At 57.2% G+C, this 115,343-nt stretch carries 104 protein-coding genes, 4 tRNA genes and 7 pseudogenes (1 of these 115 running past the window's edge); 50 read left to right on the top strand and 65 right to left on the bottom strand.

The genetic code is table 11. The annotated features are described in order from the left end of the window. Window positions 1-257 precede the first annotated feature (257 nt). Entirely contained in the window at window positions 258-824 is a 567-nt protein-coding gene (gene grpE / locus H3L94_RS01565) for a nucleotide exchange factor GrpE (protein ID WP_040660195.1), read from the bottom strand. Between the two features lie 160 nt (window positions 825-984). Here grpE and aceK point away from each other — a divergent pair, with 160 nt between their 5' ends. Then, window positions 985-2,757 carry a bifunctional isocitrate dehydrogenase kinase/phosphatase gene (gene aceK, locus H3L94_RS01560; RefSeq protein WP_182122389.1) on the top strand — a complete coding sequence of 591 codons (1,773 nt, stop codon included), beginning with the start codon at window positions 985-987 and terminating at the stop codon, window positions 2,755-2,757. Between the two features lie 85 nt (window positions 2,758-2,842). On the opposite strand, the gene H3L94_RS01555 is transcribed toward aceK, so the two are convergent. Together H3L94_RS01555 and H3L94_RS01550 are read right to left on the bottom strand one after the other, a co-directional pair. Then, on the bottom strand, window positions 2,843-3,001 hold the full coding sequence (locus H3L94_RS01555) for a DUF1328 domain-containing protein (protein WP_009118889.1): 159 nt from the start codon (window positions 2,999-3,001) through the stop codon (window positions 2,843-2,845). A 114-nt stretch (window positions 3,002-3,115) separates the two neighbouring features. Continuing rightward, window positions 3,116-3,835, bottom strand: coding sequence for an LOG family protein (locus H3L94_RS01550; RefSeq protein ID WP_244958794.1), 720 nt, complete (start codon window positions 3,833-3,835; stop codon window positions 3,116-3,118). Window positions 3,836-4,019: 184 nt separating this feature from the next. Between H3L94_RS01550 and polA the strand changes: the two genes are divergently transcribed. From polA to H3L94_RS01535, 3 genes are all read left to right on the top strand, one after another. Continuing rightward, window positions 4,020-6,842 (top strand): DNA polymerase I, encoded by a 2,823-nt coding sequence (gene polA / locus H3L94_RS01545; protein WP_182122387.1) that lies wholly within the window; start codon window positions 4,020-4,022, stop codon window positions 6,840-6,842. Window positions 6,843-6,914: 72 nt separating this feature from the next. Beyond that, window positions 6,915-7,472: a hypothetical protein gene (locus H3L94_RS01540; protein ID WP_182122386.1), complete on the top strand. Its 558-nt coding sequence runs from the start codon at window positions 6,915-6,917 to the stop codon at window positions 7,470-7,472. 717 nt (window positions 7,473-8,189) lie between these two features. Beyond that, a complete protein-coding gene (locus H3L94_RS01535; RefSeq protein ID WP_182122385.1) occupies window positions 8,190-9,461 on the top strand; it encodes a BaiN/RdsA family NAD(P)/FAD-dependent oxidoreductase in 1,272 nt (423 codons plus the stop codon). A gap of 143 nt (window positions 9,462-9,604) precedes the next feature. On the opposite strand, the gene H3L94_RS01530 is transcribed toward H3L94_RS01535, so the two are convergent. Together H3L94_RS01530 and H3L94_RS12245 are read right to left on the bottom strand one after the other, a co-directional pair. Continuing rightward, on the bottom strand, window positions 9,605-10,243 hold the full coding sequence (locus H3L94_RS01530) for a YceI family protein (RefSeq protein ID WP_182122384.1): 639 nt from the start codon (window positions 10,241-10,243) through the stop codon (window positions 9,605-9,607). Between the two features lie 223 nt (window positions 10,244-10,466). Beyond that, window positions 10,467-10,614 (bottom strand): annotated as a pseudogene (locus H3L94_RS12245) (ATP-dependent exonuclease); the annotation flags it as partial. A gap of 38 nt (window positions 10,615-10,652) precedes the next feature. Between H3L94_RS12245 and H3L94_RS01525 the strand changes: the two are divergent. Then, window positions 10,653-11,804 (top strand): enoyl-CoA hydratase/isomerase family protein, encoded by a 1,152-nt coding sequence (locus H3L94_RS01525; RefSeq protein WP_182122383.1) that lies wholly within the window; start codon window positions 10,653-10,655, stop codon window positions 11,802-11,804. A gap of 154 nt (window positions 11,805-11,958) precedes the next feature. Here the strand turns inward: H3L94_RS01525 and pta are convergent, their stop codons facing one another. The 9 genes from pta to pilB form a co-directional block, all read right to left on the bottom strand. Continuing rightward, entirely contained in the window at window positions 11,959-14,037 is a 2,079-nt protein-coding gene (pta, locus tag H3L94_RS01520; protein ID WP_009118882.1) for a phosphate acetyltransferase, read from the bottom strand. A 225-nt stretch (window positions 14,038-14,262) separates the two neighbouring features. Further along, window positions 14,263-15,996, bottom strand: a complete 1,734-nt coding sequence (locus H3L94_RS01515) for a potassium/proton antiporter (protein WP_182122382.1) — start codon at window positions 15,994-15,996, stop codon at window positions 14,263-14,265. A 253-nt stretch (window positions 15,997-16,249) separates the two neighbouring features. Further along, the gene (gene rlmD / locus H3L94_RS01510) at window positions 16,250-17,542 is read right to left on the bottom strand and encodes a 23S rRNA (uracil(1939)-C(5))-methyltransferase RlmD (RefSeq protein ID WP_182122381.1); all 1,293 of its coding nucleotides are present in this window, start codon (window positions 17,540-17,542) and stop codon (window positions 16,250-16,252) included. Between the two features lie 91 nt (window positions 17,543-17,633). Then, window positions 17,634-17,855 carry a DNA gyrase inhibitor YacG gene (gene yacG / locus H3L94_RS01505; protein WP_182122380.1) on the bottom strand — a complete coding sequence of 74 codons (222 nt, stop codon included), beginning with the start codon at window positions 17,853-17,855 and terminating at the stop codon, window positions 17,634-17,636. After that, the gene (gene zapD / locus H3L94_RS01500) at window positions 17,852-18,628 is read right to left on the bottom strand and encodes a cell division protein ZapD (RefSeq protein WP_182122379.1); all 777 of its coding nucleotides are present in this window, start codon (window positions 18,626-18,628) and stop codon (window positions 17,852-17,854) included. The genes yacG and zapD overlap by 4 nt, the downstream gene beginning before the upstream one ends. Window positions 18,629-18,631: 3 nt before the next feature. Then, the gene (coaE, locus tag H3L94_RS01495; protein WP_182122378.1) at window positions 18,632-19,240 is read right to left on the bottom strand and encodes a dephospho-CoA kinase; all 609 of its coding nucleotides are present in this window, start codon (window positions 19,238-19,240) and stop codon (window positions 18,632-18,634) included. Next, window positions 19,241-20,095, bottom strand: coding sequence for a prepilin peptidase (locus H3L94_RS01490; RefSeq protein ID WP_182122377.1), 855 nt, complete (start codon window positions 20,093-20,095; stop codon window positions 19,241-19,243). Window positions 20,096-20,268: 173 nt separating this feature from the next. Then, window positions 20,269-21,513: a type II secretion system F family protein gene (locus tag H3L94_RS01485; RefSeq protein ID WP_182122376.1), complete on the bottom strand. Its 1,245-nt coding sequence runs from the start codon at window positions 21,511-21,513 to the stop codon at window positions 20,269-20,271. A 32-nt stretch (window positions 21,514-21,545) separates the two neighbouring features. After that, window positions 21,546-23,222, bottom strand: a complete 1,677-nt coding sequence (gene pilB / locus H3L94_RS01480; protein WP_182122375.1) for a type IV-A pilus assembly ATPase PilB — start codon at window positions 23,220-23,222, stop codon at window positions 21,546-21,548. Between the two features lie 418 nt (window positions 23,223-23,640). Between pilB and glcE the strand changes: the two genes are divergently transcribed. Both glcE and glcF read left to right on the top strand, forming a co-directional pair. Further along, the gene (glcE, locus tag H3L94_RS01475; protein WP_182122374.1) at window positions 23,641-24,717 is read left to right on the top strand and encodes a glycolate oxidase subunit GlcE; all 1,077 of its coding nucleotides are present in this window, start codon (window positions 23,641-23,643) and stop codon (window positions 24,715-24,717) included. A 73-nt stretch (window positions 24,718-24,790) separates the two neighbouring features. Then, window positions 24,791-26,026 (top strand): glycolate oxidase subunit GlcF, encoded by a 1,236-nt coding sequence (gene glcF, locus H3L94_RS01470; protein ID WP_182122373.1) that lies wholly within the window; start codon window positions 24,791-24,793, stop codon window positions 26,024-26,026. A 9-nt stretch (window positions 26,027-26,035) separates the two neighbouring features. Here glcF and H3L94_RS12240 read toward each other — a convergent pair. Continuing rightward, window positions 26,036-26,238: pseudogene (locus H3L94_RS12240) on the bottom strand (ATP-dependent exonuclease). A 182-nt stretch (window positions 26,239-26,420) separates the two neighbouring features. Between H3L94_RS12240 and H3L94_RS01465 the strand changes: the two are divergent. Further along, the gene (locus H3L94_RS01465; protein WP_182122372.1) at window positions 26,421-28,601 is read left to right on the top strand and encodes a malate synthase G; all 2,181 of its coding nucleotides are present in this window, start codon (window positions 26,421-26,423) and stop codon (window positions 28,599-28,601) included. Between the two features lie 339 nt (window positions 28,602-28,940). Here H3L94_RS01465 and H3L94_RS01460 read toward each other — a convergent pair whose 3' ends face one another. Continuing rightward, entirely contained in the window at window positions 28,941-30,260 is a 1,320-nt protein-coding gene (locus H3L94_RS01460; RefSeq protein WP_182122371.1) for an ATP-binding protein, read from the bottom strand. Between the two features lie 150 nt (window positions 30,261-30,410). Further along, window positions 30,411-31,862 carry a metalloprotease TldD gene (tldD, locus tag H3L94_RS01455; RefSeq protein WP_182122370.1) on the bottom strand — a complete coding sequence of 484 codons (1,452 nt, stop codon included), beginning with the start codon at window positions 31,860-31,862 and terminating at the stop codon, window positions 30,411-30,413. Window positions 31,863-32,350: 488 nt separating this feature from the next. Here tldD and fabI point away from each other — a divergent pair, with 488 nt between their 5' ends. Then, window positions 32,351-33,142, top strand: coding sequence for an enoyl-ACP reductase FabI (fabI, locus tag H3L94_RS01450; RefSeq protein ID WP_009118950.1), 792 nt, complete (start codon window positions 32,351-32,353; stop codon window positions 33,140-33,142). A 139-nt stretch (window positions 33,143-33,281) separates the two neighbouring features. Continuing rightward, a complete protein-coding gene (gyrA, locus tag H3L94_RS01445; protein WP_182122369.1) occupies window positions 33,282-36,062 on the top strand; it encodes a DNA gyrase subunit A in 2,781 nt (926 codons plus the stop codon). Window positions 36,063-36,223: 161 nt separating this feature from the next. On the opposite strand, the gene murG is transcribed toward gyrA, so the two are convergent. The 17 genes from murG to mraZ all read right to left on the bottom strand — a co-directional run bounded on the left by murG (window position 36,224) and on the right by mraZ (window position 52,663). Next, window positions 36,224-37,288, bottom strand: coding sequence for an undecaprenyldiphospho-muramoylpentapeptide beta-N-acetylglucosaminyltransferase (gene murG / locus H3L94_RS01440; RefSeq protein WP_182122368.1), 1,065 nt, complete (start codon window positions 37,286-37,288; stop codon window positions 36,224-36,226). A gap of 84 nt (window positions 37,289-37,372) precedes the next feature. Continuing rightward, window positions 37,373-38,524, bottom strand: a complete 1,152-nt coding sequence (ftsW, locus tag H3L94_RS01435) for a putative lipid II flippase FtsW (protein WP_009118954.1) — start codon at window positions 38,522-38,524, stop codon at window positions 37,373-37,375. 169 nt (window positions 38,525-38,693) lie between these two features. Then, entirely contained in the window at window positions 38,694-39,014 is a 321-nt protein-coding gene (locus H3L94_RS01430; RefSeq protein ID WP_182122367.1) for a hypothetical protein, read from the bottom strand. A gap of 126 nt (window positions 39,015-39,140) precedes the next feature. Next, on the bottom strand, window positions 39,141-39,425 hold the full coding sequence (locus tag H3L94_RS01425) for a hypothetical protein (RefSeq protein ID WP_182122366.1): 285 nt from the start codon (window positions 39,423-39,425) through the stop codon (window positions 39,141-39,143). 67 nt (window positions 39,426-39,492) lie between these two features. Next, window positions 39,493-40,830 (bottom strand): UDP-N-acetylmuramoyl-L-alanine--D-glutamate ligase, encoded by a 1,338-nt coding sequence (gene murD, locus H3L94_RS01420; protein ID WP_182122365.1) that lies wholly within the window; start codon window positions 40,828-40,830, stop codon window positions 39,493-39,495. Window positions 40,831-40,848: 18 nt separating this feature from the next. Next, complete coding sequence (locus H3L94_RS01415; RefSeq protein WP_009118957.1) at window positions 40,849-41,151, bottom strand: hypothetical protein; 303 nt, start codon at window positions 41,149-41,151, stop codon at window positions 40,849-40,851. 34 nt (window positions 41,152-41,185) lie between these two features. Beyond that, window positions 41,186-42,271 carry a phospho-N-acetylmuramoyl-pentapeptide-transferase gene (mraY, locus tag H3L94_RS01410; protein ID WP_009118958.1) on the bottom strand — a complete coding sequence of 362 codons (1,086 nt, stop codon included), beginning with the start codon at window positions 42,269-42,271 and terminating at the stop codon, window positions 41,186-41,188. A 104-nt stretch (window positions 42,272-42,375) separates the two neighbouring features. Continuing rightward, a complete protein-coding gene (locus tag H3L94_RS01405; protein ID WP_182122364.1) occupies window positions 42,376-42,720 on the bottom strand; it encodes a hypothetical protein in 345 nt (114 codons plus the stop codon). After that, on the bottom strand, window positions 42,717-44,075 hold the full coding sequence (locus tag H3L94_RS01400; protein WP_182122363.1) for a UDP-N-acetylmuramoyl-tripeptide--D-alanyl-D-alanine ligase: 1,359 nt from the start codon (window positions 44,073-44,075) through the stop codon (window positions 42,717-42,719). Before H3L94_RS01400 ends, H3L94_RS01405 begins: the two co-directional genes overlap by 4 nt. Window positions 44,076-44,135: 60 nt before the next feature. Beyond that, entirely contained in the window at window positions 44,136-44,948 is an 813-nt protein-coding gene (locus H3L94_RS01395; RefSeq protein WP_244958793.1) for an ABC transporter ATP-binding protein, read from the bottom strand. 118 nt (window positions 44,949-45,066) lie between these two features. Next, complete coding sequence (locus H3L94_RS01390; protein ID WP_182122361.1) at window positions 45,067-45,642, bottom strand: hypothetical protein; 576 nt, start codon at window positions 45,640-45,642, stop codon at window positions 45,067-45,069. Window positions 45,643-45,798: 156 nt separating this feature from the next. Further along, complete coding sequence (locus H3L94_RS01385; RefSeq protein WP_182123074.1) at window positions 45,799-47,292, bottom strand: ABC transporter permease/substrate-binding protein; 1,494 nt, start codon at window positions 47,290-47,292, stop codon at window positions 45,799-45,801. A 333-nt stretch (window positions 47,293-47,625) separates the two neighbouring features. After that, window positions 47,626-49,107 carry a UDP-N-acetylmuramoyl-L-alanyl-D-glutamate--2,6-diaminopimelate ligase gene (locus tag H3L94_RS01380; protein WP_182122360.1) on the bottom strand — a complete coding sequence of 494 codons (1,482 nt, stop codon included), beginning with the start codon at window positions 49,105-49,107 and terminating at the stop codon, window positions 47,626-47,628. A gap of 117 nt (window positions 49,108-49,224) precedes the next feature. Continuing rightward, entirely contained in the window at window positions 49,225-50,967 is a 1,743-nt protein-coding gene (locus tag H3L94_RS01375; protein WP_182122359.1) for a peptidoglycan D,D-transpeptidase FtsI family protein, read from the bottom strand. A gap of 24 nt (window positions 50,968-50,991) precedes the next feature. Then, complete coding sequence (ftsL, locus tag H3L94_RS01370) at window positions 50,992-51,258, bottom strand: cell division protein FtsL (protein WP_009118967.1); 267 nt, start codon at window positions 51,256-51,258, stop codon at window positions 50,992-50,994. Then, complete coding sequence (gene rsmH / locus H3L94_RS01365) at window positions 51,258-52,211, bottom strand: 16S rRNA (cytosine(1402)-N(4))-methyltransferase RsmH (RefSeq protein WP_009118968.1); 954 nt, start codon at window positions 52,209-52,211, stop codon at window positions 51,258-51,260. The genes ftsL and rsmH overlap by 1 nt, the downstream gene beginning before the upstream one ends. Then, window positions 52,208-52,663, bottom strand: a complete 456-nt coding sequence (gene mraZ, locus H3L94_RS01360; protein ID WP_182122358.1) for a division/cell wall cluster transcriptional repressor MraZ — start codon at window positions 52,661-52,663, stop codon at window positions 52,208-52,210. Before mraZ ends, rsmH begins: the two co-directional genes overlap by 4 nt. Window positions 52,664-52,934: 271 nt before the next feature. Between mraZ and H3L94_RS01355 the strand changes: the two genes are divergently transcribed. Further along, window positions 52,935-54,083, top strand: a complete 1,149-nt coding sequence (locus tag H3L94_RS01355) for a class I SAM-dependent methyltransferase (protein WP_182122357.1) — start codon at window positions 52,935-52,937, stop codon at window positions 54,081-54,083. An 8-nt stretch (window positions 54,084-54,091) separates the two neighbouring features. Here the strand turns inward: H3L94_RS01355 and H3L94_RS12235 are convergent. Further along, window positions 54,092-54,279, bottom strand: a pseudogene (locus H3L94_RS12235) (lipoprotein signal peptidase). Between the two features lie 98 nt (window positions 54,280-54,377). On the opposite strand from H3L94_RS12235, the gene H3L94_RS01350 reads away from it, so the two are divergent. From H3L94_RS01350 to H3L94_RS01340, 3 genes are all read left to right on the top strand, one after another. Beyond that, on the top strand, window positions 54,378-55,166 hold the full coding sequence (locus H3L94_RS01350; RefSeq protein WP_182122356.1) for a methyltransferase: 789 nt from the start codon (window positions 54,378-54,380) through the stop codon (window positions 55,164-55,166). A 15-nt stretch (window positions 55,167-55,181) separates the two neighbouring features. Further along, the gene (locus H3L94_RS01345; RefSeq protein ID WP_182122355.1) at window positions 55,182-57,113 is read left to right on the top strand and encodes a M48 family metallopeptidase; all 1,932 of its coding nucleotides are present in this window, start codon (window positions 55,182-55,184) and stop codon (window positions 57,111-57,113) included. Between the two features lie 243 nt (window positions 57,114-57,356). Then, window positions 57,357-58,604 carry a DUF2254 domain-containing protein gene (locus H3L94_RS01340; RefSeq protein ID WP_182122354.1) on the top strand — a complete coding sequence of 416 codons (1,248 nt, stop codon included), beginning with the start codon at window positions 57,357-57,359 and terminating at the stop codon, window positions 58,602-58,604. Between the two features lie 74 nt (window positions 58,605-58,678). Here H3L94_RS01340 and H3L94_RS12230 read toward each other — a convergent pair whose 3' ends face one another. From H3L94_RS12230 to H3L94_RS01310, 7 genes are all read right to left on the bottom strand, one after another. Next, window positions 58,679-58,855, bottom strand: coding sequence for a lipoprotein signal peptidase (locus H3L94_RS12230; protein WP_244958792.1), 177 nt, complete (start codon window positions 58,853-58,855; stop codon window positions 58,679-58,681). Then, window positions 58,845-59,201 (bottom strand): adenosylmethionine decarboxylase, encoded by a 357-nt coding sequence (gene speD / locus H3L94_RS01335; RefSeq protein ID WP_182122353.1) that lies wholly within the window; start codon window positions 59,199-59,201, stop codon window positions 58,845-58,847. The genes H3L94_RS12230 and speD overlap by 11 nt, the downstream gene beginning before the upstream one ends. Continuing rightward, on the bottom strand, window positions 59,198-59,347 hold the full coding sequence (locus tag H3L94_RS01330) for a hypothetical protein (RefSeq protein ID WP_182122352.1): 150 nt from the start codon (window positions 59,345-59,347) through the stop codon (window positions 59,198-59,200). The genes speD and H3L94_RS01330 overlap by 4 nt, the downstream gene beginning before the upstream one ends. Window positions 59,348-59,385: 38 nt before the next feature. Next, complete coding sequence (locus tag H3L94_RS01325; RefSeq protein ID WP_182122351.1) at window positions 59,386-61,050, bottom strand: DUF4178 domain-containing protein; 1,665 nt, start codon at window positions 61,048-61,050, stop codon at window positions 59,386-59,388. 36 nt (window positions 61,051-61,086) lie between these two features. Further along, window positions 61,087-62,145, bottom strand: a complete 1,059-nt coding sequence (locus tag H3L94_RS01320; RefSeq protein ID WP_182123073.1) for an SPFH domain-containing protein — start codon at window positions 62,143-62,145, stop codon at window positions 61,087-61,089. Between the two features lie 65 nt (window positions 62,146-62,210). Next, window positions 62,211-62,612 carry a DUF350 domain-containing protein gene (locus tag H3L94_RS01315; RefSeq protein ID WP_182122350.1) on the bottom strand — a complete coding sequence of 134 codons (402 nt, stop codon included), beginning with the start codon at window positions 62,610-62,612 and terminating at the stop codon, window positions 62,211-62,213. Window positions 62,613-62,777: 165 nt separating this feature from the next. Next, window positions 62,778-65,723 carry an Rne/Rng family ribonuclease gene (locus H3L94_RS01310; protein WP_182122349.1) on the bottom strand — a complete coding sequence of 982 codons (2,946 nt, stop codon included), beginning with the start codon at window positions 65,721-65,723 and terminating at the stop codon, window positions 62,778-62,780. A gap of 572 nt (window positions 65,724-66,295) precedes the next feature. Between H3L94_RS01310 and H3L94_RS01305 the strand changes: the two genes are divergently transcribed. Then, window positions 66,296-67,279, top strand: coding sequence for an RluA family pseudouridine synthase (locus H3L94_RS01305; protein WP_182122348.1), 984 nt, complete (start codon window positions 66,296-66,298; stop codon window positions 67,277-67,279). Between the two features lie 232 nt (window positions 67,280-67,511). Here the strand turns inward: H3L94_RS01305 and H3L94_RS01300 are convergent, their stop codons facing one another. Continuing rightward, the gene (locus H3L94_RS01300) at window positions 67,512-68,192 is read right to left on the bottom strand and encodes an IS1595 family transposase (RefSeq protein ID WP_182122347.1); all 681 of its coding nucleotides are present in this window, start codon (window positions 68,190-68,192) and stop codon (window positions 67,512-67,514) included. Window positions 68,193-68,470: 278 nt separating this feature from the next. Between H3L94_RS01300 and H3L94_RS01295 the strand changes: the two genes are divergently transcribed. The 3 genes from H3L94_RS01295 to H3L94_RS01285 all read left to right on the top strand — a co-directional run bounded on the left by H3L94_RS01295 (window position 68,471) and on the right by H3L94_RS01285 (window position 71,861). Beyond that, window positions 68,471-69,685, top strand: coding sequence for a transferrin-binding protein-like solute binding protein (locus H3L94_RS01295; protein WP_182122346.1), 1,215 nt, complete (start codon window positions 68,471-68,473; stop codon window positions 69,683-69,685). Window positions 69,686-69,872: 187 nt separating this feature from the next. After that, a complete protein-coding gene (locus H3L94_RS01290) occupies window positions 69,873-71,315 on the top strand; it encodes a surface lipoprotein assembly modifier (RefSeq protein WP_182122345.1) in 1,443 nt (480 codons plus the stop codon). A gap of 54 nt (window positions 71,316-71,369) precedes the next feature. Next, window positions 71,370-71,861: an HAD hydrolase-like protein gene (locus tag H3L94_RS01285; RefSeq protein ID WP_244958791.1), complete on the top strand. Its 492-nt coding sequence runs from the start codon at window positions 71,370-71,372 to the stop codon at window positions 71,859-71,861. 8 nt (window positions 71,862-71,869) lie between these two features. On the opposite strand, the pseudogene H3L94_RS01280 reads toward H3L94_RS01285, so the two are convergent. Next, a pseudogene (locus H3L94_RS01280) lies at window positions 71,870-72,642 on the bottom strand (IS5 family transposase). Here H3L94_RS01280 and H3L94_RS12770 point away from each other — a divergent pair. The 5 genes and pseudogenes from H3L94_RS12770 (at window position 72,625) to H3L94_RS11870 (ending at window position 74,774) form a co-directional block, all read left to right on the top strand. Then, window positions 72,625-72,849 (top strand): HAD hydrolase-like protein, encoded by a 225-nt coding sequence (locus H3L94_RS12770; RefSeq protein WP_280525472.1) that lies wholly within the window; start codon window positions 72,625-72,627, stop codon window positions 72,847-72,849. The pseudogene H3L94_RS01280 and the gene H3L94_RS12770 overlap by 18 nt on opposite strands. Window positions 72,850-72,948: 99 nt before the next feature. Further along, on the top strand, window positions 72,949-73,911 hold the full coding sequence (sppA, locus tag H3L94_RS01270) for a signal peptide peptidase SppA (RefSeq protein WP_182122343.1): 963 nt from the start codon (window positions 72,949-72,951) through the stop codon (window positions 73,909-73,911). A 276-nt stretch (window positions 73,912-74,187) separates the two neighbouring features. Next, window positions 74,188-74,263: transfer RNA gene (locus tag H3L94_RS01265), tRNA-Phe, on the top strand. A gap of 198 nt (window positions 74,264-74,461) precedes the next feature. After that, window positions 74,462-74,551, top strand: a pseudogene (locus tag H3L94_RS13125) (integrase); the annotation flags it as partial. A 26-nt stretch (window positions 74,552-74,577) separates the two neighbouring features. Continuing rightward, window positions 74,578-74,774 (top strand): annotated as a pseudogene (locus H3L94_RS11870) (ATP-dependent exonuclease). A 168-nt stretch (window positions 74,775-74,942) separates the two neighbouring features. On the opposite strand, the gene H3L94_RS01260 reads toward H3L94_RS11870, so the two are convergent. The 12 genes from H3L94_RS01260 to H3L94_RS01205 form a co-directional block, all read right to left on the bottom strand. Next, window positions 74,943-75,018: transfer RNA gene (locus H3L94_RS01260), tRNA-Lys, on the bottom strand. 228 nt (window positions 75,019-75,246) lie between these two features. Beyond that, window positions 75,247-75,672 carry a F0F1 ATP synthase subunit epsilon gene (locus H3L94_RS01255; RefSeq protein WP_009119786.1) on the bottom strand — a complete coding sequence of 142 codons (426 nt, stop codon included), beginning with the start codon at window positions 75,670-75,672 and terminating at the stop codon, window positions 75,247-75,249. A gap of 10 nt (window positions 75,673-75,682) precedes the next feature. Further along, entirely contained in the window at window positions 75,683-77,080 is a 1,398-nt protein-coding gene (atpD, locus tag H3L94_RS01250; RefSeq protein WP_009119787.1) for a F0F1 ATP synthase subunit beta, read from the bottom strand. Window positions 77,081-77,116: 36 nt separating this feature from the next. After that, on the bottom strand, window positions 77,117-77,992 hold the full coding sequence (gene atpG / locus H3L94_RS01245) for a F0F1 ATP synthase subunit gamma (RefSeq protein ID WP_182122342.1): 876 nt from the start codon (window positions 77,990-77,992) through the stop codon (window positions 77,117-77,119). Between the two features lie 23 nt (window positions 77,993-78,015). After that, a complete protein-coding gene (gene atpA, locus H3L94_RS01240) occupies window positions 78,016-79,563 on the bottom strand; it encodes a F0F1 ATP synthase subunit alpha (protein WP_009119789.1) in 1,548 nt (515 codons plus the stop codon). Window positions 79,564-79,573: 10 nt separating this feature from the next. Further along, window positions 79,574-80,119 (bottom strand): F0F1 ATP synthase subunit delta, encoded by a 546-nt coding sequence (locus H3L94_RS01235; protein ID WP_182122341.1) that lies wholly within the window; start codon window positions 80,117-80,119, stop codon window positions 79,574-79,576. Window positions 80,120-80,122: 3 nt separating this feature from the next. After that, window positions 80,123-80,593 (bottom strand): F0F1 ATP synthase subunit B, encoded by a 471-nt coding sequence (locus tag H3L94_RS01230; protein WP_009119791.1) that lies wholly within the window; start codon window positions 80,591-80,593, stop codon window positions 80,123-80,125. A 57-nt stretch (window positions 80,594-80,650) separates the two neighbouring features. Then, the gene (gene atpE, locus H3L94_RS01225; RefSeq protein WP_009119792.1) at window positions 80,651-80,887 is read right to left on the bottom strand and encodes a F0F1 ATP synthase subunit C; all 237 of its coding nucleotides are present in this window, start codon (window positions 80,885-80,887) and stop codon (window positions 80,651-80,653) included. Window positions 80,888-80,936: 49 nt separating this feature from the next. Beyond that, window positions 80,937-81,806, bottom strand: coding sequence for a F0F1 ATP synthase subunit A (gene atpB / locus H3L94_RS01220; protein WP_009119793.1), 870 nt, complete (start codon window positions 81,804-81,806; stop codon window positions 80,937-80,939). Further along, on the bottom strand, window positions 81,796-82,149 hold the full coding sequence (locus H3L94_RS01215; RefSeq protein WP_182122340.1) for an ATP synthase subunit I: 354 nt from the start codon (window positions 82,147-82,149) through the stop codon (window positions 81,796-81,798). Before H3L94_RS01215 ends, atpB begins: the two co-directional genes overlap by 11 nt. 167 nt (window positions 82,150-82,316) lie before the next feature. Continuing rightward, window positions 82,317-83,180: a ParB/RepB/Spo0J family partition protein gene (locus H3L94_RS01210; RefSeq protein WP_182122339.1), complete on the bottom strand. Its 864-nt coding sequence runs from the start codon at window positions 83,178-83,180 to the stop codon at window positions 82,317-82,319. 215 nt (window positions 83,181-83,395) lie between these two features. After that, window positions 83,396-84,115 (bottom strand): 16S rRNA (uracil(1498)-N(3))-methyltransferase, encoded by a 720-nt coding sequence (locus H3L94_RS01205; protein WP_182122338.1) that lies wholly within the window; start codon window positions 84,113-84,115, stop codon window positions 83,396-83,398. Between the two features lie 66 nt (window positions 84,116-84,181). On the opposite strand from H3L94_RS01205, the gene H3L94_RS01200 reads away from it, so the two are divergent. From H3L94_RS01200 to H3L94_RS01185, 5 genes and pseudogenes are all read left to right on the top strand, one after another. Next, on the top strand, window positions 84,182-84,970 hold the full coding sequence (locus tag H3L94_RS01200) for an inositol monophosphatase family protein (RefSeq protein WP_040660445.1): 789 nt from the start codon (window positions 84,182-84,184) through the stop codon (window positions 84,968-84,970). Window positions 84,971-85,084: 114 nt separating this feature from the next. Continuing rightward, window positions 85,085-85,543, top strand: coding sequence for a D-aminoacyl-tRNA deacylase (gene dtd, locus H3L94_RS01195; RefSeq protein WP_182122337.1), 459 nt, complete (start codon window positions 85,085-85,087; stop codon window positions 85,541-85,543). A 23-nt stretch (window positions 85,544-85,566) separates the two neighbouring features. Continuing rightward, window positions 85,567-85,762, top strand: a pseudogene (locus H3L94_RS12935) (ATP-dependent exonuclease). A gap of 97 nt (window positions 85,763-85,859) precedes the next feature. Further along, complete coding sequence (mnmA, locus tag H3L94_RS01190; RefSeq protein WP_182122336.1) at window positions 85,860-86,954, top strand: tRNA 2-thiouridine(34) synthase MnmA; 1,095 nt, start codon at window positions 85,860-85,862, stop codon at window positions 86,952-86,954. A 73-nt stretch (window positions 86,955-87,027) separates the two neighbouring features. Next, entirely contained in the window at window positions 87,028-88,692 is a 1,665-nt protein-coding gene (locus tag H3L94_RS01185) for an AMP-binding protein (RefSeq protein WP_182122335.1), read from the top strand. Between the two features lie 534 nt (window positions 88,693-89,226). On the opposite strand, the gene H3L94_RS01180 is transcribed toward H3L94_RS01185, so the two are convergent. From H3L94_RS01180 to H3L94_RS01145, 8 genes are all read right to left on the bottom strand, one after another. Further along, window positions 89,227-90,129: a pirin family protein gene (locus tag H3L94_RS01180; protein ID WP_182122334.1), complete on the bottom strand. Its 903-nt coding sequence runs from the start codon at window positions 90,127-90,129 to the stop codon at window positions 89,227-89,229. A gap of 182 nt (window positions 90,130-90,311) precedes the next feature. Continuing rightward, window positions 90,312-90,387, bottom strand: a tRNA-Lys gene (locus tag H3L94_RS01175). A 4-nt stretch (window positions 90,388-90,391) separates the two neighbouring features. Continuing rightward, window positions 90,392-90,467: transfer RNA gene (locus tag H3L94_RS01170), tRNA-Asn, on the bottom strand. A gap of 113 nt (window positions 90,468-90,580) precedes the next feature. Then, a complete protein-coding gene (accC, locus tag H3L94_RS01165; protein WP_182122333.1) occupies window positions 90,581-91,942 on the bottom strand; it encodes an acetyl-CoA carboxylase biotin carboxylase subunit in 1,362 nt (453 codons plus the stop codon). Window positions 91,943-92,133: 191 nt separating this feature from the next. Next, on the bottom strand, window positions 92,134-92,601 hold the full coding sequence (locus H3L94_RS01160) for a hypothetical protein (protein WP_182122332.1): 468 nt from the start codon (window positions 92,599-92,601) through the stop codon (window positions 92,134-92,136). A gap of 12 nt (window positions 92,602-92,613) precedes the next feature. Further along, window positions 92,614-93,078 carry an acetyl-CoA carboxylase biotin carboxyl carrier protein gene (gene accB, locus H3L94_RS01155; RefSeq protein ID WP_182122331.1) on the bottom strand — a complete coding sequence of 155 codons (465 nt, stop codon included), beginning with the start codon at window positions 93,076-93,078 and terminating at the stop codon, window positions 92,614-92,616. A 42-nt stretch (window positions 93,079-93,120) separates the two neighbouring features. Next, window positions 93,121-93,567, bottom strand: a complete 447-nt coding sequence (gene aroQ / locus H3L94_RS01150; RefSeq protein ID WP_182122330.1) for a type II 3-dehydroquinate dehydratase — start codon at window positions 93,565-93,567, stop codon at window positions 93,121-93,123. A 247-nt stretch (window positions 93,568-93,814) separates the two neighbouring features. Then, window positions 93,815-94,042 (bottom strand): HP1242/YdcH family protein, encoded by a 228-nt coding sequence (locus tag H3L94_RS01145; protein WP_009119818.1) that lies wholly within the window; start codon window positions 94,040-94,042, stop codon window positions 93,815-93,817. 128 nt (window positions 94,043-94,170) lie between these two features. On the opposite strand from H3L94_RS01145, the gene H3L94_RS01140 reads away from it, so the two are divergent. From H3L94_RS01140 to H3L94_RS01130, 3 genes are all read left to right on the top strand, one after another. Beyond that, complete coding sequence (locus tag H3L94_RS01140) at window positions 94,171-94,506, top strand: YnfA family protein (protein WP_182122329.1); 336 nt, start codon at window positions 94,171-94,173, stop codon at window positions 94,504-94,506. An 82-nt stretch (window positions 94,507-94,588) separates the two neighbouring features. Then, on the top strand, window positions 94,589-95,791 hold the full coding sequence (gene trpB / locus H3L94_RS01135) for a tryptophan synthase subunit beta (protein WP_182122328.1): 1,203 nt from the start codon (window positions 94,589-94,591) through the stop codon (window positions 95,789-95,791). A 58-nt stretch (window positions 95,792-95,849) separates the two neighbouring features. Then, window positions 95,850-96,983 (top strand): hypothetical protein, encoded by a 1,134-nt coding sequence (locus H3L94_RS01130; RefSeq protein ID WP_182122327.1) that lies wholly within the window; start codon window positions 95,850-95,852, stop codon window positions 96,981-96,983. A gap of 223 nt (window positions 96,984-97,206) precedes the next feature. On the opposite strand, the gene H3L94_RS01125 is transcribed toward H3L94_RS01130, so the two are convergent. Continuing rightward, window positions 97,207-97,743 carry an OmpA family protein gene (locus H3L94_RS01125; protein WP_182122326.1) on the bottom strand — a complete coding sequence of 179 codons (537 nt, stop codon included), beginning with the start codon at window positions 97,741-97,743 and terminating at the stop codon, window positions 97,207-97,209. A 137-nt stretch (window positions 97,744-97,880) separates the two neighbouring features. On the opposite strand from H3L94_RS01125, the gene glyQ reads away from it, so the two are divergent. From glyQ to leuS, 19 genes are all read left to right on the top strand, one after another. Then, window positions 97,881-98,786 carry a glycine--tRNA ligase subunit alpha gene (glyQ, locus tag H3L94_RS01120; protein WP_182123072.1) on the top strand — a complete coding sequence of 302 codons (906 nt, stop codon included), beginning with the start codon at window positions 97,881-97,883 and terminating at the stop codon, window positions 98,784-98,786. A 16-nt stretch (window positions 98,787-98,802) separates the two neighbouring features. Beyond that, complete coding sequence (locus tag H3L94_RS01115) at window positions 98,803-99,243, top strand: SRA domain-containing endonuclease (protein WP_182122325.1); 441 nt, start codon at window positions 98,803-98,805, stop codon at window positions 99,241-99,243. Window positions 99,244-99,288: 45 nt separating this feature from the next. Beyond that, a complete protein-coding gene (gene glyS / locus H3L94_RS01110; protein ID WP_182122324.1) occupies window positions 99,289-101,349 on the top strand; it encodes a glycine--tRNA ligase subunit beta in 2,061 nt (686 codons plus the stop codon). Window positions 101,350-101,620: 271 nt separating this feature from the next. Continuing rightward, entirely contained in the window at window positions 101,621-102,199 is a 579-nt protein-coding gene (locus tag H3L94_RS01105; RefSeq protein ID WP_182122323.1) for a DUF6630 family protein, read from the top strand. Window positions 102,200-102,210: 11 nt separating this feature from the next. Further along, window positions 102,211-102,645 carry a DUF7832 domain-containing protein gene (locus H3L94_RS01100; protein WP_182122322.1) on the top strand — a complete coding sequence of 145 codons (435 nt, stop codon included), beginning with the start codon at window positions 102,211-102,213 and terminating at the stop codon, window positions 102,643-102,645. A 57-nt stretch (window positions 102,646-102,702) separates the two neighbouring features. Further along, complete coding sequence (locus tag H3L94_RS01095; protein ID WP_182122321.1) at window positions 102,703-103,911, top strand: glycosyltransferase family 4 protein; 1,209 nt, start codon at window positions 102,703-102,705, stop codon at window positions 103,909-103,911. A 14-nt stretch (window positions 103,912-103,925) separates the two neighbouring features. After that, window positions 103,926-104,936: a glycosyltransferase family 2 protein gene (locus H3L94_RS01090; protein ID WP_182122320.1), complete on the top strand. Its 1,011-nt coding sequence runs from the start codon at window positions 103,926-103,928 to the stop codon at window positions 104,934-104,936. Then, window positions 104,937-106,139 (top strand): glycosyltransferase, encoded by a 1,203-nt coding sequence (locus H3L94_RS01085; RefSeq protein ID WP_182122319.1) that lies wholly within the window; start codon window positions 104,937-104,939, stop codon window positions 106,137-106,139. Window positions 106,140-106,227: 88 nt separating this feature from the next. Then, window positions 106,228-107,277, top strand: coding sequence for a dTDP-glucose 4,6-dehydratase (gene rfbB / locus H3L94_RS01080; RefSeq protein ID WP_182122318.1), 1,050 nt, complete (start codon window positions 106,228-106,230; stop codon window positions 107,275-107,277). Window positions 107,278-107,336: 59 nt separating this feature from the next. Beyond that, on the top strand, window positions 107,337-107,699 hold the full coding sequence (locus H3L94_RS01075) for a hypothetical protein (RefSeq protein WP_182122317.1): 363 nt from the start codon (window positions 107,337-107,339) through the stop codon (window positions 107,697-107,699). 45 nt (window positions 107,700-107,744) lie between these two features. Then, on the top strand, window positions 107,745-108,614 hold the full coding sequence (rfbA, locus tag H3L94_RS01070; RefSeq protein WP_182122316.1) for a glucose-1-phosphate thymidylyltransferase RfbA: 870 nt from the start codon (window positions 107,745-107,747) through the stop codon (window positions 108,612-108,614). 38 nt (window positions 108,615-108,652) lie between these two features. Next, the gene (gene rfbC / locus H3L94_RS01065) at window positions 108,653-109,195 is read left to right on the top strand and encodes a dTDP-4-dehydrorhamnose 3,5-epimerase (RefSeq protein ID WP_182122315.1); all 543 of its coding nucleotides are present in this window, start codon (window positions 108,653-108,655) and stop codon (window positions 109,193-109,195) included. Between the two features lie 8 nt (window positions 109,196-109,203). Next, window positions 109,204-109,998, top strand: coding sequence for a glycosyltransferase family 25 protein (locus tag H3L94_RS01060; RefSeq protein WP_182122314.1), 795 nt, complete (start codon window positions 109,204-109,206; stop codon window positions 109,996-109,998). Further along, entirely contained in the window at window positions 109,995-110,564 is a 570-nt protein-coding gene (gmhB, locus tag H3L94_RS01055; RefSeq protein WP_182122313.1) for a D-glycero-beta-D-manno-heptose 1,7-bisphosphate 7-phosphatase, read from the top strand. Before H3L94_RS01060 ends, gmhB begins: the two co-directional genes overlap by 4 nt. Then, complete coding sequence (locus H3L94_RS01050) at window positions 110,552-111,286, top strand: lysophospholipid acyltransferase family protein (RefSeq protein WP_182122312.1); 735 nt, start codon at window positions 110,552-110,554, stop codon at window positions 111,284-111,286. The genes gmhB and H3L94_RS01050 overlap by 13 nt, the downstream gene beginning before the upstream one ends. After that, window positions 111,283-111,459, top strand: a complete 177-nt coding sequence (locus H3L94_RS01045; RefSeq protein WP_182122311.1) for a hypothetical protein — start codon at window positions 111,283-111,285, stop codon at window positions 111,457-111,459. The genes H3L94_RS01050 and H3L94_RS01045 overlap by 4 nt, the downstream gene beginning before the upstream one ends. A 44-nt stretch (window positions 111,460-111,503) precedes the next feature. Then, window positions 111,504-112,175, top strand: coding sequence for a M48 family metallopeptidase (locus H3L94_RS01040; RefSeq protein WP_182122310.1), 672 nt, complete (start codon window positions 111,504-111,506; stop codon window positions 112,173-112,175). 115 nt (window positions 112,176-112,290) lie between these two features. After that, window positions 112,291-112,686 carry a lactoylglutathione lyase gene (gloA, locus tag H3L94_RS01035; RefSeq protein ID WP_182122309.1) on the top strand — a complete coding sequence of 132 codons (396 nt, stop codon included), beginning with the start codon at window positions 112,291-112,293 and terminating at the stop codon, window positions 112,684-112,686. 109 nt (window positions 112,687-112,795) lie between these two features. Then, on the top strand, window positions 112,796-115,343 hold the 5' portion of the coding sequence (gene leuS, locus H3L94_RS01030) for a leucine--tRNA ligase (protein ID WP_182122308.1). 89 nt of this gene lie beyond the right edge of the window; 2,548 of the gene's 2,637 nt are visible here — the first part of the coding sequence; it begins with the start codon at window positions 112,796-112,798; its stop codon lies off the right edge, out of view.

Genomic DNA, 115,343 nt, shown 5'->3' with positions numbered 1-115,343 from the left:
TTAATTATTTGAAATCCTGTGGATCACAGAACGGCATGCCATCAACAGCCGAGAGCTTTGCAAAACCCCAGATGTGGATGCAGATCAAGGCGTAGCAGCGCAGCGAGCATAGACATATCACATAGATAGGCAAGTGAGCGAGCAGCGGCAACGCAGAAATGCGCCGCAGATGGGGGGGGGTGCACAGGTCGCAGGCTACCTGAAAGCGAAGCATGCCGCGCGACCAACCCAAGCGGCAAGCGTAGAAGCAGTATGCTTTACTCCGCCGCTTCTTTGGCTTTGGCCACCGACACCGTGGCCGGCCGCAAAACGCGGTCATGCAGGGTGTAGCCCTTCTGCATCACAGCCACCACCGTATTCGGCTCCTGCTCGCTTTCCACGGTTTGGAACGCCTGATGGCGGTGCGGGTCCAGTTTATCGCCGGGCTGCGGCACAATCTCCTGAATCTGCGCCTGTTCGAAAGCACGTTTCAGCTCGGTGAGGGTCATTTCCACCCCCATCTTCAAAGCCTCGAAATTGCCGCTCTGATCCAACAGCGCCATTTCCAAATAATCCTTCACCTTCAACAGCTCTTCGGCGAATTTTTTCGAAGCGAATTTATGCGCCGCCTGTAACTCTTCCTGATGGCGGCGGTGCAGGTTTTGCAGATCGGCCTGATGGTATTTGCCGATGTCCGCCAGCTGTGCCTCCAAATCTTCGACCTTCAGGGTCAGGCTCTCCACGGTTTCCGGGGTTTCCGCTTCCGCCGTTTCAGCAGCAACATCCTGTACCGCTTCGGCTTCAAGCGCTTCGTTTTCAGGCTGTTTGTGTTCTTCTTGGCTCATGGCTATTCCTTTTCTGAAGATTCTGAAGATGCTCGGTGGCATTGGACAATGCGGCCAAACATGGGGCTGGCCCGCTTTTTTTCAAGCGGATGATTGCGGTGCACAAAAAAAGTGTTTAAGGTAGCCGCCACATAAAAAATACAGACAACGGAGAACCCCCATGCCGCGTTTATACGAAGAACAGGCCCAATCGATTGCCGCCACCATTCTGGCCGGTTTCAACAAACACTACTCCATGTTCCGCAACGCCAGCAGCGGCGCCAAAACCCTGTTTGAAGAGGGCAACTGGTACGGCATCCAGCAGCTGGTGGCCGACCGCATCCGCATGTACGACGACCGCGTGCGCGAAAGCGTGGAAGTGTTGCGCCGCGAACTGGCCGCCAATGCGCTCAACGACGACGTATGGGCGCAAGCAAAAAAAGACTATATCGCGCTTTTGGTCAACCACAAACAGCCGGAATTGGCCGAAACCTTTTTCAACTCCGTCTCCACCAAAATTCTCGATAAAGAGTATTACAACAACCAGTTTATCTTCGTCAAACCGGCCATTTCCACCGAATACATCGACTCCGAGCCGCGCACTTTTCAATCTTTTTACCCCAAAGAAGAAGGGCTGCGCGGCTGCTTGAAGCACATTCTCAACCATTTCCGTTGGCGCACACCCTTCGCCCATCAGGCGCGCGACATCGCCGACATTCTGCGCGCCGCCAAGCGCCACTTCGGCGCCGAATGGCCGCCGCAAGATCTCAACCTGCATTTGCAGGTGCTCAACTCCGCCTTCTACCGCAACAAAAGCGCCTATATTTTCGGCCAAATCATCAGCGGCAACGAGCGTTATCCCTTCGCCCTGGCCATTGTGCACGATGCCAAAGGCAAGCTGATTGTGGATGCCGCGCTGTTTGACGCCGCCCAAATTTCGGTGCTGTTCTCCTTCGCCCGCGCTTATTTTCTGGTGGATATGCCCGTGCCGGCCGGTTATGTGCAGTTTCTGCAATCCATGCTGCCCATGCGCAGCAAAGGCGATCTCTACACTCTGCTGGGTTTGGGCAAACAGGGAAAGAACATTTTCTACCGCGAATTCGCCCAGCATCTGGAATACTCCGACGACAAATTCATCCTCGCCCCCGGCATCAAAGGCTTGGTGATGAGCGTGTTTACCCTGCCCTCCTTCCCTTATGTGTTTAAAGTCATCAAAGACACCTTCGGCCCGAACAAGGACTTCGACCGCGAATACGTACGCCAGAAATACCTGCTGGTCAAAAAACACGACCGCGTCGGCCGCATGGCCGACACGCTGGAATTCGTCAACGTTGCCCTGCCCAAACACCGTTGCGACCAAGAGCTGATCGACGAATTGCGCACCCTCGCCCCTTCGCAAATCGAAGAAACCGACGATTTGTTCATTGTCAAACACCTCTACATCGAATACCGCCTGCAACCGCTCAACCTGTTTATGCAGACCGCTTCGCCGCAGGAAAAAGCCGCCGCCGTCATCGACTACGGCTACGCGCTCAAAGAGCTGGCTTCGGCCAACATCTTCCCCGGCGACATGCTCTACAAAAACTTCGGCATGACCCGTTTCAAGCGCGTCATCTTCTACGATTATGACGAAATCGAATACATGACCGACTGCAACTTCCGCGCCATTCCCCCCGCCCCCAATCCCGAATACGAAATGTCGGGCGAGGTATGGTATCCGGTGAACAAAGGCGACGTCTTCCCCGAAGAGTTCGGCCCCTTCCTGCTCGGCGAACCCGACGTGCGCAAGGTATTCCTCGAACACCACCGCGATTTGCTCACGCCCGAATTCTGGCAGCAGAAAAAAGAACGCCTGCAACAAGGCATCTTGGAAGATTTCTACCCCTATCCGCAATCCGTGCGCTTCCATCCCGACGAACTGCAAAGCGGTGCCGTGGATTTAACCGACGTGTAAGCAGGCTACCTGAAAAAACTAAGCCGTCCGGCAGACACCGGACGGCTTGGTTATAGAAGGGCGTATTGGCATTTACCCTGCCGAATCAGCGTTTTCGGCCAAAGATAAACGACAACACCGATAAAACCAAAAAGGCGATGAACAGAATTTTGGCAATACCCGCAGCACTGCCGGCAATGCCGCCAAAACCCAAAACCGCCGCAATAATGGCAATCACGAAAAAGACAATCGAATAATGCAGCATCGCATTCCTTTCAATTTAATCAATTAAAAATTAAGCTTTGATAGCTGGATGCAATATAACACAGGGTATCACTATTGGCAAATTCAATTGAATGATTATTTTTTATAAATTAATTCAAATTCCGTCACCACAACCCGAGCAGGTCTCTTGGTAGCGCCGGTAATACGCACTAATCGACTGCACCACCTCATCCGGGCAATCGCACACCCGAATCAAATCCATATCCGCCGCCGAAACATAGGCCCGCTCCAACAATTGGGCGCGCAGCCAATCCACCAAGCCGCCCCAGAAACCGGAACCCATCAAAATCAAAGGCCGAAACGGCGTTTTGCCGGTTTGCACCAAAGTCAGCGTTTCAAACAGCTCGTCCAAGGTGCCGAAACCGCCGGGCAACACCACCCAAGCCAGAGAGTGCTTGATAAACATTGCCTTGCGCGAAAGCAAGGAATCAAAGCACACCGATACGTCCTGATAGTCGTTCGGCTTCTGCTCGTGCGGCAACACGATATTCAGGCCCACCGTTTGGCTTCTGCCCCCGAATGCGCCTTTGTTCGCCGCTTCCATAATGCCCGGCCCGCCACCGGAGAGCACCGCAAAGCCGGCATCCGACAAACGGCGCGCCAGCCCCTCGCATAAGGCATACAGCGGATCGTCCGCCGGCGTGCGGGCGCTGCCGTAAATGCTCACCGCCGGCCGGATGCCGCTGAGCACCTCGTCGGCCGCCACAAATTCCGCCGCCAACTCCGCCGCGCTCAAAGTATCCTGACGGCACACCACCGGCCGCGAAGTTTCTTTTGCCGGTTCGCAATCGGCCAACTGATTTTCAAGCCACATCTCGCCTACTCTCGTCGAATCATTGATCACGGGCGGCATCATAAAGAGGCGGCCCAGCCTCGGCAATGCTTTTCTGTTTTCAGGTAGCCTGAAACCTTTTCCCGTACAATATGCGCCTAAGCGATTATTCGGGTAGCTTCATCCTATTTCAGGCTACCTGAAACCCCACTTCAGGATTTCCGATATGTCCCTCACCCCCACCCTCCTCCTTGTCGACGGTTCTTCCTATCTCTACCGCGCGTTTCACGCCATGGCACCGCTTACCGCGCCCGACGGCACGCCCACCGGCGCGCTGTACGGCGTACTCAACATGCTGCGCCGCCTGCGTGCCGATTATGTGCACGACTATTGCGCGGTGGTGTTTGATGCCAAAGGCGAAAACTTCCGCCACAAAATGTATCCCGACTACAAAGCCACGCGCCCGCCGATGCCCGACGAACTGCGCCCGCAAGCCGAAATGCTGCCCGAACTGGTGCGGCTGATGGGCTGGCCGGTGTTGATTGTGCCGGATGTGGAAGCCGACGACGTGATCGGCACGTTGGCCAAACAAGGCGAAGCAGCGGGCTGGAACGTGGTGATTTCCACCGGCGACAAAGACATGGCGCAGCTGGTGTCCGAGCACGTTACCCTCGTCAACACCATGAGCAACGAAAAGCTCGACATCGAAGGCGTGAAAAACAAATTCGGCGTTCGCCCCGACCAAATCATTGATTATCTGACCTTAATCGGCGACAAAGTGGACAACGTGCCGGGCGTGGACAAGTGCGGCCCCAAAACCGCCGTGAAATGGCTGGACCAATACGGCACGCTGCAAAACGTGATGGACAATGCGTCTGAAATCAAAGGTAAAGTCGGCGAAAACCTGCAAGCCGCGCTGCCGCAACTGCCCCTTTCTTACCAACTCGTTACCATCAAAACCGATGTGGACTTACACGGCGATCTTTCAGACGGCCTCGAAAGCCTGCGCCGCACCACGCCGAAATGGTCGCAACTGGCGGTGGAATTCAAACGCCTCAACTTCCGCACTTGGCTGAAAGAAGCCGAAGAGCGCATGCACGAAGGCAACGGCGATTTGTTCGGCGCGGCGCATATCGGCGAACAAGCCGCTTTAGCCGCAGAGAGGCCGTCTGAACATTCCGAAAGGCTACCTGAAAAAGCCCAAACCCCTGAAACGCTGGATTATCAAGCCGTTACCACCGAAAGCCAATTCGCCGCCCTGTTGAGCAAATTGTCGCAAGCCGACACCATCGGCATCGACACCGAAACCACCAGCCTCAACCCGATGGAAGCGCAGCTCGTCGGCATCAGCATTGCTTTCAAAGCAGGCGAAGCCGTGTATATCCCGCTCGGCAACACACCCACCGCCGCGCCCGAACAGCTTGATTTGCAAGACGTATTAGGCCGTCTGAAACCCCATTTGGAGAATGCGGAACTCAAAAAAATCGGCCAAAACCTCAAATACGACCAACACATTTTCGCCAACTACGGCATTGCCCTGAACGGCATTGCCGGCGATGCCATGCTCGCTTCCTACATTATCGAAAGCCACTTGGGGCACGGCCTCGACGAGCTTTCCCAACGCTGGCTCGGCCTGCCCACCATCACCTACGAATCCCTGTGCGGCAAAGGCGCGAAGCAGATTTCGTTTGCCGATGTCAGCCTCGAACAAGCCACCGAATACGCCGCCCAAGATGCCGATTTCGCCCTGCGTATCGAAGGCCATCTGAAAGCACAAATGGATGAAAAACAGCTGGAAATGTATCAAAACATGGAGCTGCCCGTGGCCCAAGTACTGTTTGAAATGGAGCGCAACGGCGTACTCATCGACAAAAACGAACTCGCCCAACAAAGCCACGAACTCGGCACCCAACTGCTGGCGCTGGAGCAGCAGGCTTACCAAGCCGCAGGCCAGCCCTTTAACCTCAACTCGCCCAAACAACTGCAAGAAATCCTGTTCGACAAAATGGGCATTCCCACCAAAGGGCTGAAAAAAACCGCGTCCGGCGGCATTTCCACCAACGAAGCCGTGCTCGAACAGCTCGCGCTCGACTACCCGCTGCCAAAAATCATCTTACAAAACCGCGGCTTGGCCAAACTCAAGTCCACCTACACCGACAAACTGCCCGAGATGATCAACCCGCACACCGGCCGCGTGCACACCACTTACGCCCAAGCCGTCGCCATCACCGGGCGGCTGGCCAGCAACAACCCCAACCTGCAAAACATCCCCATCCGCACCGAAGAAGGCCGCCGCGTCCGCCGCGCCTTTACCGCCCCCGCAGGCAGCGTGATTGTGTCCGCCGACTATTCCCAAATCGAGTTGCGTATCATGGCGCATTTGAGCGGCGACAAAACCCTGATCGAAGCCTTTAAAAACGGCGAAGACATCCACCGCCGCACCGCCGCCGAAGTGTTCGGCGTCGCACAAGAAAACGTCAGCAGCGAACAGCGCCGCTACGCCAAAACCATCAACTTCGGCCTCATCTACGGCATGGGCCAATACGGCCTCGCCAAATCGCTGGGCATCGACAACCTTTCCGCCAAAAACTTCATCGACCGCTACTTCGCCCGCTACCCCGGCGTGGCCGACTACATGCAGCGCACCAAAGAACAGGCCGCCGCCCAAGGCTACGTAGAAACCCTGTTCGGCCGCCGCCTCTACCTACCCGACATCCACAACAAAAACGCCAACGCCCGCGCCGGAGCCGAACGCGCCGCCATCAACGCCCCCATGCAAGGCACCGCCTCCGATTTAATCAAACGCGCCATGATCGCCGTTTCCGATTGGCTGATTTCCCCGCAGGGACTTCCTTCGGTCGCAGACGGCCTGAAAAGCAAACTGATTATGCAGGTACACGACGAATTGGTGTTGGAAGTGATTGAGTCGGAATTGGATTTGGTGAAGCAAAGGCTACCTGAAATCATGGCCGGCGTGGCAGAGGGCCAATTAAATGTGCCGCTGGTAGCCGAAGTGGGCGCGGGGGAGAACTGGGAAGAGGCGCATTGATTGATATTAAAATGCAAATTAATTAACAAATAATTTGCTACTCTTTTTATTAAACTCATAAGGATATGATTTATGGAACAACAAATAATTGAACTAGGAGTTCGTCTTACTGAAGCTTTAGCTAAAAATTCAGCATCCACAATTTCAACAAAAATAAAAGCAATAAAAACAAAAAAAGATGACAAGGAAACAATTAATGAATTAGAAGAAATCATTCAGGATTTGATTTCAGATAAAAATGAGCTAATGCAAATTGCTCAGGCTTACCAACAAGAAATATCAGCACAAAAAATTAGTGAAACCGAATTAAACTATATTACAGAAAGCTTGATTCCCAAGCTGTACGAGTTTATGACAGCTAGCGGTCAATCTAATCAAGAATTAAGTAATATGAGAAATATTTTATCGCCTTTGGTATCTAAGGAAACGTTGACTATACTTCAACTGTTAGGTTTCAATTTTAAAAAGGCAATTGGTGAACCTTTGACATCACTTGTTCAACAAATAATTTTAACTAAACTACCACCAAACCCAGAATTACAAAAATTACAACTAGAAATGCAACTTGAGCTCTTGCGCCGTAATCCAGAGACATTTTCAGACTTAATATCTGAATCAAGGCTGGAATAGCAAACGTTGGGTTAGCCGCAGGCGTAACCCAACAAAAATGTCGGAGTTTCAAGCCAAGGCCGTCTGAAAACGGTGAAGTTTAGAATGCTGAACCACTTTGTTGGGTTACGGCGTACCGCCTAGCCAAGAATCGTAGGTCGGGCATTCATGCCCGACATCACGGATATTTTGTGAATTTGTCGGGCATGAATGCCCGACCTACTTTCATGGCCTGAAAAGACAACGCGCTCAGCGGATGAAAAATGCAGACAGTGGCAAGCCCAGCTTTTTGAAAATAATGAAACACAAGCCGTAACTTGGCTTAACCACAGACGTACCCCAAACCGCTACGCTGCCGCCGCAAACCCGGCAACCACCCAGTTCCCTCCCCCGTGGGGGAGGGTTAGGGAGAGGGCAACAAGCCGCAAGGCTTGTAGGGTTTGGGAAATAGCGGCAAGGTTTTTCAGACTGGCATGGAAAGTCCCCCAAAAGGCTGCCTGAAAAGCATTAAATCCAAAAAGCAAACGTTGGCAGTATTGATTCAAAGTTACCGTCACTCAAGCAAGCCCTCTCCCCGGCCCTCCCCCACGGGGGAGGGAGGCCGTAGGTTGGGTCTTGACCCAACATTATCTGAAATTCAACAGTTTTCGTTGGGTTTACTACTGCTAAGCAACAATCTTTTCAGGTAGCCGCCAAAGGCTACCTGAAACCCTTTTTCCACCCTCCCGAAAGCCCATTATGAACCCCTCCCTTCTTTACTTCCATACCCTCATCATCGGTGCCGGTGCGGCGGGGATGATGTGTGCGGCGCGTATCGGGCAGCGCGGGCGGGCGGTGGCGCTGGTGGATCATGCGCAGAAAATCGGCGAGAAAATCCGTATTTCCGGCGGCGGGCGCTGCAATTTCACCAATACGCAGCTCAACGGCCACGATGCCTCGCTTTATTATGTGTCGCAGCAGCCGCGTTTTGTGCGCCATGCCCTGTCGCGCTATACGGCGCAGGATTTTGCCTCCTTGGTGGCGGCCCACGGCATTGCCTATCACGAAAAGCACAAGGGACAGTTGTTTTGCGACGGCAGCGCACAGGAAATCATTGCCATGCTGCAGGCCGAATGCGCACGCGGCGGGGTGGCGTGGTACACGGGCTGCACGGTGGCATCGGTGCGTGCGCTGGCGGCAGAGGATGCGCCGGCGCGCTTTGAAATAGCCGGCAGCCGCGGCGTGTTCCGCTGCCGGCATTTGGTGGTGGCCACCGGCGGTTTGGCGGTGCCGGCCATCGGTGCCACGCCGTTTGGCTACGAGCTGGCCAAGCAGTTCGGCCACCGCATCGTGCCGCCGGAAGCGGCGCTGGTGCCGCTGCGCTTCGAGCATTGGGCGCAGCAGGGTTTGGATGCGCTCTCGGGCTTGTCGCTGCCGGTGCGCATCAGTACGGGCGAAGGCAGGCAGGCGGCGGTGTTTGAGGAAGATTTGCTGTTCCGCCACAAAGGCTTGAGCGGGCCGGCGATTTTGCAGATTTCCAGCTATTGGCAGGCGGGCCAGCCGATTGTGATCGATTTGGCGCCGGATACCGATGTGGCCGCCGCCCTGTGCGCGGGCAAGCAGGGGCAGAAAATCCAGCTCAATACTGCGCTCAAACAACTCTGCCCCGCGCTGCCGGAGCGGCTGCTGGATTTCTGGCTGGCGCAGGCGGAATGGGCATCTTTGGCGAAGCAGAAATGGGCCGATGTGCCCAACGCCCGCCTGCAGGCCTTGGGGCAAAGCCTGAACCGTTGGACGTTGCTGCCCAGCGGCTCAGACGGCCACAAAAAAGCGGAGGCCACCCGCGGCGGGGTGGACGTGCGCGAGATCGACCCGAAAACCATGCAGAGCAAGCTGTGCGCCGGCTTGTATTTTATCGGTGAGGTGATGGACGTTACCGGCTGGCTGGGCGGCTACAACTTCCAATGGGCGTGGGCCTCGGCGGTGTGTGCGGCGGCGCATATCGGCGCAGAAGGCGGTTCAGACGCATAAATTATGGCCGCGCCTTGCCGTTGGTTTGACACATAAAAGGCTACCTGAAAACCTGTCGCCGCGCCCAAATGCGCGCCGCCGGTTTTCAGGTAGCCTGTTTTGAGATCACAGCTGTATCGGAGCGGCAGCCGCCCCGTGCCGCTTTATTCGCCTTGGCGTTTGAATTCGCCGCTGAAGCTCACCGGAATCTGTTCCACAATCGAAGACAAGCCCATCACTTCCACCAGCTGGCCGACGCCTTTCACCATGTCCATCTGTTTCACGTCCAGCAACACGGGCGACAAGGTGGCCACGCTGATGCTGTCGGCCGCATTGCGCTGCACCAGCAAATCGGCTTCGATGTCCAGTTTCTGGCCGTGAATCTCCAAAGCCAGCGGCTGTTTCAGTTTCAGGCTTTCGCCCAGCGCCAGTTTGTTCACCGCTTGGGCATCCAGCTGGCCGCTGATTTTCGCCTCGGGAAACTGCACCACTTCAAACACCCAGTCTTTCAGGCGTTGGTCGCGGATATCGATATTGGTTTTCACGCTGGCCAAATCCACGGTCATATTGAAGCGGCCGTCTTTTTCCAAACGGGCGGCGGAAGTGGTGAACTCGGATTGCTCGGTGATGCTGCCTTTTTCCTGGTTCACTTTGCTGCTCAAAAAGCGGATTTGGCTGTTGGCGGCCGACCACACGGCGGCTTCCTGCGGCACTTGCTGGGCGGCTTGGGCGTTTTCGTTGCCGCCGGGGGCGCAGGCAGTCAGGGCAAATGCGGTGGTGAGGGCAATCAGGATTTTGTTCATATTGTCAGCCTTTCTTCTGAAGTTTGGAGATAGGGAAAGCGGCGCTCCGCCGCCGTTTCGGTTTACCCTTCAGACGCAGCGCAAACACGATTCTGACAATTTTTATAAAACTTTTTCCCAAATTTCTGTTTTCTAGAAAAATATTCTGCCTATTTTCCGCTTTTACTGCGGTTTCCCACCTAAACAGCCGGCAAAAGTAAAAACCGCTTAAGCTATAATCCGCCTGAGACCTTTGCAAAACCCCCAGATGTGGATGCAGTTCAAGGCGTAGCAGCGCAGCGAGCAGCGCATAACGCAGAAATGCGCCGCAGATGGAGGTTTTGCAAAGGTCTCAGCCTGCGCCGTTGAAGCCAATTTTTCAGGTAGCCCACAACGGCCGCCCCCGCCACCCCACCACTCAGGAGACACCATGACCGCCCCCGTGCTGACCGAACTGCTGCCCACCGCCAACGGCCGCCAAATCGGCCTCATCACGCTCAACAGCGAAAAAACCCTCAACGCACAAAGCACCGAAATGATCCGCATCATTTCGCCCGCCCTCAGCCGCTGGGCCGAAAACGACGACGTGGTCATGGTGCTGGTTCGCGGCGCAGGCGACAAAGCCTTCTGCGCCGGCGGCGACATCCGCAACCTCTACCACGTCATCAGCGCCGAACCCGCCTTTCCCAACCCCGACGTGCTCACCTTCTTCCGCGAAGAATACGGCCTCTGCTACCAGATGCACACCTACCCCAAGCCCATCCTCACCTGGAGCAGCGGCATCGTGATGGGCGGCGGCATGGGGCTGAACGCCGCCGCCAGCCACCGCATCGTGACCGAAACCACGCTGATGGCCATGCCAGAAATCTCCATCGGCCTCTTCCCCGATGCCGGCGGTTCCTGGTTCCTGCAGCGCATGCCGGCCAAATCCGGCCTTTTCTTCGGCCTCACCGGCATGCGCTTCAACGGCCGCGACGCCATGCTCGCCAATCTGGCCGACTACGCCATGCCTGCCGACGGCTGGCCGCAGCTCCTTGATGCCCTGCACCACGCCCCCTGGGCCGGCATCTCCGACAACCACCACATCCTCAACGCCACCCTCAACCGCCTGCATCAGCCGAACAGGCTACCTGAAAGCCAACTGCTGCCCAATTTGGAAGCCGTGCACAACATCCTCAACGCCGGCGACATCCACGCCGTCGATGCCGTGCTGCGCCACACCGAATTCGCCGACCCTTGGCTGACTCAGGCCGCCGACACCTACCGCAACGGCTGCCCGGTCACCGCCGCGCTTACCTGGCGCATTTACGAGCGCGTGCGCAATATGTCGCTGGCCGGCGCCCTGCACATGGAACTGATCGTGGCCATGCATTGCTGCAACAACGGCGATTTTCGCGAAGGCGTGCGCGCCCTCCTGATCGACAAAGACCGCAGCCCGAACTGGAGCCGCACCCTGGCCGAGGTCAGCGCAGCCTACATCGACAGCCATTTCATCAACCCCTTTGCCCCCGGCGAACATCCTTTCGGCCACTGGTTCCAAGCCGGCAACCCGATTTCCTCGCCCAGCAATCAGGGCGCGTAAACCGGGCAAGCGGCTACCTGAAAAACAAAACGGGTTCTCCCCAACCAAACGGTTCAGGTAGCCCCCAAACACCAAACCGCCGTTTTTCAACGGCGGTTTTTGTGTTTCGGCTGCCAGTGCCCGGGCCTGGCAGCATGTTACGGAAAAAGGCGGCTTACTCCGCCATGTGCACCGATTGGATGGCGGTAATCGCAATCGTGTACACAATGTCGTCCACCAAAGCACCGCGCGACAAATCATTAACCGGTTTGCGCAAACCCTGCAGCATGGGGCCCACGCTCAACACATTGGCGCTGCGCTGCACCGCTTTATAGGTGGTGTTGCCGGTGTTCAGGTCGGGGAACACAAACACATTGGCCTGTCCGGCCACCTTGCTGTCGGGCGCTTTTTGGCGGCCGACGCTGGGCACGCTGGCGGCATCGTATTGCAGGGGGCCGTCAATCAACAAATCCGGGCGTTTCTGCTGCGCCAGCACAGTGGCGGCCTTCACTTTTTCCACTTCCGCGCCACTGCCGGACGAGCCGGTGGAATAGGAAATCATCGCCACTTTCGGCTCGATGCCGAAGGCTTTGGCCGAATCGGCGGACTGAATCGCAATATCGGCCAACTCTTCGGCCGTGGGCTCGGGATTCACTGCGCAGTCGCCGTACACCAGCACCTGATCGGGCATCAGCATGAAGAACACGCTGGACACCAGACTGGCGCCGGGCGCGGTTTTGATCAATTGCAGGGCCGGGCGGATGGTGTTGGCGGTGGTGTGAATGGCGCCGGACACCAAGCCGTCCACATCCCCCTGCTGCAACATCATGGTGCCCAATACCACGGTGTCTTCCAAAGCTTGGGCCGCCAAGCCGTGGGTTAAACCCTTGTGTTTGCGCAGGGCCACCAAAGGCTCGATGTATTGATCGCGGATGCTTTCCGGGTCGATGATTTCCAAATCCTCGGGCAGCTCGATGCCTTTGGTTTTCGCCACGTCCAATACCTCCTGCGGCTTGGCCAGCAGCACGCAGCGGGCGATGCCCTTGGTTTGGCAGATGGCGGCCGCTTCCACGGTGCGCGGCTCGCTGCCTTCCGGCAGCACAATGCGCTTGTTGGCCAAACGCGCCTGCTCCATCATGCGGAAACGGAAGGCCGGCGGGGACATCAGCAATTGGCGCGGTTGGCCGATGTTGCGGCAAAGCAATTCGATGTCGAGGTTTTCGGCCACGAAATCGACCACGGTTTCCATGCGTTCCACATCGTCGGCAGGGATGTGGGCGTCTTGGTGCGACAGCGCATAGGCGGTGCTGTAAGTATCGCGCTCGGTAAGCAAAATCGGCAGCTTGTTCATCAGCGCCGGGCGCAGAATGTCTTGCAGCGGCAGGGAAGGCAGCGAATCGCAAGTCAGCAGCATGCCGGCCAGCGGCACGCCGCTCAAGCTTTTCAGCGCCGCCGCCATCATCACGTCTTCACGGTCGCCCGGGGCAATAATCAGGGCACCGGGCTTGAAGCGGTCGTGCATATGGGTGGCGCTTTGGCCGGCCACCACGATTTCTTTCACCCGGCTGTCCAAATACTCTTCGCCCAAGACGGTGCGGGTGTTCAGGTAGCGGGCGATGTCGAGCATGCGGCGGGCGGACTTTTCCGGCGCAAACGGCACCACGCCCATGCAGGGCAGCTGCCCGCGCACCCGCTCACTGACCGACTGTGCAAAGGCTGCTGCGTCGGTGCCGGTAAATTTATTCAGGATGAAGCCCACCACCTCGGTGCGGCTGTCTTGGTATTCGCGGGCCGCCAAGCTGATTTGATCGGCCACTTGCTCGGGCGCGGCGTCCTGAACGGAGGCCACCAAAATGATTTGCGCATTGACGGCGGCGGCGATTTCACCGTTTTTGCGGGCCAGGAAATTGCGCTCGCTGTCGGGCACCACGCCTTCGATCACGGCCACATCATGCTCGACCGCCGCCGCTTTGCTGAAATCGGACACCACCAGCTCGATCAAATCGTCGCTTCGGCCGGCGCCCACCATTTCCTCCACCTTGGCCAGAGGGAACGGGCGCGGCGGCGTGAGGTGAAACAGCTTTTCAGCAAAGGTCATCACCGGCTCGGTTTCGCCCGGCGCCACCGGCGTGTGCGCCACCGGTTTGTAATACACGGCGCGGCGGCCGCTGCGTTGCAGCGCACGCACCACACCTAGCGTGATGCTGGTCAGACCTGCTTTGGTGCCGATCGGCTCCAACAAAAAATTCGGCATAATGGTTTACACTTTCTGTGAACAATAAAATCAGTCAATCAGTTATCCGCATCAATAGCGGAAGGGCGGAAAACCCTACTTTCCGCCGCGGGGCAACACACGGGACGGTGCGACAGGCTACCTGAACGCCCATCATCTAAGGGGCTTATTGTTGCACCGCAATAAAAAAACGGCAAGGCTGCCGTTTCCGGTTTTCAGGTAGCCCGAGTTTGCCAGCCGCCGCACTCACTCCTGCCGGCCCGGGCGCGGGATTTTCAAGCCCAGCCACTTGATGTAGCTGCGCTCGTCCAATTCTTTTACCGTGATCTGAATTCCGCCCACATGAATGCGGTCCCCGGCCACCGGCACGTCGCCGAAACGGCGGCGGAACAGCGTCATCAGCTGCAAATCGGCTTCCTCGGGATCGGCGGCCAAGCCGTAGGCATGCGCCAACTCGCCCACTTTCACATCGGGGCGCACCACAAATTCACCGTAGAAATTCTGCTCGTCGGCATTCATGCCTTCAAACTGGCCGGCAAATTCTTCGCCCTTGTCCTCCGGCAGCACATACCACACCACATCATCAGCCTGCATCCGCGTATTCATGCCCACCGGAACGGTTTGCCCGTTGCGCACCAAGGAGAAAAAACGGCCGTCGGCGAAGCGGCTGTCGCGCGTCATCACATAAGGATGGCTGTTTTCCGCATCCGATCCGCCCTGCACGCGGAACGATTGCATCAACACCGACAACGTTTTGCCCAGCCAGATTTCGCGGGTGGCCAAAGGCTCGGGCGCGGCCGGGATCACCACTTTCAGCCAACGGGCCACCGCCGGAATGGTCGTGCCCTGAATCAGCAGCGACAAGATCACCACCGCAAACGCCACGTCAAACAACAGCAAGGAATTGGGCACCCCCATCATTAAGGGCATGATGGCCAAAGTAATCGGCACCGCACCGCGCAGGCCCACCCAACTGATGTAGGCGATTTCCCGCCGCGAATAATGGAACCATTTCAGCGACGACCACACCACCAGCGGCCGGGCGATAAAAATCAGCACCGCCGCAATCACCAGCGCATGCATTCCCTGCTCCAACAGACGGCTGGGGGCCACCAATAAACCGAGCACCAAAAACAAGGCCGCCTGCGCCAGCCAAGCCAAACCGTCCATCACATTCAGCACGTGTTCGGTGGCATTGTTGCGCGCATTGCCGATCAGCACGCCCGCCAAATAGACCGCCAGAAATCCGCTGCCGCCGGCGATATTGGTGAGCGCGAACAGCATCAGGCCGCCGGAGGCGATCATCAGCGAATACAGCCCCTCGGCCAAACGGATGCGACTCAACAAGACGGCCAATAACTTGCCTGCCGCCCAACCCAACAGCACACCCAAGCCCAGCTGTTTGACCAACAACAGCAGCATATCGGACAAGCCAAACTGTTCCGGCTGTAAAATCAGGCTGATAAAGGCGCTTACCAGCAAAATCGCCATCGGGTCGTTCAAACCGCTTTCCAGCTCCAAGGTGGCCGACACGCGGGAATTGAGGCGCACCCCGCTGTTGCGCAACAGGGAAAACACCGCCGCGGCGTCGGTGGAGCCGACGATCGCCGCCATCAAAAAGCCCAATTTCCAATCGACATCCAGATAAAAAGTGGCAAACAAGCCCAGCAAAATCACGCTGCCGACCACGCCCCAGCTGGCCAATACCGCCGCCGGCTTGGCCGCAATGCGGAACGTTTCCACCCGCGTGCGCAAGCCGCCGTCAAGCAGAATAATCGCCAAAGCCAGCTGGCCGACCATGGCCGAACCGGCATAGCTGTCAAAGCGGATGCCGCCGATGCCGTCTTCGCCCGCCAGCATGCCGACCCCGAGAAACACCAACAACAAAGGCATTCCCATCCGCGCAGACATACGCGTGGCCACCACGCTCACAAACAGCAGGGCGGCCATCACCAAAAACAGGATGTTCATTTGTTGCATACAATTGCTCGGCAGGAATGAAAAGAAACAGGCGGCCTGCCATTTATTAGGAACAGGCCTCAAATGAAAATGCGGCGAGTTTAACACGCCTATCCGCGCAATCAATGCGCCTGCCCGTCCGGGCAAAATGTCGCGCCGCATTTTTGCAGAACTTTGCACGCATCCGGCCCATACCGGACTCAGGCTACCTGAAAGCACCACAAGGCAAACGGGGCAGCCGCTTTGTCTGCCCCGTTGTCATACGGCGATCCGATTATTCGCCCCAATCAAAACAAGCGACCGTTTCCACATGTGCGGTTTGCGCAAACAGATTGATGATGCCGGCGCTGCGGAAGCGGTAGCCCTTCTGCACCAATACCGCCGCATCGCGGGCAAACGTAGCGGGATTGCACGATACATACACAATCCGCTTCGGCAGATAAGGCGTATGTAGCGCCTGCACCACGGCATACGCGCCGCTGCGCGGCGGATCGAGCAGCATTTTGTCGAAACGCCCCCATTCGGCCACTGTCTGCGGAGTGGTGTCGAACAAATCGGTGTGGATGAAACGGGTGCGCCCCGCCAGGCCGTTTAGGCGGGCATTGGCTTCGGCCCGCTCGGTTAACGCTGCCGCGCCCTCCATGCCCACGGTTTCGGCACCGCAGGCGGCAATCGGCAGGCTGAAATTGCCCAATCCGCAAAACAGGTCGGCAATGCGCTCGCCGGCCTGAGGTGCCAACAAAGCCAGCGCCCGGCGCACCATCAGGGCATTGGTGTCGGCATTGATTTGGGTGAAATCACCCGGGCGGTAAGGCAGGGTCAAGCCATATTCGGGCAAGCGGTAAAACAGGCCCGCTTCGGCCGGCAGCAGCGGCTCCGCTTGCCGGCCGGTTTGCAGATAAAGCTGCCAACCTTGGCGGCTCCAAGCGGCCGCCTGTTTCCGCAGCACAGCCAGCACAGGTGGGGGAAAGCGTCGGCCGTGCAGGGTGAGTGCGCAAGCTTCTTCGCCCTGATGCAGTTCGACGGCGCCGATATCGGCCCCGGCCACTTCATTCAGCAAACAGCGCACGCTAGCCAATTGCTCGGCCAACGGCGGCGACAACACGGGGCACTCCTGTATGTCCACAATGCGGTGACTGTGGCGGCTTTGGAAACCGAAAACCGCTTTGCCGCCTGCCGGATGGGCCACACTGAGCCGCGCCCGCTGACGGTAGCCCCAGCTGCGGCCGTAAATGGCGGGCAAATACTGTTGCGGCTGAATGTTCGCCAGCCGTTGCAGCTGTTCTTCCAAAATCCGCTGCTTATAGGCTACCTGAACGTCGCTGCGCACATGCTGCCAAGAGCAGCCGCCGCAAGTGCGGTAATGCCGGCAGCGCGGGGAAATGCGGTGCGGGGAAGGCTGCAGGACGGCCAGCATTTCGGCTTCGTCGAAATGCTTTTTGCTACGTGTGAGCCGGTAAGACACGGTTTCCTGCGGCAGGGCGCCTTCGATAAAAACCGCTTTGCCGTCAACACGCGCAATGCCCCGCCCTTCATGATCAATGCCTTGAATGGTGGCGATATTCATAAAACAAAAACAGGAATGTGGTTTCAGGTAGCCCGAGGGCGGTGGTAGATAGATGGCATCGATGTTTAATGGTCAGGCCAGATACAGCCCGTCAGAACACCTGCCGATCGCTGTCGTCCCAAGCGAGAATATCGGCCGAGCCGTCGGCTGAATCCGGCTCCGTGCTGGGAATCCGCCGACTCTCGTCCGCCCATGCGCCCAAATCGATCAGGCGGCAGCGGCGGCTGCAAAAAGGACGGTAGGGAGATGCCTCTGCCGACCAAACCACCGGCCGGCGGCAGGTGGGGCAAGACACGGTGGGTGGCGTACTCACGGCAAGGCATCCGGCAGCGGGTCGAAACTGCACATTTTGAGACGGAAGGCCACGTTACCAGCCAACTGCTCGCCGCGCGGGCTGTGCTGCGAGGCCTGGATAAAACGGATATGGGTGAAATATTTATTGGCAGACACTTCGGGCAAAGCCCCGTAATCCTGCCCCACCTCAATCGACAACATCTGGATATTCGGCGGCAGGCGTTTGCTTTGAAAACTGCCGCTGACGGCATCACAATCGCTGTTGTGGCTGTTGTGGCGCAGAATACCCAACAATAATTGGATGGCCTCGCCTGTGGGCGTCAGCGAACGGATCCAACCGTTCAGGTCGGCCAGCCGCTTTTCATAGGGCTGCTGCAGCCAATAGTGGTAAGACGGCAGGTCAAACGGCGTGGTGCCGCCGGAAACGGGAATCCGTTGCTTAATCGACATCAGCCATTCGTTCTCGCGCAAATGCTGGCCGAATTTTTGATGCACTTCCTGCAGGTTTTGCGCCGCCTGCAGCAGGACTGCCTGCTCATGCGCCGGCTCCTCACCCTGCTCTTCCTCCGCCAAGTGCTGGCGTTGGCGCTCCAACTCTTGCAAAATGTCCAACTTCAATTCGGCACGGGCGGCACAGTCCATGATTTCAAACAAAGCCGTGAGCGCGGCATGGTGCGCCCACGGCTCCCGGTTGTCCAAAGAAGCATAAAAGCGCAGAAACAAATGTTCGATTCGCAGAAAATTGCGTACACGCTCAGACAAAGGATGCTCAAAAGTAATGACGACTGACATAGCTTATCCACCGAATAATTGCCGGTAACGGGCATGCTGCTCAGCGACTGCGGCCGCCAGCGCCGCCGGCGGCCCGCTGTTTTCGATTACATCGTCTGCCAATGCCAAGCGCTGCGCTCTGGTGGCTTGGGCAGACAGAATTTGCCGAATCATATCATGGCTCAAGCCGCTGCGTTCGGCCACACGCCGGATTTGCAGACTTTCCGGGCAGTCGATGATCAGCACCCTGTCTATCAAATCTCGGAATTGGGGCTGCTCGGCCAGCAAGGGAATTTCGACCACCCCATAGACTTCATCCTGCCAGCGTGCTTGTTGTGCCTCAATTTCCCGCTGAATCAGCGGATGCAGAATGCTTTCCAGCACGCCGCGCGCTGTGGGGTCAGCAAACACCTTATCGCGCAAATGTTGGCGCAACAGGCTACCTGAAACGTCAAACAACTCGTCACCAAAAGCCGCGCGAATCGCCGGCAGGGCAGCGCCCTGATCCGCCGTCAAAGAACGGGCAATCGCATCCGCATCAATCACAGGCACTCCGTGCCGCTCCGAAAACAAACGGGCAGCGGAAGACTTTCCGCTGCCGATGCCGCCGCTCAAACCCACCCAAACAGCCATTCAAATAAATCCCGACTTAGACAGCCACCAATCCATGCCTTGCTTCACCACATCATTGGCCACAAACACAATCCAGCCTGCAATCGCCAATGCCGGACCGAATGCAATCGGCTGGCCTTTGGCCGCTTTCATCACCAAAGCCGCCACCAGGCCGACTAAAGCCGCCATAAACACAATCACCGGCAAACTGCCCACCCCTAGCCACGCGCCCAAGGCCGCCAACAACTTGAAGTCGCCATAGCCCATGCCATCTTTGCCGGTCAGCAGTTTAAACAGGTGGAACAGCAGCCACAGGCTCATGTAGCCGCAAACCGCACCCAGCAAGGCTTGCGGCAGGCTGACAAAACCGAATTGCCAGTTAAACAACAATCCAAGCCAAATCAAAGGCAAGGTCAACTGGTCGGGTAACAGCTGCGTATCGGCATCGATAAACGTCATCGCAATCAACATGGCGGTCAACAATAAACCGCCCAGCGTCACGCCGCTTACCCCGTATCGCCAAGCCACCACACCGAATAACACACCGGTCAGCAGCTCCACCGCCGGATAACGCCAGCCAATCGGTATGCGGCAGTGATGACAACGCCCGCGCAACAGCAGGTAACTGAGCAACGGAATATTCTGCCAAGGCTTAACTCCGGTGCCGCATTCTGGACAGCGCGAGGGCGGAAACATTAGATTAAACGGCTGGAGCTCTTCTTCGGTTAAGGGTAAATCCAAATGCTGCTTGGCCAATACCTGCCACTGTTTTTCCAACATCAGCGGCAGCCGGTAAATCACCACATTTAGGAAGCTGCCGACCAACAGTCCCAAGAGAACGGCCATAACAATAGAAACTTGAGCCTCAAAATTCATGATTGATTCATTTGCTTATTATTTATGATGATACGTTATTTATGATGATACGACTGAGCAATCTCATTCAGAGGTATGAAATCTTCAAATGCTCAGCAGCAAAAAACCGGCTTTGACCAGAAAAAGTTTTTGTCCGGCTGAGAACCGGACAAATCCGAAGGCCAATCGGCTTATTAACCGACCACACTACCCAAATTGAACAAGGGCAGATACATGGCCACCAAAATCACCCCAATAATGCTGCCCAACACCACCATGATAATGGGCTCCATCAGCGATGACAGCGTGGCCACCGCCATATCCACCTCATCTTCGTAGAATTCAGCCGCTTTGTTCAGCATATCGTCTAAAGCACCCGATTCCTCCCCAATAGATGTCATCTGTACCACCATATTGGGAAACAGATCGGTTGCATTCATGGCCGAAGTTAAAGAACTGCCTTGATTGACTTGACTGCGAATGCCTTTGGTCGCTTCTTCATAAATAATATTGCCCGAGGCGCCCGCAACCGAGTCCAAAGCCTCCACCAAAGGCACACCGGCGGTAAATAAAGTTGCCGTTGTCCGCGCCCAGCGGGCAATGGTACCTTTTTCGACAATATTGCCGAAAATCGGCAGTTTCAACAGCAGCGCATCCACCCGCTTTTGCATGGCAGGCGAATGTTTGTGCCATTGAACAAAGCCGGCGACAAGACCAATCAAGCCGATGATCACCAACCAACCGTATTCGACCATGAAATCCGAAATCCCCATCATAAATTGGGTCAGTCCGGGCATTTCCGCATTCATGCCGTCATATACCTTCTTAAATTCCGGCAAAACAAACATCATCATGATGATGATCAAAACAATGGCCACCACTACTACAGCAATCGGATAAGTGAGTGCACTCTTGATTTTCTTTTTAATCGCTTGGGTTTTCTCTTTGTATACAGCCAATTTATCCAGCAGATTTTCCAACACGCCGCCCGCCTCACCGGCCTCTACCAGGTTGCAGTAAAACGAATCGAAGTATTTCGGGTGTTTCCGGAACGCATCGGCCATAGAGGTACCTTGCTCAATATCGCTGCGGATTTCCATCAGCAGTTTGGTCATCGAGGCGTTGGAATGTCCTTTGGCCACAATATCGAATGCCTGCATCAAAGGCAAACCGGCCTTCATCATGGTGGCCAATTGGCGGGTAAACACCGTGATGTCAGCTTGGGTAATTTTCTTCTGGCGGACTTTTTTCTTTTTATGAATGTGGATGACTTTGATGCGGCGGCGGGCCAGCTTGGCGCGCGCCTCTTTCTCATCTTTTGCCACTACTTCGCCGCGTACCATTTGCTCGGTATCCAAACTGCGGCCTTCAAATTCGAAACGGTTGCCGGTTTGTTTGGCTGCAGCTTGATTGACAGACGTTTTCCTGTTTAGAACCATCAGAATACTCCCTTAATTTTTCAATATATTATTTAATCGTTGGTGCTGGCGAGGATTTCCTCCAAAGTGGTCACCCCCTGCATCACCTTCAATAAGCCGGCACGTCGCAAATCAACCAAACCGTCACGGTAAGCCTGTTCGGCAATGTCCACTTCGGTGCCGTTATTCATGATGATTTTTTGCATGGCTTCGCTCACCGGCATGATTTCATACACACCGGCCCGACCCTTGAAACCTTTGCCTTTGCAGCGGTCGCAACCCACTTGGCGGTACATCTGCCAATCACCCTGCAAATCTTCTTCGGTAAATCCGGCTTTCAACAAAGCCGGCGTAGGCGGGCGCTCAATTGGCTGCTTGCAGGTACACAAACGGCGTACCAAGCGCTGCGCCATAATCAGATTGACTGAACTGGCTATATTGAACGGCGCCACGCCCATGTTCAACATCCTGGATAAGGTAGCCGGCGCATTATTGGTATGCAGGGTTGAAAACACCATGTGGCCGGTTTGGGCCGCTTTAATGGCAATATCGGCCGTTTCCAAGTCCCGAATCTCACCCACCATGATGATGTCCGGGTCTTGGCGCAGAAACGCCTTCAAAGCAGCAGCAAAAGTCATGCCTTGTTTGTCGTTTACGTTTACCTGGTTGATGCCGGGCAGATTAATCTCCGCCGGATCTTCCGCCGTGGAGATATTCACGCTCTCGGTATTCAAAATATTCAGGCAGGTATAAAGCGAAACAGTTTTACCCGAACCCGTCGGCCCGGTAACCAACACCATGCCGTAAGGCCGGTGGATGGCTTCAAGCAGCAGCTCTTTTTGGAATGGCTCAAAACCCAGCTGGTTGATGTTCAGCGTCGCCGCATCCGAATTCAGGATACGCATCACAATCTTTTCGCCAAACAGGGTGGGCAAGGTATTGACCCGGAAATCAATCGGCCGCTGATTTTTATTGAACTGAATCTGAATACGGCCGTCTTGCGGGATCCGCTTTTCGGAAATATCGAGCTTGGCCATGACTTTGATACGCGAAGCGATTTGGCCGCGGATATTCAGCGGCGGCTGCACCACCTCGCGCAGCTGGCCGTCGGTACGGAAACGGATACGCGCCATTTCCTCATAAAACTCGAAATGAATGTCCGACGCACCGCCGTTGAGCGCATCGGCCAATACTTTATGGATAAATTTGGCAATCGGGCCGTCTTCTTCCTCGTCCTCCAGCAGCATATTTTTGGCGCCCTCGCCACTGAATTGCTGCTCTGCGGCAATACCTTCCAACAAGGCGGTAGAGGTTTGGCGCACCAGTTCCAGCAAGCTGTCCAATTGCTCGTCATTCAAAATGACCAAGTCCACAATCAGGCCACTGGGGAAAACCAATTTTTGGTAGGTTTGCAACAGTGTCGGATCGGAAACGCCTAAAAACAGCCGCCGCCCGCGTTTAAACAGCGGCACGCAGCGGTATTCCGCCATCTGCTCGTCATCCAAGATATCCGGCACCATCAGCGAACGCGAATAATGCGACAAATCCATCATCGGATAATTGAACAGTTTGGCCAGCAGAGCGGCCAACTCCTGCTGTCGGATGATGCCGGCCTCCGCCAGCATCGGAATAATGTTTTTGTTTTGGTTTACTTTTTCGCGGTATTTTTCAGCCTGTTCCTGAGTAAGCAAGTGATTTTGAAACAAGATGCGCAGCAGTCCGACACTCATGATATAGGCTCGACAAAGAATCCAGAAAACCGCCCGCTCACACGGCTAAAATCTCCGCGCATCCGGGCAGGCCTTTACGTTTATTGAAATGCTTTTGCAAGATTATAAGTAAGTGGACATCAAAATGCATCTGTAAATCCATTGGCCGCTTCACCAAACCCATTCCAAGCAAGTCTCTCAGCGTCCAACGGGCTTGAGCCCTTGAGCAAACCCCGCCTGCGGCAAGGTTTCAAGCTACCTGAAAGCTTCAGCTAGCCATGATTCACGGCGGCCAGGGCAAAGCCGCCAACGGCCGCCCATACCGCCCTGCAAAACCGGGTTTCGCCGCCCTAGCCATTTGTAAGCGTTTGTAGTATGTTACGCGTTTGCCCGACGGACGGCATTTACCGCTTCCACTCCCACACCTCTACAAACCCCTATGCAAACCGTATTAGAACAATGGCGCAGCCAAATCCACTTTGCCGCCCAACAAGAAACCGCCCTCACCATCCGCGGCAGCGGCAGCAAAGACTTTTACGGCGAAACCGTGCCTGAACACAGCCTGCTGGACACCCGCGCCTATCACGGCGTGGTGGCCTACGACCCCGCCGAACTGGTGCTGACCGTCCGTTGCGGCACCCCCTTAAAAGAAGTGGAAGCCGTATTGGCGGAAAAAAACCAAATGCTGCCGTTTGAGCCGCCCCATTTCGGCGAGCACGCCACCATTGGCGGCTGTGTGGCCGCCGGCCTGTCCGGCCCCCGTCGCGCTTTCGCCGGCGCGGTTAAAGATTTCGTGTTGGGCGCCAAGCTGATGAACGGCAAGGGCGAATGGCTCAACTTCGGCGGCCAGGTGATGAAAAACGTGGCCGGCTACGATGTTTCCCGCCTACTGGCCGGTTCCATGGGCACCTTGGGCATCATCGGCGAGATCTCGTTTAAAGTCCTGCCACGCAGCGTGGCCGAGGCCAGCGTTCGTTTCGAGCTGGATGAAGCAGCCGCCCGCCGCCAGATGAATGAATGGATGGGCCAACCGCTGCCGCTCTCCGCCTCTTTCTGGCACAACGGCCTCCTGACCGTGCGCCTCAACGGCGCCCAAGCCGGCGTCGATGCCGCCTTGGCCCGCATCGGCGGCGAACGCCTGACCGACTCTGACGCCGCCGAATTCTGGCTAGCGGTGCGCGAACACACCCTGCCCGGGTTTACGCCGCCCGAAGGGCAGCGCCTGTGGCGCATCAGCTTGCCGGACACCGCCCCGTCTTTGGATTTGGGCAGTATGCCGCTGGTGGAATGGGGCGGCGCCCAGCGCTGGTACCTCACCGATGCCTCCGCCAAAGACATCCGTGTGCAAGTAGCCGCCCTCGGCGGGCACGCCACCCTGTTCAGAGGGCAGGCCGCCGCCGACGAAAGCGTGTTCCACCCCCTGCCGCACGCCGTATTGGCCATCCAGCAGCGCCTCAAACACGCCTTCGATCCGCACCACATTTTCAATCCGCGCCGCCTGTACCGCGAAATCTAACCCTTGCCGGCCAAACCATAACCAACACACACCGGCCATACAGGCTACCTGAAACCAACACAAACCCCACGCCATGCAAACCAATCTGCCCGAACCCCTGTTGCGCACCGAAGCCGGCAAACTGGCCGACACCATTTTGCGCAAATGCGTCCACTGCGGCTTCTGCACCGCCACCTGCCCCACCTACCAAGTCACCGGCAGCGAACTCGACAGCCCGCGCGGCCGCATCTACCAAATCAAACAAGTGCTGGAAGGCGCACCGGCCACCAAAGCAATCCAGCATCACCTCGACCGCTGCCTCACCTGCCGCAACTGCGAAACCACCTGTCCTTCCGGCGTACACTACACCCGCCTGCTGGACATCGGCCGCGAAGTGGTAGAAGAAGCCGTCGGCCGCTCGCCGTGGGAAACCGTGCGGCGCCAAACCCTGCGCCATCTCGTGCTCACCAAGCCCTTATTCCACCACAGCTACCGCCTCGCCCAACGGGTACACGGCCTGCTGCCGCGCACCTTGCGCGGCAAAATCCTGCCGCCGCAACAGCCCCTGCAGAGCGAAGCCGTGCCCGCCAACGCCGTGCACAGCCGCAAAGTCATCATTCCCGCCGGCTGCGTACAGCCGACCATGATGCCGAACATCGACGAAGCCACCTACCGCGTGCTGCACAAGCTCGGCATCCAATGCCTTACTCCCACCAACGGTGGCTGTTGCGGCGCGGTCAATCTGCATCTGAACGAACACGAAAAAAGCCTGGCCGATATGCGCCGCAACATCGACGCCTGGTGGCCGCACATCGAAGCCGGCGCCGAAGCCATTTTGTCGAACACCTCCGGCTGCGGCGTGATGATCAAAGACTACGCCTTCCATTTAAAAGAAGACCCGCAATACGCCGAAAAAGCAAAAAAAGTCAGCGAGCTGACCAAAGACCTAGTTGAAATCATCCTGCCGCAAACCGAACAACTGAGCGCGGCAGCCCGCCCCAGCAACGGAGAAATCTTGGCCTACCATCCGCCTTGCACCCTGCAGCACGGCCAGAAAATCCGCGGCCAGGTAGAGCAGGTGCTGAGCAACCTCGGCTACCAAGTGCTGCTGCCGCAAGACAGCCATTTGTGCTGCGGCTCGGCCGGCACCTACTCCTTCTTCCATCCCGATATTTCCAAACAGCTGCGCGACAACAAACTGCGCCACTTAAGCGATCTGAAACCCGCCGCCATTTTGTCGGCCAATATCGGCTGCCTCACCCATCTGGCCGGCGGCACCGATCTGCCCGTGCGCCATTGGATCGAGTTTGTGGCCGAGCAGCTGCAATAAACCCACTTTTCAGGTAGCCTGCCGGCACCCAGGCTGAGACCTTTGCAAAACCCCCAGATGTGGATGCAGTTCAAGGCGTAGCAGCGCAGCGAGTGTGAACGTCAGGAATCCCTGTGGGACAGACATATCACATAGATAGGCAAGCGAGCGAGCAGTACCCATAGGGCATAAACGCACAACGCAGAAATGCGCCGCAGATGGGGGTTTTGCAAAGGTCTCAGGCTACCTGAAAGCCCTCACGGCGCTTGCAGTGCGCCCGCCAAAAGCTGCAATCCGCTTGCAAACTGACCGCACCGCCACCACCTCGGGCGGCACGGCTTTCCCCCAAACGGCCACAATCCGTTGCCAGTGGGCAGGCAAAACTTCATCCCATTCACCCTGTCAGGAGAACAACATGGCACAACAATACGTTTCCGCGGCCAATCTGCAAATCGAGAAGACTCTGTTCGACTTCATCGAAGGCGAAGTGTTGGCGCGCCATCCGCGCGTGAGCAGCGCCGAATTCTGGCCCGGCTTCGCCGCGCTACTGGAAAAATACACCCCGCGCAACCAAGAGCTGCTGGCCAAACGCGACCGCATCCAGCTCGAACTCGACAACTGGTACAAAGCCAACCCCGGCGCCGTGAAAGACATGGCCGCCTACAAAGGCTACCTGAAAGAACTCGGCTATCTGGTGGACGTACCGGCCGACTTCCAAGTGTCCACCGCCAACGTGGACCGCGAAATCTCCGAGCAAGCGGGCCCGCAACTGGTGGTGCCCATCATGAACGCCCGCTACGCCCTGAACGCCGCCAACGCCCGCTGGGGCAGCCTCTATGATGCCCTATACGGCACCGATGCCATCGCCCAAGACGGCGAACTAGCGCCCGGCAAAGGCTACAACCCCAAACGCGGCGACGCCGTGATCGCCTTCGCCCGCAACTTCCTGGACGAAAGCATCCCGCTGGCCGCCGGCAGCCACAAAGACGCCTTGGCCTACCGCGTGGAAGGCGGCAGCCTTCAGGTAGCCCTGCAAGACGGCAGCAACACCGGCCTGAAACAGCCCGAATGGTTCGTCGGCTACAACGGTAGCGCCGAAACCCCCTCTTCCCTGCTGTTCCTGCAAAACGGGCTGCACTTCGACATCGTCATCGATAAAAACGGCACCATCGGCCAGCAAGACCCCGCCGGCATCCAAGACATCATCATGGAAGCCGCCCTCTCCACCATCATGGACTGCGAAGACTCCGTCGCCGCCGTGGACGGTGAAGACAAAGCCCTGGTGTACCGCAACTGGCTGGGCCTGATGGAAGGCACGCTCACCGAAGAAGTGAGCAAAGGCGGCAAAACCTTCACCCGCCGTCTCAACCCCGACCGCGAATACACCAAACCCGACGGCAGCGCCCAGTTCAAACTGCCCGGCCGCTCCCTGCTGTTCATCCGCAACGTCGGCCACCTGATGACCACCCCCGCCGTGCTCGACCAAAACGGCAACGAAATCCCCGAAGGCATTCTCGACGGCGTGATGACCGCCCTGATCGCCCCCTTCGATCTGGAGCGCAAAGAAAACAAAAACAGCCGCAGCGGCAGCGTTTACATCGTGAAGCCCAAAATGCACGGCCCCGAAGAAGTAGCCTTTGCCAACGAGCTGTTCGCCGCTTTCGAAAAATTGGCCCAACTGCCGCACAACACCCTGAAAATGGGCGTGATGGATGAAGAACGCCGCACCTCCGCCAACCTGAAAGCCTGTATCCACGCCGCCCGCGAGCGCATTGTGTTCATCAACACCGGCTTCCTCGACCGCACCGGCGACGAAATGCACACCTCCATGCAAGCCGGCCCGATGGTGCGCAAAGGCGACATGAAAGCCAGCAAATGGATCAACGCCTACGAGCTGAACAACGTGCAAACCGGCCTCGAATGCGGTCTGCAAGGCAAAGCGCAAATCGGCAAAGGCATGTGGGCCATGCCCGATTTGATGGCCGCCATGCTGGAGCAGAAAATCGGCCACCTGAAAGCCGGCGCCACCACCGCCTGGGTACCCTCCCCCACCGCCGCCACCCTGCACGCCCTGCACTACCACCAGCTCAATGTGTACGACGTACAGAAACAGCTGATCGAAGCCGGCAAAAAAGACCTGCTCGACGACCTGCTCACCATTCCTGTGGCCGACGCCCCCAACTGGAGCGAAGCCGACAAACAGCAAGAGCTCGACAACAACTGCCAAGGCATCTTGGGCTATGTGGTGCGCTGGGTAGAGCAAGGCGTGGGCTGTTCCAAAGTGCCCGACATCCACAACGTCGGCCTGATGGAAGACCGCGCCACCCTGCGCATTTCCAGCCAACACATCGCCAACTGGCTGGCGCACGGCGTGGTGAGCGAAGCGCAAGTCCGCGAAACCCTAGAGCGCATGGCTGCCGTGGTGGACAAGCAAAACGAAGGCGACGCCCTCTACACCCCGATGGTGGGCCGTTTCGATACCTCCCCGGCCTTCCTCGCCGCCTGCGACCTGGTGTTTAAAGGCACCGAGCAACCCAACGGCTACACCGAGCCGCTGCTGCACCACTGGCGCCGCGTGGCCAAAGAACAGGCTTAAGCGCCCGCTCTCGGCTGAAACCAAAGGCTACCTGAAACCGCTTCGGCGGTTTCAGGTAGCCTTTTTCAATTTCAAATAGCCTGAGACCTTTGCAAAACCCCCAGATGTGGATGCAGTTCAAGGCGTAGCAGCGCAGCGAACGTGAACGTCAGGAATCCCTGTGGGACAGACATATCATACAGATAGGCAAGTGAGCGAGCAGTACCCATAGGGCATAAACGCACAACGCAGAAATGTGCCGCAGATGGAGGTTTTGCAAAGGTCTCAGCCCTTATGCTGTGCCCGACAAGCAAAAATTTTGATTTAACATCCGTCAGCACAATGGCCGCGCCCACACTCTCAAGCCTGCAAACAACGCTTGTCCAAATACACCGCCACATGCAGGCCGCTGGCGAAACGGCGGCTGTCGCTCAATACCAGACGGCCGCCGTAACGCCGCGCCACCGCATCGGCAATCGACAAACCCAAACCGGTGCCTTCCTCGCCACTGCCCAAAATGCGGTAAAACGGATCCAACACCCGTTCCCGCTCCGCCGGCGCAATGCCGGGGCCGTTGTCTTCGACATGGAACACAATATGGTCGGCGGTTTCCCCGGCCCACAAATCAATCTGCCCGCCGGCCGGCGTATAGCGCAGCGCATTGTCGGCCAAGGTTTTCAGCAGGGTATAAAGCGCCGTTTCATCGGCATAGCACACCGGATCGGCCGCGTCGGCCACACCGAAATCCTGCTCTTTCGCCTCCGCCAAAGGCAGCAAATCCTCCACCACGCGGCGGAACACAGCCTGCGCATGAACAGCGGCATGGCGCCCGCCGGTCTCGCTGTTTTGCGCCCGCGCGTGAGACAGCAGCTGATCCAACAGCTGGCGGTTGCGGCGGATGCCCTGCTGTAACGCCGCCAGCCTGCCGGCAGCCGGCTCGGGCAGTGGCTGCTGCGCCAAGCGTTCGGCCTGCAGCGACAAAGCCGTCATCGGGCTGCGGAGCTCGTGGGCGGCGTCGGCAATGAAGCGCTGCTGTTGCTGCACCGCCGCCTCAATCCGCTCCAACAAACGGTTCAAAGCCTGCACAAAGCCACGGATTTCCGCCGGCATGCCGGCTTCGGGCAAGGGCGACAAATCTTGGCTGCCGCGCACTTCCACATGTGCCGACAATTCGCTCACCGGCCGCAAGGTGCGCCGGATGATCCACATAGTCAGCAAGCTGATTAAGGGAATCAGCAGCAACAGCGGCAAGACGCTGTTCCACGCCGAGCGGGCGGCCAATTCCTCGCGGTATTCGTTTTCCTGCCACACCGCCACCCGCCCCTGTGGCGTGTGGCGCACGTACACCCGGTAGCTGTCGCCGCCCTCATAAACCGTGTGCAGGCCGTCTGCCAAATGCCCGGGCAGGTCCAGATCGCGTTCATCCTCATCATCTTGCTGTGCTTCGCCGGGATAATCGACATAGATCCGCACATCGTTGTCCACATCGGGCATCTTCGGCGGCGGCGCATTCGGATTGATGTAGGCAGCGGTTTGTCTCAACAAATCGTCTTGGAAGTCGTTGGTTTGCTGATAGGTGTCGTAAAACGCAAAGCCGCCGGCCAAAACGGCCAACAGCAAAAACAGCAAAGAAAAGGCAGCATTCAGGCGCAGCTGCAGGGAGTGACGGAAAGCGGGCATGGGCGGCGAGGCAATCGGGTTTGATACACGGCAATCATACGCGCCGAAATTTAGCACACAATTAGCCGGCCAAAGAGACAAAAACCATTCAGGCTACCTGAAAGCCTTTCAGGTAGCCTGAATGATGATGCAAACGCTTACGGAGACCCATTAACCCGCTTCGCTGCCGCCCACGGTGAGGCCGGCGTCAATGCGTAGCGTGGGCTGCCCCACGCCCACCGGCACGCTTTGGCCGTCTTTGCCGCACACGCCGACACCGGGATCTAGGGCGGTGTCGTTGCCGATCATGCTCACGTGCTTCAACACTTCGGGGCCGTTGCCGATGATGGTGGCGCCTTTCACCGGATATTGCAGCTTGCCGTTTTCCACCCACCAGGCTTCAGACGCGCTGAACACGAATTTGCCGCTGGTGATGTCCACTTGGCCGCCGCCGAAATTCACCGCATACAACCCTTTGTCGATGGAGGCGATGATTTCTTCGGGCTCGTGGCTGCCGTTTTCCATATAGGTATTGGTCATGCGCGGCATGGGCACGGAAGCGTAGCTTTCGCGGCGGCCGTTGCCGGTTACCGCCGTGCCCATCAGGCGGGCGTTGGTTTCGTCTTGCAGGTAGCCGGTGAGAATGCCGTCTTCAATCAACACCGTGCGGCGGGTTTCGTTGCCTTCGTCGTCCAAACTCAACGAGCCGCGCCGCCCTTCGATATTGCCCTGGTCCACCACGGTCACGCCCTTGGCCGCCACCCGCTCGCCGATGCGGCCGGCAAACGCGCTGGTACCCTTGCGGTTGAAATCGCCTTCCAAACCGTGGCCCACCGCTTCATGCAGCAGCACGCCCGGCCAGCCGCTGCCCAGCACCACCGTCATCGCCCCGGCCGGCGCCGGACGCGATTCGAGATTGGTCAGCGCCTGCGCCACCGCCGCCTGCACATAACCGCGCACACACCCGTCATCAAAATACGCCAAGCCGAAACGGCCGCCGCCGCCGGCACTGCCCGCCTCGCGCCGCTCGCCCTGTTTGGCCACCACGGTAACGCTCAGGCGCACCAAAGGCCGGATGTCGGCCGCCACCCGCCCGTCCAAACGGGCGAGATAGACCATCTCGTATTCGCAGGTCAGCCCTGCCATCACCTGCACGATGCGCGGGTCGGCCGCTTTGGCCAACTGCTCCACCTTCTCCAGCAACGCCACTTTGGCCGCCGAATCCAAGCCGGCAATCGGATTGGCCGCATCGTACAGCGGCGGCACCGAGGCTACCTGAAAACGCAAGTCGGCCGAGCGGTTTTGCCCCACCGCGCCGATGGTGCGCACCGCCCGCGCCGCCTGCGCCAAAGCCTCGGCGGTCAGATTATCGGAATAAGCGAAAGCGGTTTTTTCGCCGGATACCGCCCGCACGCCCACGCCTTGGTCGATTTGGAAGCTGCCGGATTTCACCATGCCCTCTTCCAAATGCCAGCTCTCGAAAGCCGTGTGCTGGCAGTAGATGTCGGCATAATCAACCCGGTGGCTGCCGATTTGGGCCAAAGCCGCCGCCAAGTGGTGTTCGTGCAGGCAGTTGGCGTGAAGCAGTTGTTCGGCAACAGTGTGCTGGACGGAATAGCTCATAACAGGTCTTTTAAATATTGGGAAAAGAAAGAGGTAAAAAGTGCGGCATTATAGCAGCCCGACACCAAGATAATCGGCCCGCCCTACGTAATAGATTTTAATTATCATCACATTCAGCCTGATTAAGATATTTTCGCATTTTATTTATTGATAATAATTATCGTTTGTGTATAATCCACTTCAACCACCCACTCACAGGGTTGGCCGATTTCATTATCTCAAAGCCATTCTCTCCAACACCCGCACAGGAGTACGCCTAGCGACACCAGATTTCTTGACATCCCAATACTCAAAACCGAAGGTTGAAGCCCGCTGCCTGAAACAGCGGGCTTCGGCTTTTTCAGTCCGGAGCCCGCGCCCAGCAAGCGTCTGTTCGCCCCCGTTAAAATTCGTTATAATGCGCCGCTTTACACAGCGGCGGCCAGGCCAAAAACAGCATCCCGCCGCCTCACAGTACAACAAACCACGACACAAACGAAGGACAAAACATGGGCTTTTTGCAAGGTAAAAAAATCCTGATTACCGGCATGATTTCCGAGCGCTCGATTGCCTACGGCATTGCCAAAGCCTGCCGCGAACAAGGTGCCGAGCTGGCGTTCACCTATGTGGTGGACAAGCTCGAGGAGCGCGTGCGCAAAATGGCGGCCGAACTCGGTTCCGAACTGGTGTTCCGCTGCGACGTGCAAAACGATGCCGAAATCGAGCAAGTTTTTGCCGATTTGGGCCGCTCTTGGGACGGCCTGGACGGCTTGGTGCACGCCATTGCCTTCGCTCCGAAAGAAGCCTTAGGCGGCGACTTTCTCGACAACATCAGCCGCGAAGCCTTCAACATCGCCCACGATGTCTCCGCCTACAGCCTGCCGGCTTTGGCCAAAGCCGCCCGTCCCATGATGCGCGGCCGCAACAGCGCCATCTTGGCCCTGTCTTACCTCGGCGCCGTCCGCGCCATCCCCAACTACAACGTGATGGGCATGGCCAAAGCCAGCTTGGAAGCCGGCGTGCGCTTTACCGCCGCCTGCGTCGGCCCGGAAGGCATCCGCTGCAACGGCATTTCCGCCGGCCCCATCAAAACCCTGGCCGCTGCGGGCATTGCCGATTTCGGCAAACTGCTCAGCCATGTGGCCGCCCACAATCCGCTGCGCCGCAATGTAACCATTGAAGAAGTGGGCAACACCGCCGCCTTCCTGCTCTCCGACCTCGCTTCCGGCATCACCGGCGAAATCACCTATGTGGACGGCGGTTACAGCATCAACGCATTGAACGAAGCTGCTGAAGGCTGACCGCCGCCGCCATCCGGCCAATCAGGCTACCTGAAACGGGCCGCGCAGATGACCGCGCGGCCCGTTTCAGGTAGCCTGATGTTTCGGGTAGCCTTATGTGGTAAAATCGCGCGTTTTTAAATTCCGGGGCCGCACCGTCATGAGCAGCACAAACGACCACCAGTTTGCCAAAGAGACCATACCCGTCAGTCTTGAAGACGAAATGCGCAAGTCCTATCTGGACTACGCCATGTCGGTGATTGTCGGCCGCGCCCTGCCCGACGTGCGAGACGGCCTCAAACCCGTGCACCGCCGCGTGCTCTACGCCATGCACGAATTGAAAAACAACTGGAACAGCGCCTATAAAAAATCCGCCCGCGTGGTGGGCGACGTGATCGGTAAATACCACCCGCACGGCGACAGCCCGGTGTACGATACCATCGTGCGCATGGCGCAGGACTTTTCCCTGCGCTATATGTTTGTCGACGGCCAGGGCAACTTCGGCTCGGTGGACGGCGACGGCGCCGCCGCCATGCGTTACACCGAAATCCGCATGGCCCGCATCGCCCACGAAATGCTGGCCGACATTGAAGAGGAAACCGTCGATTTCGGCCCCAACTACGACGGCAGCGAACACGAGCCGCTGATTCTCCCCGCCCGCGTGCCCTCGCTGCTGGTCAACGGCTCCTCCGGCATCGCCGTGGGCATGGCCACCAACATCCCGCCACATAACCTCAACGACACCGTAGACGCCTGCCTCAAACTGCTCGAAGACGGCGACACCGACATCGAAGAGCTGATCAACCTCATCAAAGCGCCCGACTTCCCCACCGGCGCCACCATCTACGGCATGGCCGGCGTGCGCGAAGGCTACCGTACCGGCCGCGGCCGCGTGGTGATGCGCGCCAAAACCCACATCGAGCCCATCGGCAAAAACGGCGAACGCGAAGCCATCATCGTTGACGAAATCCCCTATCAGGTCAACAAAGCCAAACTGGTGGAAAAAATCGGCGAACTGGTGCGCGAGAAAACCGTGGAAGGCATCAGCGAGCTGCGCGACGAATCCGACAAATCCGGTATGCGCATCGTCATCGAGCTCAAGCGCAACGAAAACGCCGAAGTGGTGCTCAACCAACTCTACAAACTCACCCAGCTGCAAGACAGCTTCGGCATCAATATGGTGGCCTTGGTGGACGGCCAGCCGCGCCTGTTAAACCTCAAACAGATTCTGCGCGAATTCCTGCGCCACCGCCGCGAAGTGGTGACCCGCCGCACCCTGTTCCGCCTGAAAAAAGCGCGCCAAGAAGGCCACATCGCCGAAGGCAAAGCGGTCGCCCTGTCGAACATCGACGAAATGATTGCGCTGATTAAAGCCTCGGCCGACGTAGAAGCTGCCCGCGAAGCCTTGCTCGCCCGCCCGTGGCGCTCGCAACTGGTAGCCGATATGCTCTCGCGCACCGATTTGGATTTGCGCATGGCCCGCCCCGAAGGGCTACCTGAAAACCGCGGCCTGCACGCCGACGGCTACTGGCTCTCCGACGAGCAAGCCCGCGCCATTCTGCGCATGAGCCTGCGCAACCTCACCGGTCTCGACCAAGACGAAATCGTGCGCGAATACAAGGACATCATGGCCGCCATCATCGACCTGCTCGACATTCTGGCCAAGCCCGAGCGCATCCGCCAAATCATGCAGGACGAACTGATTGCCGTCAAAGCGCAATTCGGCGACGAGCGCCGCAGCGAAATCAACCCCTTCGGCGGCGACATCGCCGACGAAGACCTCATCCCCCCGCGCGACATGGTGGTGACCCTCACCCACAGCGGCTACATCAAAACCCAGCCCACCAGCGACTACCAACCCCAGCGCCGCGGCGGCCGCGGCAAACAGGCCGCCGCCACCAAAGACGAAGACTTCATCGAAACCCTGTTTGTGGCCAACACCCACGACTACCTGATGTGCTTCACCAACCTCGGCCGCTGCCACTGGATCAAGGTGTACCGCCTTCCCGAAGGCGGTCGCAACTCGCGCGGCCGTCCGATCAACAACGTCATCCAGCTGGAAGAAAACGAAAAAGTGTCTGCCATTTTGGCGGTACGCGACTTCCCTGCCGACCAATACGTTTTCTTCGCCACCGCGCAGGGCATGGTGAAAAAAGTGCAGCTCTCCGCCTTCAAAAACGTGAGCAGCAAAGGCATCAAAGCCATCGCCATGAAAGAAGGCGACAGCCTGGTGGGCGTGGCGCGCACTTTCGGCAGCGACGACATTATGCTGTTCTCCAACCTCGGCAAAGCCATCCGCTTCAACGAATACTGGGAGAAAAGCGCCGAGGCCGAGCACGACGGCCCTGACGACGACAGCCCGCTTTCAGGTAGCCCCAACGAAGCGGAAGACGCCGAACACGACAGCGATGCCGACCACGGCGTAGCCGCCGCCAACAAAGGCGTGCGCCCCTCCGGCCGCGGCAGCGGCGGCCTGCGCGGCATGCGCCTGCCGGCCGACGGCCGCATCGTCAGCCTCATCACCTTCGCCCCCGAATGCGAACAGGGCGAACTGCAAGTGCTCACCGCCACCGCCAAAGGCTACGGCAAACGCACGCCGATTGGCGATTACAGCCGCAAAGGCAAGGGCGGCCAAGGCAACATCGCCATCAACACCGGCGAGCGCAACGGCGATTTGGTGGCCGCCACCCTAGTGGCGGAAAGCGACGACTTGATGCTGATCACCAGCGGCGGCGTGCTGATCCGCACCAAAGTGGCGCAAATCCGCGAAACCGGCCGCGCCGCCGCCGGCGTGAAACTGATCAATCTGGACGAAGGCGAAACCCTGGTCAGCCTCGAACGGGTGGACGAAGAGCCTGAGGCAGAAAACGGCTGCGAAAACGGCGCAGGCAACAGCGTGCCGAGCGCCGCGGAAAACGACCTACCCGAGACCGAAGCGTAACCGGCAGCGGCCTCCGCTTTCAGGTAGCCTCGGCAGATGTTCGGCTGAGACTGGGCGCAGAAAAACAGACACCACTTCCTTGATGCGGAAATGGTGTCTGTTTGTTTATCAGGCCGACTTCGTTTCAGGCTACCTGAAAAGCATTGATCACCTAAAACCCATCACACCAAAGCCAAGGCCGCTTCGGCCACTTTGTCGGCGCTGGCGGGATTTGCCAGTGTGCGGGCGTTTTCCGCCCATTGGCGGCAGGTGTCGCGGTTGAGGCCGCCCAAGATAGAAGCCAGCTTCTCGGCCGTCAACTCGCTTTGCGGCAACAGCAAGGCCGCTTCGGCGGCCGCCATAAAGCGGGCGTTGGCGGTTTGGTGGTCGTCCACCGCGTGTGGATAGGGCACCAGCAACGCGCCCACGCCGGCGGCGGTCAGCTCGGCAATCGTCAGCGCGCCGGCGCGGCACACCACCACATCGGCATGACGGTAGGCGGCGGTCATGTCGTCGATAAACTCCACGCATGCGGCCTGCACGCCCAATGCCTGATAGCGCTGCTGCAAATCGCCCAGCTTGCCGCGCCCGCTTTGGTGGTAGAGCTGCGGCCGCTGCTCGGCGGGCAACAGCGCCAGCGCTTCGGGCAGCAGGCGGTTGAGGATGTCGGCCCCCAGGCTGCCGCCGGTGACCAGCACGTTCAACTTGCCGGAACGGCCCGCAAAGCGTTCGGCCGGCGGCGGCAGGGCGGCAATGTCGGCGCGCACCGGATTGCCCACCAAGCCGTCGGCATGGTCGAAGGCTTTGGGGAAGGCATACAGCACGCGGCGGGCATGCTTGGCCAGCAGCTTGTTCGATAAGCCGGCCACGGCGTTTTGCTCGTGGATCACAATCGGAATGCCGCTGAATTTGGCCGCCATGCCGCCGGGGAAGGTGACGAAACCGCCGAAGCCGATCACGCAGTCGATGCGGTGTTTTTTCAAAATCCGCTTGGCCGCCGAAATGGTTTGCCACAAGGTAAAGGGCAGCATCAGCTTGCGTTTGAGGCCATTGCCGCGCACGCCTTTGATCGCCAGCGTTTCCAAGGCGATGCCGTGCTGCGGCACGATGCGGGTTTCCATCGCCCCTTCGCTGCCCAGCCACACCACATGGTGTCCGCGCCGTTTCAGGGCGTCGGCCACGGCCAAGGCGGGGAAAATATGGCCGCCGGTGCCGCCGGCCATCAGAAGAAAAGTTTTTCCGCTCATGCTGTCCTCCCGTTGCAAAAGGGAACTGTCAAAACGGTTTTCAGGTAGCCTTTTATCGGCTTGAGGCTACCTGAAAGCCGCGTATCACACTTTAAAGCCGCGCATCACGCGCCGCGTTTCATAATCCACGCGCAGCAGCAGGGCGAAGGCTACCAGGGTCATGATCAGCGCCGAACCGCCGTAGGACATCAGCGGCAGGGTCAGGCCCTTGGTGGGCAAGAGGCCGATGTTGACACCGATATTGAAAAAGCTCTGAATGCCGATCCAAATGCCCACTCCTTTGGCCACATAGGCGCCGAAAAACTGCTCCGCATCGCGGGCCATTTTGCCGATGGAAAACGCCCGCCATACCAGCCACACATAGCAGGCGGTGAGCACCATCATTCCGATGAAGCCGAATTCTTCGCCGATGACCGCCAGAATAAAATCGGTATGCGCTTCGGGCAAATAAAAGCGTTTCTCCAAACTGGCGCCCAGACCCACGCCCGTCCAGCCGCCGCGACCGATCGCCATCAACGAATGGGTAAGCTGGTAGCCTTTGCCGAGCGGGTCTTGCCATGGGTCGAGAAAGGCGGTTACCCGCGCCATGCGGTAAGGCACCAGCGCCACCATCATCACCATGGCCGACAAGCCGCCGGCCATCACCAAAGCAAACCAGCGCATCGACAAGCCGGCCAGAAAAATCATACCCGTCATGATGACCGCCACCACCACAAACGAGCCGAAATCGGGCTGGAACATAATCAGCGTGAGCCCGATAGCCACCGGAATCGCTGCAAACCACACCTTGCTCAGCTTGGTCAGCACATCGGAGCGGCGCATAAAGAAACCGGAGAGGTACAGAATCACCGCCAGCTTGAAAATCTCGGTGGGCTGGATATTGGCCGGGCCGACATGGATCCAGCGTTTGGCGCCGTTAATCTCCCGCCCCACCACCAATACCACCAGCAGCAAAATCAGGCTGCCCACCAAAATCAGCAGGGAATGCCGCCGCCAAAAACTCAAAGGCCGCCTAAACGCCACCCAAGCCAGCACAGCGCCCACGCCAATATAGCCGGCCTGGCGCTGCAGATAAAACCACTTGCTGCCGTCCTGTCCGGCATAGGCCACCGAAGCGGAATACACCATCACCAGGCTGAAACCCAGCATCAGCACCAACAGCCACAACAGGGTTTGGTCCACGGTGTGCCCGTGGCGCAGCAGCTTGCGGTCGAGCAATTTGGATTCGGTAAACATTTTGACTTCACTTTATGGATCAACAAAACAGGCAACGGGCTACCTGAAAACCGAACGCTGCCTGCCCTTCAATAAACATCGAAATACAACGGTCCATGTGGCCTGATTCGAACAGACTGGCTGGAAACCGCACACACTCAAACCGGCAGCCAGCGGCCTTCGGCCGCGCTCAACACGGCTGATACCAGCCCTTGATTTGAATGTCCACCACCACGCCGTCGGCATCGGTATGGTAATAGCGGTCGGCCCAACGCTGCCGGCACACGTTTTCGTAATAATGAGTCACGCCTCCGTAGCGGTTGGGCCCCGTATGGGTATATTGGCGCGAATATTCCGGCGCCCGGCTCGGCAACCGCCAGTAATAAATCCGCCCCGCCGGCCCATTTTGCACGCCGTGCGGCTGCCCGTACTCGGCAACCACCGTGCTGATGTGCCGGCCCTTAGCCGCCAACAGCGGATTCAAGGCCGCACAACCTGCCAACAACACCATACAGGCTGCTAAGCCGATACGACTACGGTTCCAACGCTTATTCCACATCGCAATGCCCCCTTCCTGTGCTCAAAACGGCAACTCAAACAGCGACAACAAACGATGATGTATCAGTACCGCCGCAGGCTACCTGAAACCGCCGCCCATGCGGCGCAACAAGCGGTACAGACCGCCGGACAACAAACCGGCCGCAGCAGCCGGCAACACAAACAGTGGCATCCACGCATGGTATTCGGCAGCCACAGCAGCACCCCTGTTCCAGGCCGCCGCCTGATAGACGACGAAAGCCGCCAATAAAGCCGCCGCACCGGCCGCCGCCACACTCCATACCGCCTGCCGGCAGCGGCACCGCCAGGCAGCCGCCCAGCCGACCACGGCGCCGAACAGCATAAACAGCATCAGATCACTCATGCTTCCGATTCCTTAAGCCTGCGGCGTTCAGGTAGCCTGAACCGCGCGGAGAGGCTACCTGAACGCCTCACAAACCGCGCACGGTGTCGATAAACACCTGCGCCCGATGGGCATAGCCCTCGAACATATCGTAGCTGGCGCAGGCGGGGCTGAGCAGGACGATGTCGCCCGGTTCAGCCATGTGGTAGGCGCGGCGGGTGGCGGCGGGCAAATCGTCGAAGTATTCGGGCTCTGCGCCGCAGCCGGCCAGATCGCGGCCGACTTGCGCCGCGTCGGCGCCGATCAAGACCACGCCGCGCACCTTGCCTTTCAGCGCCTCGCGCAAGGGCGTGAAGTCCTGGCCCTTGCCCTGACCGCCGGCCACCAGCACGATGGGTGCATCTAGGCCGGCAATGGCGGCGCAGGTGGCGCCGACATTGGTGCCTTTGCTGTCGTCGATAAAGCGCACACCGTTTTTCTCGGCCACCAGTTCCACCCGGTGCGGCAGGCCCTGAAAGCTGCGCACGCCGGCCAACAAAGCGTCTCGCGGCAGGCCGATGCCTTCACACAAGGCCAGCGCCGCCAATACATTGGCAGCATTGTGGCGGCCCTGCAGCGGAATTTCGGCGGCGCGCATCATGGTCTCGCCGTCGGCTTTCAGGTCGCCCGCGTGCAAGGCATAGCCGCCCTGCCCGTGCAGGGAAAACCAGCGCACCTCGCGGCCGGCCCGCTTCATGGCGCGGCAGAACACATCGTCGGCATTGAGCACCTGCACGCCCTGCCCGTTAAATATCGCGTCTTTACTGCGGGCGTAGTCGAGCAAATCGTCGTAACGGTCGAGGTGGTCTTCGGAAATATTCAGGCACACTGCGGCATCGGCATTCAATTCGGGTGTGGTTTCCAATTGGAAGCTGGAAAGTTCGAGCACCCACACATCGGCGGGCTTGCCCGCCCGTTGTAAATAAGCTTCCAGCACCGGCGTGCCGATATTGCCGGCCACCACTGTATCCAGCCCGGCTTGGGCGCACAAATGTCCCACCAATGAGGTCACCGTGGTTTTGCCGTTGCTGCCGGTGATGGCGATGATTTTGCTGCCGCTACCGGCCAGCTCGCGCGCCAGCACCGCCACATCGCCCAGCACCTCGCCGCCCTGGGCCTCAAACGCGCGGACGGCCTGCTGACGGCGGCTGATGCCGGGGCTGAGCGCCAAAATGTCGAAACCGGCCGCCAAGGCAGCGGCCAGGCTACCTGAAAACCAGCGCGCCTGCGGAAAACGCGTCGCCAATTCGGCCTCGCGTGTCTCATCGAGCCGGGCATCGTAGCCCGCCACCCGCGCACCGGCACGGCTGAAGAAATCGAGCATAGACAGGCCGCTACCGCCAAGGCCGGCCACCAGAATATTTTGATTGTGCCAATTTTTCTTCATGATTTGCTTTCAGGTAGCCTATTCAGCACCCATCGCTTTGAGCACCAACAACAACGGCAAAACGGCCCCGCCCACCATCACCAGCAGCCACAACAGCAGTTGGTCGGTTACTTGGCGCAGCAAGGCAAAATAACCCCAAGCGTATAAACCCCACAGCGCAGCGCCAATCAGCGTGCCGACCAAGCTGCCGCCGGCCAGCAAACTCAATACCGCCACCACCGCCGCATAAGCCGCCGCCCATTGCCAGGCGCGCGAGCTTTCTTCGTACACATGCTCCTGCAATTTGGCCATCGCCAGCAAAATCAACATCTGCAACAACATGGTAACCGCCTTTCAGGTAGCCTCACGAAGGGATTTAGCGGATTTTCAAGCTGCTCAAACCGATCAGCACCAACACAATGGTGATGATCCAAAAACGCACCACCACCTGGGTTTCTTTCCAGCCCTTCTGCTCAAAATGATGGTGGATGGGCGCCATCAGGAAAATACGCTTCTTGGTGCGCTTATACCAGCCCACCTGCAACATCACCGACAAAGCCTCCACCACAAACAGGCCGCCCATGATCACCAGCACAAATTCCTGCCGCAGAATCACCGCCACCGTGCCCAGGGCCGCGCCCAAAGCCAACGCGCCCACATCGCCCATAAATACCTGCGCCGGCGCGGCGTTGAACCACAAAAAGCCCAAGCAGGCCCCGCACATGGCGGCACAGAACACCACCACTTCATTGGCCCCCGGCACAAACGGCAGTTGCAGATAATGGGCAAACTGGGCGTGGCCGGTCACATAGGCAAACACCGCCAACGCACCGGCCACCAACACCACCGGAAACGCCGCCAAGCCGTCCAAGCCGTCGGTGAGGTTGACCGCATTTGAGGTACCGACAATGGTGAAATAGGCCAGCGTCACAAAACCGATCACACCCAAAGGCAGCGCCACCTGTTTGAAGAAGGGCACGATCAGAATATTGTTGGCCGCATTGGCCGCCACATAAAACAGCAACAGGCCGGCCAACAGCGCCACCGCCGACTGCCACACCATTTTGAACTTAGCCGACACCCCGTTGGGGTCTTTATAGACCACCTTTTTCCAGTCGTCGTAAAAACCGAGCAGACCGGTACCCAACAACACCAGCAAGAGAATCCAGATATACGGATTCGACCAGCGCCCCCACAGCAGGGTGGACACCGTAATCGCCAGCAAAATCAACACCCCGCCCATGGTGGGCGTGCCCGCCTTCACCAAATGCGTTTGCGGGCCGTCGTGGCGGATCGCCTGACCCGCCTTCAAGGCCGTGAGCTTGCGTATCGTCCACGGCCCCAACAGCAAGGAAAACACCAGCGCCGTCAGCGCCGCCATCACCGCGCGGAAAGTGGTGTACTGAAACAGATTGAAACCGCTGATCCAGTTTTGAAAAATATCGGCAAGCCATAACAACATAACAACATCCTGACAGATTGATTCAGGGCCGCACACCGCAGCAAACGGCCGCCCCGCATGTTTCAAATATACTCAAAGCCGACAAGCGGCAAAAATGCGGCATTTTAATGCCTGAGGCCGGCCTTGTGTGCGGCGCAACATTCGGCTTTGGCAAAATCTTGCTTCTTCAAACACAGCTTTACATTGGCCGGACAAACGGCCACCAACAGCCAACGCGCCCATTTCCGGCTCCGCCAAATGCCCCAAGCACCGAGTAACAGCAACGGCGGCATCAAAAACATCCGGCCCAGCAAGGCATAGGCCTGCGGGCGATTGCTTTCCATGGCCAAATAATCCAACACGCCGATGCCGAAATCTGCGAATACCCGCCACACTCCGTAAGGCCAGACGACGGCCAGCAAGACTGTCAACCAGACGACCAGTTGCAAGACAACAGGCCGCTTGTTCATGCCACCAGCCCCGCCACCACCTTTTCCATCTGCATAAAGCGCGAGCCTTTCACCAGCACTTGCGCGCCTTCGGGCAAATCTTGGCGCAGGGCTTGGATCAGTGCGGCTTGGTCGGCGAACCAGCGGCCTTCACTGCCGAAGGCTTGGGCGGCGGCGGCGCTGTGAGTGCCGGTGAAATAGGCGGCTTCCATGCCTTTTTCGCGAGCATAAGCGCCCACTTCGGCGTGCATGGCCGCAGCTTCCTTGTCGCCCAGTTCGCCCATATCGCCCATCACAAACACACGCGGCGGCGGCAGTTGCGCCAGCACATCCAGCGCGGCTTTCATGCTGTCGGGGTTGGCATTGTAGGTGTCGTCCAGCACCGTGCTGCCGCGCAGGCCGGCTTTGATTTGCAGGCGGCCTTTGATATTGGCAAAGCCGGCCAAGCCCTCGGCAATCTGGGCCAGACTCAGGCCGGCGGTTTGCGCCAGCGCGGCGGCGGCCACGGCATTGTGGACGTTGTGCCGGCCGGGCACCGGCAGGCTGACGGCGGCGCGTTCTTGGCCGCACACCAAATCGAATGTGCAGGAAAGCGGCGCCAAAACCACGTTTTCGGCATGGACATCGCCCTCGTCCACGCCGAAAGTACGGCTGTTCAAACCCTGTACGGCAACTTGGAACACCGCAACATTCGGATCTTGAGCGGGCATCAGTGCCCTGCCGTTTTCAGGTAGCCCCTGATAGATTTCGCTTTTGGCGCGGGCAATATCGGCCACGCCGTCGAAGCCGCAGCCGACATGGGCGCGCAGCGCGTTGTTCACCAGCGCGGCATCGGGGCGGGCCAGGCGGGTGAGCGCCGCCAGTTCGCCGAAATGGTTCATGCCCATCTCGATCACCGCATAACGGTGGGCGGGCTGCAATTGCAGCAAGGTGAGCGGCAGGCCGATGTGGTTGTTGAAATTGCCGGCGGTGGCCAACACCGCATTATCGCCAAACTGCCGGCGCAAGACCGCGGCCAGCATTTCTTTGACCGTGGTTTTGCCGGAAGAGCCGGTGATGCCGAAGACCCAGGGATCCACCGCCTCGCGCCAAGCGGCGGCCAGGGTTTGCAGCGCGGCCAGGGTGTCGGCCACTTTCAGGCTACCTGAAAGCCTGGCGCAATCGGCGCGCGACACCACCGCATAAGCGCCAGCGGCCAATACCTGCGGCACGAAATCATGGGCGTCGTGTTTGTCGCCGGCCAGAGCAAAAAACACATCGCCTGATTGCGCTTGGCGGCTGTCGGTTATGATGCGCACCGGCGCATCGGCACGGGCGCCGGCCGGCAACGGCAGCTTGAGGGTTTGGCAAATAAAATCGAGGGTTAAGGCATTCATGGCACTTCTTTCGGCTGGCGGACATCCGCCAGTTTGTCTATCGGCCGCAGGGCGGGCAGTTTAGTAGGCTTGGGCAGCCGGCCAGCGGGCCAGCAGTTGCCGCTGTTCGTCGGCACTGAGTTTGGCAATATCGGCCAATACGTTTTCCACGCTGGTTTGAGTGTGGCGGAACAAAGAGGCCACATAGGGGGTGGCCGGATGATGCTGCACGGCTTCGGGGGTGTCCGCCTGCAGCAGCCTGCCGGCCTCCATCACGCCGATACGGCAACCGAGACGCAGGGCTTCCTGCATGTCGTGGGTCACAAACACAATGGTGGTGCCCAAGCGGCGGTGGATGTCGGCAATCGCATCCTGCAGGGCGCGGCGCGACAAGGGATCGAGCGCGGAAAACGGCTCGTCCATCAGCAAAATATCGGGTTTGGCCGCCAAGGCGCGCAAAATGCCGATGCGCTGCTGTTCGCCGCCCGAGAGTTCGTGCGGGTAACGCGCGGCGTATTCTGCCGGCAGGCCCGCCAATTCGAGCAGCTCTGCCATGCGCGCTTGGCGGGCGGCTTTGCTCCAGCCCAGAATATCCGGCATCAGGCCGATGTTTTGCGCCACCGTCATGGTGGGGAACAGGGCGATTTGCTGCAAGACATAGCCGATGCGGTGGCGCAGCGGGCGGATGGGGTAGTCTTTGATGCGCTGGCCGCGGAAATACACATTGCCTTCGGTGGGCTCGGTGAGCGCGTTGATCATGCGCAAAGTGGTGGATTTGCCGCTGCCCGAGCCGCCCACCAGCACGAAAAATTCGCCTTCGTAAACACTGAGGTTCAAATCTGCCACTGCGGCTTGGCCGCCGTAATGCTTGCTGACGTTGCGAAACTCAATCATCACCGAATCACCCGTCGCACCCATCTTGTTCTCCCAATCCTTCTTAATCATTAGGCCGTATTCTGACACAAGATAAAAACTTTATTTTTTAGCTGCAGAAATACCCATGTATTGTTATTTAATACTTTATCCAGTATGCAATTTTTTGAGTGGCAAAGATGAGGAAAACAGTGAGCAGCGGATAGAATACATATGTCAGAAAAAATATAAACCTATCAACAAAAATATTGTTTAATGGGTAATGATTTTTTAAAAAATTATTTAATCTATCGAGCGTTTCTTCTTCAACTTCTTCCCATTGTAGAAACGATTTTGCGGTAACAAAAAAGAAATGGTGTTTACTGCCGTCATAAATCCTAATAATCCATCCTATTTTCTTTAGAACAAAGAAATAGGAATGATAGGATTCGATTTTTATTTCCGAAATAAGCCTACCATCATGAATATCTTTGACAACCAAACCGGAAGGCAAAAAGTGAAGCCTTCTACTGTATATTTCAGAAGAAAGCATCACCCATATCAAAACAACACACGCTGCCAAAGCCTTTGCCGGATGAATACCTGTTAATCCCCAATACCAAACAGCAGTAAAAACAAGCGTCATCAGCAATAGAAAAACCAACGATAGGATAACGAATGCTTTATTGCTAAATACGGCTACGGAGAATTCTTCATTTATGCTATCTTGATCCATTTATTCTCATCGATTCCGGCATGGACAATCAAATAGGCCAAGCAAAGTTTAATTGGAAAAACTGAGGCATTATTAATGCTCGATTACGCCGCCCCAGCTGCATTGCGGCGTATGGCCGCTGTGCGGCCTGTCAGGCTACCTGAAAACCCGCCGCCCCTACTCGCGCAGCAAGCCCTGCCGGCGCAGATAATCGCGGGCCACCTGCTCGGGCGGCTCACCCTGCGCTTTCACGCGGTAATTCATTTCGCTCATTTCTTCGGCCGAAATCCGCCCCGCCAAACGGTTCAGCGCAGCGGCCACCTGCGGATGTTCCCGCTCGAAGGCCGCTTTCATCAACGGCGCACCTTGGTAAGAAGGAAACAGGCCCAAGTCGTCGGCCAAAGTCACCAAGCGGTATTGCTTGAGTTCGCTGTCGGTGGAATAGGCTTCAATCAGGTCGATTTTGCCGTTGTGCAAGGCGGTGTAGCGCAGCGCCGGCTCCATGCTGGACAACTGCGCAAAGCGGATGTCGTGCCGCTGCAGGCCGCGGTAGCCGTCGTTGCGGTCGGTAAACTCCAAGGTGAAACCGGCACGGAAATGGCCGGCCACCGTTTTCAAATCGGAAATCCGCTGCAAACCGTATTGCCGCGCATCGTTTTCGCGCACGGCCAAAGCATAAGTGTTCTGATAAGCCATCGGCCTCAACAGGCTGAGCGCATATTGCTCCGCCAGCAGGCGGCGCGCTTCGGCATAAGTCTGTTCCGGCGACAAGCCTTGGCTGCTCATGCCGGGCGGCAGGGTGACCAAACTTTCCAGCACCGTGCCGGTAAACTCCGGATACACATCGATTTCGCCGCTGTTAAGCGCCGCAAACAGAAAACTGGTTTTGCCGAAATTCGGCTTCAGCACCACCTCCAGCTCAGGCTGTTCCTGCTCAATCAGCAGGCGGTACATATTGATCAGGATGTCCGGCTCGCTGCCCAGCTTGCCCGCCACCACAATCTGCCGCCGCTCGCCGCCCGATGACGGCCACAGCGCCGCCGCCCCCAACACCAGCAACACAGCCACCACCAGCGACAACAGCCGGCCCGGCCGCCGCACCCGCTGCAGGGCGCCCACCAAAGCGCTGACGCCCACCGCCAAGGCGGCAGACAAAACCGCGCCGCTTACCGTGAGCATCATATTGTGGCGGTCGATGCCCAGCAAAATCAGCTGGCCCAAGCCGCCCGCCCCGATCAACGCCGCCAGCGTGGCCGTGCCCACAATCAGCACCGCAGCGGTGCGGATGCCGGAAATCATCGCCGGCAAAGCCATCTGCAGCTCGATCCGCAACAAGGATTGCCAACGCGACAAGCCGAAGGCCGTGGCCGCTTCCTTGATGGCCGGATCGATTTGGTTCAAACCCAAATAAGTGTTTTGGAACACCGGCAGCAGGGCATACAGCGTGAGCGCAATCAACACCGGCGGCGAACCGATGCCCACCAAGGGAATCAACAGGCCGAGCAGGGCCAGCGAAGGGATGGTTTGCAGCACGCCGGTAAACTGCAGCACCGCTTCCGCCCAACGCCGCCGCCGCGACAGCAACACGGCCAAAGGCACGGCCAGCAGCACCGCCGCCAGCAGGGAAAGCAGCGACAGCCACAGATGCTCGAGTACCGCGTTCAGAATCATCTGCTTTTCGGTCTGCACCCAACTCAGAAAATCCTGCACATCCTGCCCTTTCTCTTTAAGAAGCTGTTCAAAATCTCCGCCGCGGCGGGGTTCGGCCAAGGCACCGCGCCTGCCGCATTGTCGTTAAAGGGAGAACAGAAATGCCGGCACGATGCGCCATCTTGCACACCTTTGCGCCTGGCATTCGCGGTTTTTGCTTCGAGAAACCGCTGCACAAGAAGACGATGCACCGATTCTCATCACTATCCGCCCGAGTGCCTGGCAAACGCTTTTCAGGTAGCCTGAACCTTCTCCCGGCCTACCCCGCAAGCTTTCAGGTAGCCCGAACGTCAATCAGCGCTGCGCCAGCGCCGCCTCAGCCGCTTCAAAATCGGAGAAATGCTGTTTTTGGCCGCCGATGTCTTGGTAGGTTTCGTGGCCTTTGCCGGCAATCAGAATGATGTCGTCGGCAGCGGCGTGGCGCACGGCGTATTCGATGGCGGCGCGGCGGTCGGCATCCACATAAGCGGGGTTCGGCACGGCGGGCAGAATGTCGTCGATGATGGCCTGCGGCTCTTCCATGCGCGGATTGTCGCTGGTCACCACCACGCAGTCGGCGCCGGCCTGCGCCGCCACGCCCATCAGCGGGCGTTTACCGCGGTCGCGGTTGCCGCCGCAACCGAACACGCACCACAGCTTGGCGCCTTGCGGTTTGATTTCTTGCAGGGTGGCCAAGGCTTTTTCCAGCGCGTCGGACGTGTGGGCATAGTCCACCACCACCAGCGGACGGCCTGCGCCCATGATGCAGTCCATGCGGCCGGTGGCGGGGCGGATGTCGGCCAACACGCGCAACACTTCGCCCAAAGCAAAGCCCTCGGCGCACAGCAGCCCCACGCAGGCGGCCAGATTTTGCGCGTTGAAACGGCCGAGCAGGCGGCTGCGGATTTCCCCTTCGCCCCACGGCGTCGCCAATTTCAGCTGCATACCTTGGGCCGAAGCCTGAAAGGCGGTGATGCGCACGGCGGCTTCTTGATTGAAGCCGTAACTCAGCACCTGCAGCTCGGGCCGCTGTGTGCGCAATTCTGCTGCCAACTCGGCGCCGAAGGCGTCGTCGGTATTGATGACGGCATGGCGCAAACTCTGCCATTGGAACAGCTTGGCCTTGCTGCGGCCGTAACCGGCCATGTCGCCGTGGTAGTCGAGGTGGTCGCGGGTAAGGTTGGTGAAGATGGCGCTGCTGAAGGGCACGCCGACCACGCGGTTTTGGTCGAGGCCGTGGCTGGATACTTCCATCGCCACCGCCTGAGCGCCTTGGGCGCGGAAACGGTGCAACAGGGTTTGCACCTGCACGGGGTCGGGCGTGGTATGGGTGGTGTCTTCCAGCGCGCCCCAAAAACCGTTGCCCACGGTGCCGATGACGGCGCATTTCTGCCCCAGCAAATCGGCCGCCTGTGCCAGCCATTGGCTGATGGAGGTTTTGCCGTTGGTGCCGGTCACGCCCCAGCAGCGCAGCGGGGCGGCGGTATCGGCAAAATTGCCGTATACCTCGGCCGCCAGCAGGCCGGCGCGGGTGTTCAAATCGGCCACGCCTTGGTTGGGCACCGCCCATTCCGGCTGCCAGGCAAAGCCGTCGCCTTCGTCCCAAAACACAAACGCCGCGCCGTTGGCCACGGCATCGGCGATATAGCGCCGCCCGTCGGTGTATTCGCCCTGGCAGGCGATGAAGACGTCGCCGGGGCGGATGTGGCGGCTGTCCATGCGCAAAACACACCCTGCGGGCAGTTCGGGCAGGGTGTGTAACACGGGGCGGGATAAGGTGGCGTTCCGATCAAACATAACAAACTCCGCTGTCGGCGGCGGATGCAAGCAGCCGCTGCGGCCGCTTTGCGATAACGTCGCCGAAATGTTTTCAGGTAGCCTGCGCGTTTAGCCGCAGCAGGCTACCTGAAAGGTTTAGGGTTGGACGGCAGCCGTCTGCCGCAAAGGTTTGGTGGGCGTGATGCCGAGAATGTTCAGCGAACCGGCCATCACATCCTTAAATACCGGGCCGGCCACCGTGCCGCCGTAATAGCCGTTTTGGGTGGGCTCGTCGATGTTCACCGCCACAATCACGCGCGGGTTTTCGGCGGGCGCGAAGCCGATGAAGGTGGCCATGTGTTTGTTTTCGGCGTAGCGGCCGTTCACCAGCTTGCGTGCGGTGCCGGTTTTGGCACCGACGTCAAAGCCGTCCACCGCACCGGCCGTGCCCGTGCCGCCCGGCTCAGTAACCGACACCATCATGCGGCGCACGGCGCGCGCGGTTTCGGGACGGATGATCGCTTCGCCCTGCGGCGCCACGCTTTGCTTGAGGAAAGTGACCGGCAGCAGTTTGCCGTCGTTGGTGAACACGGTGTAGCCGCGAGCCAGCTGCAACAGGCTCATTTGCAGGCCGTAGCCGAACGACATGGTGGCCTGCTCGATGGGACGCCAGTTTTTCCAGTCGCGCACCAAGCCGGGCGACTCGCCGGGGAAACCGGAGTGCATGCGGCGGCCGAAGCCGACGGCTTTGTAAAACTGATGCATCTCTTCCGGCTTGAACATGGCCGACAGCTTGCTGGTGCCGACATTGGAAGACTTCTGCATCATGCCGCGCAGGGTCAGCGAGCCGTAGTTGCGCGTATCGCGCACGGTGGCCGGGCCGATGTTGTAGGGTTGCACATTAAACCAAGTGTTTTCGTTCACCTTGCCCGAATCCAAGGCCTTGGCAATCGGGAAGGGCTTCATGGTGGAGCCGGGCTCGATCATATCGGTGACCGCACGGTTACGGCGCAAGGCGCTGTCGGAGCGGCCAGGGTGGTTCGGATCGTAATCCGGCAGGTTGACCAAGGCCAAGATTTCGCCGGTTTTGGCATCCAACACCACCACCGTACCGGCTTTGGCCTGGTGGTGCGCCATGGCTTCGGCCAACTCGTCGTGCGCCAGCGACTGAATGCGCTGATCCAAGGACAGCACCATATCGCGGCCATCCACCGTGTCGCGGTTGCGCGGCGAATCCAGCGCGTCCACATAATTGCCGCGGTTGTCGCGCAGCACCACGCGCGCCCCGTCCACGCCGCGCAAATCGTCTTCGCGCGACAGCTCCAAGCCTTCCTGGCCCTTACCGTCGATGTTGGTGAAACCGATCACGTGTGAAAACAGATTGCCCATCGGATACTGCCGTTTAGGCTCGGTTTGGAAGGACAAACCGGCAATGCCCAGCTCGCGCACCTGGGCGGCGGTTTCCGCACTCATCTGGCGTTTCAGAAACACAAAATCGCTGTTGGTGCGCGCCAAACGGTCGGCAATGGTTTCCACCGGTACCTCAATTAAAGCAGACAACGCCTCCAATTGGTCTTGGCTGGGCATTTTGTCCATCGAAGAGGGTACGGCATACAGCGAATCGGTCGGTGCGCTCAGGGCCAGCACCGAGCCGTTGCGGTCGGTAATCGTGCCGCGGTTGGCGGTCTGCACCAATGTGCGCACAAAGCGCTTGTTGCCCTCTTCCACCAATTTGTCCTGCTCCAGCGTGTGCAGGCGCACGCTCCACACCACCACCGCACCGAAAGCGACAGCCAGCGTACCCAGCACCATGGCAATGCGGCCGTTGGTGCTGACGGGCTTTTTCTTTTTCGGCTGTTGCTGCCGCATCTGCGGCTTGTAATCGCTTTTAATCAACATAAGTATCGGTTCCCGCTTTATTATTTATTCGTGGTGTGTGCGGATCATGTGGGTATTCTGTACGGTAGGCGGCTGCAGCTGCTGGCGCGCCGCCGCCTCTTTAATGCGGGCATGGTTGGCCAGCTGGGCCTGCTGCCATTGCAGACGGCGGAATTCTTCTTCCAAGTCCAAGGCGCGGCGGTGCTCTTTTTCCAGCGCGATAAACGATTCGCGCGAGCGGTCCTGCACGGTGACCACGGCCAGCGCCGAGAGCACGGTGAGCACAAAGAGGACGATATTGATTTTGTTCATCAGGCTTCAAACCTCCCCGCCGTGCGTTCCGCCACCCGCAACACCGCCGAACGCGCGCGCGGATTGGCCGCCACTTCGGCCTCGCCGGCCTTTTGCGCCTTGCCGATTTCCAGCAAAGGCGGCTGCGGTCGTTCGCTTTCTTTCACCATCGCCCATTTGGGCAGGGGCTGCGGCCGACTGTGGCGGCGGATAAACTGTTTCACCATACGGTCTTCCAAAGAGTGGAAGGCAATCACCGCCAAGCGGCCGCCGGTTTTCAGGTAGCCTGCTGCCTGCGGCAGCACGGCGGCTACTTCTTCAAGCTCACGGTTGATGAAAATCCGAACGGCTTGGAACGTCCGCGTCGCCGGGTCTTGACCGCGCTCGCGAGTACGGACGACTTCCGCCACGAGTTTCGCCAGCTGGCCGGTTGTAAGGATGGGGCTTTCCTGCCGCCTTGCCACAATTGCGCGCGCAATCTGGCGACTAAACCGCTCTTCACCATAATTTTTGATGACCTCGTGAATGTCTTGCTCGGCCGCCTCGGCCAGCCATTCGGCCGCCGACTGGCCGCGGGTGGTGTCCATGCGCATATCCAAAGGCGCATCGAAGCGGAAACTGAAACCTCGGCTGGCGTCGTCGATTTGCGGCGAGGAAATGCCCAAGTCAAACAGCGCACCGTCGATTTCTCGGATGCCCAAACCGTTTAAGGCTACCTGAAAAGCGGCAAAGCCTTCGTGCACCACCGCCACACGCGCATCTTGCGCCGCCAGTTCGCGCGCCACCGCAATCGCCTGCGGGTCTTTGTCGAACACCACCAAACGGCCGTGTTCGCCCAAACGGGACAGAATCAGCCGCGAATGGCCGCCCCTGCCGAAGGTGCCGTCCACATACACGCCGTCGGGGCGCACATTCAGCGCGTCCACCGCCTCGTGCAAAAGCACCGTGGTGTGGGTAAACACTTCGCCGCTCATAAACGGAACCCCGCTTCGGCCAATTCGGCATCCAGCTCGTCGGCATCCATGTCGAGCAAGGCATTCATATCGGCCTCCCAACGCTCACGGCCCCACAGCTCCAAGCGGTCCACCCGTCCGACCAAAGTCACTTCCTTATCGAAATCCACCCGTCGGCGCAGATGCGCGGGCAGCAAAATACGGCCGGCCGAATCCAGCTCCAAGGTTTCCGCATTGTGCAGCACCATGCTCTGGTAACGCTTGGCGTGCGGCTTGCCGTTAACGTCCATGGCCATAATGGCCGCCGCGGTTTTCTGCCACTCTGCTTCCGGATACAGCAGAAAATGCGAACGCGAATCCAGCGTCACCACCAGCGCAGGCGAGTAATGGCGCGACAACAGCTCGCGGAATTTGGCCGGTATCGCCAAACGCCCCTTGCTGTCGATGCTCAATTCGTGCATGCCGCCAAACACTGCGCCTACCTCGTCTTGTCAATTTAGGGAAAACGGCACACTTCACCCCACTTCTCCCCACATTGCGACACTATACGGCAGTTTTTTGATTACAGTCAATGAAGCCCGGCAGAAAAATGATTTATTAACAATTCATTCCGATAAACCGACACACCCATCCGCCCTAACCGCACCCCGCCTGCCCAAGCGCCTGCCGCCGCGCCTTTGGCAAACATCAATTAAATCTTTATAATCGCAGCCCTTTTTCAAACCGTCTGCCAACCCTGCCGCCATGACCCACACCGACTTGCCCACCCCCGCGCCGGAAGCCCTGCACGCCTCGCAAACCCTCACCGGCCTCATCCGGCAGCGCATCGCCGCCAACCAGGGCTTCCTGCCCTTTGCCGACTTCATGCAGATGGCGCTCTACCAGCCCGAATACGGCTACTACACCGGCGGCGCACACAAAATCGGCGCGGCGGGCGACTTCATCACCGCCCCCGCGCTCACCCCCCTGTTCGGCCTCACCCTCGCCGTCCAACTCCGCGCCCTGTTGCCGCAAACCGCCGGCTGCGTTTACGAATTCGGCGCCGGCACCGGCGCGCTGGCCGCCCAGCTGCTGCCTGCCCTTTCAGGTAGCCTGCAGCACTATTACATCATCGAAGTGTCGCCCGATTTGGCCGAACGGCAACGCCGCCACATCGCCGAACACGCCCCCGAACACCTTGCCCAAGTCAGCTGGCTCGCCGAACTGCCCGCCGCCTTCGACGGCATCGCCATCGGCAACGAAGTGCTCGACGCCATGCCCTGCGACATCGTGCGCTACCAAAACGGCCGCCATTGCCTGATGGGCGTGGCCGAACAAGACGGCGGTTTGGCGTGGCAAAGCGCCCCCCTGCCCGCCGAATTACACGCCGAAGCCGCAGCGCTGATTCCGCCGCTCGAAGGCTACACCAGCGAATTGCACCGCCAGCAGCAGGCTTTTATCCGCACCGTGGCCGCCAAACTGCACCGCGGCGCCCTCATCTGGATCGACTACGGCTTCGACGCCGCCCAGTATTATCATCCGCAGCGGCATCAGGGCACCCTCATCGGCCACTACCGCCACCACGCCGTGCACGACCCCTTCCGCTATATCGGCCTCACCGACCTTACCTGCCACGTCAACTTCACCGCCATCGCCGAAGCCGGCTGCGACAGCGGCCTCGACCTCATCGGCTATACCACTCAAGCCGCCTTTTTGCTCAACCTCGACATCACCGACGCGCTCGCCGCCTGCGGCGACAGCGCCGGGCCCGACTACATCCGCGCCGCCGCCGCCTGCCAAACCCTGCTCGCCCCGCACGAAATGGGCGAGCTGTTTAAAGTAATGGCCTTCGGCAAAAACATCGATGTGGATTGGCAGGGCTTTGCCGCCGGCGACATCTGCCACCGTCTCTAAGCCTCCATTCAACTCAAAGTTTCCGCTCCAATACGCCATCCAAACAAAGGCTGAGACCTTTGCAAAGCCTCCAGATGTGGATGCAGTTCAAGGCGTAGCAGCGCAGCGAGTGCAGACATATCACACGATAGGCAAGCGAGCGAGCAGCGCACAACGCAGAAATGCGCCGCAGATGCGGGTTTTGCAAAGGTCTCAGGCTACCTGAAAACCGCCCACCCGCGTTTCAGGTAGCCCACGCCTCAAGCCGCAAGCCTTGGCGTATAATCGCGCCTTTTCCCTTACCCATTCCTTTCCATGCAAAACGACCGTTGGCTGATCCACCGCCGCCTGGCCGAAGACACCGCGCAGCGGCTGGACATCGTGACCGCCACCCCGCAGCATGTTGTGTTGTTCGGCGCCGATGCCGACCACAGCCGCCGCCTGTTGGCCGAACGCTATCCCAAAACCGTATTCAGCGAATACGATGCGCGCGCCGATTTTCTGCAGGCCTCGGCCGAAGCCCGCCGCAGCGGCTGGTGGCAGAAGCTCACCGGCAAAAACAGCGTCGCCCAAAGCTGCCAGCCGCCCGATGCCGCCCTGCCCGAAGCGCAGGCCGACTGGCTGTGGGCCAATCTGGGGCTGGTACCGGCTGCGGCCGTCCCCGTGCCGGTGTTGGAAAACTGGGCGCGCGCCCTGAAAACCGACGGCCTGCTGTTTTTCACCCATTTCGGCATCGACACCCTCGCCGAAATCACAGGCTACCTGAAACAGCAGGGCATCCGCGCCGACAGCCCGTTTACCGATATGCACGACCTAGGCGACATGCTGTTTCACCACGGCTTTTACGACCCGGTGATGGACACCGCCAAGCTGCACCTGAACTACGCCCGCGCCGACACCTTCTGGCAGGACATGGACACGCTGGGCATTTGGCAGGTGCTGTCCTTCGACAACGAAGCCGCCGCCCGCGCTGCGGTGAACCGAGGTTTTGCCGATGGTATTTTGGGCAGCGTGACCCTAGAAACCGTTTACGGCCACGCCCTCAAAAAACTGCAGCTGCCCGCCAACGAACAGCCGGTGCAGTTTTACCCCCGACCGCGCTGAGCGCTTTTGTCCATTATGTCCGACCGTCTGCCGTTTGCCGTCCGCCTCACCGATTTCTGCCAGCGCTTCGCCGAAACCGCGCCGCAGGTTTACCGCTTTGCGGCCCGGTTTTGGCTGTGGCTGGGGCAGGCCTATCTGTTGCTGGCTCTGGCCTTGACGCTGCTGCTGGCTTTGGCGCTGCCGTTTCTGCTGCTGTCGCCGCCTGCCGGGCTACTGGCGTATGTGGCGGAGCGGTGGTTTCCCGCCATCGCACCCTTGCTGTGGATGCCCGGCGCACTCCTGCCTTTGCTGATGTTTGTCTGGACGCTGGAGTGGTTTTTTACTTACTGCTCCATCATCCGCACCGCCTGGCGGATACCCGCCCCGCCAGAAGGCATCCGTCTGCAACGGGAAGAGGCGCCGGACTGGTTTGCTCTGATAGACGAAGAAGCCCGCGCCTGCCGCATCCGCATCCACGAAGTTTGGCTGCACGACGAATACGGCCTCTACAGCGCGCAGCGCCGCCTGTTCGGCCTGCCTTGGCGCAACCGCCTGCACATCGGCCTGCCGCTGTTGCAGAGCTTGGATGCCGACAGCCTGCGCCCGCTCATCGCCTACCAAGCCGCCCACCTGGCCGAGGGCTTCAGCGGCGCCAACGACACACTGTGGCTGCAACGGCGCCGCTGGGTGCAGCTGGCCGAACAATTTGAAGGCCGTTTGCTCGCGCCCCTGTTCCGGCCGCTCGTCCGCCGCTATCTGCCCTTTGCCGACATTTGGTGGCACACCCTGATGCGCCAGCAGGTGTTGCAGTGCGACCAAGCCGCCGCCCGCCGCTATTCAGGTAGCCTGTATGCCCAGGCCATGTGCCGTCTGCACGTGTTCGGTCTCGATTTCGACCGCCATTACTGGACAGCAGTTTGGACGCAGAGCGAACAGCATCTGCGCCCGCCGCAACTGCCCTTCGCCCATTACCCCGCGGCACTGGACGACATCCGCCAACGGCACCACGCCCGCCTGCAGGCGCATCTGCAAGCGCTGCTCCAAAGGCCCGCCTACATTCACGACAACCACCCCACCCTCGCCTGGCGGCTGGAAGCGCTGGACGAATATCCGCGCCTCTCGTTGGCCGAGGGCAACGCCATGCACCTCTTGGGCAAAGCCGCCGACCCGCTGGTGGCGGAAACCGACCGCCGATGGTGGGCCGACGCCCGCGACAACTGGCGCGAACGCTATCAACAAGGCCAAACCGCCGTCCGCCGCCTGCAGGAACTCGACGCCGCCGCCGAAGCCGCGCCGCTGTCTTTGGACGAAACGCTGGAGCGCGCCTGGCTCACCGAGCGCGTCCGCCAAGACCGCGATGCCGCCTTCGCCTTACTGGAAGCGAGCTACCGTCAACATCCCGCACATCCGCCGCTGATGTTCGCCTACGGCCGCCAGCTGCTGCTGCGCGACGATGCCGACGGCACCACCTTGGTGCGCCGCGCCGCCGAACTCGACGAAGGGCTGATTTTCGCCGCCGCCGAAGAAGAGGCCGACTACCACCGGCGCAACGGCCGCCATGATGCCGCCGCCCACTACCAAGACCTCGCCGACCAGCGCCGTTACGAAGAAGAACAGGCCGGCTTCGAGCGCGCCGAATGGTTGCCCGACGACCCGCTGCAGCCGCCCGCCCTCAAGGAAAGCGAACTGGCCGACTGGCTGCGGCACATAGCCGATATGCCCGAAATCGACCAGATTTATATGGCCCAAAAAACTGTACGCCATCTGCCGCAGCGGCCGCTGTATGTGATCGGCTACACCCTGCGCCTGCCCCGCCACACGCCCGACCGCGAAGAGCGGGCCGAGCACCTGCACCAGCGCCTGCTCAAGCTCCCCTTCCCCCACGAATTCTTCCTCATCCGCCTCGACAGCCGCAGCCGCCCCTACCGCCGCGCCTTGCAACGCGTGCCCCGTGCCCGCGTACGCTGATGCCGCTGTTGCTCCCGCTCGGGCGGCCAGTCAGCCTGCCGCCGCCACTTCAAAACTTAGGCAGAAAACAGGCGGAAACACCATTTTGCAAATCAGCGAAGCCCCGGCAGGTTCCGTCTGCATACAGCAGGCTACCTGAAAGCTTTTCAGGTAGCCTGAAGACCTTCTCCTGCACCCCAACACCGCTGCGCGTTATACTGTGCCCCTTTCCGAATTGTTCATTCCCGCAAAAGCGAGCTTGATATGCTATACCGTTGGCTGTTGGCCCTGAAAAAACCGAGTAACCGTTTATGGGTGGAACCCGCCTTGGGCGCCGTGCTGGCCACCCTGTTTGCCTTTGCCGCCCGCCTGCTCAACATCTGGCTGCCGCCCGACACCCTTCCTGAGATCGAACTGGGCACGCTGGAGAGCCTGTTGGAGGTGATCTCCTCCAGCATGCTGGCGGTGAGCACCTTTTCACTGTCGATTATGGTATCGGCCTTCGCCTCCGCCGCCAGCAGCGCCACGCCCCGCGCCACCGAACTGGTGATGGGCGACGACACCACCCGCACCGCGATTGCCAGTTTCATCTCCGCCTTTATCTATGCCATCATCGCCAAAACCGCGCTGGGCATGGAGTTTTACGGCCAAAACGGCCGCTTCGTGCTGTTTGTGAGCACCGCCTTGGTATTGGCCTACCTGATCGTTACCCTGATCCGCTGGGTGCACACGCTCTCCCAATTGGGGCGCATGGGTAATACCTTAGACAAAATCCATACCGCCGCCTCGGCCGCCGTGCGCGCTTACCGCGCCCGGCCAAACATGGGCGCGGCCTGGCAGGGCAAACCGCACGCCGATGCCGCCGTACTGTATGCCCAGAGCAACGGCTACCTCGCCCACATCGACATGGCCGGCCTGCAGAAACGGGCGGAAGAAGGCGAGGGCTACATCCACATTCAGGTGCGCCCCGGCGAATTGATTATGCCCGACACCCCGCTGGCCACCGTCAGCGGCGGCGACATAGACACGGACACACTGCGCGGCTGCTTTATGCTCGACGTGGGCCGAGATTACGCCCAAGATCCGAGCTGGGGCTTCGTGGTGCTGAGCGAAGCCGCACAACGGGCGCTGTCGGCGGCGGTTAACGACCACGGCACCGCCATCAATGTGATGACGCGCATGATGCGTCTGCTGCTGGACCATCCGAAAGCGGAACAGAAAGACGGGCCGGTTTACGACCGCTTGAGCATCGTGCGCCTAGACGAAGGCGAATGGATACGCGACGGCTTCGCCCCCATCGCCCGCGACGGCGCCGGCGTGGCCGAAGTGGGTTTGGTGATGCAGAAAGTGCTGGCCGGCATCCGGCGCGGTGCGCCCGAACCGGCGGTGGCCGCCGCTGCCGAGACCATGGCGCAACAGGCTTTGGCGCGGGCGGAGCAGGTTTTGGACTTCGACGGCGACAAACAAGCCCTGCGGGAAAAACACCGCCGTTTGTTTATCGACACGCTCTGAAACACCTGTGCAAAACAGAATCAAGGCTACCTGAAACCGTTTCAGGTAGCCTTGATTTCGCTGTGTCGCGCACCCTACGCATGAGCCTGAGACCTTTGCAAAACCCCCAGATGTGGATGCAGTTCAAGGCGTAGCAGCGCAGCGAGCGCAGACATATCATATAGATAGGCAAGTGAGCGAGCAGCGCACAACGCAGAAATGCGCCGCAGATGGGGGTGTTGCCAAGGTCTCAGCCTGCTCTCAGCACACATTCAGGCCGCGCCGGTGCACGTTCCATTGTTCTTCCCGCGCTTGCAAAGCCGCATACAGATGCGCCCGCGCCGCTTCCAGCTGCAAGGTGCCGCAGAGAAAAACATCGACAGCGGCAAAACCGTATTCCGGCCATGTGTGGATGCTGAGATGGGATTCCGCCAACAGCAGCACGCCGGTGACGCCGCCCCCTTCGCCGAAGGTATGGAAGTGGCCGCCGAGTATGGTGGCGCCGGCGGCTTGTGCCGCGCCCTGCAGCGCGGTTTTCAGGTAGCCTTCGTCACGCAGCAGATGCGCGGGGCAGCCGTAAACATCCAGCAGGCCGTGCCCGCCCGGACGGTGACTCATTTGTGTCCGCCCGTATAGCCGCCGACAAAGCCGCCGCCGCCGTGGGAACGGCTGCCGCCTTGCCCGTCGCTCACCAGACTGTAATTGGTCACGGTGCCGATGAACATCGCCGCAATCGCGCAGACTAAATACATACCTTTAGACATGGTTCCACCTTCCTGGAAAAGCGGCCGACAAGGGCAGCTTACGCTTCATCATCTTGATTCGGCTCGTTCATCAAACCGGCAAACCGGCCGGCACGGATAATAAACCAAGCCACGGCGGCCGTGATCCCGGCCACCAAGGCAAACCCTGTGAAGCCGTCTCTGTCCAGCGCGGTCAATATGGCCGGCAAATTGATGAGGACAAAGACATACTTCAGCAGCTTGGGCCAGCTGAAGGCTTGCCGGTCGGGCGTCATCTTGGCCTGATAAGCCGGCGCATCGGCCTTCAAACCGAACCACTCGCGGATGTGCGCGTAGCTTACCGGCGTGCTCTTGCTCCACGCCACTTCGGACGGCGAACGCTCGATGCACAACTTGCTCTGGCCTTGGTCGTAATCGGTATAGTAGTTCACGTCGTCGGCGCGGATGTGCCAGTAGAAAGCGCCGACGGCATAACGCACCCGCCCGCCGTAGTCATACAGCTTGCGGCCGTTGCGCGGCACCAGCGACTGCCCCTGCAGAGTCGGCCAGCGGTTTAAGGTTTCCGACACGCTCCATTCGCCTTGGCGGGTTTCCACCAACCACAAAAATCCGCTTTGCGGTTCGAACAGCAGGTATTCCGTCCACTGCCCTTCGGGATAGAGCTCTTGCACATAGCCGCCGTGCAGCATCCGCCAAGCATCGTCGGGATCCAGCTCGTCTTTGCACACCGCGCCGATCACGGTATAGGTTTTGCCGTTGATGCGGCCTTGCGCACCCAAAGGCAGGGTCAACCGCCGCTGTTGTTCCTGCCGCATTCCGTTTTGCCGCACCAGCTCGGCTTTGCCGCCGTCGGTGCTCAAATCGCTGTGGCAGCTGGGGCAGATGACGGTGGGCGTAAGGCCGGCAATCCACTGCACTTCCGAGCCGCAGTTGGGACAGCTTTCCGCGCGGCGCGAGCCTTTCAGCCGGCCCGCGCTGTCGGCGATGGCGTCGCTACTGCGGATGTGGCCGAGTTTGAGCTCTTCCAGCGTCACGCCGCGGCCGACAAAGATTTCCGGCGGTTCGGCGGCGTAGTCGGTGGTCAGAAACAGGTGTTCGCAGCGCCAGTCGGCCACGCGGTTGGTCATTTGCGGCGGCAGGGCAAAGGGCAGCTCGCCTTCGGCCGCCGCCTGCGAAAGGATGATGTGGCGCACATCGGAAGCGACAAACGCTTTGTCGCGGTACACCAAACGGCTCTCGCCGGCCGCCAAGGCATCAAACGGCGGCGGTTCGGCGGCCGGGCGCTCGGCTGCGGGCACGGTGAACACATATTGGTCGCCCGCCTCGGCCAGCCAGCCGCTGCTGCCGTCGTCGAACAGGGCATACCATTCGTTCCACACGCCCACGTCGTAACGCGCCTGCAGGCGGCCGACCAAAGTGAAGTTTTGCGTGCCGAAGGTGCCGGTGGTGCCGATTTGCAGCGGGCTGAAGTCTTCCAGCAAGGCGGAGTCGCGGCCGGTGTCCACCACGCCGTCGTCCTGCCGCAGCAGCAGGCTATTGCAGTAGCCGCACACCAGCGTGACCGCCGTGGCCGAATGGGCGTGCACGGGGGCGCCGCAACTGGGGCAGTCGGTCTTGAAGAAGGGTTCGCTCATGGGGAAAATCCATTTGTCGGCACGCCGTGTCACGGCGGTTCGGGCGGCACAGAGGCTACCTGAAACCACCGGCAGCCAACATTTGCTCATGCCGCGGCAGCGGTTGGTTTTCAGGTAGCCTTTTGTTTAGCCGATCAGCTGTTTCAACACTTCGGCTTTGGCTTTTTCATAATCTTCGGCAGAAATCAAACCGCCGTCCAACAGGCTTTTCAGCTTGCCCAATTTGGCTTGCGGATCGTCCGCTGCCGGGGCGGGCGAAGTCACTTCGGCGACCGCAGCAGCAGCCGGGGCGGCAGGCGCGGCTTGTGCGGCGGGCTGCGGCGCTTGGCCGAAGCCGGCGGCCATCGCACCGGCCATCGCTTGGCCGATGCCCGCGCCTACGCCCACACCGGCGCCGAGACCGGCCAGGCCGCCTTCGTTCTGTGCCGCCATCGGAATGGCGGTGGCGGTTTGGTATTGGGTGAACTTGCCCATGTCGCCGATGATGCCCATCGACATTTTGCTGTCCAGCGCCTTCTGCACGTTTTCGGGCAGGGTCACGCTTTCCACGGTGAAGCTTTCCAGCGTCAAGCCCAGCTTGGCAAATTCGGGCAGCAGCAGCTCGGTCATTTTTTGCGACAACAGCACTTGGTTGGCCGCCATGTCCAAAAACGGAATGCCGGAAGTGCCGAAAGCGGCGGCCAGCTGGGTCATTGCGATATTGCGCAGCTGCTGCTCCAACTGTTCGCCGCTGTAAGACGACACCACGCCGCTTACCTCTTTAAAGAAGGCGGCCGGATCGCTGATGCGGTAGGCATACATACCAAAAGAGCGCAGCTGGATCACGCCGAAGTCGCTGTCGCGCACGGTAACCGGCTGGGTGGTGCCCCAACGGCGGGCCAGCTGCTGGCGGGTATTAAAGAAATACACGTCCGACTTGAAAGGCGATTGGAACAGCTTGTCCCAGTTTTTCAGGTTGGTCAGCAACGGCAGGGTTTGCGTGGTCAGCGTGTAGCGGCCGGGCGCAAACACGTCGGCAGTCACACCTTCGTCCACAAACATTGCCATCTGCGCTTCGCGCACCGTGAGGCTGGCGCCGTTTTGGATTTCCTGATCGGCCACCGGGAAACGCCACACCAAGGTGGACGGATCCGGATCCGGCCATTGGATCACATCGATAAACTGCTTCTTGATAAAGTTGCCCAGCATCTTCTTTTCCTTTTTTGTCAAACGTGTTCAGGTAGCCTCAAATGGCGCCGACACGCCGAAACTCAACCCACCAGACAGGCCGCGTTCAGCAGCCCAACCGAAACCGACACCGCCGCACACAAAGTGCCCACCGCCACATTATTGGCAGCCAGCTCGCCGGAAGCATCCGGCACCAGGCGGGTGGCGGCAAAATACACGATGATTTGAATCACTGCGGCGGCCAACCCCCACAGCATGAAGTCCAGCAAGTGGATGTTGTTGGCAATGCTGGTGGCCAGCGGCAGGCAGAATCCCACCAGCGCCCCGCCGAACGAGAGGGCGCAAGCCAAATTGCCCTCCTTAATCAGACGCAACTCGGCCGCCGGCGTGCAGCGCAGATAGACGGCGGCAAACACCACCACCATCACGATGCCGACGGCCAGGTATTGCAGATACAGCACATATTGGCTCAGGGAAATACTCACGGTTTGCTCCCACAAAACTCTGTTGCAGATGCGGTTGATTATGCCATATCCGTCCGCCGCCTGCAGAATGGATGTGGCCGGGTGGAGACCGCCACGCGCCGCATCCAAACACAAAAAAAGCCGAAACTGCCTGAATCAAGCAGTTTCGGCCCGTTTAAGCCGGCCTCAGTCGCGGCGGGTTTCCACTTGCTGCAGCGCCTCGGCCAACGGCGGTTCGACGGCGGCGGGCGGCAAATCGGAGCGGCGCAGACCGCGCGACGGCTCGGGCACGGCTTCAAGCGGCGGCAGATCGGTTCTGGTCTGCACCCACACCAAACCGCCCAAATCCAAGCTGTCCACGGTTTCCTCCACCTTGGCCGCCATCGCATGACGCGATACGGGCTGCTGGCGCGACAGAAACTCGGTGCTGGCCCAGCTGCGCGGCTTGTCGGCTTCGGCAGGCGACGCCGCTACGGATGCCGGCTCCGCTGTCGTCGCCCGGGTGGCGGCAGCAGGCACCTCCGCCTCCGGTACCAATGGCTCGGCGGCCATCTCGGCTTGTGCGCCAGCAGTCGGCTCATCGGCCGGCGTTGATTCAGGCTGCGCCGCTTGCTCAGCTTCAGCGGCCGGTGCTTCTTCTGGCGCGGCGGCAAACACAAATGTGGGCTGCGCTTCGGCGGCTTCGTCCTCATGCATCACCGGCAAGCTAATGATTAAGGGCGCTTCGCTGTCTGCCGATGCAGATGCCGGGTTTTCAGGTAGCCCGACCGGCTCGACAGACGGCTCGACCACCTGAGAATGGATGCCGAAAACGTGATCGGCAGCGGCGCGGACCAAATCGGCCTGCAAGCGGATGTCCAAATACTGGATGATTTTTTGTGCCGAAGCGATATTCCGCTGACGGCCTCTGCCTTTTTGGTTGCGCCGTTCGTTGCCGCCGGAGCGATCCTGACGCTCGCGGTTGCCGGAGCGGCGCTCACCGTTGCGGCCTTTGGCCTGGCCGCCCTCTTGGACAGCCGGTACAACTGCCGGATTCGGCTCGGAAGCGGCAGGCGCATCGACTTTAGAAACGGCAGGTGTCTCACCCTGTGACAAAGCAAGTGCCGCTTCAGGGGCTACCTGAACAGCTTCGTCCTTGCGCTGCTGACGGCGCTGGCGGCGGCGGTTGCCTTCCTGCTGATTGCCCCCTGCTTCGGCTCGGTTTTCCGCTGCTCGTTCGCGGCGGTTTTGCTCTTGCGGACGGCCGCGGCCGTTATGGTCGGCTTGCGCCTTGTTGTCGCGCTTGGGCGCACGGTTTTCGCCGCCTTCTGCCGAAGGCTGCACACGGTTTTCCGCTTCCGCTGCTGGACGGGGCGGCTGCTGGCGGCTGCGTTGGCGCTGATGCGGCGCTTTACGCGAACGGTTGCCGCCCGGATGGCGGTTGCCGTTGCGCTCGATTTTCGGCTCTTCGGCCGCACCGCTGAATACTCGGCCGAACCAAGCGCAGATTTTGTCCCATAAGCCGGTGGTTTTCTCTTCCACCACCGGCGCAGGCTGGCTGTGTTTCACGCCTTTCACCGCCGGCTCGGGCTTGGCCGGTTTGGCCTGACGGCCCACCTCCAAAGTCGGCTCGCCGTTTTCCGGCTCTTCCACCCGTTTGTAGCTCGGTTCGGGATCATCTTCCACATTGTCGGGGCGCACACGGGTAACGGTGTAGTGCGGATTTTCCAAACGCGGATTCGGAATCATCAGAATCGACACGTCCAGGCGCTCTTCCAAACCGAACAGCTCGGCGCGTTTTTCATTCAAGAGGAAAGTGGCCACGTCCACCGGCACTTGGGCATGCACCTCCTCGGTGTTGTCCTTCATCGCCTCTTCCTGAATGATGCGCAGCACATGCAGGGCGGTGGATTCGATGCCGCGGATAAAGCCGGTGCCGCCGCAACGCGGACAGGCGGTGTGGCTGCTTTCGCCCAAAGAGGGCTTCAGGCGCTGGCGGCTCAATTCGAGCAGACCGAAGCGAGACAACTTACCCATTTGCACGCGGGCACGGTCTTTCTTCAAGGCATCGCGCAAGGTATTTTCCACATCGCGCTGATGCTTGGGGTTTTCCATATCGATGAAATCGATCACGATCAGGCCGCCCAAATCGCGCAAACGCATTTGGCGTGCCAGCTCTTCGGCCGCTTCCATATTGGTTTTGAAGGCGGTGTCCTCGATATCGGCACCGCGGGTGGCGCGTGCGGAGTTCACGTCCACCGACACCAAAGCCTCGGTGTGGTCGATCACAATCGCGCCGCCGGAAGGCAGGCTGACCGAGCGCGAAAACGCGCTTTCGATCTGATGTTCGATCTGGAAACGGGAAAACAGCGGGATGTGGTCGTCGTAGTGTTTGAGCTTGCCCACATTGTTGGGCATCACATAGCTCATAAACTCCTGAACCTGCTCATAGACTTCTTGATTGTCGATCAAAATTTCGCCGATATCGGGGCGGAAATAATCGCGGATGGCCCGAATCAGCAAGGAGCTTTCCATAAACAGCAGGTAGGGCTCGTGGTGGGCTTGGCCGGCGGCCTCGATATTTTGCCAAAGTTGCAGCAGGTAATTGAAATCCCACTGCAATTCTTCCACGCTGCGGCCGATGCCGGCAGTGCGCGCAATCAGGCTCATGCCGCGCGGCACGTCCAATTCGGCCATCGCCGCCTTCAGCTCTTGCCGCTCCTCGCCTTCAATGCGGCGCGACACGCCGCCGCCGCGCGGATTGTTCGGCATCAACACCAAATAACGGCCGGCCAAGCTGATGAAGGTGGTCAGCGCGGCGCCTTTATTGCCGCGCTCGTCTTTTTCCACCTGCACGATGACTTCCATGCCCTCGCGCAGCACGTCCTGAATGCGGGCGCGGCCGCCGTCATAATCTTGAAAATAAGAACGGGAAACTTCCTTGAACGGCAAAAAGCCGTGGCGGTCGGTACCGTAATCGACAAAGCACGCCTCCAAAGAGGGCTCGATGCGGGTAATCACGCCTTTATAGATATTGCCTTTGCGCTGTTCTTTGCCCAGCGTTTCGATATCGAGATCGAGCAGCGTTTGCCCGTCCACGATCGCCACGCGCAACTCTTCGGCCTGCGTGGCATTGAATAACATACGTTTCATTGGTGTTCACCTTCAATTGGCAGACACCCGAACGGTAATCAGTTTTTGAGCTTTTGAAGAAGCTGTTCCAAATCGGCCCCTGACCGCACCCAAGGCTGGCCCGGCAAACCCGTCGGTGGAAGGGCCTCAGGCTACCTGAAGCGTCCTATGCCGCCGAAAACAGCCCAAACGGCATGGCGGCAAACCGCAGCCAACCGCCTGAGCGGGCAGAAATGAAACATGGTTTCCGTATGGAAAGAAAGAATAAAGAACAATGCCGCCTGCGGCTTGGGCCGCAGGCAAAAAATCGGTGCCGTATCTTCTCATATCGTCCGCCGCCGCAAGATGGAACCGGCGGCACAGGCAAAACCTGCGTCTTAGGCCGGCGCGGCAGGGCGGATAAAGTCAAACTTAATTACCCGTTTCCCGGCAGGCTTTGGCGGGCCGGCCGAAGAATATCGTTGCGGGTGGTCTTTTTGCGCTAAAATATTTCAACAATACATCTTGTTTGCCGGCTACCGTTTTCTTGTTTTCAGGTAGCCTTTTCATCTTTGGTTCAACAGCCAAACAAGACCGCGCGGATTATAGAGAAAATGCCCACGATTAGCAAAGATTCAGTCAACTATTCCCATATCGACGAAACCGATGCCGGCCAACGGCTCGACAACTATCTGGCCAAAATCCTCAAAGGCGTCCCCAAGAGCCACATCCAACGCATCATCCGCGCCGGCGAAGTGCGCATCAACAAAAAACGCGCCAAACCCGAACAACGGCTGAATCCCGGCGACCAGGTGCGCATTCCGCCCGTCCGCACCGCCTGCAAAACAGCCGCCGCGCCGGCACCGGCGCGCGAATTCGATACCGTATTTGAAGACGACGCCCTGCTGGTGATCAACAAGCCCAGCGGCGTCGCCGTACACGGCGGCAGCGGGGTCAGCTTCGGCGTCATCGAACAACTGCGCCGCGCCCGCCCCGAAGCCCGCTATCTGGAATTGGTGCACCGTCTCGACCGCGACACCAGCGGCCTGTTGATGATTGCCAAAAAACGCAGCGCCTTAGTCAGGCTGCACGAAGCCCTACGCCAAGACCACCCCAAGAAAATCTACCTCGCCCTAGGGGTGGGTCCTTGGCCGGCCGACAGCCGCCACGTCCGCCTGCCCCTGCTCAAATACACCGGCGCCCAAGGCGAAAAAATGGTGCGCGTTTCCGAAGAAGGGCAAAGCGCACACACCATTTTCCGCGAACTGCAACGCTTTTCAGGTAGCCTGCTGCACAGCATCGGCCTCTCCGAACTCAGCTACGTGGAAGCCACCCTGAAAACCGGCCGCACCCACCAAATCCGCGTCCACATGCAAGCAAAACAGTGCCCGATTGCCGGCGACGAACGCTACGGCGACTACACCGCCAACAAACGCCTGCAAAAACTCGGCCTGAAACGCATGTTTCTGCATGCCCACCGCCTAGAAATCAAGCACCCCCTCAGCAACGAGCCGCTCAAGCTGCAAGCACCGCTGCCGCAGGAGCTGCAAAATCTGTTGGATATGCTGCTGCCCTTTGCCGCCGAGCACAGTTATTAAAACCTTCCATCCTCTTCTCGCAAAATGGCTTTAAGAAGCAGAAACCGCCGATTTCAGACAGAAATGCTTGCTGGATAAAACACCTGCAAGCATTTTTATTTTTCTTTTGAGAGGCAACACCACAAACATGAATTTTTAATCCCCCTGCATCCTTACAATAAAGATCATGAACGAATTCTTAGCAATTAACTGCTCACTAATCATATTTGAGAAGGGGCTTAGGAAGCAAAATTCATTTTAAGGGATTCTCGCGCAACATTCCCAACAGCACTTTATACAAATCGTCATGCCTGTGATTGAAGCGGAACTCAGTTTCTTTTAAATGCAGGTAAAACGTATGCTTCGGCACCCCGTTAAATGGTACCAAGCGATGCTTCGCGTAGCTCCAAAAAGATTCGATACCGTTGATATGCTGAGCGCCGCGAGCAAATTCATTATCACCATGACGCACTCTGAAGTGCTTCGCGAAGCCCATATCGACCAATCCCTGATAACCGCGCCATCCATCAGTATGAATGACGCTCTCAACAGAGATATGTCCTCTGATAACCTTTTGTAACGTTGCTTTTGAAGCATCGGAAACGATTTCGGTATAAACCTTGTCATCTCGTTTGAGTATGCCGAAAACAATCGTTTTACCGCCTGCACCTTGCCCGCGTTTGCCGCGGATACGTTTGGCACCGAAATAGGATTCGTCCAATTCCACTATGCCGCACAAAGGTGTCTGCCGCTCACATTCGTCAGCCAATCGTCGCCGTAGTTTCAGGTACAGGCTGTTGATGTTTCTGACACTGATCCCTGTCAGTTTGGCGGTGTCGGAAGCGGTCAGATCCAAGGAGAAAAGCCGCAGGATTTGCCGGAATTTGGGCTCGGTAATTTTGCTGAACTTTTGGTATTTGTTTTTTAATTTCATTTCAGAATCTTATCACTGAATTTGGTGATTTTGCTTCCTAAGCCCCTTGAGAAATAACAGATCAAAGCTCATCAGAATCCAAAAATCAATGATTTTATATAATTTACAGATATTTAACTCACACAGCACTGCCAAATACTTCTTTCCACTTGATAAAGATTCTTAACATTGATACTATTATTGCTGTGACTGGCTTGGCATCTTCGCCACACCGTCCAGTATGCAGATCCGAATATGCATCTTCACATTCCCATACTCTCTTGATCAGGACTGTTTCCATGAATCTCTTATCTAAAAAAAGCATTTTGGCAATTGCCTGCGCCTTAGCATTGGGCGCTTGCGGCAGTAGCGGCAGCAGTAGCAATCTGTCCGTACAACCCGAGGCACCGAAACCACAAGCCCCCCAGCAGCCTCAGGAGCCTACTCCGAAACCTCAGGAACCTGCTCCGAAACCTCAGGAACCTGCTCCGAAACCTCAGGAACCTGCTCCGAAACCTCAGGAACCTGCTCCGAAACCTCAGGAACCTGCTCCGAAACCTCAGGAACCTGCTCCGAAACCTCAGGAACCTGCTCCGAAACCTCAGGAACCTGCTCCGAAACCTCAGGAACCTGCTCCGAAACCTCAGGAACCTGCTCCGAAACCTCAGGAACCTGCTCCGAAACCTCAGGAACCTGCTCCGAAACCTCAGGAACCCAATCCAGGTGCCGGTCAAACTTTCGGTCAGGTTCTTGGTCAAACCTTTGTCCAAGGCGGGGCGGGAGCCAAAGGACCTGAATGGATGGTTCGAACCCACAACGGCAACGACCAACACAATGGCGCCCTGATCAGCATTCAAAACGATACCGGCATCGTCAACGGCGGCCGTTCCGCTGCCAACCAAGATTTTGAAAGCTTTATGATTGACGGGAAACAGATTCTGCTGCTGGGACGGGCCAGAGACAAAAACAGCGGCGGCATCACACTGCGCCGCATCGGAGCCGAAGACTTCCCCAATGGCGGCTTCAACCCCAAAGACACCAACAATCCGGGCTGGATGGGCAGCATTGGCAGAAGTGCCAGCTATGGTGAATTTTCCGCCATCCGTTACGGCGTCTACACCGACGCCAATAATGTCAGCCATTTATTTGTACATGGTAAACCGGCTAGCTATATGCGCGGCAGCGGTCGCTATGAATACACGGGCAGCGCCGTGCACGGCAAAGACGGGGTATACAGTGGCCTGCGCAATGCCGTTACTGCCGTTGTTGACTTTGACAACAAAACCGTCGATGTAAGCATCGCATTACCGAAGCAAGGTGAATTAACCATTGATCCGCTCAAATTCGGCGGCTCCATCAGCGGCAACACCTTCTCCGGTAAACAAAACGGTGTGGAAACCCGTGGCGGTTTCTTCGGCTACGACGACATGGGCGGCGTATACAATGTGTTGGATGGCGCCCACAAAGGCTATAATGGTGTGTTTGGCACCACCGAAGGCAAACGCTTGCCTTGATGTTGCCAAAAGTATCCGCTGACAACCTACCTCAAGGCATCAGCGGATACCCCGCTCTAAAAGCAACCACAATTCTTAAGCTTTCGGCAGCCTCACCAGGCTGCCTTTTACTTCAATCATTAGCCCATCTTTCCCCTACCCAAACTTTCAGGTAGCCTCACGGCCATCTCCTTTGGATCCGTTATTCATGCCCCCACACCTTCCCCGCCCATCCCTGTTCGGCTGTATCTGCCTGCTCCCCGCCCTGCTGTACGCCCAAACGCCGCCGGTCCTGCCCGAGTCGCAACCGGAAACCCGTTTCGACATCAGCCCCGAAATCCGCTCCGACGCACCGCCTGCCGCACACACTTCAGGTAGCCCGGACCCTCAACAGCCGCTCAACATCAGCCCCGAAGAGCTGCTGCAAAACCCTGAGTTGCTGCATCGCGCCCTGCAGTCCTCCGTGCTGCTCAACAACCTCGAAGGCGTGCGCCTGTTGCTGCCGCTCTACCGCCAACTGCCCCCGCCGCACGAAGAAATGCTGCTGATTCTGGCCGACGCCATGATCGCCCGCGCCGACGGCCATTACAATCAAGCCGTCAGCGCCTACCGCCAAGCCCTCTCGCTGGAACCCGATATGCCCGCCGTGCGCCTGTCGCTGGCACAATCCCTATTTGAAAACCACGAAAACGAAGCCGCCCGCGACCAATTCACCCGCCTGCGCGCCGACAGCCAACTGCCGCCCGAAATCCGCCGGCTGGTTGATCACTACCTCACCGCCCTCGACCAACGCAACACTTGGTCGTTCTACGGCAGCTTCCACTACCTGCGCGACGACAACATCAACAATGCACCGGCCAACCGCACCTTCCGCACCGCCGGCGGCACATGGACCTTCCCCGAACCCGAATCCGCAGAAGGCCTGGCTTACCGCTTCGGCGGCGCACGCGACTGGCTGCTGGGCGGCCATTGGTCGCTGCGTACCGCTGCCGACGCTTCCGGCAAATGGTATTGGAACAATCGCCCATACGATGACGCCTCCATCCGCCTGACCGTTGGCGGCGCCTACAAAACCGCCCGCGCCGAAGCTGCGCTGCTGCCCTATTTCGAACGCCGTTGGTTCGGCAACCGTGCCTATCTGCGCGAAGCCGGCCTGCGCGCCGAATGGCGCTACTGGCTCGCACCCGGCCACCAACTGCTGCTGGCCGGCGAATGGGGGCAGCAGAAACACGACCGCCGCACCTTTCTCGACGGCCCCAACCGCAATGTTTCCGCCACTTGGCTATATATCCAAAACCCGCGCCAATATTGGATTTTGGGTACAGACTACGCTCGCAAGAGCGCCCGCGACCGCAGCGACACCTATCAGCGCAACAGCCTGCGTGCCGGCTGGACTAGGGAATGGTCGTACGGCCTCTCCACCGCCCTCACGGCCGAAGCCGGCTTGCGCCGCTACGACGGCCCGGATTTCCTCAACATCCGCCGAGAAGACAAAGAATACGCCGCCAGCCTGTCTCTCTGGCACCGCCGCGTCCACTTTTGGGGCATCACCCCCCGCTTGGTGGCCACCTGGCAAAAGAGCGACAGCAACCACCCGCTTTACCGTTTCCAAAAGAGCAATCTGTTTATCCAAATCGGCAAAACCTTTTAGCCCAATATTCTATTTTTCCACACACAAACTTTCAGGTAGCCTCTCAAAATCCATATGAAAAAACCCTACCAACTGCTGATCTTCGATTGGGACGGCACACTGGCCGACTCCACCGCCCAAATTGTTGAGGGCGTGCAAAACGCCTTCCGTGAACACAGCCTCAACCAGCCGACAGAAGAAGACATTCGCCAAATCATCGGCTTAAGCTTAAACGAAGCGATTGCCCGACTGCATCCCGGCCTGTCTGCCCGGCAAACCGAAGCCCTGATTGACGCCTACCGCCAACACTATTTCCATCGCCGCCCGCCCACCATGCTGTTTGCCCAAGCCGCCGCCGCCCTGCCCAGGCTGCAGCAGCACTACTGGCTGGCCGTGGCCACCGGCAAAAGCCGGCGCGGACTGGACCTCGCCCTACAAGAAACCGCCAGCGCCCACTACTTTCTCAGCACCCGCACCGTAGACGAATGCGCCGCCAAGCCGCAGCCGGAAATGGTGCTGTCGATCTGCGACGAACTGGGCGTAGCGCCGGCCGACGCCCTAGGCTGAATCGACATTCAACCCACCCACAAGGTAATTGATGCGAGGTAGAGGAAAGCCAGGAAGTGAGAGGGCTTGCGGTCAAAACGAGTGGCGATGCGGCGGAACTGCTTGAGCCTGGCAAAGCAACGCTCGATGCGATTGCGTAGCCGGTAGCGTGCTTTGTCGTAGGCACGCGGCTGCTGGCAGCTGCGAGGCGGGATCACCGCCTGGGCGCCGAGCGACTGGATCAGCGCCACCAGTTGCCGGCTGTCATAGCCTTTGTCGGCCAAGACGTACTTGGGCTTGAACCCGGCCAGCAGCGCTGGGGCTTGCGTGATGTCGTTACGCTGGCCGCCAGTGAGGATGAATCGCACCGGTCGGCCCTGGCCATCTGTCGCCATGTGGATCTTCGTGCTCAGACCTCCTCGGCAACGCCCCAGAGCCGGGTGTGCCGCCCCCCTTTTCCGGTCGCCGCCTGTGCGTGCGCCCGGACAATGCTGCTGTCGATCATCAGATACTCGTTGCTTCGATCCTGAATCAGGGACTGGAACACCAGCTCCCAGATACCCTTGGCCGCCCAGCGGGTGAAGCGCTTGTGCACGCTCTTGTAGGCTCCGTAGCGCGTGGGCAGATCGCTCCAGCGCGCCCCGGAGCGCAACACCCACAGCACGCCATTGACGAAGCTGCGGTTGTCCGCTGCCGTACGCCCGGGGTCACCGGCCTTGCCTGGGAGCAGATCTTCGATCCGCTCCCATTGGGTTTGGGTTAATTCGTAGCGGCGGGGCCGCAGATGCTTGGTCTTGGTCATCCGCCAAAGATACCAGATGAATGTCGATTCGGCCTAGTGATCGGCGACACCACCCACGATTTGAATATGGCTTATAATGCCCGCTGCCACGCCGTCTCCGTCGCCACCGGCGCCCACGCCGCCGCCCAGCTGCAAACCGTGCCCCATCAGGCCATGCTCGACGGCATACAAGACCTGCTCCGCTGGCTCAACATCCCCAATGGCTAAACAAACGGCCGCCCCCACCACAACATCAGGCTACCTGAAAGCCTTTTCAGGTAGCCTGATAGCCTGATGCACACAATCCCCACATCAAGGAAACCCACCGTGAAATACACCGTCTCCCCTCCCGAAAAGCGCACCGAAAACTGGGAACGCGACACACTGGAAAAAGTACTGCTCGAAGCCTACCGCGAACAGCGGCGCGCCCGCATTTGGAAGCTCGTCTTCCGCCTCATACTGCTTGCCTTCTTCGCCCTCTACCTCGTCGCCATCTTCGGCAAAGTCAACCAATTTAACCCGCACAGCCAACAGCCGCACACCGCCGTCATCCAGCTCGACGGCGTCATCACCAGCCAGGCCGACCAAGTAGCCAAACTGCGTGAAGGCTTGGCCGCCGCCTACAAAAACCCGCACGTCAAAGGCGTCATCATTCGCGCCAACAGCCCCGGCGGCTCGCCCGTGGTGTCCAACATCGCCTACCAGGAAATCCGCCGCCTCAAAGCCGAACATCCGAAAATCCCGCTGTATGTCGTGGCTGAAGACGTCTGCGCCTCCGGCTGCTACTACATCGCCGCCGCTGCCGACAAAATCTACGCCGACCCCACCAGCATCGTCGGCAGCATCGGCGTGGTCGGCAGCAGCTTCGACCTCACCGGTCTGATGGACCACCTCGGCATCAAACGCCGCAATCGCACCGCCGGCGAACACAAAGGCATGGGTGACCCCTTCAGCCCGGAAACCCCCGAACAAGCCGCCATGTGGCAAGCCATGCTCGACGACATCCACCGCCAATTCATTCACGCCGTACGCGAAGGCCGCGGCAACCGCCTGAAAGAAGCAGAACACCCCGATCTCTTCAGCGGTCGTGTTTACACCGGCGGCGAAGCCGTCAAAACCGGCCTCATCGACGCCACCGGCAACATCTACAGCGTTTCCCGCGACATCATCAAAGCCCCCGAGCTGGTGGACTACACCCCGCAAGACAGCCTGAGCCGCGCCCTCAGCAAAAACTTCGGCGCCAGCATCCGTCAAAGCGTACAGGAAATCAGCCGCGACAGCGTGTGGTAGCCCGCTCGCAGCCCAAGATGTGCCATGGGAATCAAACCGGCAACAGTCCGCGCTCCACGCCAGATTCCACAGCATAGACTCGTTAGCCATACCGCCCGAGACCTTTGCAAAGGCTACCTGAAAAGATTTTCAGGTAGCCTTTGCCTCGGCATCCCAAACCATTTCCGCCATACGTAAAAATTAATTTCTTTTAAAATCATCAGCCCAAAACTCCATCAAACAAACCAACTTGACAGAACAACAGCCAACTGGTTTAATTGCATTCTTTCAAAGCAAGGCCAGATAGCTCAGTTGGTAGAGCAACGGATTGAAAATCCGTGTGTCGGCGGTTCGATCCCGCCTCTGGCCACCACACTGCCGCATTTCGCGGCTTTTTTGTTGTCTAACGCCGTCTAATAAAATCTACCAAATCCATAACAGGCAAGGCTTTCAGAGAAAAATCCCTCCGTTTTGTCGTCTAATACCATCTACCGCCGTCTAATCGAATCTACCGTAAATTTACGGTATTTTTTACGGTATCCTGAAAACACCACTGAAAAATACCGTAAAAATGCCCTTAAACGACCGCCAGATAAGGAATGCAAAGCCATCCGAGAAGCCCTACAAACTGACTAACGGCGGCGGCCTGTATCTGCACGTTATCACGGTGGAGATAGGCTGAGACCTTTGCAAAACCCCCATCTGCGGCGCATTTCTGCGTTGTGCGTTTATGCCCTATGGGTACTGCTCGCTCACTTGCCTATCTGTATGATATGTCTGTCCCATAGGGATTCCTAGCGTTCACGTTCGCTGCGCTGCTACGCCTTGAACTGCATCCACATCTGGAAGTTTTGCAAAGGTCTCAGGCTAGATGTAGAAAATGAGCCGGGTTGTTTACACCACAGGTTGAGAAAAATAGCTGTAGAAATTTGTAAAATGTCCCCATATCTTCTGAATGTCCGGGCGACAATTTAGGGAATATAAGGAATATTTTGCAAAGGTTTTAGCCTAAAAAGAAACGAGCCTAAGCATTTTGCTTAGGCTCGTAAAGCTGGTGGGTCGTGAAGGATTCGAACCTTCGACCAACGGATTAAAAGTCCGCTGCTCTACCGACTGAGCTAACGACCCGAATGTTGGATTATATCTATATATATAAATCCTGTCAAAGTCATCGGGAGAATCTGAATTTAATACAATGCAAAACTATCGGGGCGGCTTAGATAACTACTGTCTGAAAAACACTGGGGTGCCCAGTAAACAAAATAGCAATAGGAAACTTAATCGGGGCCAGACTCACAAAATAAGAAAGCAATATGGCATTTTGGGTACCATATTGCTTTCTTTTTGAATTAAAGATCATTGATTCTTACGAGAACGTAAGTAATCCAAAGCCTTCAACTCCGCGATTGCAGCTGCCAATGCAGCCTGTGCTTTGGCCAAAGATTCAGCATCTTCAGCATTAACCATTTTGGCTTCGGCGGCCTTTTTCGCCTCTTCTGCACGGGCCTGATCCATTTCCGCACTGCGTACGGCCACATCCGCCAGAATGGTTACTTTATTGGGTTGTACTTCCAGTACGCCACCAGAAATTGCCACCAACACTTCTTCAGCCTCACCGGGAACGCGTAAACGCAGCACACCCGGACGCACCAAGCTCATAATTGGAACGTGCTGAGGATAAATACCAAGCTCACCACTCACAGTCGGCACCACAGCAAACTCAGCTTGACCGGAATAGATGTTTTGCTCGTTACTTACCACTTCAACTTGCATGATACTCATGCCCGTCTCCTTAGCTTAAGGTCTTGGCTTTTTCCACAGCCTCTTCAATACCACCTACCATATAGAAAGCCTGTTCGGGCAAGTGGTCATATTCACCGCTCAAAATAGCTTTAAAGCCAGCAATGGTATCGCGCAGAGACACATATTTGCCAGGTGAACCAGTAAATACTTCGGCTACATGGAAAGGTTGTGACAGGAAGCGCTGAATCTTACGAGCGCGCATTACGGTCAACTTATCCTCATCAGACAATTCATCCATGCCCAAAATAGCAATAATGTCACGCAACTCTTTGTATTTTTGCAGTGTGGATTGCACGCCACGGGCCACATCGTAATGTTCTTGGCCCAATACCATCGGATCCAGCTGACGTGATGTGGAATCCAAAGGATCTACTGCAGGGTAGATACCCAATGATGCGATATCACGGCTCAATACCACCGTCGCATCCAAGTGTGCAAAAGTAGTTGCGGGAGAGGGGTCGGTCAAGTCGTCCGCCGGTACATATACGGCCTGAATGGAAGTAATTGAACCAGTCTGAGTAGAGGTAATACGTTCTTGCAAGCGGCCCATTTCTTCCGCTAATGTCGGTTGGTAACCTACTGCAGAAGGCATACGGCCCAGCAATGCGGATACTTCTGTACCTGCCAAGGTATAACGGTAAATATTATCCACAAAGAACAAAACATCACGACCTTTGCCGCTGGCGTCTTTTTCATCACGGAAATGTTCAGCCATAGAAAGTCCTGTCAAGGCCACACGCAAGCGGTTGCCAGGAGGCTCATTCATCTGGCCATATACCATGGCTACTTTGTCCAAGACGTTGGAGTCTTTCATCTCATGGTAAAAGTCATTACCTTCACGAGTACGTTCACCAACACCTGCAAACACAGACAAACCACTGTGTGCTTTTGCAATGTTGTTGATTAATTCCATCATGTTTACGGTTTTGCCTACGCCGGCACCACCGAACAGACCAACCTTACCGCCCTTGGCAAAGGGACAAAGCAAATCGATCACCTTAATACCGGTTTCCAGCAATTCGGTTGTACTGGACAACTCATCAAATTTGGGCGCCGGCTGGTGAATGGCGCGAGTTTGGTCGGCATTGATTGGACCAGCCTCATCAACCGGCTTACCCAATACGTCCATAATACGGCCCAACGTTGCTTGTCCAACCGGAACCGTAATCGGGGCACCTGTATTTTGTACAGCTAAGCCGCGTTTTAGGCCGTCCGTACTGCCCATCGCAATGGTACGCACCACACCGTCGCCGAGCTGCTGTTGCACTTCTAATGTTAAATCGGTGTCAACCAATTTCAGAGCATCGTATACACGCGGGATAGCATTACGCGGAAATTCCACATCCACTACTGCGCCAATAATTTGTACGATCTTACCTTGGCTCATTATTGAATCCTATTTTAATCCGAGCAGTATGCAAGCCTATACGGCAGCTGCACCCGCCACAATTTCTGACAATTCTGTGGTAATAGCCGCTTGACGAGATTTGTTATAAACCAAACGCAGCTCTTTAATTGCATTACCGGCATTATCCGTAGCGGCTTTCATCGCCACCATACGGGCTGCCTGTTCGGAAGCCATATTTTCACATAATGCTTGATAAACCACAGACTCCAAATAACGGCGAACCAAATATTCGAGAACGACTGCCGGTTTGGGTTCATAAACATAATCCCAGCCATATTCTTTGCTCTCGGATACTTCGTGCAACACGTTCTGGCCAATCGGCAATAGAGTTTCCAAATGAGGTTCTTGCCTCATCGTATTAACAAACTCCGCATAAACCAAATGGATTACATCCAACTGACCTTCGGTATAACGTTGGAAAACTTCGGTAACTGCCCCCAAAAGCTTTTCCATTTTTGGGGTATCACCCAAGTTCACTGCACTGGCTACGACATTAATGCCTACGCGGTTACAGGCAGCCAAACCTTTGCTACCTAAACAAACAGCCTCAACCTCAACACCTTGCTGCTGGTATTCTTGCACTTTTGCAAAAAACCTTTTCAGCAAATTGGCATTCAAGCCTCCGCACAAGCCTTTATCTGTCGTAATCAAAATAAAACCGGCTCGCCTTATTGCTGTACGGCTCTCTAGGATTGGCAGATTATGCTCCGTTTCACTTTGAGCCAAATGACTCATCACCAAGCGGACTTTTTCTGCATAGGGCCGAGCCAAACGCATACGGTCTTGAGTCTTCCTCATTTTGGAAGTTGAAACCATCTGCATGGCTTTGGTAATTTTTTGAGTATTCTGAACACTACGAATCTTCGTCAGAATTTCTTTTCCTACCGCCATTTCAGACTCCTTTCTTCAACAACTTACGCTGTATAGTTGTAAGAGGTTTTGAAAGTTTTCATGGCTTCGGTCAAGACCTGTTCATTTTCATCAGACAATGCTCCAGAAGCATTGACGGCATCAAGCACAGCAGGATGCTGAACACGAATATAGTTCAAGAATTCAGCCTCAAAAGCCAGTGCTTTGCTTACAGGCACATCGGCATAAGAACCGTTGTTAATGGCCCACAAAGTCAGCGCCATTTCAGCCGTATTCAAGGTGTTGAATTGTTTTTGCTTCATCAACTCAGTCACCACTTCGCCATGCTGCAATTGTTTACGCGTCGCTTCGTCCAAATCGGATGCAAACTGCGAGAACGCAGCCAATTCACGGTATTGGGCCAATGCCAAACGAATGCCGCCACCTAATTTTTTAATGACTTTGGTTTGTGCCGCACCGCCGACTCGGGATACAGAAATACCGGCATTAATGGCAGGACGGATACCGGAGTTAAACAAATCAGTTTCCAAGAAGATCTGACCGTCAGTAATAGAAATAACGTTGGTCGGAACGAATGCAGAAACGTCACCAGCTTGGGTTTCAATGATTGGCAAAGCAGTCAGAGAACCTGTTTTACCTTTTACTTCACCATTGGTCAGCTTTTCTACTTCATCTGCATTGATACGGGCAGCACGTTCCAACAAGCGGCTATGCAAATAGAAAACATCACCCGGATAAGCTTCACGACCGGGAGGACGACGCAGCAACAAAGAAATCTGACGATAGGCAACAGCTTGCTTGGACAAATCGTCGTAGACAATCAATGCATCTTCACCGCGGTCACGGAAAAATTCACCCATGGTGCAGCCGGCATAAGGTGCAATAAACTGCAAGGCGGCAGCTTCCGATGCCGTGGCCGCCACGACAATGGTGTGCTCCATGGCACCATGCTCTTCCAATTTACGGACAACGTTCGCAATAGAAGAGGCTTTTTGGCCAACTGCAACGTAAATACAAACTACGCCCGTACCCTTTTGGTTCACAATCGCATCCAAAGCAACTGCCGTTTTACCGGTTTGCCGGTCACCAATGATCAACTCACGCTGACCACGGCCTACTGGCACCATTGAATCGATTGCTTTTAAGCCGGTTTGCATCGGTTGGTCTACAGATTGACGGGCAATCACACCGGGAGCAATTTTTTCAATCGGCGCAGTTTGCTGAGTGTCAATCGGACCTTTGCCGTCAATCGGCTGTCCCAAAGCATTCACCACGCGACCGATCAAAGCGCGGCCAATCGGCACTTCCAAAATACGACCAGTACACTTAACCTCATCACCTTCTTTGATGTGCTCATACTCACCCAGAACGATCGCACCTACTGAGTCGCGCTCCAAGTTCATGGCCAAACCAAAGGTGTTGCCGGGAAACTCCAGCATTTCGCCTTGCATTACGTCTGACAAGCCGTGTACGCGAACAATACCATCAGTCACAGAAATCACACTGCCTCGGGTGCGGACTTCTTGTTTGGCGTTTAAGTTCTCGATTTTGGCTTTCAGCAAATCACTAATCTCAGCAGGATTAATCTGCATGAAAACTCTCCTAATTCGTCATGGTCGCGTACAGTTTTTTCAATTTAGCCTGCACGGACAGATCCAATACTTGGTCACCCACTTCAACTTTAACCCCACCGATCAATTCCGGCACAATTTCCAAAGTCGCCTCTAAATTGCTGCCGAAGTGCTTTTGGCAGTCGGCCAAAACTTTAGCAAACTGACCTTCACTCATGGGGTAGGCACTATATACAATAGCTTTTTTCGTATCGTTGCGGGATAAAGCCAAATCTTGGTATTGAGCGTAAATTTCAGGTAGCACTTGCAACCGCTTTTCAACAGCCACCACCTGAACGAAATTTTGGAACTCGGCATCGTGCGTAGCCGAATTATCTGACAAAAGCGCCAATAAGCCATTTGCTTTTTGTGCCGCATCAGAATCGCCCCCCTCGATCAGCAAAGCAACCTGAGGCTGCTGAACCGACCATGCCAGTTCTTTCAATCCGCCCAACCAAGACTCGATTTGATTTTTTTCAACAGCCAGATCAAACAATGCCTTGGCATAAGGTCTGGCTACGGTTGCGAACTCAGCCATAAATTACAGCTCCTGTTTCAGCATGCCTAACATTTGCGCATGTTTTTCAGCATTCACTTCGCTACGCAAAATTTGCTCGGCACCTTTCACGGCTAAAGCAGCCACCTGTTCACGCAATGCTTCCCGTGCGCGATTGGTTTCTTGTTCAACATCTGCTTTGGCCTGAGCGGTAATACGGGCAGCTTCCGAAGAGGCCTGTACTTTCGCCTCTTCTACTATTTGTGCTGCACGTTTTTCTGCATTAGCCACCATTTCGGTAACTTGGTTACGACCTTCGGCTAAGAGTTCTGCAACCCGCTTCTCAGCTTGCTCGAAATCGCTCTTGCCACGCTCGGCAGCAGCCAAGCCTTCAGCGATTTTACCGGCTCGCTCATCAAGCGCTTTCGCAATCGGCGGCCATACGAAACGCATGGTAAACCAAACCAATATAGCGAAAACAATGATTTGGACGATTAACGTTGCATTAATATTCACTTTACTTAACCTTCGTATTAGGGTTAATCAACAAACATTGACAAAGTTTGTGTGCGATTAGCCTGCGAAAGGATTAACGAAGGCAAACAGCAGAGCGATGGCAACGCCGATTAGGAAGGCAGCGTCAATCAAACCAGCAATCAAGAACAACTTGGTTTGCAGCGGGCCAATCAATTCAGGTTGACGAGCAGAAGATTCCAAATATTTAGAACCCACCATGGCGATACCGATAGAGGCACCCAAAGCGCCCAAAGCAACGATCAAACCACAAGCGATAGCGATTAAACCACCCATTTCAAACTCCTTAAAAAAACAAGGTTAAAGAAAATTACAGCAAAAAAGTTTAGTGTGCATCATGCGCTTGGCCGATGTAAACAAAAGCCAAAGCCATGAAAATAAATGCCTGCAAAGTGATCACCAAGATATGGAAAATCGCCCAGATGACACCAGCCAGAATATGGAACAGCACCATAATCGGATCCATCAAACTGAAACTTTCCCCAGGCAGGGCCCAAGCGCCGCCCAACAAGGCAATCAGCAAGAACACCAACTCACCGGCATACATATTACCGAACAACCGCATACCGTGCGACACGGTTTTAGACAAAAACTCGACAATATTCAGAATAAAATTCGCCGGCGCCAACATCGGGCCAAACGGAGCGGTAAACATTTCGTGCATCCAACCGCCGAAGCCTTTGATTTTGACATTGTAGAATAAGCATACCAACAACACACCGATTGCCAAGGCCAATGTGGTATTCAAATCGGCAGTCGGCACCACGCGCAAGAGAGCATGATGATCACCGGTCACGCCCTGCCACAACCAAGGCAGCAAATCCACCGGCAGCAAGTCCATGGCATTCATCAGGAAAATCCACACAAACAAAGTCAAACCCAAAGGGGCAACCACTTTGCGGGACTGCTCGTTGTGAATGATGCCTTTGCACATATCATCCACAAACTCATACAGAATCTCAATCGCGGCTTGGAAACGGCCAGGCACGCCGGCCGTCGCACGCTTAGCCCCCATCCACAACACAAATGAGCCTACCACGCCCAGCAGCACAGCAAAAAATATTGCGTCGATATTGATAAATGAGAAATCAGCAATATTTTTCAGGCCCTGCCCTTGGGTAACGTCCGACAAACTGGTCAAGCTTTGCAGGTGGTGCTTGATATAGTCGGCAGCGGTTATATTTTCACTTGCCATTTCTTTGCACTTTCCAAGATATCAAAAAAACCAAATGACTGACCGCAACCAATCCCGCAAAAAACGGAATAAAAGCAATCTGCTGATGCCAAAAATAAAACAGCAGCAGCATAATGATCAAAGCCAGTACTATTTTTAAACCCTCTCCAATCAAGAAACCGACACCCGCCAATAGGGGAAACGGTTTAAGAACGCTTAAAATCAGCACCGTAAAAATCGTAGGAATGATATAGGCCAAGCCGCCCATCACGGCAGACACAGCAAATTGCTGCCCGCCCCAAAACCAGGCAACAGCGGCAACAAGCAGCATAAACACAAACTGCAGACAGACGGTTACCGCCATTGCGCAAACCTCAAAGGGCAAAATTGAGCCGCGCTAATATAATCAAGTCGCCGTCCATCGTCAAGGCGAAGCGTTAAGCTTTGTCAAAAATAAAACCAAACCATTATTTTATCTATATATTCGCAAACCCGATTTATTAAGATACACACAGGCTACCTGAAAGCCCTTTAATCCGGGAGCTCCACACCCAAACGCTTCATCAGAGCGGCAAATGTTTCAGGATTATCGAAATGCAACACCACTTTGCCCTTGCGATTGTTGCCGGTTTGTACTTCCGCATTTACCCCCAACGCCTCAGTCAGCACTTCGTTCAAACGGCGGATATCGGGATTCACGGTTTTGGGCTTTTCCGTTTTTTTCTCCTGCTGCGCCAACTGGCTGCGGCGTTCCACTTCGCGCACCGACCAGCCGTTTTTCACCGCCTTCCGCGCCAACTCCAACTGTTCCACCACCGGCAGCGGCAGCAAAGCCCGTGCATGGCCCATTTCCAAATGACGGCTATAGAGCAAATCCTGCACCGGCTCCGGCAAAGCCAACAGGCGCAGGCTGTTGGACACCGCACTGCGGCTGCGCCCCACGGCCTTGGCCACGGTTTCGTGAGTCAAGCCGAACTCATCCACCAAGCGTTTCAAGCCCTGCGCTTCTTCAATCGGATTCAGGTTTTCGCGCTGGATGTTTTCAATCAAACCCATTGCCAGCGCGGCTTCGTCGCTGATGTTTTTCACCACCACCGGAATTTCGCTCAAGCCGGCCAACTGGCTGGCGCGCCAACGCCGTTCACCCGCAATCAGTTCGTACTGCGACAAGCCGTGTTCGCGCACAATCACCGGCTGGATAATGCCCTGCGCACGGATGGACTCGGCCAACTCCTGCAGGCTTTCGTCGTCCATTTGTGAGCGCGGCTGATAACGGCCCGGCTTAATGTCGCCCACCGCCACCGTGGTCAAACGGTCGCCCGCCGCATCTTCAATCGTGCCGGCCAGCAAAGAATCTAAACCGCGGCCGCCGAGGCCGCCCTTGGGTTTTGCCATATCACTGCTTTCTGTCTGACTACCGAAGCCCAGGCTCTGCAAAACAGCAGACCACAGCTCCCAATAATTGCTCAATGCGCTCATGAGGATCCGCTTTCGGATAAGAGCCGAACCATAAACGGCCGCTATTTTAGCCCATAATCGGCAGGCTGACGACCAAGCAACAGGCTACCTGAAAGCCCTCCGACTCCTTTCAGGTAGCCTGTTGACCACCGTTAAAAATCGCCCCACAAAGTCTGCATCGCCGCCAACGCCGCCAACGAGGCCGTCTCCGTACGCAGGATGCGCCGCCCCAGCAACACCGCCTGAAAACCGTGCTGCAAGGCCAGCTCTTCTTCTTTCTCGCTCAAACCGCCCTCGGGTCCCACCAACAGCACAACCCGCCTTTGCGGCGGCAAATCGGCCAAGCGGCCGGCCCGATGCGGGCTCATCAGCAGACGAAGCCCTTCTTCAGGCAGCGCAGCGAAAGCCTGCGCCAAACTGCCCAGCGGGGCCACTTCCGGCACCTGATTACGCCCGCACTGCTCGCAAGCGGCAACCACAATCTCCTGCCAACGCTGCACCTTTTTCTCTGCCCGCTCGCCCTGCAAGCGCACCGTGGCGCGCTCCGTCAGCACCGGCACAATACGGCTGACGCCCAACTCGGTGCTTTTCTGCAGCGTAAAGTCCATGCGCTCGGCGGCCGACACCGCCTGCACCAGCACCACTTCCAAAGGCGATTCGCGCGACTGCGCCGATACCGCCAGCACGGTTGCCGCAACCTGTTTGCGGCCGATGTCGGCCAACACCGCACGGGCGCACACGCCGCGGCCGTCGAACAACTCCACCTCATCGCCCGCCCGCAGGCGCAACACCTGCACATGACGGCACACATTCTCGGGCAGCATCACAGTTTCGCCGGCAGCAAACGCTTGCGGCACATAAAAACGCGGCATTTGGTATTTAGGTAAAAAATGGTTACTATCGCGTTTTATCAGAAAATCCGCACAAAAGGAAAGAATTTGTTACCCGATCTGATGGCCTTGGTCCGCGAAGTGGCCCAAACCGAAGTGATGCCCCGTTTCCTGCAGGCGGCCGTCAGCAAAAAAAGCGACGGCTCGCAGCTGACCGAAGCGGACTTAGGCGCACAAGCCATGTTTGCCGCCCGCCTGCCGCAGATCATCAACTGCCCGATGCTGGGCGAAGAAATGGAAACGCCCGAACAGCTCGAATTGTGGCAACACTCCGAACACGGCCTGTGGGTGGTCGATCCGATAGACGGTACCAACAACTTCATCAACGGTCTGCCGCACTTCGCCCTCTCCGTGGCTTATATCCGCGCCGGCCTGCCGCAAGCCGGCGTTATCTACCAGCCCGTTACCCAAGAAATGTTTTACGCCACCCGCAACGGCGGCGCTTTTCTCAACGGCCAACGGCTGCCCTTGCGCAGCGTGCCGAAAAACCTCAGCGACGCCATCGCCGGCGTCGAAGTGAAATATTTGCGCTCCGGCAAACTCTCCAGCCGCATGCAAACCCTGGCTCCCTGCGGCTCCCAGCGCAGCATGGGCTGCAGCACCCTAGACTGGTGCTACCTGGCCGCCGGCCGCTACGACGTTTACGTGCACGGCGGCCAAAAACTGTGGGACTACGCCGCCGGCGCCCTAATTTACGAAGAAGCCGGCGGCCAGCTGGCCACCCTTGAAGGCGACGCCTTCTGGAGCGGCGAACACGTTTTCAAACGCTCGGTCATCGCCGGTCTGCAGCCCGCCCTGTTCGAACGCTGGCTGAAATGGATACGCGCCAACCAATAATCTTCCCTTTTCAGGTAGCCTCTCCATTGCGGTTTATCCGGAAAACCAGCCATCCGGCTGCCTGCTTCCTTTCCCCTATTTCACTCTTGATTAGATTAAAGGCTACCTGAAACCATGCGAGCCGTGATTCAAAAAGTCAGCCGTGCCCATGTGGCTGCCGCAACCGAGGCCGACCACCCCTTCAGCCAAATCGAACACGGCCTGTGCGTGCTGCTCGGCGTCACCCACAGCGACACCGAAACCGACGCCCGCTACATTGCCGACAAAACCGCCGGCCTGCGCATTTTCGAAGACGGCGACGGCAAGCTCAACCTGTCGGTAAAAGACACCGGCGGCAGCGTGTTGCTGGTTTCCCAATTCACCCTCTACGGCGACGCCCGCAACGGCCGCCGCCCCTCCTTCACCGAAGCGGCCAAACCCGAACAGGCCGAAGCCCTCTACCGCCGCACCGCCGATCTGCTCCGCGCCCACGGCCTCACCGTGGCTGAAGGCCGCTTCCGCACCCACATGCTGGTGAGTCTGTGCAACGACGGCCCGGTCACCATATTGCTGGATTCGCAAAAACAGTTTTGACCTACCCCACTCTGCCGCCCAGGCTGAGACCTTTGCAAAACCCCATCTGCGGCGCATTTCTGCGTTGTGCGTTTATGCCCTATGGGTACGGCTCGCTCGCTTGCCTATCTATATGATATGTCTGTCCCACGGGGATTCCTGGCGTTCACACTCGCTGTGCTGCTACGCCTTGAACTGCATCCACATCTGAGGGTTTTGCAACGGTCTCAGGCTACCTGAAAGCGCTCTCCGCATTTTCAGGTAGCCCACTCTAAACAAAATCGGCAACCCGTGCCGCACTGTGGCACAATCTGCCTTCTTTACAGAAGCCACGCCCATGCACACTTTGAAACAGAACATCATCGTCGGCCTCTCCGGCGGCGTCGATTCTTCCGTTACCGCCTATCTGCTCAAACAGGCGGGTCATCACGTGCGCGGCATCTTCATGCAAAACTGGGAAGACGACGACAACGACGAATACTGCAGCATCAAACAGGATTCGCTCGACGCCATTGCCGTGGCCGACCTCTTGGGCATCGACATCGACATCGTCAACTTCGCCGCCGAATACAAAGACAACGTCTTCGCCTACTTCCTGCGCGAATATCAGGCCGGCCGCACGCCCAACCCCGACGTGCTGTGCAATGCCGAGATCAAATTCAAATGCTTTCTGGAATACGCCATCGCCCAAGGCGCCGACGTCATCGCCACCGGCCACTACGCCCGTAAAGAAGAGCGCAACGGCCTGCACTGCCTGCTCAAAGGCCGCGACAACAACAAAGACCAAAGCTACTTCCTCTACCGCCTGCGGCCGCATCAGCTCGAACGCGCCATTTTTCCGCTAGGCGACTTGGAAAAACCCGAAGTTCGCCGTCTCGCCGCCGAAGCCAAACTGCCCACCGCCGCCAAAAAAGACAGCACCGGCATCTGCTTCATCGGCGAACGCCCCTTCCGCGAATTCCTGCAACAATACCTGCCCACCAACCCCGGCGACATGGTCACCCCCGAAGGCAAAACCGTCGGCCAACACATGGGGCTGATGTATTACACCATCGGCCAGCGCAAAGGCTTGGGCATCGGCGGCCAAGGCGAGCCGTGGTTTGTCTGCGGCAAAGACTTGGGGCAAAACCGCCTGATCGTGGTACAGGGCCACGACCACCCCCTGCTGTTTTCGCGCCGCCTGAGCATGAACGACCTCAGCTTCACCCTGCCCGAACCGCCGCCGGCCGGGCGCTACCGCTGCAAAACCCGCTACCGCATGGCCGACACCGATTGCGAACTGGTTTACACCGGCAACGGCGAAGCCGAACTGCATTTCGACCAAGCGCAATGGGCGGTTACCCCCGGCCAGTCTGCCGTGCTCTACGACGGCGACCTCTGCCTGGGCGGCGGCGTCATCACCGCCACCGACCAAGACATCATCCGTTTGTAAGCCGCAGACACCCCCAATCAACACAGGCTACCTGAAAGCCTTTCAGGTAGCCCGCACACAAAGGAGACAAACCATGGAAAAAATCTGGCTGCAAAGCTACCCCGAAGGCGTACGCCCCGAAATCGACGTGCGCCAATACGAATCCATCAGCGCGGTGTTCCGCGAAACCGTGAGCCAGCACGGCAACAAACCCGGCTTCACCAATATGGGCGTGGTGCAAACCTATGCAGAAACCGCCAAGCTGGCCGACCAATTCGCCTCCTATCTGCAAAACGTGCTGAAGCTGCAAAAAGGCGAGCGCGTGGCCGTGATGATGCCCAACGTGCTGCAATACCCCGTGGCCGTGTTCGGCATCCTGCAAGCCGGCGGCGTGGTGGTCAACGTCAACCCGCTCTATACCCCGCGCGAACTCGAACACCAGCTCAACGACAGCGGTGCCACCACCATTGTGGTCTTGGAAAACTTCGCCAACACCTTGGAACTGGTGCTGCGCCGCACACCGGTGAAAAACGTCGTCATCGCCTCCCTCGGCGACCTGCTGGGCGGCTTCAAAGGCATGCTGGTAAATTTCGTGGTGCGCAAAATCAAAAAAATGGTGCCCAACTACCACCTGCCGCAAGCCGTCGGCTTCAAAGACGCCCTCCAGAAAGGCGCTGCCCACCCCTTCCGCGAAGTGCCGCTCACCCTGGAAGACCCGGCCTTCCTGCAATACACCGGCGGCACCACCGGCGTCGCTAAAGGCGCGGTGCTTTCCCACGGCAATATTTGCGCCAATATGCTGCAAGCCGGCGAGTGGATTAAGTCTAAACTGCAAGGCGGAGAAGAAGTCATCGTCACCGCCCTGCCCCTCTACCACATCTTCTCGCTGACGGTAAACCTGATGATCTTCACTCGCATCGGCGCGCAAAACATCCTCATCACCAACCCGCGCGACATCCCCGGCTTCGTAAAAGAGCTGAAAAAATACCGCGTCACCGTTTTCCCCGCCGTGAACACCCTGTTCAACGCCCTGCTGCACAACCAAGAGTTCAAAACCCTCGATTTCTCCAGCTGGAAAATCTGCTTGGGCGGCGGCATGGCAGTGCAAAAAGCCGTGGCCGACAAATGGAAAGCGCTCACCGGCCAGCCGATTGTGGAAGCCTACGGCCTCACCGAAACCAGCCCCGGCGCCTGCGTCAACCCGCTCACCATCACCGACTACACCGGCACCATCGGCCTGCCGATCTCCAACACCGAAGTCGAAATCCGCGATGCCGACAACAAGGCCCTGCCGGTGGGCGAAACCGGCGAATTGTGGATCAAAGGCCCGCAAGTGATGCAAGGTTATTGGAACCGCCCCGAAGAAACCGCCAAGGTGCTGGACGAGCGCGGCTTCCTGGCCACCGGCGATATCGCGGTGATGAACGAAAAAGGCTACATCAAGCTGGTTGACCGCAAAAAAGACATGATTGTGGTGTCCGGCTTCAATGTTTACCCCAACGAAGTGGAAGACGTGGTGGCGCAACACCCCGGCGTGCTGGAAGTGGCCTGCGTGGGCGTAAGCAGCGACAAAACCGGTGAAGCGCTGAAGTTATTTGTGGTGAAAAAAGACGAGAATCTGACCGCCGAAGAGCTGATTGCCTTCTGCCGCAAAGAGCTGACCGCCTATAAAGTGCCCAAAGACATCGAATTCCGCAAAGAATTGCCCAAGTCGAACGTGGGCAAAATCCTGCGCCGCGAACTGCGCGAAGAAAATTAAGCCCGAATGTTCCAGCCAAACAAAAGGCTACCTGAAATCTTTTCAGGTAGCCTTTTGTGATTGGGTGACGGCCTGAGACCTTTGTAAAACCCCAGATGTGGATGCAGTTCAAGGCGTAGCAGCGCAGCGAACGTGAACACCAGGAATCCCTATGGGACAGACATATCACACGATAGGCAAGTGAGCGATCAGTACCCATAGGGCACAAACGCACAACGCAGAAATGCGCCGCAGATGGGGATTCTGCAAAGGTCTCGGCCTAAAGGCCTGTTCAAAGTATCCGTTACGGCGATATTTTAAATTTGCCAATCCACTTCGCTACGCGCTCAAAAAACCACGCCTGCCGCCTTAAGGCTGACTAAGCTGTCCAAGCTTGTGCGTATTGCCGGCTGAGATACGCGGTTTTTACCGCGAAAAACCGCTTCACTTACCACACCGCTGCACGGTTAATAAACCTCAGAAGCGTTGGAATATCCACCGCAGGCCGCTCTCTCGGGCGCATCCGAATTCGGCAGCAAATACCGGACTGGATGCTTATTGCTTAAAGCCTTCGGGCACCTCTGGTGCAGGCAGCCGTTTCAGCGGCGTGCCCGCCAAGTCAATCTCCCGGCCGAAACGCGGGCTGCCGGCATTCCAGTCTGCCACGGCACGGCAAAGCGCCTCCCTGCTGTCTGCCACAAAATTCCACCACATCACGGTAGAATGGGGCAAAGGCTCGCCGCCCAGCAACAGCAGATGGCTGCCGGCCTCGGCCTCAATACGGAACCGCTCAGCTTGGTCGGCCGCAATAAAGGCCAGTTCATCGGGACCAAATGTCTCACCGCCTATGACCGCCTTACCGGCCAGAACCAATACGCCGTATTCCCATGACTTCTCAGCCGGAATATCAAGAGCGGCAGCATGTGCACATCGAATATCCACCCCCAAAAGCGGGCTGTGTTGCGTGGTGGGGGCTGTTCGGCCTTGATAACTTCCGGTGGTCAGCAGATAGCGCACCCCATCCTCTTCCCACTCCGGCAATTCGGGATAGTGTTGGAAATCCGGCTCAATGACCTTGTTCATCGGCAAAGCAATCCAAAGCTGCACCGCATGGATTTCGCCCACGCCCTCCGGCGTTTGTTCGGTATGGGCAATGCCCCGTTCGTCACCGGTACCTGCCGTCATCAGGTTCACTTGCTTGGGCCGGATCAATTGCCGGAAACCCAAGCTGTCCTGATGCCAAATCTCTCCCGCCAACATCCAAGTGAATGTTTGCAGATTGGTATGCGGATGCGCCCCTACCTGCATCCCCTTAGAACCGGTCTCGAAAGTCGCCGGACCAATATGGTCCAGAAAACACCAGGCACCAATGGTGCGCCGGCCGCCCTGCGGAATCAGGCGGGTAACAAACAACCCGCCCACATCTTGTTTTTTAGCCAACAACTTTTGCACAATCATAGAGCACCTCCCAATCGAACGGATCAATACATTACCCTTAAGCGCTAGGCAAACACTTTCCACCATCAGCCGTCGCCCGATGGCAAACAGAGACAGTAAGGCAATGCGTAGGTTTTCCTTACATCTCAGGTATCAAACATCAAAAGAAAACAGGCCCAAGCAAATGCTTGGGCCTGGATATCTGGTGGGTCGTGAAGGATTCGAACCTTCGACCAACGGATTAAAAGTCCGCTGCTCTACCGACTGAGCTAACGACCCTTTCTGGCTCCCCGACCTGGGCTCGAACCAGGGACCTGCGGATTAACAGTCCGTCGCTCTACCGACTGAGCTATCGGGGAAAGGAAGAGCGTATTATAGGTTTAGTTTTCCAGCCTGTCAAACCATCCAGGCAGATTTTTCTGATATTTTTAATAAGTGTTTCATATTAAAAATAAGATAAACCACTCAGCGCTTATTTTTGCAGCTTCGCTTTGCGCTCGGCCAGCCAATGCTCTAGATAATGAATGCTCACACCGCCTTGGGCGAAGCCTTCGTCACGGAACAAATCGGCATGCAGATCGGCATTGGTTTTGATGCCGCTGATGGTCAGTTCGGAAATGGCCACGCGCATTTTGGCCATCGCCTGCTCGCGGGTTTTGCCGTACACGCAGATCTTGCCGATCAGGCTGTCGTAATTTGGCGGAATGCGGTAGCCCTGATAAATGTGGCTGTCCACCCGCACGCCGAAGCCGCCGGGCAAGTGGCAGCTGGTGATGCAGCCCGGGCTGGGGATAAAGGTGTACGGGTCTTCAGCATTGATGCGGCACTCGAAAGCGTGGCCTTCGATCACGATGTCTGCCTGCGTATATTGCAGCGGCAAACCAGCGGCAATGCGGATCTGCTCCTGCACAATGTCCACGCCGGTCACCAGCTCGGTCACCGGATGTTCCACTTGTACGCGGGTGTTCATCTCGATAAAGAAAAATTCGCCGTCTTCATAAAGAAACTCGAACGTGCCGGCCCCACGATAGCCGATGCGTTTGCAGGCCTCGACACAGGCCTGGCCGATTTTGTCGCGCTCTTGGGCGGTGATGCCGGGAGCCGGCGCTTCTTCAATCACTTTCTGGTGGCGGCGCTGCAAAGAACAGTCGCGCTCACCCAGATAAATGGCGTTACCGTGTTCATCGGCCAACACTTGAATTTCTACGTGGCGCGGCCGTTGCAGATAACGCTCCATATACACCATCGGATTGCCGAAGGCAGCATCGGCTTCAGTGCGGGTCATTTCCACCGATTTGAGGAGGTCTTCGCGACGCTCTACCACGCGCATACCCCGACCGCCGCCGCCGCCGGAGGCTTTGATGATGACCGGGAAGCCCACTTTATCCGCAATCTGGAGAATGGTTTCGGGATCCTCCGGCAAGGCACCGTCAGAACCGGGCACGCAAGGCACGCCGGCTTCCAACATGGCGATTTTAGCCGACACTTTGTCGCCCATCATGCGGATGGTATGGGCGCGCGGACCGATAAACACAAAACCGGATTGCTCCACCTGCTCGGCAAACCGATCATTCTCAGCCAAAAAGCCGTAGCCGGGGTGAACGGCATCAGCACCGGTCACTTCGGCAGCGGCAATAATGGCAGGGATATTCAGGTAGCTTTGCGGCGAAGGCGCCGGGCCGATGCAGACGGATTCATCGGCCAGCTTCACATGCAGGCTGTCTTTATCGGCTTCGGAATGCACCGCCACGGTGGCGATGCCCATTTCACGGCAGGCACGCAATACACGCAGGGCAATTTCGCCTCGGTTGGCGATGAGGACTTTTTTCAACATATCGTTTTCCTAACGGGGAAAATATTTTGCAGGCTACCTGAAAACCAAAGATCTCTACGGAGCGAAAACCGCGCTTACCCAACAGCCGACAAAAGCTCGGCACATTTCACCCACAACGCGGCATCTTGAGCGGGACGGGAAAAGCCTTATGCGGGTTCGGCATCAACCGTTTGCGCCGACAGGCTATGGCTTTACCTAATCAATTCAATTACGTTGCGAAACTCTTCCATGGCTTCGGGGGATTTGAGCATTTCCTCAAAGGCGTCGCCGACTGCGCACGAGCCCGGTTGCAGATGGATGATTTCACGCACGGCGAATTGTTTGACGCCCCAGCTGCCGGTCGGATGGGGATCCCGAACGGATGCGGCGGCATTGTCGGTTTCGGATTGCTCATACTGCGGTTCTCCGAGAAGCCGTGCAACGAAGCGGGCATGGGGGCTGTCGCCGGAGACGGGCGGGTAACGCTTAATGTATTGCCGTACGGTTGCTTCGTCGGAGGCATGGCCAAATGTTGCCGGCCAAGCGGCGGTCAAGTCGGCACATGGAGATACAACCACGCGCCCGTCGCGCATTTGCACCATCACGTTATAGAGATCATCCATGGCCGCCGCCGTCTGTACGGTCAGCAGGCAGCTTGCCACAAGCAGCCAACGTTTCATCGACACAAGCCTTTATTCGATAATGAACAAGGGCTCGCCGTATTCGACCGGCTGGCCGTTTTCCACCAAAATTTCTTTTACTACGCCGGATTTTTCGGCTTCGATTTCGTTCATCAATTTCATGGCCTCAATAATGCACAGGGTATCGCCGGCATTCACGGTTTGGCCGACCTCCACGAAAGCCGGCGCATTCGGGCCGGGCGCTCGGTAGAAAGTGCCCACCATGGGGGACTTTTGGGCATGACCCAAATCACGGGCGGAGGGAGCGGCCTCGACAGGCGCCGCGGTAACGGCGGCGGGCGCGGCGGCAAGCGGAGCGGCGGCTGTTACCGCCGGCGCGGCCGGCGCATAAGTGGCTTGCGGCGTAGCCAAGGAGCGGGTAATGCGCACTTTCTCCTCACCTTCGGTCACTTCGATTTCGGCAATGCCGGACTCCTCCACCAAGTCGATCAGTTTCTTCAGTTTGCGTAAATCCATGATGTTGATCCTTTGTTCGGAAATAAGGGGCGCGGCCGCAATTTAGCGGCGGCTCAGATATTCGATGGCGAAATCGGCGGCGGCATGATAGCCGTGTACGCCCAAGCCGCAAATCACACCTTGCGCCAAATCCGACAAATAAGAGTGGTGGCGGAAGGGCTCGCGAGCATGCACATTAGACAAGTGGACTTCGATAAAAGGTTTGCCGGCGGCGGCCAAGGCATCACGCAGGGCGATACTGGTATGCGTGAAAGCGGCGGGATTGATGATGATGAAAGCGGTGCGGTCACCCAAAGCAGCCTGCACGCGCTCGATTAAGATGTGTTCGGCATTGCTTTGCAACGCCTCGAAAGCCAGACTGGCAGCTTCCGCGCGTTGCCGTAGGGACTGGTTGATTTCCGCCAGCGTGGTGCGGCCGTAAATTTCCGGTTCGCGCTGGCCCAACAAGTTCAGATTGGGGCCGTGCAAAACAAGCAGGGTGGGCTTCATAAGGGAAAACTGTCTCGCCAAGCAAGACAGCGCCAAAAATGGAAAATGAGATTTTCAGCGAATTTCGGCGAAATGTCCAGCTTTGTCGCCGAAATTCGCTGAAAATTAAAAACGACCACCCACTCAAACGGCGGATGGCCAATCAAAATATTGAAGAGCAATCGTTCTAAACAGAAGTTTAGCGAAAATGTAGGAATGTGTAAAGGTTTCAGGCTACCTGAAAATCTTTCAGGTAGCCTGATTGTGCTTATTGCTGGCGCTCGGCATCCGCTTTACGCAGAATTACATACAGCTGATCCTTCAAAAACAGTTTTTTCTTTTTCAATTCTTCGATTTCATCCAAACCGCTGGTTACCGGGTTGTTTTCAAGGCCGGTGATTTTGTCGTCCAGCTCGTTGTGTTCGTTAAACAGGCGGGCGAAGTGGTTGTCGGTTTGTTTCAGTTCGCTGATCAAATCGCGATATTCGGGAAACATGATGGTCCTTTCTCAGGTCTGGTTTCATACACAGGAATAACGTGGGGATACTATCACACCGCCCTGAAAAAAACGAGTTGGCCTGCTATCATGCGCCCTGCCCTAAGGCTACCTGAAAGCATAGTGTGATGAATCTTCTGCAAACCTTTTTTCTGTTTGTGCTGACTGCGCTGGCCGAAATCGTCGGCTGTTGGCTGCCCTATCTGTGGCTGAACAAGCAGTTCCCCGCCTGGGTACTGCTGCCGGCCGCCGCGAGCCTGGCCCTATTCGCCTGGTTGCTGAGCCTGCACCCCACGGAAGCCGGACGTACTTATGCGGCATACGGCGGAGTCTATATCGGCAGCGCCATGGTTTGGCTGTGGCTGGTAGAAGGGGTGCGGCCGCAATGGAGCGACTACTTGGGCGCGACACTCTGCCTGTGCGGCGCAGCAGTCATCCTGTTGGGCGCAAGCAAAACCGTTTAATAGCATGACCAGGCTACCTGAATTGACCGCGCGGCATGGTAGAATCCACACCGTTTTCCGTATTTCTACCCATTGGAATCCCATGCAAAACTATTCTTTTCCCGACGAGCGCGGCTTTTTTGGCGAACACGGCGGCGCTTATGTTTCCGAAACCCTGATTCCCGCCCTGCAAGAATTGGCCCAAGCCTACCGAGAAGCCAAAAACGATCCCGCATTTTGGGCCGCCTTCCGCCACGATTTGAAACATTACGTCGGCCGCCCCAGCCCGGTTTACCATGCCGCACGCTTGAGCGAACAACTTGGCGGCGCACAAATCTGGCTCAAGCGGGAAGACCTCAACCACACCGGCGCGCATAAAGTGAACAACACCATCGGTCAGGCCCTGTTGGCCAAGCGTATGGGTAAAAAGCGCGTGATTGCCGAAACCGGCGCCGGACAGCACGGCGTGGCCAGCGCCACCGTGGCCGCACGTTTCGGCATGGAGTGCCACGTTTATATGGGCGCGGACGACATCCAACGCCAAGCGCCGAATGTATTCCGCATGAAGTTGCTGGGCGCCAATGTGGTGGGCGTGGACAGCGGCAGCCGCACCTTGAAAGATGCCATGAACGAAGCCATGCGCGAGTGGGTGGCACGAGTGGACGACACCTTCTACATCATCGGCACCGCCGCCGGCCCCGCGCCTTACCCCGAAATGGTGCGCGACTTCCAATGCGTGATCGGCAACGAAGCCAAGGAGCAGATGCTGGAAGCCATCGGCCGCCAGCCCGACGTGGCCGTGGCCTGTGTGGGTGGCGGCTCCAATGCCATCGGTTTGTTCTTCCCCTATATCGACGAAAAAAACGTGCGCCTGGTCGGCGTGGAAGCAGGCGGCAAAGGCGTGGAGACAGACGAGCACGCCGCACCAATTAGCAGCAACGCCCCGATCGGCGTCTTGCACGGTTTCCGCAGCTACCTGATGCAGGACGAACACGGCCAAGTGGTCGGCACCCATTCCGTATCCGCCGGTTTGGACTACCCGGGCATCGGCCCCGAACACAGCCACCTGGCCGACCTCGGCCGCGTCGAATACCAGGCCGCCAACGACGATGCCGCGCTGGAAGCCTTTGATTTGCTGTGCCGATACGAAGGCATCATCCCCGCGCTGGAAAGCAGCCACGCGCTGGCGTGGGCGGTGGCCGAAGCGCCGAAAATGGGCAAAGACCAAGTGATCTTGGTGAATTTGTCCGGCCGCGGCGACAAAGACATCAACACGGTAGCACAGCTAAAAGGAATTGAATTGTAAGAAAAACAGCGTTTCAGGTAGCCTACAAGGGCTACCTGAAAACATATCGAAGATCAAGATGGCAGAAACTGAAACAAAAATTTGGCATTTACACTGGCCGACATGGTTTAAACAGTGGCGAAAGAGGCACCGAAACAAGTTGCCGCTACTGCTGTTGGGGTTGATTTGGCCGTGGGTGTGGGTAGCTGCTGCCGGATTAGTAGCAAGCTCCATTTTATACAGATTGATGCGCTCGCTCGTTAATTTGAGCTATGGCGAAGTACGTGCGGATTCAAATGGATTGTGGATATGTACCGGAATAGGCCGCCACAGATATTGGCGTTGGGACGATGTCTATTCAATAGAATTTGCCGAGCCGCCGCTCCAACCAGGCAAAATCATTGACCTAATGCCTCCACCAAAGCAAATGCGGAGAGAGCCACTGTGGATGCGCTGGCTGGACCATCTACCTGTACCTGCAAAATACTGCGCCCGCTACCTGCCGGGATACGGCTGCATCTATCCCCATTACGGCATCAGAGTGGCATTTCCAAGCACAGGTTTAAGCACCGAACAACAGCAGGAGATACTCGCCTATGCCGCACAGAAAATTGCTGCACACCCCGCCACCCGCAAACGCAATCATCCCAACAGCAAACCTTTTGCCCCCGCCAATAACAAATACACTTGGGTATTTGGCACCGCAACCGAACATGTAATTAACAGTATCCTGTCACCATTGGCGATCTCTTTGGCCGCAATCATATTGTTGGCGCCGCCCGGACTCGTCATTACCCAAGCCGCCCATTCTCAAAAATTGGATATGACCGCAATTCTAGCGGTAGGCATATTTACCTGTCTTATATTGACAATCCCGAACAGCATACGTTTCTTATGGAGCCGCTGGCTGTATCGCACGACACCGTTCGCCATAGTAGAACAGCAAGGCCTGACACTGTATTCGCCTCGATCCAAAATAAGAAAACAATGGCTCTGGCGGGAGTTGGCATCAATCAGGGTAGATATCCGCAGAAGTCGGGCTTACACAATGCCGTTTCTGCTTGTGGAAGAAACTTCCGGCAAGCATCATACTTTCGCAGCCGGTATGTTGAGCCCTGAACACACCAATCAATTGGCAAAAGTCTGCACAGCATATCTCCGTGGGCGGCAAAAAACCTTACTGCAACAAAAAGACCAATGCAATTGGGTATAAACCCACCAGCGGCAAGCCAAACAACATCTCCGACTGAATGAAGCTAAGCACATTTCAGCATGACGCACGAATCTGATATAGCATCAGGAAACGGGAAGAAGCGTTTGCCGCATGCCTGGCTACCTGAAAACAAAGCATCACAGCTCCAACCCATCAAAACAAACCGCACAGCCGATTTCAATCAGCTGTGCGGTTTGTCTGTAAGAAGCAGTAAGCGATCGGTTTAATCCACCAACAGCACTTCTACCCTGCGGGCTTCGGCATCGCTGCCGCTACCTTGCGCTACTTCAGGCTTGCGCAACTCGATGCTTTCTTGCGGCACGCCCAAAGCCAACAACGCGTTTTGTACCGCAATGGCGCGGTTTTTCGACACTTCTGCGTTCACTTCGGCATTGCCGGTGTGGTCATGATAGCCGGAAATCACCGCGCGACGACCATGCTTCACGCCGTCCACCACCACAGCCAGTACCTCTTCGGCATTCGGTGCCAGATTGCTGCTGCCGGTGGCGAAGTAGAATTTCACAATGCCGTTTTCCACCAAGGCATAATCGCCGGCTTGCGGCACCATGTTCACCTGGCCGTTTTCCACTTGGGCGCGGCTGGGCACTTGTGCCTCAGGCTGGCCGAAACCCAAGTCGCCATTTTTGTGCGCCTCCCACAAAGCCAAGGTCAGCACGCCGGCCACCACCAAGCCCACCAACACACCCAGCCAAGTCAGCAGACGGCGCAGTTTTTTATCTTCTTCATCTTGTGAAGCCATGTTGCGAATCCTCTGTTACTCATAAAAAAACGGCGGAATCTTAACACAAAAGCCCGGCCGGCGGTGGGTTTTGTTTCCCACCCAAACCAAGTAAAATGCCGGTCTTATTTATTTCCCGAATTCATTGTTTTCCCACCATGCTCACCTTCCAACAAATTATCTTCACATTACAAAACTTTTGGGCCGAACGCGGCTGCACCATCATCCAACCTTTCGATATGGAAGTCGGCGCCGGCACCAGCCATCCCGCCACCTGCCTGCGCGCACTCGGCCCCGAGCCGTGGTATGCCGCTTATGTCCAACCCAGCCGCCGCCCCAAAGACGGCCGCTACGGCGACAACCCCAACCGCCTGCAACACTACTACCAATTTCAGGTGGCCTTAAAACCCGCCCCCGCCGACATTCAAGAACAATACCTCGATTCGCTGCGCGAGCTGGGCATCGACCCGAAAGTACACGACATCCGTTTTGTAGAAGACGACTGGGAAAACCCCACCCTCGGCGCATGGGGCTTGGGCTGGGAAGTATGGCTCAACGGCATGGAAGTTACCCAATTTACCTATTTCCAACAAGTCGGCGGCATCGACTGCACACCTGTTTTGGGCGAAATCACCTACGGCATCGAACGCCTCGCCATGTATCTGCAAGGCGTGGAAAACGTATATGACTTGGTATGGTCGAAAACCCCCGACGGCCAAACCGTTACCTACGGCGACGTGTACCACCAAAACGAAGTGGAACAATCCACCTACAACTTTGAATATTCCGATGCCGAATGGCTGTTGAAGCAATTTAACGACTACGAAGCCCAAGCCAAACGCCTGCTGGAAGTAGAAGACACTTCACTCGCCCTGCCCGCTTACGAACTGGTGCTCAAAGCCGGCCACACCTTCAACCTGCTCGACGCACGCGGCGCCATTTCCGTCACCGAACGCGCCACCTATATCGGCCGCATCCGCACCTTAAGCCGGATTGTGGCGCAGAAGTTTGTGGAGAGCCGGGAGAAGTTGGGATTTCCGTTGATTAGGGATAAAGCAGCTTAAAACAGGCTTTAAGACTATGAATAAAGTACCTTTTTATTTGAAACCAAATGACATTATTAAACGTTCAGAATTACATGATAAGTTTGGTGGAAGTCGCCAAAGTGGCATTTCTCCATCTTTAAAGTCTAATAGTGTTTTTATTTTCACCAACCCCGAACATGGTGAAGAGCATGGTTACTATGACAGCTGGGATAAAAATGGCCAAGTATTTCATTATTCAGGCGAAGGTCAAACTGGCGACCAAGAAATGAAACGTGGCAATAAAGCCATTTTTCAACACAAAAACGATAATCGTGCTTTATATGTTTTTCAGCACACTGAAAAAACTGGCTATGTTCGTTATATTGGTGAGTTTCAAATTGACGAGCTAAAACCTTATTCGGTCAAACAAGAACATAGCACCAACAATGGCCCCAAACGAAATGTGTTCATATTTCATTTAAACAAACTGAAATAATTTCAGACGGCCTAAAGCAAAAAATTAAAATTGAAAGCATTCCAAATGACCCAAACCCTGTTAATCGAACTCCTCACCGAAGAGCTACCCCCCAAAGCCCTCAACAACTTGGGCAACAGCCTTGCCGCTTCCATTGTAGAAGGCTTGGAAAAAGCGCAATTAATCGAAGGTGTTGCCGAATACACCGCTTATGCCTCCCCCCGCCGCCTTGCCGTACAGGTTAAAAACGTCAAAGCCGTTCAAGCCGACCAAGAGGTGGTGAAAAAAGGCCCGGCAGTAGCCAATGCCATGAAAGATGGCGCACCCACCAAAGCATTGGAAGGCTTTGCCCGCTCTTGCGGTGCCAATATTGCCGACTTAAAAATCGTTCACGACGGCAAGCAAGATGTTTACGCATACGAATTTACCCAACAAGGCAAAAGCCTGCCTGAATTGCTGGAAGACATTCTCGCCCAAGCCGTGAAAAAACTGCCGATTCCGAAAGTGATGCGTTGGGGCAGCAGCACGCACACCTTCGTGCGCCCCGTTCACGGTTTAATCGTGATGCACGGCGCAGATACCGTTGCCGCTTCCGTATTGGGACTGGAAAGCCAACGTCAAACTTCGGGGCACCGTTTTCTTTCAGACGGCCTGTTCGACATCACCCACGCCGACCGCTACGCCGAGCAAATGCGCGAACAAGGCAAAGTGATTGCATCGTTTGCCGAACGCAAAGCCGCCATTCAAGCAGCCTTAAACCAACAGGCAGGCCGTCTGAACGCCACGGTTGCCGCCGACGAAGCCCTGCTCGACGAAGTTACCGCGCTGGTGGAATGGCCGGTGGTATTGGAGGCCGGTTTTGAAGAACATTTTCTCGCCGTGCCGCAGGAATGCCTGATTCTCACCATGCAGCAAAACCAAAAATACTTCCCGCTGCTCGATCAAAACGGCAAGCTAATGAACCGCTTCCTGCTCGTTTCCAACCTGCAAACCGAAGACCCGAGCCACATCATTCACGGCAACGAACGCGTATTGCGCGCCCGCCTGTCTGATGCCGAATTTTTCTACAAACAAGACCAAAAAGCCACGCTCGAAAGCCGTCTGCCCAAACTGGCCAACGTGGTTTACCACAACAAAATCGGTTCGCAAGCCGAACGTATCGAGCGTTTGCAAAGCCTGGCCGCACACATTGCCGCACAATTGGGAGCCGACAAAGCCACGGCAGAACGCGCAGCCCGCCTGGCCAAAGCCGACCTCGTTACCGAAATGGTCGGCGAATTTCCCGAGCTGCAAGGCACCATGGGCAAATACTACGCCCAACTTGACGGCGAAAGCCCGGAAATTGCCGATGCCGTCGAACAACATTACCAACCCCGCTTTGCCGGCGACAAGCTACCTGAAAGCCCGATTGCCACTGCCGTCGCTTTGGCCGACAAACTGGAAACCCTGGTTGGCATTTGGGGCATCGGCCTGATTCCCACCGGCGACAAAGACCCCTATGCCCTGCGCCGTTCCGCACTTGGCGTATTGCGTATGCTGATGGGTAACGATCTCGACATCAACGATCTGCTTCAGACGGCCTACAACAGCTTCCCACAAGGCAAACTCGCCGACAACACCGTTGCCGAAGTTGCCGACTTCATGCAGGCGCGCTTGGCCGTGTTGCTGCAAAACGATTACCCGCAAGACATCGTTGCAGCCGTATTGGCCAAAAAACCAAGCCGTTTAAACGACTTGGCTGCCAAGCTGCAAGCTGTGGCCGCGTTCAAACAACTGCCCGAAGCAGCCGCTCTTGCCGCCGCCAACAAGCGCGTACAAAACCTGTTGAAAAAAGCCGATGCCGAATTAGGCGCAGTAAACGAAAGCCTACTGCAACAAAACGAAGAACAAGCCCTGTTTGCCGCTGCAAAAGATTTGCAGCCGAAAATCGAAGCCGCCTTAGCTGCCCAAGATTTTCAGACGGCCTTATCCGCTTTGGCTTCGGTGAAGCCGCAAGTGGATGTCTTCTTCGACAATGTAATGGTAATGGCCGACGATGCCGCGGTAAAACAAAACCGCCTCAACCTTCTGAATCAATTGGCGGATCTGATGAACGCCGTGGCCGATATTGCCAAACTGGGCGAATAAGCCATCCAACCATTCCGTATATTGGCAGGCTGAGACCTTTACAAAATCTCCAGATATGGATGCCGTTCAAGGCGTACAGCACAACGAACATGAAAGCCAGGAATGCCTTCATCTGGATAAGCAAGTGAGTGAGCAGCACCCCTAGGATAAACGCACAACGCGGAAATACGCCGCAAAGGAGGATTCCGCAAAGGTTTCAGGCTACCTGAAATCCGTTTGGTCCGTCATCAAAACGCCGGAACGCTGTCCGGCACAATAGGGAGCAATAAAAATGGGCCGATTATTATTTGGGCTGTTGCTGGCCGTGGCAGCATGGTTGTTGTGGCGGCGCTTGCGCCCGCGCCCGGCGGCACAGCTTTCGGTGGCAGATGTGCCTCGGGTGGAAGCCGACCCGTCATTTCACCGCTGGTTGGCGGTATTGCACGGCGAGGATGCCGATGCGGCGGCGCTGGAGCGGGCTTATTATGCCGAGCTGGACATGGACAGCGCCGCGCCCATACGCCCCGACGATGCCATCAGCTTTGCAGTGGCGGAAGTGTTGGACCCGGCCTGTGCCTTTGCGGTGGACTGGAAAGACGGCGAAAGCTTTGCCGGCTATGCCGCCGATATGGCGGCCCGTTTCGGTTTTGTTTTGGATTGGGACGGCCTCGATGTGCAGGAAGAATTGCCCGAAGCCCTGATGCCGGTGGCCTATCGGCAGTTTTGGGCGCACGGTGCGGTGCTTTATAATGCCAATACTGACGGCGACTTTTATTTTCTGATGCTTGTGCCGGAGGGGCGAAGCGCCGCATTCGAAGCGGCTTCTGCCGCCTGGGGCCTGAACATCCGCACCGCGGATAGGCCGTATTGAAGAAAGACACCATGCATTACGACCACATCTCCTTCCATACCGACGCAGACTGGCCGCCTGGACTACCTGAAAGCCATGCCGCCCACCACATGGGCTACTACTATGCCTGGGCCGTATCACAAAACCTGCACAGCCCCGCCGCAGCCGCCCTGCCCGGTTTCGACCAACTGCAAAACGGCACCCTCTCCGGCACAGACTTCGTGCTGCAACAGCTGGGCGGCGGCTTGGACGACACCTGCTTCAACGATTTGGGCCAGCGCTTCACCCTCTATTACTACTACGACGAAGAAGAAGGCTACGGCAAATTCATCGAAGATTATTTCCAAGCCCTAGGCTTAGCAAACAAGCGCGATTTTTACCGTATCCAAGATACGCCAGACAACCAAAAACAGTTATCCGCCGTTTTTCAGGTAGCCTTTGAGCGTTGGCAACAATCTTTACTTTGATCGAGTTCAATGTTGTAACAATTGGATTAGTTGTAACAATTGGATTAAAGGAAAAATATGCGCAGTAAAAAACTGGCTTTTGTATTTGAAGCTGTCCGCTTTAAAAAAATGATGAGGGCACTGAGGCAAAAGCAGGCAAGACTATTTTTCTTTTTTCCTTACTGTGGGATGGGAGGGGCTGAACGCGTACATGCCGATATCTTACAAATATTCACAGAATATCATCCATTGTGCTTTCTCAGCGTACGCAACAGTGACCAACATTTTCGATCTGAATTTGAGCGTAGTAGCAATTTGATCGACTTAAGCATATTTCTCAGCCTGCCATATGCGTTTTACAAAAAGCAGCTGGCCAATCTGATTAATCAGAGTCCTAATGCAGTGGTATTCGGCAGTAACAGCAATTTTTTCTACCAACTGATTCCATATTTACACCCCCATGTCCGCGTGATTGATTTAATTCATGCCTTTCAGCCAGACAACGCATACTCGCCTGAGCAAATTAGCCTGCCTGTAGCAGAGCGCATCAACCAAAGGATAGTACTTGGCAAAAAAACCTTACAAGATTTTGTACAACTGTACTGCCAACACGGCAAATCAAGCAATTTGGCCGGCCGCATCCACATTATTCCGAACAAAATCGTACCACCACCATTATTACCAATTAAACCCAATAATGCACGCTTACAAATCTTATTTGTCGGACGGAATGCACCAGAAAAACGGCCAAAGCTTTTCCTTGACATAGCGGCATATTGCCTAAAAAAAAATATCGCTGCTGACTTTCATCTTATCGGCGATTTTCCGAATTCTACGAGCGTTAGCAATAATGTACACATTATCGGCAGCATCGCAGATCGGAGAAACCTGAACCAATATTATCAAAATGCAGATCTAATCCTGATTACCTCATGGCGAGAAGGGCTACCAATGGTAATGCTAGAAGCCATGGCTTATGGTGTTGTACCCATTTCTACAAATGTCGGCGAAATTAACAGTGTAATAAACGATAACAACGGCATACTGATTGAAGATTCCACTATTGAATTATATCAACAGAGCAGATCAAGTACTGCTGAGCAGCAACTATTACCATGCATTGAATCTTTTGCAGCCCAGATTGCTGCACTAAATTCTGACCGTAGGCGTTTAGCCGTCATGAGTAAAAATGCTTACTGTACAGTTAGCGAGAAGTTTTCTGCCCAGGCCAACCGAGAAGCCTACCTGAATTTGTTTTCAGCACAGACTGATATTTCGATTGATTGAAAATATTGAATATTATGAGCGATCCAGTTGAAACAGTAATGCCGTTGGTGTCGGTACTCATACCTGCATACAATGTTGAACGCTATGTATCCGAAGCCGTGCGTGCGGTAATGACGCAGACTTACTCAAATTTAGAGATTATTGTCATTGACGATGGCTCACAAGATGATACGTATTCCGTATTGGAAGGCTTAGCTAAACAGGATAAGCGTATCCGCCTATACCGCAACGAGGTTAACTTAGGACTGATTTCTACCCTAAACAAGGGCTTAGATATAGCAACAGGCGAATATCTCGCCCGAACCGATGCTGACGACATCACCGAACCTGATTGGATAGAAACCATCATCAATCAATTGCAGAAACAACCTTCTATTATGGCAATGAGTGCATTCCTGATCGAAATGCGGGAAGATAACTCGGGAAGGGCTGTCAAAAATCCGCACGGAACCATTATTAGCTACCCGCTAGACCCTGAGTCCATTCGTAAAACACTACTGTTTAAAAATCCTATCAATCACTCGGCAATCATTATACGGACAGATATTTTTAGGCAATACGGCCTGCGTTACGATAAGAGCTATTTACATGCTGAAGACTACAAACTGTGGCTGGAAATCAGCAAAATCGGGAATTTAGCTAATTTGGATAAGCCTTTACTACATTATCGCATGCACCCGATGCAAGTTTCTTATGCTAAACGCGATATCCAAAACAAAACAGCCAGAAAAATCCGTAAAGAGGCTATTAACCATTATCTCACCACTTCAGGTGTTGATTTCAACATTCCTGAAAAGCTAGCGTATGCTGATGTCTGCCGCTTTGCCGATGCTGTCCAAGGGCTACCCGAGCAAGACATGTGGGGCGCACTGCTCTATGATTGTTATCTGTCTTTAGAAAATTACAAGTGGCGCGACTGGTGGCATTTTTGGCAAAACCCTCAGAATACTAGGTTTACTTGGCAGCAACGTCTCAAAATTCTGAAGAAGTATTTGCGCCCTTGGAAATATGGAAAGCGTTTATAAGTGAAAATTCTAATTGCACACCAATGGTTGGTAGCCGGTGGTGTCGAAAAAATATTAACCAACTATCTCAAGCTGATGGTAAAACTAGGGCATCAGGTTGACTTGCTGCTTACACACGATCTGGGAGCAGAAAATTTCTTTACTGATCAAATTCCTACCAGTGTATCCTATCGCTTTGTGTTCGACTCGGCTTACAACCGCCGTAAGGCAGATTGTAAAAAACAAAGAAAAAATAGTATCTTAAACAGGGTGCGCTACGAATATTTGCGCCTAATCGAACAGTACCGTTATTGGCGAACATTGCGGCAAACTTTGACCACTGGGCACTACGATATTGTGATCGATTTCAATGAAAGCCTAGACTATATTATGCGGCTACCTAAGCCATTAAGACCCAAATTGCCGCCAAGCATACGCTGGGTGCACAATCAACTGAACGGCTGTCATTCTAAATTGACACCCAAGCAAATCCATAAATACCGAATTATTTTTCAAAGGCATAATCGAGTAGTTGTATTATGCAGGCAAATGGCCGAACTAATGGGAGAACAGCTGAACTGGAAACCTGAGCGTTTCCATATACTGCCTAATCCGCTGGACATTGAAGAAATTACTGCCCAAATGGAGAAATCCGGCAATCTAACCAAACAACTGCTGCAAACACCTTATCTGCTACAAGTCTCGCGATTCGAGCCACAAAAATGCCATCAGAGGCTCATTGAAATCTACGCTACACTCAAACAGTATGGAATAAAGCATAAGCTCTATCTTATCGGCGATGGCAGCCTGAAACCGCAGTTGGAAACTCAAATCCGTCGTTTGGGATTGGAGCACGATTGTTTATTGTTGGGACAGTGTCACAATCCTTACCCGTTTTTCAAACACGCCGCCTTATTTGTCCATACCGCCAGCTTTGAAGGTCTCCCCACTGTGTTGTTGGAAAGTATGGCCTGCGGTACACCTGTAGTAGCGATGGACTGCCCGACCGGCCCGCGTGATATTTTAGGCAGGGGTAGCGAGTACGGCTGTCTGATCGCTATGTACCAGCAGCAACAATTTGTCGAAGCGGTATCCACGCTATTAACCGACCCGACCCGTTATGCGCACTATGTCGAAGCTGGTCGTAAACGTGCACAGGACTTTTCCATACAGAGCATAACAACACAATTACAGAAACTATTACAGGAGACAGTTTCGGCATAAGACGCTTATAAATAAGCCTACAATTATAATTAGATTTCAAAAATTAATGACAAATCAACAACTACAGGCTATTTAAAATTAAAATCCCATGAAACTTCTCATCACCGGCGGTGCCGGCTTTATCGGCTCTGCCCTTGTCCGCCACCTCATCCGCCACACCGAACACCGCGTAGTGAATGTGGACAAGCTTACCTACGCCGGCAATCCCGCCTCTTTGGCCGAGGTTGCCGGTCATCCGCGTTACGCTTTCGAGCAGGCAGACATCTGCGATGCTGCCGCCCTCAGCCGCATTTTTGCCGCCCACCGGCCCGATGCCGTGATGCACCTGGCCGCCGAAAGCCATGTTGACCGCTCGATTCACGGCCCCGCCGCTTTTATCGACACCAATCTGGTCGGCACCTACACCCTGCTGGAAGCCGCCCGCGCCTATTGGCAGGGGCTACCTGAAAGCCAGCAAACTACTTTCCGCTTCCACCACATTTCCACCGACGAAGTGTACGGCGATGCCGAAGGCCGCAGCCGCCCTTCCGCCGAAAGCGACCCCTATGCCCCCAGCAGCCCGTATGCGGCCGCCAAAGCCGGCAGCGACCACCTGGTACGCGCCTGGCACCGTACCTACGGTCTGCCCGTTGTGCTCAGCCACAGCAGCAACAACTACGGCCCGCGCCAGTTTCCGGAAAAACTGATTCCGCGTATCATCCTGAATGCCCTGCACGGCCTGCCGCTACCCCTCTACGGCGACGGCCGCCAGCGCCGCGACTGGCTGTTTGTTGAAGACCACGTCCGCGCCTTGCTGCAGGTGCTAAACCAAGGCCGCATCGGCCACAGCTACCACATCGGCAGCGGCTGCGAAGCGGAAAATCTCGAAGTGGTACACACCGTTTGCGCTCTGCTGGAAGAGCTGGCGCCGCAGAAACCTGCAGGCGTCTCCCGCTATGCCGACCTGATTACCTTCGTTACCGACCGCCCCGGCCACGACCGCCGTTATGCCTTAGACAGCAGCAAAATCCGCCGCGAATTGGGCTGGCAGCCGCAATACGGCTTGGCCGACGGCCTGCGCCAAACCGTCGGCTGGTATTTGGCCAACCCGTCTTGGTGGCGGCCGCTGTGGCACCAAGCCGCCGTATCAGACACTTAGCGCCAAGAAGCACGCCCTGCCCACACATTTTCCCTGTCTCAACCTCCAGGAGTCCCGCTATGTCTGCCCGCTGTTTACACGCCGCTTTAGTACTCGGCCTCACACTCGGCACCGCCGCCTGCGCGACATCTTCCGAAACCGCCGGCCCGGCACCGAAACCGCAAACACAGCAGGCCGACGGCAGCAGCATCGAGCGGGCGGTGGTCATCCACGAAGACGATACCCGCCGCGGCATCGCCGCCGAAAACCGCTGGATTCAGACCAACCTGCCCGGCTGCCGCAAAACCGGACAAGCCCTGCTCCAGCACAACGGTGGCATTTACGACCAAATCCGCCTGCGTTGTGCCAACGGCCAAACCCGCGCCGTCTATTTCGACATCCGCCACTTCTTCGGCAAAATCGACGGCCGTCCGCTGATGTAGAACGGCTGCATCCTGCTTTCAGGTAGCCCACTGCCCAAGGTATTTATGAAAGGCATTCTGCTCGCCGGCGGCGCCGGCACACGGCTGCACCCCACCACCCGCGGCGTTTCCAAACAGCTGCTGCCGGTGTACGACAAACCGATGGTGTACTACCCGCTGTCGGTGTTAATGCTGGCCGGCATCCGTGAGGTGCTGCTCATCACCACCGCCGAAGACCAAACCGCCTTCCGCCGCCTGCTCGGCGACGGCAGCGGTTTCGGTATCCGTCTCGAGTATGCCGTACAGGCGCGGCCGGAAGGCTTGGCGCAAGCGCTGATCATCGGCGAACACTTTCTCGACGGCGGCCCTGCCTGCCTGATCTTGGGCGACAATATTTTTTACGGCCAATCGTTTACCCAAACCCTGCGCCGAGCAGCGGCCAGAACACACGGCGCCACCGTGTTCGCCTATCAGGTGAAAGACCCCGAACGATTCGGCGTGCTGGCTTTCAACGAGCAGAACCAGCCTGTTTCCATCGAAGAAAAACCGGCCCGTCCGCCGTCCGACTGGGCGGTAACCGGCCTCTATTTCTACGACTGCCGCGCACCCGAATTCGCCAAACAGCTGCGCCCCTCCGCACGCGGAGAATTGGAAATAACCGACCTCAACCGCCTGTATCTCGCCGACGGCTCGCTGCAGGTAGAACGCCTCGGGCGCGGCTTTGCCTGGCTGGACACCGGCACCCACGAGAGCCTGCACGAAGCCGCCTCTTTCGTGAAAGCCATCGAAAACGTGCAAAACCTTCAGGTAGCCTGTTTGGAAGAAATCGCCTGGCGCAACGGCTGGTTGGACACGGCACAAATACGCACACTGGCCGCCGGCATGGGACAAAATGCCTACGCCCGCCATCTGCTGCGTTTGGCCGGCGGCGGCTGACGCCCCACCCCATCTAACCTTTGCTTTCAGGTAGCCTGATGCACCTTCTCCCTGCTCCCCTGCCCGACATCAAAATCCTCCAGCCGCAAATCTTGGGCGACGAACGCGGCTGGTTTGCCGAAACCTTCCGCGCCGACTGGTTTCGCACCCATGTGTGCGACTGCACCTTCGTGCAGGAAAACCACTCCCGATCCGCCGCCGGCGTGCTGCGCGGCCTGCACTACCAATCGGCCAACCCGCAGGGCAAACTGGTGCGCGTGATTCGCGGCGCAGTGTTTGACGTGGCGGTGGATTTGCGTAAAAGCTCGCCCGACTTCGGCCGCTGGTGCGGTACCGTTTTATCGGCCGAAAACCGCCTACAGCAATGGATTCCGCCCGGATTCGCCCACGGCTTCTGCGTATTGGGCGAGGGCGCGGAATTTGTCTATCAATGCACGGACTATTACAATCCGCACGCCGAGCACACCCTGCTTTGGAACGACCCCACCCTCGGCATTGACTGGCCGCTGGCCGGACGGCCGCTTTTGTCGGCCAAAGACCGTGCCGGCACCCCTTTTGCCCAAGCCGTCTGTTTTGATTGAGCCTGCTCATGATTCCTGTCTACATCGTCTCCCTCGCCAACGAAACCGAACGCCGCGAACACATGCGCGGGCAATGCCGTCGTTTCGGCTTGGCAGCGGTTTTTATCGATGCCGTGGATATGCGGCAGGCCGGGCAAAAGGATATCGAACGGCTCTCTACCCGAATGTTGCACAAAAAGCCGAAAAAACAGCGCTGGCTCAGCCGCGGCGAACTGGGTTGCGCCTTAAGCCACCATCGGGTTTACGAAGCTGTTTGCGCACAAAGCCAACCCTACGCCCTGGTTTTGGAAGACGATGCCGAATTTATCCGCAACCCGCTGCCGCTGTTGGACGAAGGCTACCTGAATGCCTTATCCGACCAATATCCGTTTGACGTGCTGATTGTGGGCTATGTGAAAACCCTGCCGCAGCAACTGCCTTATTACTACCGCCGCCTGCCCATCAAATACCGCGCCGCCATGGCTACCGACGGCGAAACCGTGCGCTTCGGCACCCCGTGGGAACAATACGGCTGCGGTACCGTGGCCTATATTGTCAGCCGTGCCGGCGCGGAAAAACTACAGGCAGCCACCCAAACGCCGTGCGCCGCCGCCGACGACTGGCTGTATTTCGAGCAACACCACCGCCTGCGTATTCTGCACAGCCGGCCGGCTTTCGTGCTGGAAGCGCTGGAAAAGCTCGACAGCACCATCCGCATTGAGAAAGCAGACTTTCTCCGCCCCAAGGCCAGCAGCGTCATCATCCGCAGCGTCAAAGGCTACCTGAAACACTTCGCCATGAATTACCTCGGAATGAAAGCATGAAACTGATTATTCTCGACCGCGACGGCGTGCTCAACCACGACCGCGACGACTTCGTGAAGTCGGCCGACGAATGGGTACCCATCGAAGGCAGCATGGATGCGGTGGCCTTTCTTAAGCAGGCCGACTACACCGTGGTGGTGGCCACCAACCAATCCGGCATCGGCCGCCACTACTTCACCATGCAGGATTTGAACGAAATGCACGAAAAACTGCACCGTCTCGCCCGCGAAGCCGGCGGCGGCATCGACGGCATCTGGTTCTGCCCGCACACCGACTCCGCCCGCTGCCACTGCCGCAAACCCAAGCCCGGCATGGTGGAAGACATTCTCGACCGCTTCAATATGTCGGCCGAAGGCGTGTGTATGGTGGGCGACAGCCTGCGCGATTTGCAAGCCATCGCCGCGGTGGGCGGCCAGCCCGTGCTGGTGCTCACCGGCAAGGGCAAAAAAACCCTGGCCGCCGGCGGCCTGCCGGAAAACACACAAGTGTTCGACGACCTGCTCGCCTTCGCCAAACACCTCAACACCCAACCCGCTCCCCAACAGGACGCCCTATGCTCTGGATAAGAAACCTCGCCTATTGGCTCTTGGTGGCGCTGATCACCCCGCCGCTGTTTGTCGTCTTGGTGCTGGCCGCTCCCTTCCCGCGCGGCATCCACACCATGGCCACCCGCTGGGCGCTCACCCTGATGTGGCTGCTGGAGCATGTGGTCGGCCTCAAATATACCGTGGAAGGCGCGGAAAACATTCCGGCCGGCCCCGCCGTCATCTGCTGCAAACACCAGTCCGGCTGGGAAACCTTGGCCACCCAAAAAATCTTCCCCGCCCAAGTATTCGTGGCCAAGCGCGAGCTGTTTCTGATTCCTTTCTTCGGTTGGGGGCTGAAACTGGCCGGCACCATCGGCATCGACCGCAAAAACCCCGCCAAAGCCAGCGCCCAAATCATCGAGCAGGGCAGCCAGCGCAAAGCCCAAGGTTTTTGGATCACCATTTTCCCGGAAGGCACCCGCATTGCCCCGGGCAAAAAAGGCCGCTATAAAAACGGCGCCGCCCGCATGGCCAAACTCTTGGAAATGGATTTGGTACCGGTGGCACTCAACAGCGGCGAGTACTGGCCGAAAAACTCGTTTTTAAAATATCCCGGCGAAATCCGCGTCATCGTTTGCCCGCCGATCGCACACGACAGCGGCGACATCGACGCGCTGACCCGCGCCTGCGAAGCCGCCATCGAAAGCCGTATGCCGGCCATCACCGGGCTGGGCCCCTGTTACCGCAAGGAGACGGCATGAACGGCGACCAAATCGGCGCAGCCGCGATTGCCGTAGCTGCGATCGTGTTTTTGTGGTGGTACAAAGGCCCCTGGCTGGCCGAACAGGCTCCGCGCTGGCGTCTGCCGCTGCTGATTGCCGGTACCGCCGCAATTACCGCCAGCCTGTTGTATTACTTAGGCTGGATCGGCTAAACAGCTTGAGGCCTTTCAGGTAGCCCGCAATACTGTTCCCGCCTATGCACCATCAGCTTTCCGACGGCCGCCGCATCCGCCTTGAACTGCGCCGCAGCGCCAAGAAAAACATCATCCTGCGCCCGCAGGGTGCAGACAACCTGCGCCTGAGCGTGCCGCCCTGGTTGGGCGAAACCGAATTGCGCCGCTGGCTGGCCGCCAACGAAGCTGCTCTGCGGCGCCTGCTCGACCAAGCGCCCGCCGCCGATGCCGCACCAAAACACATCTGGCTGTACGGCGAAGCACTGCTGTTGTCGCCGCAAGCCGGCAGCGGCATCCGCCTGGAAGCAGACCGTATCAGGCTACCCGAAAGCCCGTGGCCGCAACAAAAAAACCTGCTGCGCCGGCATCTCCACGGCCGGGCCGCCGATTACCTGCTGCCGCGCCTGCAGGCACACGCCGAACGCCTGCAGCTGCACCCCGCCGCCTCCGCCCTCACCTCGGCCCAAACCTTCTGGGGCGTCTGCCGTCAGCGCACCGGCATCCGCCTCAACTGGCGGCTGGTGGGCGCACCCGAATATGTGGCCGACTATGTGTGCGTGCACGAACTGTGCCACCTGCCCCACCCCAATCACAGCCCGGCCTTCTGGCAGCTGGTCCGCCGCCACACCCCGCACACCGATGCGGCCAAAGCCTGGCTGAAACAGCACGGCCGCGAACTGTTTATTTTGGACTAGTTGTTTTGGACTAGTTGTTTTGGACCGGGCTTGCTTGACAATCAGCCAACATCCCCCAAACAACACCGCCGCCCTGATATTCATCGTTCAAAAACCACACCGAAAGGAACCCGCCATGAGACTGCTCCACACCATGTTGCGCGTCGGCGATTTGCAGAAATCGCTGGCCTTTTATCAAGACGTGCTCGGCATGCGCCTGCTGCGCCAAAAAGACTACCCCGACGGCCGCTTCACCCTCGCCTTCGTCGGCTACGGCGACGAAGCCGACACCGCCGTGATCGAACTCACCCACAACTGGGACACCCCCGTCTACGATCTGGGCAACGGCTACGGCCACATCGCCATCGAAGTGGAAGACGCCTACGCCGCCTGCGAAGCCGTACGCGCCAAAGGCGGCAAAGTTACCCGCGAAGCCGGCCCGATGAAGCACGGCAGCACCGTGATCGCCTTTGTGGAAGACCCCGACGGCTACAAAATCGAATTCATCCAAAAACACGGACGGCAAGACTGACCCCCCCACGCCGAAGGCTACCTGAAACCCTTTCAGGTAGCCTGATTTACTGCCGCTGGCTTATAATCGTCTCTTTCGTTTCCATCATATTCATATCAGGCCCGCCGCCATGCAAGAACACTACCAACCCTCGCTGATCGAGCCCGCCGCCCAGAAAAAATGGGCCGACCATCACGTCTTTAACGCCGTCGAAGACTCCTCTCGTCCCAAGTTTTACTGCCTCTCCATGTTCCCCTACCCCAGCGGCAAGCTGCACATGGGCCACGTGCGCAACTACACCATCGGCGACGTGCGCAGCCGTTTCAAACGCCTCAACGGCTTCAACGTGATGCAGCCCATGGGTTGGGACGCCTTCGGCATGCCGGCCGAAAACGCCGCCATGGAGAACGGCGTCGCCCCCGCCAAATGGACCTATGAAAACATCGACTATATGCGCGGCCAGCTCAAAAGCCTGGGCTTTGCCATCGATTGGGCGCGCGAATTCGCCACCTGCACCCCCGAGTATTACCGCTGGGAGCAGCTGTTTTTTACCAAGCTGTTTGAAAAAGGCGTGATCTACCGCAAAAACGGCACCGTCAACTGGGACCCGGTGGACCAAACCGTGCTCGCCAACGAGCAGGTGATCGACGGACGCGGCTGGCGTTCGGGCGCGCTGATCGAAAAGCGCGAAATCCCGATGTATTACTTCCGCATCACCGATTACGCCGAGCAGCTGCTGGCCGATTTGGACGAACTCGACTGGCCGGAACAGGTGAAAACCATGCAGCGCAACTGGATCGGCAAATCGCGCGGCATGCAGGTGCGCTTTCAGGTAGCCGAAGACAGCAAACAGGGCTTGAGCGGCGAATATGCCGATTATCTGCAAGTCTATACCACCCGCCCCGACACCCTGTTGGGCGCCACCTATGTGGCGGTGGCCGCCGAGCATCCGCTGGCCGCCGCCGCCGCGGCCGGGCAGCCCGAACTGCAAGCCTTTATTGCCGAATGCAAATCCGGCAGCGTGGCCGAGGCCGACATGGCCACCATGGAGAAAAAAGGCATGCCCACCGGCCGTTATGTGCTCAATCCGCTCAACGGCGAACGCTTGGAAGTGTGGATTGCCAACTATGTGCTGTGGGGCTACGGCGACGGCGCGGTGATGGCGGTGCCCGGCCACGACGAGCGCGACTTTGAATTTGCCAACAAATACGGCCTGCCGGTAAAACAGGTCATCGAATCCACCCTTCCTCAGCCCGCCTACAACCCAAGCGAGTGGCAGACATGGTACGGCGACAAAGAACACACCCGCCTGATCAACAGCGGCGAATTTGACGGCCTGGATTTTCAAGCCGCCTTCAACGCCATCGGCGCCAAACTGCAAAGCCTGAACGCCGGCGCACTGAAAACCCAATACCGTTTGCGCGACTGGGGCATTTCCCGCCAGCGCTACTGGGGCTGCCCGATTCCGATTGTCCATTGCGACAGCTGCGGCGACGTACCGGTGCCGGCCGAGCAGCTGCCGGTGGTGCTGCCCGAAGACGTGGTGCCCGACGGCAGCGGCTCGCCGCTGGCGAAAATGCCCGAGTTTTACGAAACCACCTGCCCGCACTGCGGCGGCCCCGCCCGCCGCGAAACCGACACCATGGACACCTTTATGGAATCCAGCTGGTACCAGTTCCGCTATATGTCGCCGCAGTTTGAGGGCGGCATGGTCGAGCCGGCGGCAGCGCAATACTGGCAGGCGGCCGACCAATACATAGGCGGCATCGAACACGCCATTTTGCATCTCTTGTACGCCCGCTTCTTCACCAAGCTGATGCATGAAGAAGGCATCGTACCGGTGAAAGAACCGTTCAAACAGCTGCTCACCCAGGGCATGGTGGTGTGCGGCACCTTCTACCGCGAACAGGCCAATGGCCGTAGAGATTGGTTCAATCCGGCCGATATCGAACTTTCTCTTGACGAAAAAGGCCGCCCTACTTCCGCCATACTGAAGGCCGACGGCCAGCCCGTCACCATCGGCGGCATCGAGAAAATGTCGAAGTCGAGGAAAAACGGCGTGGATCCTCAAGCTTTGATCGACGCCTACGGCGCCGACACCGCGCGCCTGTTTATGATGTTCGCCTCGCCGCCCGAGCAGTCGCTGGAATGGAGCGACGCCGGCGTGGAAGGCGCCCACCGCTTCCTGCGCCGCCTGTGGCGCACGGTGTACGAATTCCAAAAACAGGGCGTCCCGGTTGCCGCCTTTTCAGGTAGCCAAGACGGCCTCTCCGCCGCCCTGAAAGACCTGCGCTTCAAGCTGCACAGCACCATCGCCAAAGTCACCGACGACTACGACCGCCGCCAGCAGTTCAACACCGCCATCGCCGCCGTGATGGAGCTGCTCAACCAATACGACAAAACCGATACCGCCGATGAAAACGGCCGCGCCGTGGCGCAGGAAGTATTGGAAAGCGTGGTGGTGTTGCTGTGGCCGATTGTGCCGCATATCTGCGAAACCCTGTGGGCGGTACTGCGCCCTGAAGGCAAAGTGTGGGAACAGGGCTGGCCGAAAGCCGACCCCGCCGCGCTGGTGCAAACCGAAATCGAAATGATGGTGCAGGTAAACGGCAAATTGCGCGACAAAATCACCGTGGCCGCCGATGCCGATCAAGCCGCCATCGAAACCGCCGCGCTCG

This window comes from Neisseria shayeganii (assembly GCF_014054965.1).
In the GTDB taxonomy this organism is placed as follows: domain Bacteria; phylum Pseudomonadota; class Gammaproteobacteria; order Burkholderiales; family Neisseriaceae; genus Eikenella; species Eikenella shayeganii.
Note: the sequence above shows the minus strand (reverse complement) of the source record. Positions and strands in the feature narration are given on the sequence as shown.

Bases quoted from the DNA above. Each gene is read 5' to 3' on its own strand.
- grpE (WP_040660195.1), bottom strand. From the start codon at position 824: ATGAGCCAAGAAGAACACAAACAGCCTGAAAACGAAGCGCTTGAAGCC.
- aceK (WP_182122389.1), top strand. From the start codon at position 985: ATGCCGCGTTTATACGAAGAACAGGCCCAATCGATTGCCGCCACCATT.
- H3L94_RS01555 (WP_009118889.1), bottom strand. From the start codon at position 3,001: ATGCTGCATTATTCGATTGTCTTTTTCGTGATTGCCATTATTGCGGCG.
- H3L94_RS01550 (WP_244958794.1), bottom strand. From the start codon at position 3,835: ATGTGGCTTGAAAATCAGTTGGCCGATTGCGAACCGGCAAAAGAAACT.
- polA (WP_182122387.1), top strand. From the start codon at position 4,020: ATGTCCCTCACCCCCACCCTCCTCCTTGTCGACGGTTCTTCCTATCTC.
- H3L94_RS01540 (WP_182122386.1), top strand. From the start codon at position 6,915: ATGGAACAACAAATAATTGAACTAGGAGTTCGTCTTACTGAAGCTTTA.
- H3L94_RS01535 (WP_182122385.1), top strand. From the start codon at position 8,190: ATGAACCCCTCCCTTCTTTACTTCCATACCCTCATCATCGGTGCCGGT.
- H3L94_RS01530 (WP_182122384.1), bottom strand. From the start codon at position 10,243: ATGAACAAAATCCTGATTGCCCTCACCACCGCATTTGCCCTGACTGCC.
- H3L94_RS01525 (WP_182122383.1), top strand. From the start codon at position 10,653: ATGACCGCCCCCGTGCTGACCGAACTGCTGCCCACCGCCAACGGCCGC.
- pta (WP_009118882.1), bottom strand. From the start codon at position 14,037: ATGCCGAATTTTTTGTTGGAGCCGATCGGCACCAAAGCAGGTCTGACC.
- H3L94_RS01515 (WP_182122382.1), bottom strand. From the start codon at position 15,996: ATGCAACAAATGAACATCCTGTTTTTGGTGATGGCCGCCCTGCTGTTT.
- rlmD (WP_182122381.1), bottom strand. From the start codon at position 17,542: ATGAATATCGCCACCATTCAAGGCATTGATCATGAAGGGCGGGGCATT.
- zapD (WP_182122379.1), bottom strand. From the start codon at position 18,628: ATGTCAGTCGTCATTACTTTTGAGCATCCTTTGTCTGAGCGTGTACGC.
- coaE (WP_182122378.1), bottom strand. From the start codon at position 19,240: ATGGCTGTTTGGGTGGGTTTGAGCGGCGGCATCGGCAGCGGAAAGTCT.
- H3L94_RS01490 (WP_182122377.1), bottom strand. From the start codon at position 20,095: ATGAATTTTGAGGCTCAAGTTTCTATTGTTATGGCCGTTCTCTTGGGA.
- H3L94_RS01485 (WP_182122376.1), bottom strand. From the start codon at position 21,513: ATGGTTCTAAACAGGAAAACGTCTGTCAATCAAGCTGCAGCCAAACAA.
- pilB (WP_182122375.1), bottom strand. From the start codon at position 23,222: ATGAGTGTCGGACTGCTGCGCATCTTGTTTCAAAATCACTTGCTTACT.
- glcE (WP_182122374.1), top strand. From the start codon at position 23,641: ATGCAAACCGTATTAGAACAATGGCGCAGCCAAATCCACTTTGCCGCC.
- glcF (WP_182122373.1), top strand. From the start codon at position 24,791: ATGCAAACCAATCTGCCCGAACCCCTGTTGCGCACCGAAGCCGGCAAA.
- H3L94_RS01465 (WP_182122372.1), top strand. From the start codon at position 26,421: ATGGCACAACAATACGTTTCCGCGGCCAATCTGCAAATCGAGAAGACT.
- H3L94_RS01460 (WP_182122371.1), bottom strand. From the start codon at position 30,260: ATGCCCGCTTTCCGTCACTCCCTGCAGCTGCGCCTGAATGCTGCCTTT.
- tldD (WP_182122370.1), bottom strand. From the start codon at position 31,862: ATGAGCTATTCCGTCCAGCACACTGTTGCCGAACAACTGCTTCACGCC.
- fabI (WP_009118950.1), top strand. From the start codon at position 32,351: ATGGGCTTTTTGCAAGGTAAAAAAATCCTGATTACCGGCATGATTTCC.
- gyrA (WP_182122369.1), top strand. From the start codon at position 33,282: ATGAGCAGCACAAACGACCACCAGTTTGCCAAAGAGACCATACCCGTC.
- murG (WP_182122368.1), bottom strand. From the start codon at position 37,288: ATGAGCGGAAAAACTTTTCTTCTGATGGCCGGCGGCACCGGCGGCCAT.
- ftsW (WP_009118954.1), bottom strand. From the start codon at position 38,524: ATGTTTACCGAATCCAAATTGCTCGACCGCAAGCTGCTGCGCCACGGG.
- H3L94_RS01430 (WP_182122367.1), bottom strand. From the start codon at position 39,014: ATGGTGTTGTTGGCAGGTTGTGCGGCCTTGAATCCGCTGTTGGCGGCT.
- H3L94_RS01425 (WP_182122366.1), bottom strand. From the start codon at position 39,425: ATGAGTGATCTGATGCTGTTTATGCTGTTCGGCGCCGTGGTCGGCTGG.
- murD (WP_182122365.1), bottom strand. From the start codon at position 40,830: ATGAAGAAAAATTGGCACAATCAAAATATTCTGGTGGCCGGCCTTGGC.
- H3L94_RS01415 (WP_009118957.1), bottom strand. From the start codon at position 41,151: ATGTTGTTGCAGATGTTGATTTTGCTGGCGATGGCCAAATTGCAGGAG.
- mraY (WP_009118958.1), bottom strand. From the start codon at position 42,271: ATGTTGTTATGGCTTGCCGATATTTTTCAAAACTGGATCAGCGGTTTC.
- H3L94_RS01405 (WP_182122364.1), bottom strand. From the start codon at position 42,720: ATGAACAAGCGGCCTGTTGTCTTGCAACTGGTCGTCTGGTTGACAGTC.
- H3L94_RS01400 (WP_182122363.1), bottom strand. From the start codon at position 44,075: ATGAATGCCTTAACCCTCGATTTTATTTGCCAAACCCTCAAGCTGCCG.
- H3L94_RS01395 (WP_244958793.1), bottom strand. From the start codon at position 44,948: ATGATTGAGTTTCGCAACGTCAGCAAGCATTACGGCGGCCAAGCCGCA.
- H3L94_RS01390 (WP_182122361.1), bottom strand. From the start codon at position 45,642: ATGGATCAAGATAGCATAAATGAAGAATTCTCCGTAGCCGTATTTAGC.
- H3L94_RS01385 (WP_182123074.1), bottom strand. From the start codon at position 47,292: ATGATTCTGAACGCGGTACTCGAGCATCTGTGGCTGTCGCTGCTTTCC.
- H3L94_RS01380 (WP_182122360.1), bottom strand. From the start codon at position 49,107: ATGTTTGATCGGAACGCCACCTTATCCCGCCCCGTGTTACACACCCTG.
- H3L94_RS01375 (WP_182122359.1), bottom strand. From the start codon at position 50,967: ATGTTGATTAAAAGCGATTACAAGCCGCAGATGCGGCAGCAACAGCCG.
- ftsL (WP_009118967.1), bottom strand. From the start codon at position 51,258: ATGAACAAAATCAATATCGTCCTCTTTGTGCTCACCGTGCTCTCGGCG.
- rsmH (WP_009118968.1), bottom strand. From the start codon at position 52,211: ATGAGCGGCGAAGTGTTTACCCACACCACGGTGCTTTTGCACGAGGCG.
- H3L94_RS01355 (WP_182122357.1), top strand. From the start codon at position 52,935: ATGACCCACACCGACTTGCCCACCCCCGCGCCGGAAGCCCTGCACGCC.
- H3L94_RS01350 (WP_182122356.1), top strand. From the start codon at position 54,378: ATGCAAAACGACCGTTGGCTGATCCACCGCCGCCTGGCCGAAGACACC.
- H3L94_RS01345 (WP_182122355.1), top strand. From the start codon at position 55,182: ATGTCCGACCGTCTGCCGTTTGCCGTCCGCCTCACCGATTTCTGCCAG.
- H3L94_RS01340 (WP_182122354.1), top strand. From the start codon at position 57,357: ATGCTATACCGTTGGCTGTTGGCCCTGAAAAAACCGAGTAACCGTTTA.
- H3L94_RS12230 (WP_244958792.1), bottom strand. From the start codon at position 58,855: ATGTGTGCTGAGAGCAGGCTGAGACCTTGGCAACACCCCCATCTGCGG.
- speD (WP_182122353.1), bottom strand. From the start codon at position 59,201: ATGAGTCACCGTCCGGGCGGGCACGGCCTGCTGGATGTTTACGGCTGC.
- H3L94_RS01330 (WP_182122352.1), bottom strand. From the start codon at position 59,347: ATGTCTAAAGGTATGTATTTAGTCTGCGCGATTGCGGCGATGTTCATC.
- H3L94_RS01325 (WP_182122351.1), bottom strand. From the start codon at position 61,050: ATGAGCAAATGTTGGCTGCCGGTGGTTTCAGGTAGCCTCTGTGCCGCC.
- H3L94_RS01310 (WP_182122349.1), bottom strand. From the start codon at position 65,723: ATGAAACGTATGTTATTCAATGCCACGCAGGCCGAAGAGTTGCGCGTG.
- H3L94_RS01305 (WP_182122348.1), top strand. From the start codon at position 66,296: ATGCCCACGATTAGCAAAGATTCAGTCAACTATTCCCATATCGACGAA.
- H3L94_RS01300 (WP_182122347.1), bottom strand. From the start codon at position 68,192: ATGAAATTAAAAAACAAATACCAAAAGTTCAGCAAAATTACCGAGCCC.
- H3L94_RS01295 (WP_182122346.1), top strand. From the start codon at position 68,471: ATGAATCTCTTATCTAAAAAAAGCATTTTGGCAATTGCCTGCGCCTTA.
- H3L94_RS01290 (WP_182122345.1), top strand. From the start codon at position 69,873: ATGCCCCCACACCTTCCCCGCCCATCCCTGTTCGGCTGTATCTGCCTG.
- H3L94_RS01285 (WP_244958791.1), top strand. From the start codon at position 71,370: ATGAAAAAACCCTACCAACTGCTGATCTTCGATTGGGACGGCACACTG.
- H3L94_RS12770 (WP_280525472.1), top strand. From the start codon at position 72,625: ATGCTTGGTCTTGGTCATCCGCCAAAGATACCAGATGAATGTCGATTC.
- H3L94_RS01255 (WP_009119786.1), bottom strand. From the start codon at position 75,672: ATGAGTATCATGCAAGTTGAAGTGGTAAGTAACGAGCAAAACATCTAT.
- atpD (WP_009119787.1), bottom strand. From the start codon at position 77,080: ATGAGCCAAGGTAAGATCGTACAAATTATTGGCGCAGTAGTGGATGTG.
- atpG (WP_182122342.1), bottom strand. From the start codon at position 77,992: ATGGCGGTAGGAAAAGAAATTCTGACGAAGATTCGTAGTGTTCAGAAT.
- atpA (WP_009119789.1), bottom strand. From the start codon at position 79,563: ATGCAGATTAATCCTGCTGAGATTAGTGATTTGCTGAAAGCCAAAATC.
- H3L94_RS01235 (WP_182122341.1), bottom strand. From the start codon at position 80,119: ATGGCTGAGTTCGCAACCGTAGCCAGACCTTATGCCAAGGCATTGTTT.
- atpE (WP_009119792.1), bottom strand. From the start codon at position 80,887: ATGGGTGGTTTAATCGCTATCGCTTGTGGTTTGATCGTTGCTTTGGGC.
- atpB (WP_009119793.1), bottom strand. From the start codon at position 81,806: ATGGCAAGTGAAAATATAACCGCTGCCGACTATATCAAGCACCACCTG.
- H3L94_RS01215 (WP_182122340.1), bottom strand. From the start codon at position 82,149: ATGGCGGTAACCGTCTGTCTGCAGTTTGTGTTTATGCTGCTTGTTGCC.
- H3L94_RS01210 (WP_182122339.1), bottom strand. From the start codon at position 83,180: ATGGCAAAACCCAAGGGCGGCCTCGGCGGCCGCGGTTTAGATTCTTTG.
- H3L94_RS01205 (WP_182122338.1), bottom strand. From the start codon at position 84,115: ATGCCGCGTTTTTATGTGCCGCAAGCGTTTGCTGCCGGCGAAACTGTG.
- dtd (WP_182122337.1), top strand. From the start codon at position 85,085: ATGCGAGCCGTGATTCAAAAAGTCAGCCGTGCCCATGTGGCTGCCGCA.
- mnmA (WP_182122336.1), top strand. From the start codon at position 85,860: ATGCACACTTTGAAACAGAACATCATCGTCGGCCTCTCCGGCGGCGTC.
- H3L94_RS01185 (WP_182122335.1), top strand. From the start codon at position 87,028: ATGGAAAAAATCTGGCTGCAAAGCTACCCCGAAGGCGTACGCCCCGAA.
- H3L94_RS01180 (WP_182122334.1), bottom strand. From the start codon at position 90,129: ATGATTGTGCAAAAGTTGTTGGCTAAAAAACAAGATGTGGGCGGGTTG.
- accC (WP_182122333.1), bottom strand. From the start codon at position 91,942: ATGTTGAAAAAAGTCCTCATCGCCAACCGAGGCGAAATTGCCCTGCGT.
- H3L94_RS01160 (WP_182122332.1), bottom strand. From the start codon at position 92,601: ATGAAACGTTGGCTGCTTGTGGCAAGCTGCCTGCTGACCGTACAGACG.
- accB (WP_182122331.1), bottom strand. From the start codon at position 93,078: ATGGATTTACGCAAACTGAAGAAACTGATCGACTTGGTGGAGGAGTCC.
- aroQ (WP_182122330.1), bottom strand. From the start codon at position 93,567: ATGAAGCCCACCCTGCTTGTTTTGCACGGCCCCAATCTGAACTTGTTG.
- H3L94_RS01145 (WP_009119818.1), bottom strand. From the start codon at position 94,042: ATGTTTCCCGAATATCGCGATTTGATCAGCGAACTGAAACAAACCGAC.
- H3L94_RS01140 (WP_182122329.1), top strand. From the start codon at position 94,171: ATGAATCTTCTGCAAACCTTTTTTCTGTTTGTGCTGACTGCGCTGGCC.
- trpB (WP_182122328.1), top strand. From the start codon at position 94,589: ATGCAAAACTATTCTTTTCCCGACGAGCGCGGCTTTTTTGGCGAACAC.
- H3L94_RS01130 (WP_182122327.1), top strand. From the start codon at position 95,850: ATGGCAGAAACTGAAACAAAAATTTGGCATTTACACTGGCCGACATGG.
- H3L94_RS01125 (WP_182122326.1), bottom strand. From the start codon at position 97,743: ATGGCTTCACAAGATGAAGAAGATAAAAAACTGCGCCGTCTGCTGACT.
- glyQ (WP_182123072.1), top strand. From the start codon at position 97,881: ATGCTCACCTTCCAACAAATTATCTTCACATTACAAAACTTTTGGGCC.
- H3L94_RS01115 (WP_182122325.1), top strand. From the start codon at position 98,803: ATGAATAAAGTACCTTTTTATTTGAAACCAAATGACATTATTAAACGT.
- glyS (WP_182122324.1), top strand. From the start codon at position 99,289: ATGACCCAAACCCTGTTAATCGAACTCCTCACCGAAGAGCTACCCCCC.
- H3L94_RS01105 (WP_182122323.1), top strand. From the start codon at position 101,621: ATGGGCCGATTATTATTTGGGCTGTTGCTGGCCGTGGCAGCATGGTTG.
- H3L94_RS01100 (WP_182122322.1), top strand. From the start codon at position 102,211: ATGCATTACGACCACATCTCCTTCCATACCGACGCAGACTGGCCGCCT.
- H3L94_RS01095 (WP_182122321.1), top strand. From the start codon at position 102,703: ATGCGCAGTAAAAAACTGGCTTTTGTATTTGAAGCTGTCCGCTTTAAA.
- H3L94_RS01090 (WP_182122320.1), top strand. From the start codon at position 103,926: ATGAGCGATCCAGTTGAAACAGTAATGCCGTTGGTGTCGGTACTCATA.
- rfbB (WP_182122318.1), top strand. From the start codon at position 106,228: ATGAAACTTCTCATCACCGGCGGTGCCGGCTTTATCGGCTCTGCCCTT.
- H3L94_RS01075 (WP_182122317.1), top strand. From the start codon at position 107,337: ATGTCTGCCCGCTGTTTACACGCCGCTTTAGTACTCGGCCTCACACTC.
- rfbA (WP_182122316.1), top strand. From the start codon at position 107,745: ATGAAAGGCATTCTGCTCGCCGGCGGCGCCGGCACACGGCTGCACCCC.
- rfbC (WP_182122315.1), top strand. From the start codon at position 108,653: ATGCACCTTCTCCCTGCTCCCCTGCCCGACATCAAAATCCTCCAGCCG.
- H3L94_RS01060 (WP_182122314.1), top strand. From the start codon at position 109,204: ATGATTCCTGTCTACATCGTCTCCCTCGCCAACGAAACCGAACGCCGC.
- gmhB (WP_182122313.1), top strand. From the start codon at position 109,995: ATGAAACTGATTATTCTCGACCGCGACGGCGTGCTCAACCACGACCGC.
- H3L94_RS01050 (WP_182122312.1), top strand. From the start codon at position 110,552: ATGCTCTGGATAAGAAACCTCGCCTATTGGCTCTTGGTGGCGCTGATC.
- H3L94_RS01045 (WP_182122311.1), top strand. From the start codon at position 111,283: ATGAACGGCGACCAAATCGGCGCAGCCGCGATTGCCGTAGCTGCGATC.
- H3L94_RS01040 (WP_182122310.1), top strand. From the start codon at position 111,504: ATGCACCATCAGCTTTCCGACGGCCGCCGCATCCGCCTTGAACTGCGC.
- gloA (WP_182122309.1), top strand. From the start codon at position 112,291: ATGAGACTGCTCCACACCATGTTGCGCGTCGGCGATTTGCAGAAATCG.